Annotated in this window: 78 protein-coding genes and 1 rRNA gene; 44 read left to right on the forward strand and 35 right to left on the reverse strand. The window is 51.2% G+C overall.

Going from position 1 to position 83,912, the window contains the following annotated elements; genetic code table 11:
* Window positions 1-47: 47 nt before the first annotated feature.
* The gene (hpt, locus tag FQZ95_RS11600; RefSeq protein ID WP_000683336.1) at window positions 48-584 is read left to right on the forward strand and encodes a hypoxanthine phosphoribosyltransferase; all 537 of its coding nucleotides are present in this window, start codon (window positions 48-50) and stop codon (window positions 582-584) included.
* 40 nt (window positions 585-624) lie between these two features.
* On the opposite strand, the gene can is transcribed toward hpt, so the two are convergent.
* The gene (gene can / locus FQZ95_RS11605; RefSeq protein ID WP_000651599.1) at window positions 625-1,287 is read right to left on the reverse strand and encodes a carbonate dehydratase; all 663 of its coding nucleotides are present in this window, start codon (window positions 1,285-1,287) and stop codon (window positions 625-627) included.
* Between the two features lie 108 nt (window positions 1,288-1,395).
* Here can and FQZ95_RS11610 point away from each other — a divergent pair, with 108 nt between their 5' ends.
* The 4 genes from FQZ95_RS11610 to FQZ95_RS11625 all read left to right on the forward strand — a co-directional run bounded on the left by FQZ95_RS11610 (window position 1,396) and on the right by FQZ95_RS11625 (window position 4,927).
* Complete coding sequence (locus tag FQZ95_RS11610) at window positions 1,396-2,322, forward strand: ABC transporter ATP-binding protein (RefSeq protein ID WP_000150637.1); 927 nt, start codon at window positions 1,396-1,398, stop codon at window positions 2,320-2,322.
* Window positions 2,319-3,089 carry an ABC transporter permease gene (locus tag FQZ95_RS11615; RefSeq protein ID WP_000972203.1) on the forward strand — a complete coding sequence of 257 codons (771 nt, stop codon included), beginning with the start codon at window positions 2,319-2,321 and terminating at the stop codon, window positions 3,087-3,089. Before FQZ95_RS11610 ends, FQZ95_RS11615 begins: the two co-directional genes overlap by 4 nt.
* A 104-nt stretch (window positions 3,090-3,193) precedes the next feature.
* The gene (locus FQZ95_RS11620) at window positions 3,194-3,634 is read left to right on the forward strand and encodes a PTS sugar transporter subunit IIA (RefSeq protein WP_160530207.1); all 441 of its coding nucleotides are present in this window, start codon (window positions 3,194-3,196) and stop codon (window positions 3,632-3,634) included.
* A 63-nt stretch (window positions 3,635-3,697) separates the two neighbouring features.
* Window positions 3,698-4,927, forward strand: a complete 1,230-nt coding sequence (locus FQZ95_RS11625; RefSeq protein WP_032183224.1) for a polysaccharide deacetylase family protein — start codon at window positions 3,698-3,700, stop codon at window positions 4,925-4,927.
* A gap of 3 nt (window positions 4,928-4,930) precedes the next feature.
* Here FQZ95_RS11625 and panD read toward each other — a convergent pair whose 3' ends face one another.
* Window positions 4,931-5,311 carry an aspartate 1-decarboxylase gene (gene panD, locus FQZ95_RS11630; protein ID WP_000621515.1) on the reverse strand — a complete coding sequence of 127 codons (381 nt, stop codon included), beginning with the start codon at window positions 5,309-5,311 and terminating at the stop codon, window positions 4,931-4,933.
* A 273-nt stretch (window positions 5,312-5,584) separates the two neighbouring features.
* Here panD and FQZ95_RS11635 point away from each other — a divergent pair, with 273 nt between their 5' ends.
* On the forward strand, window positions 5,585-6,505 hold the full coding sequence (locus FQZ95_RS11635; RefSeq protein ID WP_105277294.1) for an Rpn family recombination-promoting nuclease/putative transposase: 921 nt from the start codon (window positions 5,585-5,587) through the stop codon (window positions 6,503-6,505).
* A 220-nt stretch (window positions 6,506-6,725) separates the two neighbouring features.
* On the opposite strand, the gene panC is transcribed toward FQZ95_RS11635, so the two are convergent.
* The 15 genes from panC to thpR all read right to left on the reverse strand — a co-directional run bounded on the left by panC (window position 6,726) and on the right by thpR (window position 20,814).
* Complete coding sequence (gene panC / locus FQZ95_RS11640; protein ID WP_000905376.1) at window positions 6,726-7,577, reverse strand: pantoate--beta-alanine ligase; 852 nt, start codon at window positions 7,575-7,577, stop codon at window positions 6,726-6,728.
* Between the two features lie 11 nt (window positions 7,578-7,588).
* On the reverse strand, window positions 7,589-8,383 hold the full coding sequence (gene panB, locus FQZ95_RS11645) for a 3-methyl-2-oxobutanoate hydroxymethyltransferase (protein ID WP_000805466.1): 795 nt from the start codon (window positions 8,381-8,383) through the stop codon (window positions 7,589-7,591).
* 111 nt (window positions 8,384-8,494) lie between these two features.
* Window positions 8,495-9,775, reverse strand: coding sequence for a fimbrial-like adhesin (locus FQZ95_RS11650; RefSeq protein ID WP_000956756.1), 1,281 nt, complete (start codon window positions 9,773-9,775; stop codon window positions 8,495-8,497).
* A 24-nt stretch (window positions 9,776-9,799) separates the two neighbouring features.
* Window positions 9,800-10,396 (reverse strand): fimbrial-like protein, encoded by a 597-nt coding sequence (locus FQZ95_RS11655; protein WP_160530208.1) that lies wholly within the window; start codon window positions 10,394-10,396, stop codon window positions 9,800-9,802.
* A 25-nt stretch (window positions 10,397-10,421) separates the two neighbouring features.
* Window positions 10,422-11,027 (reverse strand): fimbrial-like protein YadL, encoded by a 606-nt coding sequence (yadL, locus tag FQZ95_RS11660; RefSeq protein WP_160530209.1) that lies wholly within the window; start codon window positions 11,025-11,027, stop codon window positions 10,422-10,424.
* A 14-nt stretch (window positions 11,028-11,041) separates the two neighbouring features.
* Window positions 11,042-11,617, reverse strand: coding sequence for a fimbrial protein (locus tag FQZ95_RS11665; protein WP_115738814.1), 576 nt, complete (start codon window positions 11,615-11,617; stop codon window positions 11,042-11,044).
* A gap of 15 nt (window positions 11,618-11,632) precedes the next feature.
* A complete protein-coding gene (locus FQZ95_RS11670) occupies window positions 11,633-14,230 on the reverse strand; it encodes an outer membrane usher protein (RefSeq protein ID WP_160530210.1) in 2,598 nt (865 codons plus the stop codon).
* A 35-nt stretch (window positions 14,231-14,265) separates the two neighbouring features.
* Window positions 14,266-15,006 (reverse strand): fimbrial chaperone, encoded by a 741-nt coding sequence (locus FQZ95_RS11675; protein WP_000465913.1) that lies wholly within the window; start codon window positions 15,004-15,006, stop codon window positions 14,266-14,268.
* A 97-nt stretch (window positions 15,007-15,103) separates the two neighbouring features.
* Entirely contained in the window at window positions 15,104-15,688 is a 585-nt protein-coding gene (locus FQZ95_RS11680; RefSeq protein ID WP_000038430.1) for a fimbrial protein, read from the reverse strand.
* Between the two features lie 347 nt (window positions 15,689-16,035).
* On the reverse strand, window positions 16,036-16,515 hold the full coding sequence (gene folK, locus FQZ95_RS11685; RefSeq protein WP_000215119.1) for a 2-amino-4-hydroxy-6-hydroxymethyldihydropteridine diphosphokinase: 480 nt from the start codon (window positions 16,513-16,515) through the stop codon (window positions 16,036-16,038).
* The gene (pcnB, locus tag FQZ95_RS11690; RefSeq protein ID WP_203369798.1) at window positions 16,512-17,909 is read right to left on the reverse strand and encodes a polynucleotide adenylyltransferase PcnB; all 1,398 of its coding nucleotides are present in this window, start codon (window positions 17,907-17,909) and stop codon (window positions 16,512-16,514) included. Before pcnB ends, folK begins: the two co-directional genes overlap by 4 nt.
* A gap of 59 nt (window positions 17,910-17,968) precedes the next feature.
* Entirely contained in the window at window positions 17,969-18,865 is an 897-nt protein-coding gene (gene gluQRS, locus FQZ95_RS11695) for a tRNA glutamyl-Q(34) synthetase GluQRS (RefSeq protein ID WP_032183256.1), read from the reverse strand.
* Between the two features lie 66 nt (window positions 18,866-18,931).
* The gene (gene dksA, locus FQZ95_RS11700) at window positions 18,932-19,387 is read right to left on the reverse strand and encodes an RNA polymerase-binding protein DksA (RefSeq protein WP_001155227.1); all 456 of its coding nucleotides are present in this window, start codon (window positions 19,385-19,387) and stop codon (window positions 18,932-18,934) included.
* A gap of 177 nt (window positions 19,388-19,564) precedes the next feature.
* Window positions 19,565-20,269 carry a DNA/RNA nuclease SfsA gene (gene sfsA / locus FQZ95_RS11705; RefSeq protein WP_000396023.1) on the reverse strand — a complete coding sequence of 235 codons (705 nt, stop codon included), beginning with the start codon at window positions 20,267-20,269 and terminating at the stop codon, window positions 19,565-19,567.
* A 14-nt stretch (window positions 20,270-20,283) separates the two neighbouring features.
* The gene (gene thpR / locus FQZ95_RS11710) at window positions 20,284-20,814 is read right to left on the reverse strand and encodes an RNA 2',3'-cyclic phosphodiesterase (RefSeq protein WP_001294670.1); all 531 of its coding nucleotides are present in this window, start codon (window positions 20,812-20,814) and stop codon (window positions 20,284-20,286) included.
* A gap of 73 nt (window positions 20,815-20,887) precedes the next feature.
* Between thpR and hrpB the strand changes: the two genes are divergently transcribed.
* From hrpB to fhuB, 6 genes are all read left to right on the forward strand, one after another.
* Complete coding sequence (gene hrpB / locus FQZ95_RS11715; protein ID WP_160530211.1) at window positions 20,888-23,317, forward strand: ATP-dependent helicase HrpB; 2,430 nt, start codon at window positions 20,888-20,890, stop codon at window positions 23,315-23,317.
* A gap of 93 nt (window positions 23,318-23,410) precedes the next feature.
* A complete protein-coding gene (gene mrcB, locus FQZ95_RS11720; protein WP_000918155.1) occupies window positions 23,411-25,945 on the forward strand; it encodes a bifunctional glycosyl transferase/transpeptidase in 2,535 nt (844 codons plus the stop codon).
* A 219-nt stretch (window positions 25,946-26,164) separates the two neighbouring features.
* The gene (gene fhuA / locus FQZ95_RS11725) at window positions 26,165-28,408 is read left to right on the forward strand and encodes a ferrichrome porin FhuA (protein WP_105277301.1); all 2,244 of its coding nucleotides are present in this window, start codon (window positions 26,165-26,167) and stop codon (window positions 28,406-28,408) included.
* A gap of 50 nt (window positions 28,409-28,458) precedes the next feature.
* Complete coding sequence (fhuC, locus tag FQZ95_RS11730) at window positions 28,459-29,256, forward strand: Fe3+-hydroxamate ABC transporter ATP-binding protein FhuC (protein ID WP_001311398.1); 798 nt, start codon at window positions 28,459-28,461, stop codon at window positions 29,254-29,256.
* Window positions 29,256-30,146 (forward strand): Fe(3+)-hydroxamate ABC transporter substrate-binding protein FhuD, encoded by an 891-nt coding sequence (fhuD, locus tag FQZ95_RS11735; protein ID WP_105282172.1) that lies wholly within the window; start codon window positions 29,256-29,258, stop codon window positions 30,144-30,146. The genes fhuC and fhuD overlap by 1 nt, the downstream gene beginning before the upstream one ends.
* Window positions 30,143-32,125 (forward strand): Fe(3+)-hydroxamate ABC transporter permease FhuB, encoded by a 1,983-nt coding sequence (gene fhuB, locus FQZ95_RS11740; protein WP_160530212.1) that lies wholly within the window; start codon window positions 30,143-30,145, stop codon window positions 32,123-32,125. The genes fhuD and fhuB overlap by 4 nt, the downstream gene beginning before the upstream one ends.
* 157 nt (window positions 32,126-32,282) lie before the next feature.
* On the opposite strand, the gene hemL is transcribed toward fhuB, so the two are convergent.
* Window positions 32,283-33,563 carry a glutamate-1-semialdehyde 2,1-aminomutase gene (gene hemL, locus FQZ95_RS11745; RefSeq protein ID WP_000045287.1) on the reverse strand — a complete coding sequence of 427 codons (1,281 nt, stop codon included), beginning with the start codon at window positions 33,561-33,563 and terminating at the stop codon, window positions 32,283-32,285.
* A 165-nt stretch (window positions 33,564-33,728) separates the two neighbouring features.
* Between hemL and yadX the strand changes: the two genes are divergently transcribed.
* The 4 genes from yadX to erpA are packed head-to-tail and all read left to right on the forward strand — an operon-like array spanning window position 33,729 to window position 35,635.
* Window positions 33,729-33,776, forward strand: coding sequence for a protein YadX (gene yadX, locus FQZ95_RS26390; protein ID WP_211180485.1), 48 nt, complete (start codon window positions 33,729-33,731; stop codon window positions 33,774-33,776).
* Window positions 33,777-33,787: 11 nt separating this feature from the next.
* Window positions 33,788-35,209: a H(+)/Cl(-) exchange transporter ClcA gene (clcA, locus tag FQZ95_RS11750; protein ID WP_000845394.1), complete on the forward strand. Its 1,422-nt coding sequence runs from the start codon at window positions 33,788-33,790 to the stop codon at window positions 35,207-35,209.
* 23 nt (window positions 35,210-35,232) lie between these two features.
* Window positions 35,233-35,298 (forward strand): small protein YadW, encoded by a 66-nt coding sequence (gene yadW / locus FQZ95_RS11755; RefSeq protein WP_120795373.1) that lies wholly within the window; start codon window positions 35,233-35,235, stop codon window positions 35,296-35,298.
* Window positions 35,291-35,635 (forward strand): iron-sulfur cluster insertion protein ErpA, encoded by a 345-nt coding sequence (erpA, locus tag FQZ95_RS11760; RefSeq protein ID WP_001295564.1) that lies wholly within the window; start codon window positions 35,291-35,293, stop codon window positions 35,633-35,635. The genes yadW and erpA overlap by 8 nt, the downstream gene beginning before the upstream one ends.
* Window positions 35,636-35,681: 46 nt before the next feature.
* Here erpA and FQZ95_RS11765 read toward each other — a convergent pair whose 3' ends face one another.
* Genes FQZ95_RS11765 through mtnN form a run of 3 tightly spaced genes read right to left on the reverse strand, consistent with a single transcriptional unit; the run spans window position 35,682 to window position 37,834 of the window.
* Window positions 35,682-36,305, reverse strand: coding sequence for a TRIC cation channel family protein (locus FQZ95_RS11765; RefSeq protein ID WP_000964221.1), 624 nt, complete (start codon window positions 36,303-36,305; stop codon window positions 35,682-35,684).
* A 37-nt stretch (window positions 36,306-36,342) separates the two neighbouring features.
* Window positions 36,343-37,143 (reverse strand): vitamin B12 ABC transporter substrate-binding protein BtuF, encoded by an 801-nt coding sequence (btuF, locus tag FQZ95_RS11770; protein ID WP_160530213.1) that lies wholly within the window; start codon window positions 37,141-37,143, stop codon window positions 36,343-36,345.
* Window positions 37,136-37,834 (reverse strand): 5'-methylthioadenosine/S-adenosylhomocysteine nucleosidase, encoded by a 699-nt coding sequence (gene mtnN / locus FQZ95_RS11775; RefSeq protein WP_000689844.1) that lies wholly within the window; start codon window positions 37,832-37,834, stop codon window positions 37,136-37,138. Before mtnN ends, btuF begins: the two co-directional genes overlap by 8 nt.
* Window positions 37,835-37,917: 83 nt before the next feature.
* Here mtnN and dgt point away from each other — a divergent pair, with 83 nt between their 5' ends.
* From dgt to cdaR, 3 genes are all read left to right on the forward strand, one after another.
* Window positions 37,918-39,435 (forward strand): dGTPase, encoded by a 1,518-nt coding sequence (gene dgt / locus FQZ95_RS11780; RefSeq protein WP_160530214.1) that lies wholly within the window; start codon window positions 37,918-37,920, stop codon window positions 39,433-39,435.
* A 129-nt stretch (window positions 39,436-39,564) separates the two neighbouring features.
* Complete coding sequence (gene degP / locus FQZ95_RS11785) at window positions 39,565-40,989, forward strand: serine endoprotease DegP (protein ID WP_000753942.1); 1,425 nt, start codon at window positions 39,565-39,567, stop codon at window positions 40,987-40,989.
* A 154-nt stretch (window positions 40,990-41,143) separates the two neighbouring features.
* Complete coding sequence (gene cdaR, locus FQZ95_RS11790) at window positions 41,144-42,301, forward strand: DNA-binding transcriptional regulator CdaR (RefSeq protein ID WP_088541426.1); 1,158 nt, start codon at window positions 41,144-41,146, stop codon at window positions 42,299-42,301.
* A 53-nt stretch (window positions 42,302-42,354) separates the two neighbouring features.
* Here the strand turns inward: cdaR and FQZ95_RS11795 are convergent, their stop codons facing one another.
* From FQZ95_RS11795 to map, 5 genes are all read right to left on the reverse strand, one after another.
* On the reverse strand, window positions 42,355-42,741 hold the full coding sequence (locus FQZ95_RS11795) for a DUF3461 family protein (RefSeq protein WP_000272188.1): 387 nt from the start codon (window positions 42,739-42,741) through the stop codon (window positions 42,355-42,357).
* A 161-nt stretch (window positions 42,742-42,902) separates the two neighbouring features.
* Window positions 42,903-43,715, reverse strand: a complete 813-nt coding sequence (yaeI, locus tag FQZ95_RS11800) for a phosphodiesterase YaeI (protein ID WP_160530215.1) — start codon at window positions 43,713-43,715, stop codon at window positions 42,903-42,905.
* Window positions 43,716-43,768: 53 nt separating this feature from the next.
* Window positions 43,769-44,593, reverse strand: coding sequence for a 2,3,4,5-tetrahydropyridine-2,6-dicarboxylate N-succinyltransferase (dapD, locus tag FQZ95_RS11805; protein WP_001186656.1), 825 nt, complete (start codon window positions 44,591-44,593; stop codon window positions 43,769-43,771).
* A gap of 30 nt (window positions 44,594-44,623) precedes the next feature.
* Window positions 44,624-47,296: a bifunctional uridylyltransferase/uridylyl-removing protein GlnD gene (gene glnD / locus FQZ95_RS11810; RefSeq protein ID WP_160530216.1), complete on the reverse strand. Its 2,673-nt coding sequence runs from the start codon at window positions 47,294-47,296 to the stop codon at window positions 44,624-44,626.
* A gap of 61 nt (window positions 47,297-47,357) precedes the next feature.
* The gene (map, locus tag FQZ95_RS11815; protein ID WP_001018199.1) at window positions 47,358-48,152 is read right to left on the reverse strand and encodes a type I methionyl aminopeptidase; all 795 of its coding nucleotides are present in this window, start codon (window positions 48,150-48,152) and stop codon (window positions 47,358-47,360) included.
* A 367-nt stretch (window positions 48,153-48,519) separates the two neighbouring features.
* On the opposite strand from map, the gene rpsB reads away from it, so the two are divergent.
* The 20 genes from rpsB to tilS all read left to right on the forward strand — a co-directional run bounded on the left by rpsB (window position 48,520) and on the right by tilS (window position 72,275).
* Window positions 48,520-49,245, forward strand: coding sequence for a 30S ribosomal protein S2 (rpsB, locus tag FQZ95_RS11820; RefSeq protein WP_000246882.1), 726 nt, complete (start codon window positions 48,520-48,522; stop codon window positions 49,243-49,245).
* Between the two features lie 257 nt (window positions 49,246-49,502).
* Entirely contained in the window at window positions 49,503-50,354 is an 852-nt protein-coding gene (tsf, locus tag FQZ95_RS11825; RefSeq protein ID WP_000818114.1) for a translation elongation factor Ts, read from the forward strand.
* A gap of 146 nt (window positions 50,355-50,500) precedes the next feature.
* The gene (gene pyrH / locus FQZ95_RS11830; protein ID WP_000224573.1) at window positions 50,501-51,226 is read left to right on the forward strand and encodes a UMP kinase; all 726 of its coding nucleotides are present in this window, start codon (window positions 50,501-50,503) and stop codon (window positions 51,224-51,226) included.
* A gap of 291 nt (window positions 51,227-51,517) precedes the next feature.
* The gene (frr, locus tag FQZ95_RS11835; RefSeq protein WP_000622418.1) at window positions 51,518-52,075 is read left to right on the forward strand and encodes a ribosome recycling factor; all 558 of its coding nucleotides are present in this window, start codon (window positions 51,518-51,520) and stop codon (window positions 52,073-52,075) included.
* A 92-nt stretch (window positions 52,076-52,167) separates the two neighbouring features.
* Entirely contained in the window at window positions 52,168-53,364 is a 1,197-nt protein-coding gene (gene ispC, locus FQZ95_RS11840) for a 1-deoxy-D-xylulose-5-phosphate reductoisomerase (RefSeq protein WP_032183242.1), read from the forward strand.
* Window positions 53,365-53,552: 188 nt separating this feature from the next.
* A complete protein-coding gene (ispU, locus tag FQZ95_RS11845) occupies window positions 53,553-54,311 on the forward strand; it encodes a (2E,6E)-farnesyl-diphosphate-specific ditrans,polycis-undecaprenyl-diphosphate synthase (RefSeq protein WP_001517776.1) in 759 nt (252 codons plus the stop codon).
* Between the two features lie 12 nt (window positions 54,312-54,323).
* Window positions 54,324-55,181, forward strand: a complete 858-nt coding sequence (gene cdsA / locus FQZ95_RS11850) for a phosphatidate cytidylyltransferase (RefSeq protein WP_000922437.1) — start codon at window positions 54,324-54,326, stop codon at window positions 55,179-55,181.
* Window positions 55,182-55,192: 11 nt separating this feature from the next.
* Window positions 55,193-56,545 (forward strand): sigma E protease regulator RseP, encoded by a 1,353-nt coding sequence (gene rseP / locus FQZ95_RS11855; RefSeq protein ID WP_001295561.1) that lies wholly within the window; start codon window positions 55,193-55,195, stop codon window positions 56,543-56,545.
* Window positions 56,546-56,574: 29 nt separating this feature from the next.
* On the forward strand, window positions 56,575-59,007 hold the full coding sequence (gene bamA / locus FQZ95_RS11860; RefSeq protein WP_001240896.1) for an outer membrane protein assembly factor BamA: 2,433 nt from the start codon (window positions 56,575-56,577) through the stop codon (window positions 59,005-59,007).
* Window positions 59,008-59,128: 121 nt separating this feature from the next.
* Window positions 59,129-59,614 (forward strand): molecular chaperone Skp, encoded by a 486-nt coding sequence (gene skp, locus FQZ95_RS11865; protein WP_000758956.1) that lies wholly within the window; start codon window positions 59,129-59,131, stop codon window positions 59,612-59,614.
* Between the two features lie 3 nt (window positions 59,615-59,617).
* Window positions 59,618-60,643, forward strand: a complete 1,026-nt coding sequence (gene lpxD, locus FQZ95_RS11870) for a UDP-3-O-(3-hydroxymyristoyl)glucosamine N-acyltransferase (protein ID WP_001139282.1) — start codon at window positions 59,618-59,620, stop codon at window positions 60,641-60,643.
* Between the two features lie 104 nt (window positions 60,644-60,747).
* Window positions 60,748-61,203 (forward strand): 3-hydroxyacyl-ACP dehydratase FabZ, encoded by a 456-nt coding sequence (gene fabZ / locus FQZ95_RS11875; RefSeq protein ID WP_000210739.1) that lies wholly within the window; start codon window positions 60,748-60,750, stop codon window positions 61,201-61,203.
* Window positions 61,204-61,206: 3 nt separating this feature from the next.
* Entirely contained in the window at window positions 61,207-61,995 is a 789-nt protein-coding gene (gene lpxA, locus FQZ95_RS11880) for an acyl-ACP--UDP-N-acetylglucosamine O-acyltransferase (protein ID WP_000565958.1), read from the forward strand.
* Entirely contained in the window at window positions 61,995-63,143 is a 1,149-nt protein-coding gene (gene lpxB, locus FQZ95_RS11885; protein WP_032183243.1) for a lipid-A-disaccharide synthase, read from the forward strand. Before lpxA ends, lpxB begins: the two co-directional genes overlap by 1 nt.
* Window positions 63,140-63,736, forward strand: a complete 597-nt coding sequence (gene rnhB, locus FQZ95_RS11890) for a ribonuclease HII (protein WP_000569424.1) — start codon at window positions 63,140-63,142, stop codon at window positions 63,734-63,736. The genes lpxB and rnhB overlap by 4 nt, the downstream gene beginning before the upstream one ends.
* Window positions 63,737-63,772: 36 nt before the next feature.
* Window positions 63,773-67,255: a DNA polymerase III subunit alpha gene (gene dnaE, locus FQZ95_RS11895; protein WP_001294736.1), complete on the forward strand. Its 3,483-nt coding sequence runs from the start codon at window positions 63,773-63,775 to the stop codon at window positions 67,253-67,255.
* 12 nt (window positions 67,256-67,267) lie between these two features.
* The gene (accA, locus tag FQZ95_RS11900; protein ID WP_000055746.1) at window positions 67,268-68,227 is read left to right on the forward strand and encodes an acetyl-CoA carboxylase carboxyl transferase subunit alpha; all 960 of its coding nucleotides are present in this window, start codon (window positions 67,268-67,270) and stop codon (window positions 68,225-68,227) included.
* A 97-nt stretch (window positions 68,228-68,324) separates the two neighbouring features.
* The gene (gene ldcC, locus FQZ95_RS11905; RefSeq protein WP_105288059.1) at window positions 68,325-70,466 is read left to right on the forward strand and encodes a lysine decarboxylase LdcC; all 2,142 of its coding nucleotides are present in this window, start codon (window positions 68,325-68,327) and stop codon (window positions 70,464-70,466) included.
* A 56-nt stretch (window positions 70,467-70,522) separates the two neighbouring features.
* On the forward strand, window positions 70,523-70,912 hold the full coding sequence (locus FQZ95_RS11910) for a VOC family protein (protein WP_000901098.1): 390 nt from the start codon (window positions 70,523-70,525) through the stop codon (window positions 70,910-70,912).
* Between the two features lie 64 nt (window positions 70,913-70,976).
* Window positions 70,977-72,275 (forward strand): tRNA lysidine(34) synthetase TilS, encoded by a 1,299-nt coding sequence (gene tilS / locus FQZ95_RS11915; protein ID WP_105272016.1) that lies wholly within the window; start codon window positions 70,977-70,979, stop codon window positions 72,273-72,275.
* A gap of 48 nt (window positions 72,276-72,323) precedes the next feature.
* Here tilS and rof read toward each other — a convergent pair whose 3' ends face one another.
* Both rof and FQZ95_RS11925 read right to left on the reverse strand, forming a co-directional pair.
* Window positions 72,324-72,584 (reverse strand): Rho-binding antiterminator, encoded by a 261-nt coding sequence (gene rof, locus FQZ95_RS11920; protein WP_000062318.1) that lies wholly within the window; start codon window positions 72,582-72,584, stop codon window positions 72,324-72,326.
* Window positions 72,571-72,771 (reverse strand): YaeP family protein, encoded by a 201-nt coding sequence (locus tag FQZ95_RS11925; RefSeq protein WP_000417058.1) that lies wholly within the window; start codon window positions 72,769-72,771, stop codon window positions 72,571-72,573. The genes rof and FQZ95_RS11925 overlap by 14 nt, the downstream gene beginning before the upstream one ends.
* A 165-nt stretch (window positions 72,772-72,936) precedes the next feature.
* Here FQZ95_RS11925 and FQZ95_RS11930 point away from each other — a divergent pair, with 165 nt between their 5' ends.
* The 3 genes from FQZ95_RS11930 to nlpE are packed head-to-tail and all read left to right on the forward strand — an operon-like array spanning window position 72,937 to window position 74,625.
* The gene (locus FQZ95_RS11930; protein WP_001185281.1) at window positions 72,937-73,482 is read left to right on the forward strand and encodes a YaeQ family protein; all 546 of its coding nucleotides are present in this window, start codon (window positions 72,937-72,939) and stop codon (window positions 73,480-73,482) included.
* A complete protein-coding gene (arfB, locus tag FQZ95_RS11935; protein WP_105288058.1) occupies window positions 73,479-73,901 on the forward strand; it encodes an alternative ribosome rescue aminoacyl-tRNA hydrolase ArfB in 423 nt (140 codons plus the stop codon). The genes FQZ95_RS11930 and arfB overlap by 4 nt, the downstream gene beginning before the upstream one ends.
* Window positions 73,902-73,914: 13 nt before the next feature.
* The gene (nlpE, locus tag FQZ95_RS11940) at window positions 73,915-74,625 is read left to right on the forward strand and encodes an envelope stress response activation lipoprotein NlpE (protein WP_000239168.1); all 711 of its coding nucleotides are present in this window, start codon (window positions 73,915-73,917) and stop codon (window positions 74,623-74,625) included.
* 155 nt (window positions 74,626-74,780) lie between these two features.
* Here the strand turns inward: nlpE and FQZ95_RS11945 are convergent, their stop codons facing one another.
* The 7 genes from FQZ95_RS11945 to metN all read right to left on the reverse strand — a co-directional run bounded on the left by FQZ95_RS11945 (window position 74,781) and on the right by metN (window position 81,245).
* On the reverse strand, window positions 74,781-75,605 hold the full coding sequence (locus FQZ95_RS11945; RefSeq protein WP_032183250.1) for a YaeF family permuted papain-like enzyme: 825 nt from the start codon (window positions 75,603-75,605) through the stop codon (window positions 74,781-74,783).
* A 52-nt stretch (window positions 75,606-75,657) separates the two neighbouring features.
* On the reverse strand, window positions 75,658-77,376 hold the full coding sequence (gene proS, locus FQZ95_RS11950) for a proline--tRNA ligase (protein WP_001260696.1): 1,719 nt from the start codon (window positions 77,374-77,376) through the stop codon (window positions 75,658-75,660).
* A gap of 110 nt (window positions 77,377-77,486) precedes the next feature.
* Window positions 77,487-78,194 (reverse strand): tRNA (N6-threonylcarbamoyladenosine(37)-N6)-methyltransferase TrmO, encoded by a 708-nt coding sequence (gene tsaA / locus FQZ95_RS11955; RefSeq protein WP_024224770.1) that lies wholly within the window; start codon window positions 78,192-78,194, stop codon window positions 77,487-77,489.
* On the reverse strand, window positions 78,191-78,595 hold the full coding sequence (gene rcsF / locus FQZ95_RS11960; RefSeq protein ID WP_001202321.1) for an Rcs stress response system protein RcsF: 405 nt from the start codon (window positions 78,593-78,595) through the stop codon (window positions 78,191-78,193). Before rcsF ends, tsaA begins: the two co-directional genes overlap by 4 nt.
* A gap of 117 nt (window positions 78,596-78,712) precedes the next feature.
* On the reverse strand, window positions 78,713-79,528 hold the full coding sequence (gene metQ, locus FQZ95_RS11965) for a methionine ABC transporter substrate-binding lipoprotein MetQ (RefSeq protein WP_000874226.1): 816 nt from the start codon (window positions 79,526-79,528) through the stop codon (window positions 78,713-78,715).
* Window positions 79,529-79,567: 39 nt separating this feature from the next.
* Complete coding sequence (locus tag FQZ95_RS11970; RefSeq protein WP_001294600.1) at window positions 79,568-80,221, reverse strand: methionine ABC transporter permease MetI; 654 nt, start codon at window positions 80,219-80,221, stop codon at window positions 79,568-79,570.
* The gene (metN, locus tag FQZ95_RS11975) at window positions 80,214-81,245 is read right to left on the reverse strand and encodes a methionine ABC transporter ATP-binding protein MetN (RefSeq protein WP_000593994.1); all 1,032 of its coding nucleotides are present in this window, start codon (window positions 81,243-81,245) and stop codon (window positions 80,214-80,216) included. Before metN ends, FQZ95_RS11970 begins: the two co-directional genes overlap by 8 nt.
* 187 nt (window positions 81,246-81,432) lie before the next feature.
* On the opposite strand from metN, the gene gmhB reads away from it, so the two are divergent.
* Both gmhB and FQZ95_RS11985 read left to right on the forward strand, forming a co-directional pair.
* A complete protein-coding gene (gene gmhB / locus FQZ95_RS11980; RefSeq protein ID WP_001140174.1) occupies window positions 81,433-82,005 on the forward strand; it encodes a D-glycero-beta-D-manno-heptose 1,7-bisphosphate 7-phosphatase in 573 nt (190 codons plus the stop codon).
* 365 nt (window positions 82,006-82,370) lie between these two features.
* Window positions 82,371-83,912 (forward strand): 16S ribosomal RNA (locus FQZ95_RS11985).

Here is an 83,912-nt window from a genome sequence, read left to right on the forward strand (position 1 = left end):
ATCCACCCGTGCGAAGTGATTTGTTTTTAAATCATATGGTTAGAGATATGAAACATACTGTAGAAGTAATGATCCCCGAAGCGGAGATTAAAGCGCGTATCGCCGAACTGGGTCGTCAGATTACTGAGCGTTACAAAGACAGCGGCAGCGATATGGTGCTGGTAGGCCTGCTGCGTGGCTCATTTATGTTTATGGCGGACCTGTGCCGTGAAGTTCAGGTATCTCATGAAGTCGATTTTATGACCGCCTCCAGCTACGGTAGCGGCATGTCCACCACCCGCGATGTGAAAATCCTCAAAGATCTGGATGAAGATATCCGTGGCAAGGACGTGCTGATTGTTGAAGATATCATCGACTCGGGTAATACACTGTCGAAAGTGCGTGAAATCTTAAGCCTGCGCGAACCGAAGTCGCTGGCGATTTGTACGCTGCTGGATAAACCGTCCCGTCGTGAAGTGAATGTCCCGGTAGAATTTATCGGTTTCTCGATCCCGGATGAGTTTGTGGTGGGCTACGGCATTGATTACGCTCAGCGTTACCGCCATCTGCCGTACATCGGCAAAGTAGTGCTGCTGGACGAGTAAGTGCGGATGTGCCGGATGTGTTGCATCCGGCATGGTGTTTTTATTTGTGGTTGGCGTGTTTCAGCTTGAGATTGGAAATCCCGTGACGGTAACGTTGTTCAAGGGTTTCGCGGTTGGTGGCGGTAACATCCAGATCACGCAGCAAACCGTCGTGAATGCCGTAGGCCCAGCCGTGAATGGTAACTTTCTGCCCGCGTTTCCACGCTGATTGCATAATGGTGGAGTGGCCCAGGTTATACACCTGTTCCATGACGTTCAGTTCACACAAGGTATCCAGACGGCGCTCTTGCGGCATTTCGCCAAGCAATGAGCTATGTTTGAACCAGATATCGCGAATGTGCAGCAGCCAGTTGTTGATAAGCCCCAGTTCCGGGTTTTCAACTGCGGCCTGTACGCCGCCGCAACCGTAGTGGCCACAGATAATAATGTGTTCAACTTCGAGAACATCCACTGCATACTGAACCACGGAAAGGCAGTTCAGGTCGGTGTGAATGACCAGGTTAGCAACATTACGGTGAACAAAGAGTTCGCCCGGCTCAAGACCGGTTAAACGTTCTGCAGGAACGCGACTGTCGGAACATCCAATCCATAGAAAGCGCGGTTTTTGCGCTTGCGCCAGTTTCTCAAAAAACCCGGGATCCTCTTCCACCAGCATTTTTGACCATAGTGCATTGTTGCTGATGAGTGTATCTATGTCTTTCATGGAGGTTAACGACCTGTAACCAAATAATTACGTTTGGCTAATATAGGGCAACTCCGGGACGATTTAAACCACAGATAAAGTGTAAGAACGTAAGGTAAGTAAAAATTTATGACCATTGCACTGGAACTTCAACAGCTTAAAAAAACCTATCCAGGCGGCGTTCAGGCGCTTCGTGGAATCGATTTGCAGGTCGAAGCGGGTGATTTTTATGCGCTTCTCGGGCCGAACGGGGCCGGGAAATCAACCACTATCGGTATTATCAGCTCTCTGGTAAATAAAACCTCCGGGCGGGTCAGCGTATTTGGTTACGATCTCGAGAAAGATGTCGTGAACGCTAAACGTCAGTTGGGACTGGTGCCGCAGGAATTTAACTTCAACCCGTTTGAAACCGTGCAACAAATTGTGGTGAACCAGGCGGGGTACTACGGTGTAGAGCGAAAAGAAGCGTACATCCGCAGCGAAAAGTATCTTAAACAGCTCGATTTATGGGGAAAGCGTAACGAACGTGCGCGTATGTTATCGGGCGGGATGAAGCGCCGTTTAATGATTGCTCGTGCGTTAATGCATGAACCTAAACTGCTGATTCTTGACGAACCGACCGCAGGCGTGGATATCGAACTTCGCCGCTCAATGTGGGGATTTTTGAAGGATTTAAACGACAAAGGCACCACCATCATTCTTACCACGCACTACCTGGAAGAAGCAGAAATGCTGTGCCGCAATATCGGCATTATTCAACACGGTGAGCTGGTGGAAAATACCTCGATGAAGGCGCTGCTGGCGAAGCTGAAATCGGAAACTTTTATTCTCGATCTCGCGCCGAAAAGCCCATTACCGAAGCTCGATGGCTATCAGTATCGACTGGTCGATACCGCTACGCTGGAAGTTGAAGTGCTGCGTGAGCAGGGGATTAACAGCGTGTTCACGCAGTTAAGTGAGCAGGGGATTCAGGTATTAAGTATGCGTAACAAAGCTAACCGTCTGGAAGAGCTGTTTGTTTCACTGGTTAATGAAAAACAAGGAGATCGCGCATGATGCATCTTTACTGGGTGGCACTAAAAAGCATCTGGGCGAAAGAGATCCATCGCTTTATGCGTATCTGGGTGCAGACGCTGGTGCCACCGGTCATCACCATGACCCTTTATTTTATTATCTTCGGTAACCTGATTGGTTCGCGCATCGGCGATATGCATGGCTTCAGCTATATGCAGTTCATCGTGCCGGGGCTGATCATGATGTCGGTAATCACCAATGCCTACGCCAACGTCGCTTCATCATTTTTTGGTGCCAAGTTTCAGCGTAATATTGAAGAGCTGCTGGTTGCACCCGTACCGACTCACGTGATTATTGCCGGATATGTCGGCGGTGGCGTAGCACGCGGACTGTTTGTTGGTATTCTGGTGACGGCAATTTCACTGTTTTTTGTGCCGTTTCAGGTGCATTCGTGGGTATTTGTCGCTTTAACGCTGGTGCTCACGGCGGTGTTATTTTCCCTTGCTGGATTGCTGAACGGCGTGTTTGCCAAAACATTCGATGACATCAGCCTGGTGCCAACGTTTGTGTTAACGCCACTCACGTATTTGGGCGGGGTCTTTTACTCCCTGACTTTGCTGCCGCCGTTCTGGCAGGGACTGTCGCACCTGAACCCGATCGTTTATATGATCAGTGGTTTCCGCTACGGCTTCCTCGGAATCAATGATGTGCCGCTGGTCACTACCTTTGGCGTACTGGTGGTCTTTATTGTGGCGTTTTATTTGATTTGCTGGTCGCTGATCCAACGTGGGCGTGGTCTACGTAGCTAAGGCTATTTCCTCTCCTCTGGATTCGGGGGAGAGGAGTTTTGACGACTATCACCCTTTATCAACCATGGTCAGGGTAGACTGATTTTCGGCTAAGGAGGAAGGCGATGCTAGGTTGGGTTATTACCTGTCACGATGATCGGGCGCAAGAGATACTGGATACGCTGGAGAAAAAACACGGGGCGCTTCTTCAGTGCCGGGCCGTGAATTTCTGGCGCGGATTAAGTTCTAATATGCTCAGCCGTATGATGTGCGATGCTCTGCATGAAGCAGACTCTGGCGATGGGGTGATCTTTTTAACTGATATTGCCGGAGCGCCGCCTTACCGCGTGGCTTCGCTATTAAGCCACAAACACTCCCGCTGTGAAGTGATTTCTGGGGTAACATTACCGTTAGTTGAACAGATGCTGGCCTACCGTGAAACATTATCCAGCGCTGAGTTTCGCGAGCGAATTGTCGAACTGGGTGCGCCGGAGGTCAGTAGTCTTTGGCACCAACAACAAAAAAATCCGCCTTTCGTCCTCAAACATAATTTGTATGAGTATTAACCCGCGATCCTGATGACGCTTTTGCTACAATAAAAGCGTTGTTTCATCCCTGGTTATTTTTTCATGTATAAACAAGCTGTTATTCTCCTGCTGATGCTGTTTACCACAAGCGTCAGTGCCGCATTACCTGCCCGTTATATGCAAACCATCGAAAATGCTGCGGTCTGGGCGCAAATTGGCGACAAAATGGTGACTGTAGGGAATATTCGGGCCGGACAAATCATTGCCGTGGAGCCCACTGCCGCAAGTTATTACGCATTTAATTTTGGCTTTGGCAAAGGGTTTATCGATAAAGGTCATCTCGAGCCGGTTCAGGGGAGACAAAAAGTTGAAGACGGTTTGGGTGACCTCAACAAGCCGCTGAGTAATCAGAACTTAATAACCTGGAAAGATACGCCGGTTTATAACGCGCCGAGTGTGGGCAGTGCGCCATTGGGGGTACTGGCGGACAATTTGCGTTATCCGATTTTGCATAAACTGAAAGACAGGTTAAACCAAACCTGGTATCAGATCCGTATTGGCGATCGACTGGCCTTTATCAGCGCGCTGGATGCCCAACCCGACAATGGCCTGCCGGTGCTAACCTATCATCATATTCTGCGCGACGAAGAAAACACCCGTTTTCGCCATACTTCGACGACCACCTCGGTACGCGCCTTCAATAACCAGATGGCCTGGCTGCGCGACAGGGGATACGCGACACTGAGCATGACGCAGTTGGAAGGTTACGTGCAGAATAACATTAATCTCCCGGCACGTGCCGTGGTGATTACCTTTGATGATGGTCTCAAGTCGGTTAGCCGCTATGCGTATCCTGTGTTGAAACACTATGGTATGAAGGCGACGGCATTTATTGTTACCTCGCGCATCAAACGTCACCCGCAGAAATGGGATCCAAAATCGCTGCAATTTATGAGCATTTCTGAGCTTAACGAAATTCGTGATGTATTTGATTTCCAGTCACATACTCATTTTTTGCATCGGATAGATGGCTATCGCCGCCCCATATTACTGAGCCGTAGTGAGCACAATATTCTGTTTGATTTTGCGCGATCGCGTCGGGCGCTGGCGCAGTTTAATCCACATGTCTTGTATCTTTCTTATCCGTTTGGCGGTTTTAATGACAAAGCGGTGAAGGCGGCACGTGAAGCCGGATTTCATCTGGCAGTGACCACCATGAAAGGCAAAGTAAAACCGGGGGATAATCCGTTGTTACTAAAACGGCTTTATATCTTAAGAACGGATTCGCTGGAGACGATGTCGCGGCTGGTGAGTAACCAGCCGCAGGGGTGATTATCAGGCCACCTGAACTGGAATCGCTTTCGCGGTACGTTTCATTTCATTGTCGCCTTCAAAATAAGCAACGTTGGGTCGCCATGTACGGGCTTCTTCATCCGGCATAGTGACGAAGCTGGCGATGATGACAATATCGCCGACGCTGGCGCAGTGGGCCGCCGCACCGTTAACAGAAATAATTCTCGAACCGCGCTCTGCCGCGATGGCATAGGTGGAGAAACGCTTGCCGTTGGTGACATTCCAGATATCAATGGCTTCGTTTTCGAGAATACCGGCTGCGTCAAGAAAATCCTGGTCAATGGCGCAAGAACCTTCATAGTGCAGGTCCGCATGAGTCACTTTCACGCGGTGGAGTTTGCCCTGCAGCATCGTGCGAATCATAACTTCTACCTTTCTACCCTGTCGTTAACGAAGCAGGCGGTGCCTGCTTTGAGGAAATTCTCACGCAGTATTGCCCGATTTTTGTTTAGTGTCTACTCATCTGACGGCATTTGCATCAGCAGTTTGCGTACCGTGCCGAAGCGAGCCATGTAACACATGTAACCAATTGAAATTTCTCTGAACGCTGCTCGGTAAACACTAAAGAGGCGGCTGACGACGGCGCGCCTTGACTGGATACTGCCTTCACGCAAGACAACACGGAAGGCAGGGAAGATGGATGCACCGAGTACCACACCGCATGATGCGGTGTTTAAACAATTTTTAATGCACGCGGAAACGGCTCGCGACTTTCTGGATATCCATTTGCCAGCGGAGCTACGCGAACTGTGTGACCTCGACACGCTGCATCTTGAGTCGGGGAGTTTTATTGAAGAAAGCCTGAAAGGGCACAGCACTGACGTGCTCTATTCCGTGCAAATGCAGGGTAATACGGGCTATCTACATGTTGTGATTGAACACCAAAGCAAGCCGGACAAAAAAATGGCGTTTCGTATGATGCGTTATTCTATTGCCGCCATGCACCGGCATCTGGAGGCTGACCACGATAAGCTGCCGCTGGTGGTGCCGATTTTGTTTTATCAGGGCGAGGCCACGCCTTATCCACTCTCAATGTGCTGGTTTGATATGTTTTACTCGCCGGAGCTGGCGCGACGCGTCTATAACAGTCCTTTCCCGCTGGTGGATATCACTATCACACCGGATGACGAAATCATGCAACATCGGCGGATTGCGATTCTCGAACTGCTGCAAAAACATATTCGCCAGCGCGACTTAATGTTATTGCTGGAGCAACTGGTCACGCTGATTGACGAAGGGTACACTAGCGGAAGTCAGTTAGTTGCCATGCAAAACTATATGCTGCAACGCGGTCATACTGAACAAGCGGATTTGTTTTATGGTGTGGTGAGAGACAGGGAAACGGGAGGGGAGTCTATGATGACGTTGGCGCAGTGGTTTGAAGAGAAGGGAATTGAGAAGGGAATTGAGAAGGGGATTGAGAAGGGGATTCAGCTGGGAAGACAGGAGGAAAGGCAAGAATTCGCCCTGCGTCTTCTGAGTAAAGGAATGTCTCGGGAAGACGTTGCAGAGATGGCAAATTTACCTCTTGCTGAGCTTGATAAGCTGATTAACTAAATTGCCTGCGATATGAATAATCGCTTACAGACGTCATCGCCATGATGTGGGGCAAATTAATAATTGGCGCCATCAGCCGTAGCGCCAGTTATACTCGTCATACTTCAAGTTGCATGTGCTGCGTCTGCGTTCGCTCACCCCAGTCACTTACTTATGTAAGCTCCTGGGGATTCACTCGCTTGCCGCCTTCCTGCAACTTGAATTATTTAGAGTATAAGTATTACGCCAGTTCGACGATTTTGTTGTCGATCAGGCGAGCATCGCCAAGCCAGGCGGCTACCAGAATCACCGCTCGTTTGCTGTTTTCAGCGATTTCCAGCAAGGTGTCGGCATCGCGAATCTGAATATCATCGGAACGGAAACCTTTTTCATTCAGTTCTTGCCCGGCAATAGCAATAATTTCATCGAGATCCCGTTCGCCAGCCTGCAATTTGTCGGCAATTGAACTTAAGACCTTGTACAGACCCGGCGCAATTTTACGTTGTTCCGCCGTCAGATAGCCGTTACGGGAACTGAGCGCCAGACCGTCTTTCGCGCGCATAATCGGCACTCCGACAATCTCAATATCAAAGCCCATGTCGGCAACCATTTTGCGGATCAGCGCCAGTTGCTGAAAATCCTTTTCACCGAAGCAGGCGATGTCCGGCTGGACCAGGTTGAACAGTTTGCTGACGATGGTCGATACGCCGCGAAAATGTCCTGGACGGCTGGCACCTTCCAGCATGGTGGAAAGGCCTGGAACATCGACATAGGTGTGGGTTTCTGTACCGTTCGGATAGATCTCTTTTACCGAGGGAGCGAAAACCAGATCCACTTTACGTTTGTTTAGCTTCTCGCAGTCTTCCTGCAAGGTTCGTGGATAACGAGCCAGATCTTCCGGGCGGTCAAACTGCATCGGGTTAACGAAAATACTGACGACGACCACATCGGCGCGGGCTTTGGCTTCGTCGACCAGCTTCATATGACCATCGTGCAGGTTACCCATAGTAGGCACCAGCGCCACGCGTTTGCCTTCCATTCGCAGGCGGCGAATTTGCTGACGCAGCAACGGCAGGGTTTCGATAATTAACACAACGTGACTCCTCAATGGAAACTGTGTTCTTCGCCCGGATAAACACCGGACTCCACTTCAGCTATATACTGACGCACTGCTGCGCGGATGTCGCCCGTTTCGGCAAGGAAATTTTTTGCAAATTTAGGGATATGGCCGCCGGTAATACCGAACGCGTCGTGCATCACGAGGATTTGCCCGTCGGTGACGTTGCCCGCGCCAATACCGATTACCGGAATCGCCAGCGCTTCGGTAATGCGTTTCGCCAGTTCAACCGGCACGCATTCCAGCACCAGCAACTGTGCACCAGCGGCTTCTAAGGCTAACGCATCGCTGAGCAGTTGATCGCCCGCTTCATCGCCACGCCCTTGTACTTTGTAGCCGCCAAATATATTCACTGACTGTGGGGTTAAACCTAAATGACCACACACCGGAACTGCGCGTTCAGTCAGCATTCGTACCGTCTCAACCAACCATGCGCCGCCTTCAATTTTGACCATATTGGCTCCGGCACGCATTACTGTGGCGGCATTTTCAAAGGCCTGTTCCGGGGTGGAATACGCCATAAACGGCAGGTCGGCCAGTAGCAGGCAATTTGGTGCGCCACGACGTACGGCAGCAGTGTGGTAGGCGATATCTTGAACGGTTACCGGGAGTGTGGAGTCGTGCCCCTGAACAGTCATGCCCAGCGAATCGCCAACCAACATCACGTTAAGTCCTTCTTCGGCAAACAATTTAGCGAAGCTGTAGTCGTAAGCGGTTATTGTCGCGAAGCGTTTTTTGTCCTGTTTGCATTTCTGCAATGAAGCTATGGTGGTCGGTTTCATAACGTGTCCTGATAAATGATGTTGTGCTGTTTGCATTTTATCAGTCACATTGGTGGGGGCAATGGTTTCTCTGTTGTTGCACCGCCATTATCAGGCGGTGCAACGATGCTATCAGGGGTAGGTCACCTGAAAAGTACTGGTGGCTTTTAACTCACCTGACTCTATAGGAATATTTCCGTCTTGTTGTAAGGTCGCCTGGAAATGAAGAGGTTGTGAAGTACCGTTACCCTGATTTGGGTAAATCCCATCAGTGGTATCATTTTCCGTTTCGTAATCTTTATAAACAGATGTTGAAACATTGGGTTCCAGTATCATTTTTACACTTTTGTTGGTGGCTAACCCTTCAATTAATACACCAACTCCTTTTGCCGCATCATTACCTGTGAGCGTATTACCCAGAAGTTTCTTGTTTTCTGTGCCGATTTTTGTGGAGACGAGTTTTGTTTCAATATTACGAACACGGATGCAGTTTTGTAAGTTAATATCAAAAGGAACTGGGGTTGCCCCATTTTTTATTTGTTGGGAAGTATATTCACCCATTTTTACTGTTGAGCCACTGACAGCCGAACCACTCAAAACGGAGGTGAAGCATGTAGGTAATGTAATTGTGATATTAGTTAGATCAAAATCTATAAAAAGAAAATGACTATGTTCATTAATGCCAACGCCAGCGCCTTCAGCATGAAAAGCATAAAGATAGTCGCTAGTACGTAACAATTGAACCTTTTGGTTTTGTACAGGATCGAAAGAGGAGTCAGTATAAAATTCGACAGTGAGGCTCTGCATTACACCACCAATTGCCCAATACTTACTCGTTGAGTTTGCCTTGTTACATCCGTTTCTCTGAAGGTCCGGGTCAGCTACATAGAATGAAAAGTATTGCTTAGCAGCATCTCCAATATAAAGACCATTTGCGCTGATATTAGATTTTACCCAAGCTGACCACACGTTGAAAATTGATAATGTGTAATAGAGACCTGGAACAGATGTTTTAAATAATTTATGACCATTGTAAGTGAAACCAGAGTCAACCATTGCATTTGTAAGTGTCATCGGTCCACCACTGGCATTATTACTGGTGTTACAATAAATAACTCCATTTCCTACACCACCAAGTGCACTATCTAATTGTGCCCAGTATAGTTTTACTCCCGTTTGGTTAATGCCTGAACCTGTAGGTTTATAAAAAACTAAATTGTTTGCGATAGTGTTGTATCTGAAAGTTGCTTTTCCATTACCTGAGGGCCCAGCCAGACTAGTGGGCGATGGGGGGGGATTTCCTACAACAAAACCAGTGTTAGCCGCGAAAGAAATACTAGAAAGAGATAATAAGAGCAGAATGCAGCACTTTAAAAATGCTTGCGTTTTATATACGATTTTTAGCGTTAACATATTATTATCTTCTTATATTAGAGGTTACTCATAGTAGACGTCGACCAGTACAGTACTTTTGACTTGACCGGATGTAATGTTAAGTGCTGGGTTAACTTTTTGCATTCGGGTATAAAATTTCCAGGATGAGTTATTCATCTCTGATGACATCACCGGATAAATTGAACGAGAAATGCCAGCTGTATTCAGAACATTGAAGGTGTTTGCCGGGTCCTGGATAGAAAAGATAACGACGCCAACATTACTGGCCCCCGAGACGTTCTCATTATTAAATATTTGCCTGGAGCCTGTTGCCATTACACCGCTAAGAGGGCGGAATTCAATATGCAACTGATTGAGTACATCTCCTGTTCCCTGAAATGCACAGTCTGTCACCGTGATGGTAAATTCTTTTCCGCCAGGGTGATAGTCTTCAGCAGAGGTATTTCCAGCAAAATATCCCACACCGACGACGCCAAGATCGATATTACCTTGATTGCTAATTCCGCTTTTGCAGGTGCTATTTTTGACATTAGCCGTCATATCAATATCCATTCCCGCCATGACGGGGTGTATCATTGATAATATTAACGACAGAAATAAACCTGTTCTCTTCGTCATTTTACGTTGGGTGGGATGCATAGTAAGTACCTGATATGGCGACCAGTTAGTTGTAAGTCACGGTAAATGTTGCTGGTGCAGAAAATGTGCCAGCGGTAACGTCGCTGACAGTTTTATCTTTATCAACCACCAGACGGGCGCTCATCGGATAGTCCACTACGTTATTACCTGTGGCGGAGGCAATAATCACCTCTTTATTTGCCGGTGCTGCACAGCTAAATGGAGCCGCACTTCCCGTTGCAGGTACAGAGGTGTCCCAGACTTCTACCACAACGGCGCTTGCTTTGCCGGTACCTGTAGAACCATTTGCAAAACCTGCTCCGTCATTACTCGTCCCTTCGCAAGTTGCGCGTTTGGTCAGGTTTATCAGAGCCTTTTTCCCGGGAATACCCGCGCAGTTTTTAAACTGTAATTTGAAAGTCTTAATTTTTAATTTTTTATCGATTTCAGAAATATAAACATCGCCAAAATCCACCGCAGAAATTTGTTGATTGCTATCATTAACCAGTTGTGCATCGCAAGTCCCAGTCTCAACAGTGGTAACGACTGTCAGACCGATACTGTCGGTAGCCGCATAGGATGGCGCGACTAACTGGGATGCAGCAAGAATCATACTTACGGATAATCCATAACGTAATTTTTTATACATCATTATTGTCATCCTTGTTATTGATAGGTGAAATTAAAAGTTGCCTTAGCACGAAAATTACCTGGCATGCCTTGACCCGCACTTGTTTCACGCAATGCAACGGTCATTGAGAGACCGTCTGTATTGATTTCTGTCAAGCTCCAGCGAATTTTCTCTGCGCTGTTAGGGGTCAGAAATGTAGAATCATCAGTATTTATTTTTTTTATTCCCATACCAATATAGCTGGTTGTTGAGGATGTATCTGATGATAATGGCGCTATCAATTTTGGGGCGCTGCCAGACTTATTCCCTGACAGCGTTGTATCAATCCAGCTGATGCCACCGCTACAACCACTGGCGATCAGTTTAAAGTCTGCCTGGGCTTCGGCTGTTTTATTAACTATTTTATCCAACCCCATATTAGGTATACGTAGTGTGTAATTATCGTTACCATCATCTGTAACACTTGAGCCATTCAGTGCAGTGAGAGTAATATTACAGGTTGTCGCCTTCACCGTTGCGGTGAAATCAACATTAATATCTGTAGCAAATACTGAAGGTGAAAATAATATACCCATCAGTATTGTCAATTTATATGGTGTCATTTTTATCATGTGGAGCCCTTGTGGTTACTGAATCTGACAATTAATTCCATTGATGATAATCGTTTGTGCGATCTTTTCTGCTTCTGCGTTTTGTTGATAATGGGCCAGGCAATTTACGGGCTTACCTGCTTCGAGCCATTTAATCTGGATATTACCCTGTTGACGGATACCACGTACAAAAGCTTGCCCGCCCTGGCCGACATTTCCAATATTATTGCCTTGCTCATCATAAATATCCGCAGCAAATGGAATGTTACGACCGTCGCTACGTTTAATATTCATAATCGCTGATTGCCCCTGTACCGTTTCAAAACCAGCGAAGATGACAGAGCCCTGACGCGGTACGGCAACAGTACTGGTACTTTTCAATTCAACATCGTTCTCAAGATCGTTAATATCCAGAGCGATGCGGTTTTCATGATATGGCGACAGGGCGCTGGTTACGCCATAGCCCCAGCGATCTACAGTGCTATTACCGTAGTTGATACGGGCGCCTTTTGCTCCGGGGGCCTGAACCACTGCCAGAGTGTCGGAATCACTAAAGCTGTCGTTACTGAATGTGAGGCCTCCACTGTGTAGCACAAAACCCCCGTCGGTATTGAGCGAAAACTGACGGCTATTATCACTACTTGCGGAAACCGAACCGGCCAATGTTCCCCATGGGGATTCATAACTGGCATAACCCCCGATATAACTTAAATCATCGGTGGATTTATTCATCGTATAGCCAGTATTCACGCTGTAACTGATGCGATTGTTATCGTTGTAACCACTGCTACTGATATTTAGTTGATTATTACCTTTAAAATCGCTGTTTAGCTGAGTGTCAATATTCTGGAAACCTGAATCACGGTGTTCTGTCCCCAGGAGTTTTTCAATTGGAATGGTGAAACTGAGATAGATACTATCATCGGTTTCACCATCTTCATTCCAGGAACGCTGAGCACTAATGCTATAGCTGCCCCAGGAGGCACTATTGCTGTAGCCAATGGAATAATTGCTTTGATTTTGGCCGGAAGCCCAATAGTCGGACCAGCTTCCTGAAAGATAAAAGGAGCCGTAATCTTTTTTCTCAAATTTCAGCGGTTGGTTAATACTGACCGTAACCTGATTTTTCATGCGCGAGTAATTCCGCATGGATTGCGGTTCAAGCTCTTGCTCTGGATGCTTCACTTCATCAATGAGTGTTAAAGCGTCATTAAGACCAAGATAATTCTGCGTTGAATAGCGGTAGGCCGCGATATTTAGCGACGTACTGGTATCTTCGAACAATTTGTTCCACGATAAACGATAGCTCTGCCCTTGGTATGTTTTATCTTCAGGGATGCGGACATTGGAGTGAGTGACATCGAAAGAAAAAGCACCCAGGGACGTATTTAAACCAAGTCCCAATAATCCGGCAGTATAGTTATTATCGGTGAGCTGAATACCTGTATACGCGGTCAGATAGTTGTTTAGGCCATAGTAGTAGCTGGCCTGAAATAAATTAGGTTCATCCTGAATATCGTCCTTTAATACCTGACCACCACTAATATCCCAACGACCAACGCCAGGACGTAGCATTTGCACTACCGATGAAAACGGCTGAGAGAAAGTCCGCTTTGAGCCATCAGCTTCTTCAATCGTGACAATGAGGTCGCTGCCATAGCCTGATGGACTGAGATCATCAATAGTAAATGCGCCTGGTGGTACTGTTGTTTCATAGATCTTATAACCGCTCTGAGTGATAGTCACTTTTGCGTTAGTGTTGGCGACACCATGAATAACTGGAGCAAAACTGGCTAATGCAGGGGGAAGCATCCGACTGTCGCTGTATAAGCGAACGCCACGAATGCTGACGGAATCAAAAGTTTCCCCAGTGGTATAGGATTCACCAATAATTAATTGCGAACGTAGTGATGCAATATCGCGCTGCAGATACCGATTCTGAAAGTTGTAATCGCTACCAGAATCGTTCATCCAGTTGTAGTTACCTGAAGCGCGCATTCGCCATGCGCCTAAATTCACACCACCATTAAATGAGGCATAAAGGCTGTCATTTTTTCTGCCAGGGCTTTCACTGTGATAACCATTAACGTTATATGAAAGCATGGCAGCATTAATACCATTTTCCCATAATGACGGATCAACATAGTTTTGGTAATTTTTCATGACCCATGCCTGTGGGACATCAATATCCAGTCGTTGATCATTCACATCATAGCGCACAGATGATTGCGGGATAATTTCGGTTAGATTGAGGCAATCACCGAGCTCTTCATCTCGCTCGAGTAGTACCGCATTTTCACTATCAATATCTGGTTGGGTAATGTGAAACTGCAATATATTCTTTTGGGTGATACAAGCCTGGGCATTTTTCTTCCCGTCAATAACGACAAAAGGGATACTTTGGTTAATGACGGGTTGATCATTAACATAAACATTTACGTCGTAAATACCGGGTAGCGTAGGGTTACCTTCACTGTACCGACTAAGGTCGATATTTGAAGCATCACGCCCCATCAGGAAGGTATGGTCATATTCAACGTGTTCAGCACTTATGCTAAAGGAACTATAAAGCAGCGCACAAAGCGTAGCGATCTGCGTGAGGTTATGAGGATGAATTATTGTTATTTTTTGCACGTTTCGCTTCCTGCTGCGTAATATCCCTTGCCTGATTACAGAGTTGCATTGCCTTCTATGGCTCCGCCAAAATCATTAATGGCGTAGAAATGAACTTTTGCAGAGCTTGATTTGCCACTCATACCGTTCACTTTGATGACATCGTTACTGAATGGCGCAATCATTTTTACGTCGAGTGGATAGCGCTTGCTGCTGGTTTCTAAATCACCACTGCTAAATGAGACGTAATAAGGCGTAGGGTTTGTTACTTGCAAAGCTGTTTGGCCTCCCGCAGTTGCCCATGACCATTTAAGTGCTAACGGCGCGTCAGACGGATTGCCCTTTAACCCTTCAGGGCGATAAAACAATTTGATACGGGTACGAAATGCCAACTGCAGCAGGCTTTGATTTGTAGCTGTTGCGGCATCTGGTTTTGGAGGAACTTCCAGTACGTTAAACCAGAACACACTTTCTCTATCTTTTGGCAGGACGCTACTGGCGGTGTACATCAGTTTGATAGTTTGGCCGCGTTTTGCATCAATGCGTGATACGGGCGGAGTCGCAGTAAAGGGGACGGTAATACTGCCAGGCTCAGCATTGTCATCGCCGGTATCCAGCCAACTTTGAACAAGTAATGGGTTATTGCCTTTATTTTCCAGACGAACGCTGACACTTTTTTGGTCGCTTTTATAGATTACGCGTGTACCGGAAATTACGATATCTGCTATAGCTGATGAGCTAAAAGCTACACAGGTTGCGAAGCATAATGCTGCTGTATGTTTAGTGTTGAAAAACATAAACCATTCCTGGCAGAGTTAAAAAAAACAGGGAGTAGTATGAAATATCAATATTATTCCCTGTATGTATTCAATTCATGAATATGGATGGAAATGCTTACTGATAAGTAACGGTATATGCAGTGTTAGTTTTCACATAACCAGCAGTGCCTGGTTGGCTCGCATCTGCACGAACATAAGATGCTTTAAAGTCATAAGTTGCGGATTTAGAAGTTGCATCCAGTGCTTTGGAATAGATATCGCCAGGGTTGTTGATTTTAACCTGTTTGATAGCAGAACCTTCGATATTGTGCAGAGCAATATTAACACCGTCCGATGGCGTATTAATTGACATATCATTATTCAGCGTTCCTTTACTGTTACCAAAGAAGACTGAACCGAAAGTCATTTTTGCTGTGCTGCCTGGTGCCGGATTAGCTTTACTACAGTCAACAGTAATGCTGAATGGTTTAGCTTTAGCACCAACGGTAGTGTCCAGCACACCCTCAGAGATTTCTCCAACGGTTGCAGTTTGCAGCAGGATCAGGCCATCTTTGTTACCGCCGTCTACGCGGGTTTCACAGGTATTATCAACAACCAGACCACTGATATTTAACTGACCACCGTCCATATCAGCAGAAGCGGAACCTGCAACCATTGCCAGCATAAGACCAGAGAGCGCAAAACCTAATTTTTTAGACATAAAAATCCTTGAATCATATTCCATGAGTTTAGCTTTAATCAGACCTCCTCAAGCAGGAAGTCTCGATAAAGAAAAGGTGAATGGTTTGTTAATGATGGATGCTTGGATTTACCGAATGTAACATCTGTTCATCATTAGGGGGGATATTGTGCATATTTAAAATTAAATATCCACTTAATTCATTTTTAAGTAAAACTAAATATCTAATGTGATGATAATGGTGTATATGGGTGGGGCTGTTGAGTGGGGTGAATATTATATTATTACGGTTATAACTTAGAGGAGGGATTATTGTAATTGCGTGAAAGCTATTTTCGGAATTTATTTATATTTGCAAAACTATTGCCTTACCATTTATTTAATTCAGCGAACTTATTTATTCGTAATAAGTTGTCTAATCCTGTCCCATCAGGAAAGACCAGCTTCGGCGCGATTTCAAACAGCGGCCACAGCATAAAGCCGCGATTCTTCATATCGTAATGCGGGACGGTGAGTCGTTCGGTATTAATGGTTTCATTACCAAACAACATGATATCAAGATCGAGTGTGCGCGGTCCCCAGCGTTCAGCTTTGCGGACGCGACCTTGCTGCAACTCAATACGCTGTGTGTGGTTGAGGAGTTCTTCAGCTGTAAGAGAGGTTTCCAGCGCCACGGCTGCGTTTAAGTAATCGGGTTGATCTTGCGGCCCCAGCGGTGGGGTGCGGTAAAACGAAGAAACGGCAAGAATGCGGCTTTCAGGAATGTCATCTATTGCCTTCAGGGCAGCATTGACCTGCTCCAGCGGAGAGGCCAGATTGCTGCCGATGGCAATATACGCCACTGTCATGCGGTGCCCTCACGGCGCGGCGCACGTCTGCGCGGGCGACGAGTACGACGACGCGGTGACGGTTCTTCATCCAGTTCGTTAAGCATCCCTTTTTGGTCCGGCGGCGCGGAAACCTGGAACTCACCCCACCATTTCGCCAGACGTTGTAGCTCGGCGTTGCGTTCTACTTCAGCACGCAGTGCCAGCAGGTCATAAGCTGCGCGGAACTTCGGATGTTCGAGTAATTTCCATGCGCGTTTACCCTGACGGCGGGACATGCGCAACTGTAACTGCCAGATATCACGCGTTAAAGTGGTTAGCCGTTTCGGGATCGCCAGTGAACGGCAGGCTTCGTCTAACACATCGTTCATTGCCAGCGCGAAAGCGTCGTGATAAGTCAGGCCGCTCTCTTGCGCGATTTTCTGTGCTGTTTCCAGCAGGGGATACCAGAACATGGCGGCAAACAGGAACGCCGGGTTGACGCGCATATCGTTATGAATACGCGTGTCAGTATTCTTCAGCACCTGCTCAATGATCCGCTCCATTGGACTGTCACCATTTTCCGTAAAGTAGCGGGTAATGGTCGGGAACAGCGGCTGGAACAGATGGTATTCACACAACAGTTTATAGGTTTCGTAACCGTAGCCCGCTTGTAGCAGTTTAAGCGATTCTTCAAACAGGCGTGCAGGAGGAATATCGTTCAGCAGGGTAGCCAGGCGTGGGATCGGTTCTGCGGTTTCCGGGCTGATGCGCATGCCCAATTTGGCGGCAAAACGAACCGCGCGCAGCATACGTACCGGATCTTCACGGTAGCGCGTTTCCGGGTTACCAATCAGACGGATAACGCCGTCCTTCAGATCCTTCATGCCGCCAACGTAATCACGGACGGTAAAATCTGCCACGCTGTAATACAGACTATTAATAGTGAAATCGCGGCGCTGGGCGTCTTCTTCGATGGAACCGAAAATGTTGTCGCGCAGCAACATGCCGTTTTGCCCGCGTTGGGAGGTCGTACGGTCGCTGACGTTACCTTCGTGATGTCCCCGGAAGGTCGCAACTTCGATAATCTCCGGGCCAAACATCACATGAGCCAGACGGAAACGGCGACCCACCAGGCGGCAGTTACGGAACAGTTTGCGCACTTGCTCTGGCGTGGCGTTAGTAGTCACGTCAAAATCTTTCGGCTTTTTGCCAAGTAACAGGTCGCGCACGCCGCCGCCAACCAGCCAGGCTTCGTATCCCGCTTTATTGAGCCTGTACATTACCTTCAGGGCATTTTCACTGATATCTTTGCGGGAAATAGCATGCTGCTCACGCGGGATCACCGTCACCTGTGGACGGGCGACTGCCTGTTCAGCCTCGCTTTCCTCGCGGCTTAGCACCTTGCGGCAAAAATTAGCGACTCGGGTAAAAATAGTACACCTCGGTAGTGTCAAACATCATTCAGGACAAAAAAATAGCGGCTAATCATAGCTCAGCATGACGCATTTGAGAATGTTGAATTTACAATTGCCGACTCAGGAATGGTAGTCAGCGTCCAGTTTGTGACGGCTGACTGGAGAATTTGCTCAACGCTGAAATCCTGCCAGTGTGTTTCTGCCTGCTGGCCCAGAAATTGAAGTGCCGCGATTAACACCGGCCGAGGATCGCCTTTTGGCAACGCAGGCGCATGATTCTGCTTGGAAAGTTTAGCGCCTTGTGGATTAAGTGCCAGTGGCAAATGAATGTAATCTGGCACCTGCCAGCCAAAAAGCTGGTACAGCGAGATTTGGCGCACCGTGGGTTCGATCAAATCCGCGCCACGAACAATTTCTGTCACGCCCTGGAAGTGATCATCCACCACCACCGCCAGGTTATAGGCAAATAAACCATCACGACGATGAATAATAAAATCTTCCCGCGCCAGTTTTTGGTCGGCATGAATAATGCCGCGCAGCTGGTCAGTAAACTGGGTGACCGGATGCTGCTGGCGAATACGTACAGCAGCGTTTTCTGGCCCATGATGCAACTCCCGGCAATGACCGTCGTAAATACCGCCAATGCTTTGAATACGTGCGCGCGTGCAGGTGCAGTAATAACTTAACCCTTGCTCATGTAACCATGCGAGTGCTTCGCGATAGGCGTCGTGACGTTGCGATTGCCAGAGAACATCGCCGTCCCAGTGTAGACCGTAATGTTCCAGCTGGCGCAGGATGGTCTCTGCGGCACCGGGAACTTCACGAGGCGGATCGATATCTTCAATGCGAACAAGCCAGCGACCTTGCCGGGCGCGAGCCTGTAGAAAGCTTCCAAGCGCGGCAATCAGAGAGCCAAAATGAAGCTCGCCAGAAGGAGAGGGGGCGAAGCGACCAATATAGTGTGTGTCTGTCATCTCGTTGAACAAAAAATAAGGCGGGAGCATTTCCCGCCTGTGGTAAACGTGATGGAACGGCTGTAATTAGCCAGCCATCTGTTTTTCGCGAATTTCAGCCAGCGTTTTGCAGTCGATGCACAGATCGGCTGTCGGGCGCGCTTCCAGACGACGAATACCAATTTCAACGCCGCAAGATTCGCAGTAGCCGAAATCTTCGTCTTCCACTTTTTTCAGCGTTTTCTCGATCTTTTTGATCAGCTTACGCTCGCGATCGCGGTTACGCAGTTCGAGGCTGAACTCTTCTTCCTGGGCTGCACGGTCTACCGGATCCGGGAAGTTGGCTGCTTCATCCTGCATATGTGTAACGGTGCGATCGACTTCATCCCTGAGTTGATTACGCCATGCTTCCAGAATACGACGGAAGTGCGCCAGCTGGGCTTCGTTCATATACTCTTCGCCCGGCTTCTCCTGATATGGCTCCACCCCAGCGATGGCGAGAATACTCAGGGACGATGTTTTACGGTTTTGCCCTTCTTGCATGTTGCTTCTCCTTAACACGCACTATCGATCCCCATGTTCGGGGGAAAAATGAGGCCGCTATAAATAGCAGAAGCTTTTCCGGATAGCAATTATCTAAACGTAACACTTGACAACTGTGTGAGGAAAAGCGTATTTGCGCACGCGACCAGAATGTAAATTAACCAGTTACTTACTCTACTACAATGTAACCGGCAGTGATTTTTTAAGAGCCATGCCTTCAGCAGAAAGTTCTGCTTTGTAAGCCAGAATTTCTACCCCCCTCTGTTGAGCTTCTGACAATAGTTGCGCGTATTTTTCATCGATGTGGCGCGCGGGTGAAAACCGTGTAATGGCTGAATGCAGCACGGCGAAAAAGATAACCGCACGCTGGCCTTCAGCCGCTACGCTCATCAACTCCCGAAGGTGTTTCTGACCTCGTTCAGTGACCGCATCGGGAAAATATCCCTGTTCGTTCTCCGCTAACGTAACCGATTTCACTTCAATATAGCAGTCTGGACGCGAATCCGCCTGCAACATGAAGTCAATACGGCTGCGTTCGGCGCCGTATTTTACTTCGCTTTTCAGAGAGCTATATCCTGACAGTTCTGAAATGGATTCATTAAGGATAGCCTCTTTCGTCAACCTGTTAGCCCAAAGTGTATTGACGCAAATAAATGCGCCGCTTTGGCTTTGGGTTAACTCCCAGGTGTGTGGGTATTTCCGTTTGGTGTTGTCTGAAGTCGAATACCAGACGGTATCGCCAGGCGTTGCACATCCGGTCATCGCACCCGTATTCGGGCAGTGTAGCGTTAATTCGCAACCATCGGGTGTGATCACATCGGCTAAAAAGCGTTTGTAACGCTGAATTAGCGTCGCGCGCTGTAGAGGGGGAGAAAATTCCATTGCGACAATCCTTGTTATTGCGTTAGCGCCCAGCGTTTTAGCGGCGTGTAGCGTGTGCGCCCACGGGCAAACGAGGAGGCGTAAAGGGTGAACTCCGTCACCGTATACGACCAGTTAAAGCCTGGCGGCGGGATTGTCACCGCCTCGCTGGCGTCGCGCAATAAGGTAATATGTGGATGAAACGGACGATTGCTTTGAAAACAACCGCTGCGTGCAGCTTGTGAACGAAGCATATTCGCCAGCTGGATTAAGCCGCGTGGTGGCTGACGCATCCCTAACCACACCACACGCGAACGCAGCCACTGACCGGCGTCATCAAGCGTGAGTGTGAAACCGGGCTGACGAATCCGTCCGGCTAAAAGAGAAAGCGCCTTCTCTTTCTCTGCGCTCACTTCGCCTAAAAATGCCAGTGTCAGATGTAAATTATCGGCGGCGACCGGACGTCCCGCGTCTGGTGGGAACTGTGCGGCGCGCCAGTGGATAATCTGTTCGCGGATTTCTGCAGGTAAGTCGATAGCAAAGAACAGCCGTTGCGGTTCAGACATGTGAGGTACTCGGTTATGCATTACCGCGATGCTACAATGTGGCGCGAAGAATGTTAACCCTCTGGAGCGTTTTGTGTCGTCGTTGCCCGTTGCTGCCGTCTTACCTGAGTTACTTGCTGCCCTCGATGGTGCACCGCAGGTGTTATTAAGTGCGCCGACCGGGGCCGGGAAATCAACCTGGCTGCCGCTGCAACTGCTGGCGCATCCCGGCATTAACGGAAAAATTATCCTGCTGGAGCCGCGTCGTCTGGCGGCGCGTAACGTTGCGCAACGACTGGCGGAACTGCTTAACGAAAAAACAGGTGATACGGTAGGCTACCGGATGCGCGCGCAAAACTGTGTCGGGCCAAATACACGCCTGGAAGTAGTTACCGAAGGCGTGTTGACGCGCATGATCCAGCGTGACCCTGAACTGAGCGGCGTTGGATTGGTGATCCTCGATGAGTTTCATGAGCGCAGCTTGCAGGCGGATCTGGCGTTGGCGCTGTTACTCGATGTGCAACAGGGTCTGCGTGACGACCTTAAACAACTGATTATGTCGGCTACGCTGGACAATGACCGCTTGCAGCAGATGCTGCCAGAAGCGCCCGTCGTCATCTCAGAAGGGCGCTCGTTTCCGGTTGAACGCCGATATTTACCGCTGCCCGCTCATCAGCGTTTTGATGAAGCCGTGGCGGTTGCCACCGCCGAATTGCTGCATCAGGAAAGCGGCTCATTACTGTTATTTTTACCTGGTGTCGGAGAAATTCAGCGCGTTCAGGAACAACTGGCTTCGCGCATCGGTAGTGATGTGTTGCTCTGCCCGCTGTATGGCGCGTTGTCGCTGAACGATCAGCGAAAAGCGATCCTTCCGGCACCACAAGGGATGCGCAAAGTGGTGCTGGCGACCAATATTGCTGAAACCAGTTTAACCATCGAAGGTATTCGTCTGGTGGTGGATTGTGCTCAGGAACGAGTGGCGCGCTTTGATCCGCGTACGGGGCTAACGCGGCTGATTACCCAACGCATTAGCCAGGCATCAATGACGCAACGCGCCGGGCGTGCCGGACGTCTGGAGCCGGGGATCTGTTTACATTTAATCGCCAAAGAACAAGCAGAACGCGCCTCCGCGCAAAGTGAACCAGAAATATTACAAAGCGATCTCTCCGGTTTGCTGATGGAATTACTGCAATGGGGATGCAGCGATCCGGCGCAGATGAGCTGGCTGGATCAACCGCCAGCCGTGAATTTACAGGCCGCGAAACGCCTGTTGCGGATGCTGGGGGCGATGGACGGTGAACGGCTAAGCACGAAAGGGCAGAAAATGGCGACGCTGGGTAACGATCCGCGTTTAGCGGCAATGCTGGTGAGCGTAAAGAGCGACGACGAAGCTGCTACCGCTGCAAAAATTGCCGCTATTCTCGAAGAGCCACCACGGATGGGCAATATCGATCTGGGCGTGGCGTTTTCGCGCAATCAACCTGCCTGGCAGCAACGTAGCCAGCAACTGTTAAAGCGCTTAAACGTACGCGGCGGTGAGGCAGACAGTTCGCTTATCGCACCGTTACTTGCCGGAGCGTTTGCCGATCGCATCGCTCGCCGCCGTGGGCAAGATGGACGCTATCAACTGGCAAACGGCATGGGGGCGATGCTCGATGCCGACGATGCGCTAAGCCGCCACGAATGGCTGATCGCACCGTTATTATTGCAGGGCACCGCCTCGCCGGATGCGCGGATTTTACTGGCGCTACTGGTCGATATCGATGAATTAGTACAACGGTGTCCGCAGCTGGTGCAGCAATCGGACACCGTGGAGTGGGATGATGCGCAAGGTACGCTGAAAGCCTGGCGTCGGTTGCAAATTGGTCAACTGACGGTAAAAGTGCAGCCGCTGGCGAAGCCTTCAGAAGACGAGCTGCATCAGGCGATGCTTAACGGCATTCGTGAAAAAGGCTTAAGCGTGCTTTACTGGACGCCGGAAGCGGAACAGCTACGCTTGCGTTTGTTATGCGCCGCCAGGTGGTTGCCAGAATATGACTGGCCAGCGGTTGATGATGAAAGTTTGTTGGCGACGCTGGAAACGTGGCTCCTGCCGCATATGACAGGCGTACATTCGCTACGCGGCCTGAAATCACTCGATATTTATCAGGCGCTACGCGGATTACTTGATTGGGGGATGCAGCAACGTCTGGATAGTGAATTGCCTGCGCATTACACTGTGCCGACGGGAAGCCGGATCGCCATTCGTTACCATGAAGATAACCCGCCCGCGCTGGCGGTGAGAATGCAGGAGATGTTTGGCGAGGCCACCAATCCGACGATCGCCCAGGGGCGCGTGCCGCTGGTGCTGGAGTTGCTTTCTCCTGCCCAAAGGCCTCTGCAAATCACACGAGATTTGAGTGCCTTCTGGAAAGGAGCGTATCGCGAGGTGCAAAAAGAGATGAAAGGGCGTTATCCCAAACACGTCTGGCCGGATGATCCGGCAAATACCGCACCGACGCGACGGACGAAAAAGTATTCATGAAGACCAAAGTAAATTTGAGAGATATCTTCTTCTGTCTTGTTACAGAAGAACAGAAAATCGGGCTTTTGCGCCTGAATATTGCGGAGAAAAAGCATGGCCGGGAATGACCGCGAGCCAATTGGACGCAAAGGGAAACCGACGCGTCCGGTCAAACAAAAGGTAAGCCGTCGTCGTTACGAAGATGACGATGATTACGACGATTATGATGACTATGAGGATGAAGAACCGATGCCGCGCAAAGGTAAGGGCAAAGGCAAAGGGCGTAAGCCTCGTGGCAAACGCGGCTGGCTATGGCTGCTGCTAAAACTGGCTATCGTTTTTGCCGTGCTGATCGCCATTTACGGTGTTTATCTCGATCAAAAAATTCGCAGCCGTATTGATGGCAAGGTCTGGCAACTGCCTGCGGCTGTTTATGGCCGAATGGTCAACCTTGAGCCAGACATGACCATCAGCAAAAACGAGATGGTGAAGCTGCTGGAGGCGACCCAGTATCGTCAGGTGTCGAAAATGACGCGCCCTGGCGAATTTACCGTGCAGGCCAACAGCATTGAAATGATCCGCCGTCCGTTTGATTTCCCGGACAGTAAAGAAGGGCAGGTGCGTGCACGTCTGACCTTTGATGGCGATCATCTGGCGACCATCGTCAATATGGAGAACAACCGTCAGTTCGGTTTCTTCCGTCTTGATCCGCGCCTGATCACCATGATCTCTTCACCAAACGGTGAGCAGCGTCTGTTTGTGCCGCGCAGTGGTTTCCCGGATTTGCTGGTGGATACGTTGTTGGCGACTGAAGACCGTCATTTCTACGAGCATGATGGGATCAGTCTCTATTCCATTGGCCGTGCCGTGCTGGCGAACCTGACGGCAGGTCGTACGGTACAGGGGGCCAGTACGCTGACCCAGCAGTTGGTGAAGAACCTGTTCCTCTCCAGCGAGCGCTCTTACTGGCGTAAAGCGAACGAAGCCTACATGGCGCTGATCATGGATGCGCGTTACAGCAAAGACCGCATTCTTGAGCTGTATATGAACGAGGTGTATCTCGGTCAGAGCGGTGACAACGAAATCCGCGGTTTCCCGCTGGCGAGCCTGTACTACTTTGGTCGCCCGGTAGAAGAGCTGAGTCTCGACCAGCAGGCGCTGTTGGTTGGTATGGTGAAAGGGGCGTCGATCTATAACCCGTGGCGTAACCCGAAACTGGCGCTGGAGCGACGTAACCTGGTGCTGCGTCTGCTGCAACAGCAACAGATTATTGATCAAGAACTCTATGACATGTTAAGTGCACGTCCGCTGGGCGTTCAGCCGCGCGGTGGCGTAATCTCTCCACAGCCAGCCTTTATGCAACTGGTGCGTCAGGAGCTACAGGCGAAACTGGGCGATAAAGTGAAAGATCTCTCTGGCGTGAAGATCTTCACTACCTTTGACTCGGTGGCCCAGGACGCGGCAGAAAAAGCCGCCGTGGAGGGTATTCCGGCGCTGAAGAAACAGCGAAAGCTGAGCGATCTGGAAACGGCAATTGTGGTTGTCGACCGCTTTAGCGGTGAAGTTCGCGCGATGGTTGGTGGTTCTGAGCCGCAGTTTGCAGGTTACAACCGTGCTATGCAGGCGCGTCGTTCGATTGGTTCCCTTGCAAAACCAGCGACTTATCTGACGGCCTTAAGCCAGCCGAAAATCTATCGCCTGAACACGTGGATTGCCGATGCGCCAATCGCGCTGCGTCAGCCGAACGGTCAGGTCTGGTCACCGCAGAACGATGATCGTCGTTATAGCGAAAGTGGCAGAGTGATGCTGGTGGATGCGTTGACTCGTTCGATGAACGTGCCGACGGTAAATCTGGGGATGGCGCTGGGGCTGCCTGCGGTTACGGATACCTGGATTAAACTGGGCGTACCGAAAGATCAGCTGCATCCGGTTCCGGCAATGCTGCTGGGGGCGTTGAACTTAACGCCAATCGAAGTGGCGCAGGCGTTCCAGACCATCGCCAGCGGTGGTAACCGAGCACCGCTTTCTGCGCTGCGTTCGGTAATCGCGGAAGATGGCAAGGTACTGTATCAGAGCTTCCCGCAGGCGGAACGCGCTGTTCCGGCTCAGGCGGCGTATCTGACACTATGGACCATGCAGCAGGTGGTACAACGCGGTACGGGACGTCAGCTTGGGGCGAAATATCCAAATCTGCATCTGGCAGGGAAAACGGGTACTACCAACAACAACGTAGATACCTGGTTTGCGGGCATTGACGGCAGCACGGTGACCATCACCTGGGTAGGCCGTGATAACAACCAGCCGACCAAACTGTATGGAGCCAGCGGGGCAATGTCGATTTATCAGCGTTATCTGGCTAACCAGACGCCAACACCGCTGAATCTTGTTCCGCCAGAAGACATTGCAGATATGGGCGTGGACTATGACGGCAACTTTGTCTGCAGCGGGGGCATGCGTGTCTTACCGGTCTGGACCAGCGATCCGCAATCGCTGTGCCAGCAGAGTGAGATGCAGCAGCAACCGTCAGGCAATCCGTTTGATCAGTCTTCTCAGCCGCAGCAACAGCCGCAACAGCAACCTGCTCAGCAAGAGCAGAAAGACAGTGACGGCGTAGCAGGTTGGATCAAGGATATGTTTGGTAGTAATTAACGTCTAAGCGTGACATACCGGATGGCGAGTCGCCATCCGGTAAAATAACATCCTACCCAAAGTATTAACCCTTTCTTTTCATCTGATTGTTTATTAACCCCTCAGGAATGCTCAGATTGCGTACCGCTTGCGAACCCGCCAGCGTTTCGAATATTATCTCATCTTTATAATAATCATTCTCGTTTACGTTATCATTCACTTTACATCAGAGATATACCAATGGCGCGTTCCAAAACTGCTCAGCCAAAACACTCACTGCGTAAAATTGCAGTTGTAGTAGCCACAGCGGTTAGCGGCATGTCTGTTTACGCACAGGCAGCGGTTGAACCGAAAGAAGACACTATCACCGTTACCGCTGCACCAGCGCCGCAAGAAAGCGCATGGGGGCCAGCTGCAACTATTGCGGCGCGACAGTCCGCTACCGGCACCAAAACCGATACACCGATTCAAAAAGTGCCGCAGTCAATTTCTGTTGTCACTGCCGAAGAAATGGCGCTGCATCAGCCTAAGTCAGTAAAAGAAGCGCTTAGCTATACGCCGGGCGTTTCGGTCGGTACGCGTGGTGCATCAAACACTTATGATCATTTGATTATTCGTGGTTTTGCAGCAGAAGGCCAAAGCCAGAATAACTATCTGAATGGCCTGAAGTTGCAGGGCAACTTCTATAACGATGCGGTCATTGACCCGTATATGCTGGAACGCGCTGAAATTATGCGTGGCCCGGTTTCAGTGCTTTACGGTAAAAGCAGTCCTGGCGGCCTGTTGAATATGGTCAGCAAGCGTCCGACTACTGAACCGCTGAAAGAAATCCAATTTAAAGCGGGCACAGACAGCCTGTTCCAGACCGGTTTTGACTTTAGCGATGCGCTGGATGATGACGGCGTTTACTCTTATCGTCTGACCGGACTGGCGCGCTCTGCCAATGCCCAGCAGAAAGGGTCAGAAGAGCAGCGTTATGCCATTGCGCCAGCGTTTACCTGGCGTCCGGACGATAAAACCAATTTCACTTTCCTCTCTTACTTCCAGAATGAACCGGAAACCGGTTATTACGGCTGGCTGCCGAAAGAGGGGACCGTTGAGCCGCTGCCAAACGGTAAACGTCTGCCGACGGACTTTAACGAAGGAGCGAAGAACAACACCTATTCTCGTAATGAGAAGATGGTGGGTTATAGCTTCGACCACGAGTTTAATGACACCTTTACGGTGCGTCAGAACCTGCGCTTTGCTGAAAACAAAACTTCGCAAAACAGCGTTTATGGTTACGGCGTCTGCTCCGATCCGGCGAATGCTTACAGCAAACAGTGTGCCGCTTTAGCGCCAGCCGATAAAGGTCACTACCTGGCACGTAAATACGTCGTTGATGATGAGAAGCTGCAAAACTTCTCCGTTGATACCCAGTTGCAGAGCAAGTTTGCCACTGGCGATATCGACCACACTCTGCTGACCGGTGTCGACTTTATGCGTATGCGTAATGACATCAACGCCTGGTTTGGTTACGACGACTCCGTACCGCTGCTCGATCTGTACAATCCGGTGAATACCGATTTCGACTTCAATGCGAAAGATCCGGCAAACTCCGGTCCTTACCGCATTTTGAATAAGCAGAAACAAACGGGTGTTTATGTTCAGGATCAGGCGCAGTGGGATAAAGTGCTGGTCACCCTGGGCGGTCGTTATGACTGGGCGGATCAAGAGTCTCATAACCGCGTTGAAGGGACGACCGATAAACGTGATGACAAACAGTTTACCTGGCGTGGTGGTGTTAACTACCTGTTTGATAATGGTGTAACACCTTACTTCAGCTATAGCGAATCGTTTGAACCTTCTTCACAAGTTGGGAAGGATGGTAATATTTTTGCGCCGTCTAAAGGTAAGCAGTATGAGGTCGGCGTGAAATATGTACCGGAAGATCGCCCAATTGTGGTTACTGGTGCTGTGTATAATCTCACTAAAACCAACAACCTGATGGCGGACCCTGAGGGTTCCTTCTTCTCGGTTGAAGGTGGCGAGATCCGCGCTCGTGGCGTAGAAATCGAAGCGAAAGCGGCGCTGTCGGCGAGTGTTAACGTAGTAGGTTCTTATACTTACACCGATGCGGAATACACCACCGACACTACCTATAAAGGCAATACGCCTGCACAGGTGCCAAAACACATGGCTTCGCTGTGGGCTGACTATACCTTCTTTGACGGTCCGCTTTCTGGCCTGACGCTGGGCACCGGTGGTCGTTATACTGGCTCCAGCTATGGTGATCCGGCTAACTCCTTTAAAGTGGGAAGTTATACGGTCGTGGATGCGTTAGTGCGTTATGATCTGGCGCGGGTCGGCATGGCGGGCTCCAACGTGGCGCTGCATGTTAACAACCTGTTCGATCGTGAATACGTCGCCAGCTGCTTTAACACCTATGGCTGCTTCTGGGGCGCAGAACGTCAGGTCGTTGCAACCGCAACCTTCCGTTTCTAATTTCTCTTTTGGGGCACGGATTTCCGTGCCCGTTTCACAAGTTGGCTGTTATGCAGGAATACACGAATCATTCCGATACCACTTTTGCACTGCGTAATATCTCCTTTCGTGTGCCCGGGCGCACGCTTTTGCATCCGCTGTCGTTAACCTTTCCTGCCGGGAAAGTGACCGGTCTGATTGGTCACAACGGTTCTGGTAAATCCACTCTGCTCAAAATGCTTGGCCGTCACCAACCGCCGTCGGAAGGGGAGATTCTTCTTGATGCCCAGCCGCTGGAAAGCTGGAGCAGCAAAGCGTTTGCCCGCAAGGTGGCTTATTTGCCGCAGCAACTTCCCCCGGCTGAAGGGATGACGGTGCGTGAACTGGTGGCGATTGGTCGTTACCCGTGGCATGGCGCGCTGGGACGCTTTGGCGTGGCAGATCGCGAAAAGGTCGAAGAGGCTATCTCGCTGGTTGGCTTAAAACCGCTGGCGCATCGGCTGGTCGATAGCCTCTCTGGCGGCGAACGTCAACGGGCGTGGATCGCCATGCTGGTGGCGCAGGATAGCCGTTGTCTGTTGCTCGACGAACCGACCTCGGCGCTGGATATCGCCCACCAGGTTGATGTGCTGGCGCTGGTGCATCGTTTAAGTCAGGAGCGTGGCCTGACGGTCATTGCCGTGCTGCACGATATCAATATGGCTGCGCGTTACTGTGATTATCTGGTCGCCCTGCGCGGCGGTGAAATGATTGCTCAGGGAACGCCTGCGGAAATTATGCGCGGCGAAACCCTCGAAATGATTTATGGCATCCCGATGGGTATTTTGCCGCATCCGGCGGGTGCTGCACCTGTGAGTTTTGTTTATTGATGAGCGGCTTACCTCTTATTTCGCGCCGTCGACTGTTAACGGCGATGGCGCTTTCTCCGTTGTTATGGCAGATGAATACCGCCCGCGCGGCGGCTATTGATCCCAATCGTATTGTGGCGCTGGAGTGGTTGCCGGTGGAATTACTGCTGGCGCTCGGCATCGTACCTTACGGCGTGGCGGATACCATCAACTATCGCCTGTGGGTCAGCGAACCGCCATTACCTGAATCGGTGATTGACGTCGGTTTGCGGACAGAACCTAACCTTGAACTGCTGACCGAAATGAAGCCGTCGTTTATGGTCTGGTCGGCAGGGTATGGCCCTTCACCAGAAATGCTGGCACGCATTGCGCCTGGGCGCGGATTTAACTTCAGCGACGGCAAACAGCCGCTGGCGATGGCGCGTAAGTCACTGACGGAAATGGCAGATTTACTTAACCTGCAAAGCGCAGCGGAAACGCATTTAGCGCACTATGAAGACTTTATCCGCAGCATGAAACCCCGCTTTGTGAAGCGTGGTGCGCGCCCGTTATTGCTGACGACACTTATCGATCCGCGCCATATGCTGGTCTTCGGCCCGAACAGCCTGTTCCAGGAAATTCTCGATGAGTACGGCATCCCAAATGCCTGGCAAGGAGAAACCAACTTCTGGGGCAGTACTGCCGTCAGTATCGATCGTCTGGCAGCGTATAAGGACGTTGATGTGCTCTGTTTTGATCACGACAACAGCAGAGACATGGACGCACTAATGGCAACCCCGCTGTGGCAGGCCATGCCGTTTGTCCGTGCCGGACGCTTTCAGCGCGTCCCCGCAGTCTGGTTTTATGGTGCGACGCTCTCGGCAATGCATTTTGTGCGTATTCTGGATAATGCTATTGGAGGTAAAGCGTGAGTAAACGTATTGCGCTTTTCCCGGCGTTATTGCTGGCGCTGCTGGTGATTGTCGCAGCGATGCTCACCTGGATGAACTTCTCGCAGGCGCTGCCGCGTAGCCAGTGGGTGCAGGCCACCTGGTCGCCGGATATCGATGTCATCGAGCAGATGATTTTTCACTACAGCTTGCTGCCGCGTCTGGCGATTTCGCTGCTGGTGGGCGCGGGTCTGGGGCTGGTGGGCGTGCTATTTCAGCAAGTGCTGCGTAACCCGCTGGCGGAGCCGACGACGTTGGGCGTTGCTACAGGCGCGCAACTGGGGATTACCGTCACCACGCTCTGGGCGATCCCTGGTGCTATGGCGAGCCAGTTTGCTGCGCTGGCGGGGGCTTGCGTTGTTGGCTTAATTGTCTTTGGCGTCGCGTGGGGGAAACGGCTTTCGCCGGTAACACTGATCCTCGCGGGGCTGGTGGTGAGCCTTTATTGTGGGGCAATTAATCAGCTACTGGTTATCTTCCATCACGACCAGCTGCAAAGCATGTTCCTGTGGAGTACCGGAACGCTGACGCAAACCGACTGGGGCGGCGTTGAGCGTTTATGGCCACAGCTGCTGGGCGGCGTGATGCTGACGTTACTGCTACTTCGTCCATTAACCCTGATGGGGCTTGATGATGGCGTGGCGCGTAATCTCGGGCTGGCCTTATCGCTCGCGCGTCTGGCGGCGCTGTCGCTGGCGATAGTCATCAGTGCTCTGTTGGTGAACGCGGTGGGGATTATCGGCTTTATCGGGTTGTTCGCGCCACTGCTGGCAAAAATGCTGGGGGCGCGGCGTCTGCTGCCAAGACTGCTGCTGGCGTCACTGATTGGTGCGCTGATCCTCTGGCTTTCCGATCAAATCATCCTCTGGCTGACTCGCGTGTGGATGGAAGTTTCTACCGGTTCGGTGACGGCGTTGATAGGTGCGCCGCTGTTACTGTGGCTGCTGCCGCGTTTACGCAGCATCAGTGCGCCGGATATGAAGGCCAACGATCGTGTCGCGACTGAACGCCAACATGTGCTGGCGTTTGCCCTTGCTGGCGGTGTGCTGCTGATAATTGCTGTGGTGGTGGCGCTGTCGTTTGGTCGTGATGCGCACGGCTGGACGTGGGCGAGCGGGGCGCTGCTCGATGATTTAATGCCCTGGCGCTGGCCGCGAATTATGGCGGCACTGTTTGCGGGCATCATGCTGGCAGTGGCGGGCTGTATTATTCAGCGGCTGACCGGAAACCCGATGGCAAGCCCCGAAGTGCTGGGGATTAGTTCAGGCGCGGCGTTTGGTGTGGTGTTGATGCTGTTTCTGGTGCCGGGTAATGCCTTTGGCTGGCTGTTACCCGCGGGCAGTCTCGGCGCGGCGGTGACGCTGTTGATCATTATGATCGCTGCCGGGCGCGGTGGATTTTCCCCACACCGCATGTTACTGGCGGGGATGGCCTTAAGTACTGCGTTCACCATGCTTTTGATGATGTTGCAGGCAAGTGGTGACCCGCGAATGGCGCAAGTGCTGACCTGGATTTCCGGTTCGACCTACAACGCGACCGAGGCGCAGGTCTGGCGCACCGGAATTGTGATGGTGATTTTGCTGGCGATTACCCCGCTGTGCCGCCGCTGGCTGACCATTTTACCGCTGGGAGGTGATACCGCACGAGCCGTGGGAATGGCGCTGACGCCGGCGCGAATTGCGCTACTGCTGCTGGCGGCTTGCCTGACGGCGACCGCGACAATGACCATCGGGCCGTTGAGTTTTGTTGGCCTGATGGCACCGCATATCGCACGGATGATGGGCTTTCGACGGACGATGCCGCACATCGTGATTTCGGCGCTGGTAGGGGGATTGTTGCTGGTGTTCGCTGACTGGTGTGGGCGGATGGTGCTGTTTCCATTCCAGATCCCAGCGGGGCTGCTGTCGACCTTTATCGGCGCGCCGTATTTTATCTATTTGTTGAGAAAGCAGAGCCGTTAATTTTTCCATATAACGGCCCTTAACTCCTGGATGGATAAAGCTTTTACGCGGCAACGGATGCCCGATGCGACGCTGTGGCGTCTTATCGGGCCTACAAACGGTCCTGATCTGTAGGTCGGATAAGGCGTTTACGCCGCATCCGACAAACCATGCTGGATCACAACTTCGCAAACACCCGACGTGCAGCATCGATGGTGTTATTGATATCTTCCATGCTGTGCGCCACAGACATAAAGCCCGCTTCAAACGCTGACGGTGCCAGGTAAACACCTTCATCCAGCATCATATGGAAGAAACGCTTAAAGCGCTCGACGTCGCAGGCCATCACATCCTGATAGCACGTCACGGACTCGGCGTCGGTAAAGAAAATACCGAACATGCCGCCAACGTGGTTAACGACCAATGGAATTCCCGCTTCTTCTGCCGCTTCCAGCAGACCTTCTGCCAGACGTGTTGTCAGCTCATCCAGCGTCTCGTGAACGCCCGGCTGCGCGACTTCATTCAGACAGGCGAAACCGGCTGCCATCGCAATCGGGTTACCGGAAAGCGTACCCGCCTGATAGACCGGACCGGTTGGGGCCAGCGCATCCATCACATCACGACGACCCCCGAATGCGCCTACCGGCATTCCACCGCCGATGATTTTGCCCAGGCAGGTGAGGTCTGGCACCACGTCGTAATAATCCTGCGCGCCAGCCAGCGCCACGCGGAAACCGGTCATCACTTCATCGATGATCAGCAATGCGCCAAATTCGTCGCACAGTGCGCGCAGACCCGGTAGGAACTCTGGCAGCGGCGGAACACAGTTCATGTTGCCTGCTACTGGCTCGACAATAATACAGGCAATCTCTTGCGGGTATTGCTCAAACGCGGCGCGTACAGAGGCCAGATCGTTATAAGTACAGGTTAATGTATGTTTGGCGAAATCTGCCGGAACGCCCGGCGAGTTTGGCTGGCCTAAAGTGAGTGCGCCAGAACCGGCTTTTACCAGCAGACAGTCAGCGTGACCGTGGTAGCAACCTTCGAATTTAATGATTTTGTCGCGACCGGTAAAACCACGGGCCAGGCGGATGGCGCTCATCGTCGCTTCGGTGCCGGAGTTCACCATGCGCACCATATCCATCGTCGGCACCAGTTCGGTCACCAGTTGCGCCATTTTCACTTCCATTTCGGTCGGTGCGCCAAAGCTCAGACCACGTTCGGCGGCTTCAATCACGGCATTGCGGATCGCCGGATGGTTATGGCCCAGCACCATCGGCCCCCAGGAACCGACATAATCGATATAGGCTTTGCCATCAACATCGTACAGATAAGCGCCGTCCGCTTTTTCGATAAACAGTGGAGTGCCGCCCACGCCGGTAAAGGCGCGAACAGGGGAGTTCACACCGCCAGGGATCAGCTCGCGCGCTGCGCTGTATAGATTTTCAGACTTACTCATGGAGGGTTCCTGATTCGTAGAAAAAGTGAATGGCTGCTATTCTATTTTATTCATAACAAGTTAAATACTCGTCAAACGTCAGGTTGCTTCTGCTGGTGCAATCCTGATTTCGTAGAGTATAAAAGTTTTGTACATTTGAAACATTACGCTTTGCAAAGGATTTTCATGGAACGTGCGAGTAAAATGCCGTCATCTTATTTGTATGACCAATAAGTGATCATTGGATGAAAACTGATACTCCCTCTTTAGAAACACCACAGGCTGCGCGCCTGCGACGCAGACAACTGATTCGCCAACTTCTTGAGCGCGATAAAACCCCGTTAGCTATTTTGTTTATGGCTGCCGTCGTCGGCACGCTTGTCGGGCTGGCAGCGGTTGCTTTTGACAAAGGCGTCGCCTGGTTACAGAACCAACGCATGGGGGCGCTGGTCCATACGGCCGATAATTATCCGCTACTGTTAACCGTCGCTTTTCTCTGTTCGGCAGTGCTGGCGATGTTCGGCTACTTTTTGGTGCGCAAATACGCGCCGGAAGCCGGTGGCTCGGGGATCCCGGAAATTGAAGGGGCGTTGGAAGATCAACGTCCCGTTCGCTGGTGGCGTGTATTGCCGGTGAAATTCTTTGGCGGGCTTGGGACACTCGGCGGCGGCATGGTGTTGGGGCGTGAAGGGCCAACCGTGCAGATCGGCGGTAATATCGGTCGGATGGTGCTTGATATATTCCGCCTGAAAGGTGATGAAGCGCGCCATACGCTGCTGGCAACCGGTGCTGCTGCGGGGCTGGCGGCGGCCTTTAATGCGCCGCTGGCGGGTATATTGTTTATTATCGAAGAGATGCGTCCGCAGTTTCGCTATACGTTAATTTCGATTAAAGCGGTATTTATTGGTGTCATTATGTCGACCATTATGTACCGGATTTTTAATCATGAAGTTGCGTTGATTGACGTCGGTAAACTTTCTGACGCGCCGCTTAATACACTGTGGCTTTATCTGATCCTCGGTATTATTTTTGGCATTTTCGGCCCTATTTTTAATAAATGGGTGCTGGGGATGCAGGATTTGCTGCACCGTGTGCACGGCGGCAATATTACCAAATGGGTACTGATGGGCGGTGCGATTGGCGGTCTGTGTGGATTGCTGGGGTTTGTGGCACCAGCAACTTCGGGCGGCGGCTTTAACCTGATTCCTATCGCTACCGCAGGGAATTTCAGCATGGGAATGCTGGTGTTTATCTTCGTCGCGCGGGTCATTACCACCTTACTCTGTTTCTCTTCCGGCGCGCCGGGCGGTATTTTTGCCCCTATGCTGGCGCTGGGTACTGTGCTGGGAACCGCTTTCGGAATGGTTGCCGTTGAGCTGTTTCCGCAATATCACCTTGAGGCGGGGACGTTTGCTATTGCCGGAATGGGGGCGTTACTGGCGGCATCTATTCGCGCGCCGTTAACGGGGATCATTCTGGTTCTGGAGATGACCGATAACTATCAGCTCATTTTGCCAATGATTATTACCGGTCTTGGCGCAACACTATTAGCACAATTTACCGGCGGGAAACCGCTATACTCGGCGATTCTTGCACGCACGCTGGCGAAACAGGAAGCTGAGCAACTGGCGCGAAGCAAGGCCGCATCAGCCAGCGAGAATACTTGAACGAAATACCAGGGTATTAGATAATGGCGATTATTATTGGGTTAGAATTTGCCCAATTGCCGATGTCGTTTGGAGCAAAATATGAGTGATGACGTAGCACTGCCGCTGGAGTTTACCGACGCAGCAGCCAACAAAGTTAAAAGCCTGATCGCTGACGAAGATAACCCGAATCTGAAATTACGCGTGTATATCACCGGTGGCGGTTGCAGCGGCTTCCAGTATGGTTTCACCTTTGATGATCAGGTGAACGAAGGCGATATGACCATCGAAAAACAGGGCGTTGGCCTGGTGGTTGACCCGATGAGCCTGCAATATCTGGTCGGCGGTTCCGTTGACTATACCGAAGGTCTGGAAGGTTCTCGTTTCATCGTGACCAACCCGAACGCGAAAAGCACCTGCGGTTGCGGTTCTTCCTTCAGCATCTAATCTGTTGTTCATGTGCCGGATAAACTATCCGGCACATCTTCACTCTTCAACGCCCATTCTCATCCAGCGCAAACGTCGGTAGCTTAAGATGCCAACGAATAGCCGCCAGCCGAATCAATAGCGTCACGACCATGCCCATCATACTGGCTGTTTCCAGTGGTACGGAAAATGTGTAATAAGCCGTAGCGTGGACAATACCGCCAATAATACAGGCAGTTGCGTAGATTTCTGTACGTAAAATCATGGGGATTTCGCGGGCCAGTACATCACGAATGATCCCGCCGCCAACGCCAGTAATGACGCCCATACAAACCGCGATTAACGGACCGGCTTCCGCATTAAAGGCTTTATTCACGCCAATGCCGACAAACACCGCCAGACCAACGGCGTCCAGCACCGGCAACATCCATTTTGGTAAGCGTCTTGGCTGGCGCACCAGCACGATGGTCAGCATGCTGGTTACCATTGCAACGACCAGATCGGTGGGATCTTTCACCCAAAATACCGGGCCGTGATCCAGCGCCATGTCGCGAATTGTTCCGCCGCCTACTGCGGTAACCACGCCCAGTACCAGAACACCAAAAGGGTCCATACGCAATTTTCCGGCTAACAAAACGCCGGAGATGGCAAATACCGCTGTGCCGACTATATCCAGCCAATAGACGAGCATTGTTCAATCCCCACTGAGCACCTGAAAAGGTCAGGCGCTAATCTACCTGTGAAAGCGCATTACAGAGCTGTTGTGCAGCGAGGATAATACGTGGGCTTGCACGTTCAAACCAGTCACTCGTGAGAGGAATAACGGGAATTTTGAGTTGTTCACCCCAGTATTGTTTGATTTTAGGAATTTGGTCCGGTCCGCCGGTAATGACAATCGCCTGTGGCGCGCGTGCTAACACCTGTTCGCGGCTAACTTGCGGCCAGGGAACCCGGCTGTCTTTAAAGATGTTTTCTCCGCCACAAACTTCGAGTACCTGGTTTTGAATCGACTCTTTTCCACTGGTAAATGGCGGATTAATGCCGAATTGCAGAAAAACACGTTTTTTAGGTTTATCAGCATATTGCGCTTTCAATTGTGCGTACTGGTCCAGCAGGGATTGCGCGGCTTGTACAGCCTTGTCCGGTTGTGGGCTCCAGGGGGCCAGTTGACGTAACGCATTGGCAATTTGTTCAATGCTTGTCGCATCGACCCACATCACTTTTATTCCCAGCGAAGCTAACTGGTCAACCTGCCGCTCGGCATTACCTCCACGCCAGGCAATCACCAGATCGGGTTTAAGGGCCACAATGCGTTCGAGATTCATCCCCTGCCAGGTTGAAACCTGCTCAATCTTTTGCGCTTGTGGAGGATAGTCGGAATAGCTGCTGACCCCAACCGGCGTGATCCCGGCGGCAAAAGCGAGTTCAGTGTTGGCGGGAGAAAGCGTGATGACGCGCGGCGCGGCGTTGAGCCACAGCGGCGCGAGAAAAGACAGGGCGACCAGCGCCCTGAACAGTGACTTAGCCATGTGCCAGTTTCTGCACCAGTGACTCAACCATCAGGCTGGACTGTTTAGCGGCAACAGCCAGGAACTCATCGAAGCTAAGATGAGACTGTTGATCGGCCACGTCGGAGATGGCGCGTACGACAACAAACGGGACGTTGAAATTGTGGCAGACATGGGCGATTGCCGTCGCTTCCATCTCTACAGCAATGGCCTGTGGGAAGTTGTGGCGGATTTTCGCCAGACCAACAGAACCGTTGATGAAAGCGTCGCCGCTAACAATCAGGCCACGTACAGCGTTAAGATTCAGTTCGGCAATGCAGGCCTCAGCGGCAGCGATCAGTTTATCGTCAGCTTTGAAGCCAGCCGGGCAGCCAGGTAACTGACCGTATTCGTAACCAAATGCCGTGACATCCGCGTCGTGATAACGTGCTTCGTCCGAGACAACGATATCGCCCACTTTCAGCGTTGGTGCCAGGCCACCGGCAGAACCGGTGTTAATAATCACATCTGGCTTGCAGTGTTCCAACAGCAGAGTGGCACCCAGCGCCGCAGCGACTTTACCGATGCCCGATTTCAGAAGCGCAACCTCGGTTCCATTCAGTTGGCCGGTATAGATTTCGCAACCGCCCAGACTGATAGTTTGACGGTTTTCGATTTTGTCACGCAGCAGCGTAACTTCTTCTTCCATTGCACCAATGATGCCGATTTTCATAGATTTACTCGCGATAAGCCCGATTTGAAGGCATAGTTTACCATGCGCTTACGGGGAAGCGTATTTCTCACGCGGGAGAGGACATGGCACAGATTGATTTCCGAAAAAAAATAAACTGGCATCGTCGTTACCGTTCACCACAGGGCGTTAAAACCGAACATGAGATCCTGCGGATCTTCGAGAGCGATCGCGGGCGTATCATCAACTCTCCGGCAATTCGTCGTCTGCAACAAAAGACCCAGGTTTTTCCACTGGAGCGCAATGCCGCCGTGCGCACGCGTCTTACCCACTCGATGGAAGTCCAGCAGGTGGGGCGCTACATCGCCAAAGAAATTTTAAGCCGTCTGAAAGAGCTTAAATTGCTGGAAGCATACGGCCTGGATGAACTGACCGGCCCTTTTGAAAGCATTGTTGAGATGTCATGCCTGATGCACGATATCGGCAATCCGCCGTTTGGTCATTTTGGCGAAGCGGCGATAAATGACTGGTTTCGCCAGCGTTTGCACCCGAAAGATGCCGAAAGCCAGCCTCTGACTGACGATCGCTGCAGCGTGGCAGCACTACGTTTACGGGACGGGGAAGAACCGCTTAACGAGCTGCGGCGCAAAATACGTCAGGACTTATGTCATTTTGAGGGTAATGCACAAGGCATTCGTCTGGTGCATACATTGATGCGGATGAATCTCACCTGGGCACAGGTTGGCGGTATTTTAAAATATACTCGTCCGGCGTGGTGGCGTGGTGAAACGCCTGAGACACATCACTATTTAATGAAAAAGCCGGGTTATTATCTTTCTGAAGAAGCCTATATTGCCCGGTTGCGTAAAGAACTTAATTTGGCGCTTTACAGTCGTTTTCCATTAACGTGGATTATGGAAGCTGCCGACGACATCTCCTATTGTGTGGCAGATCTTGAAGATGCGGTAGAGAAAAGAATATTCAGCGTTGAGCAGCTTTATCATCATTTGCACGAAGCGTGGGGCCAGCATGAGAAAGGTTCGCTCTTTTCGCTGGTGGTTGAAAATGCCTGGGAAAAATCACGCTCAAATAGTTTAAGCCGCAGTACGGAAGATCAGTTTTTTATGTATTTACGGGTAAACACCCTAAATAAACTGGTACCCTACGCGGCACAACGATTTATTGATAATCTGCCTGCGATTTTCGCCGGAACGTTTAATCATGCATTATTGGAAGATGCCAGCGAATGCAGCGATCTTCTAAAGCTATATAAAAATGTCGCTGTAAAACATGTGTTTAGCCATCCAGATGTCGAGCAGCTTGAATTGCAGGGCTATCGGGTCATTAGCGGATTATTAGAGATTTATCGCCCTTTATTAAGCCTGTCGTTATCAGACTTTACTGAACTGGTAGAAAAAGAACGGGTGAAACGTTTCCCTATTGAATCGCGCTTATTCCACAAACTCTCGACGCGCCATCGGCTGGCCTATGTCGAGGCTGTCAGTAAATTACCGTCAGATTCTCCTGAGTTTCCGCTATGGGAATATTATTACCGTTGCCGCCTGCTGCAGGATTATATCAGCGGTATGACCGACCTCTATGCCTGGGATGAATACCGACGTCTGATGGCCGTAGAACAATAACCAGGCTTTTGTAAAGACGAACAATAAATTTTTACCTTTTGCAGAAACTTTAGTTCGGAACTTCGCGCTATAAAACGAATCTGAAGAACACAGCAATTTTGCGTTATCTGTTAATCGAGACTGAAATACATGAAAAAAACCACATTAGCACTGAGTGCACTGGCTCTGAGTTTAGGTTTGGCGTTATCTCCGCTCTCTGCAACGGCGGCTGAGACTTCTTCAGCAACGACAGCCCAGCAGATGCCAAGCCTTGCACCGATGCTCGAAAAGGTGATGCCTTCAGTGGTCAGCATTAACGTAGAAGGTAGCACAACCGTTAATACGCCGCGTATGCCGCGTAATTTCCAGCAGTTCTTCGGTGATGATTCTCCGTTCTGCCAGGAAGGTTCTCCGTTCCAGAGCTCTCCGTTCTGCCAGGGGGGCCAGGGCGGTAATGGCGGCGGCCAGCAACAGAAATTCATGGCGCTGGGTTCCGGCGTCATCATTGATGCCGATAAAGGCTATGTCGTCACCAACAACCACGTTGTTGATAACGCGACGGTGATTAAAGTCCAGCTGAGCGATGGTCGTAAGTTCGACGCGAAGATGGTTGGCAAAGATCCGCGCTCTGATATCGCGCTGATCCAGATCCAGAACCCGAAAAATCTGACCGCAATTAAGATGGCGGATTCTGATGCACTGCGCGTGGGTGATTACACCGTAGCAATTGGTAACCCGTTTGGTCTGGGTGAGACGGTAACTTCCGGGATTGTCTCTGCGCTGGGGCGTAGCGGTCTGAATGCCGAAAACTATGAAAACTTCATCCAGACCGATGCTGCGATCAACCGTGGTAACTCCGGTGGTGCGCTGGTTAACCTGAACGGCGAACTGATCGGTATCAACACCGCGATCCTCGCACCGGACGGCGGCAACATCGGTATCGGTTTTGCTATCCCGAGTAACATGGTGAAAAACCTGACCTCGCAGATGGTGGAATACGGCCAGGTGAAACGCGGTGAGCTGGGTATTATGGGGACTGAGCTGAACTCCGATCTGGCGAAAGCGATGAAAGTTGACGCCCAGCGCGGTGCTTTCGTAAGCCAGGTTCTGCCGAATTCTTCCGCCGCGAAAGCGGGCATTAAAGCGGGTGATGTGATCACCTCACTGAACGGTAAGCCAATCAGCAGCTTTGCCGCACTGCGTGCTCAGGTGGGCACTATGCCGGTAGGCAGCAAACTGACCCTGGGCTTACTGCGCGACGGGAAGCAGGTTAACGTGAACCTGGAACTGCAGCAGAGCAGCCAGAATCAGGTTGATTCCAGCACCATCTTCAACGGCATTGAAGGCGCTGAGATGAGCAACAAAGGCAAAGATCAGGGCGTGGTGGTGAACAACGTGAAAACGGGCACTCCAGCTGCGCAGATCGGCCTGAAGAAAGGTGATGTGATTATTGGTGCGAACCAGCAGGCAGTGAAAAACATCGCTGAACTGCGTAAAGTTCTCGACAGCAAACCGTCTGTGCTGGCACTGAACATTCAGCGCGGCGACAGCACCATCTACTTGTTAATGCAGTAATCTCCCTCAACCCCTTCCTGAAAACGGGAAGGGGTTCTCCTTACAATCTGTGAACTTCACCACAACTCCATACATCTTCCTCATCCTTTGGGCATTTGCACAATGCCGTACGTTACGTACTTCCTTATGCTAAGCCGTGCATAACGGAGGACTTATGGCTGGCTGGCATCTTGATACCAAAATGGCGCAGGATATCGTGGCGCGCACCATGCGCATCATTGATACCAATATTAACGTAATGGATGCCCGCGGGCGTATTATCGGCAGCGGCGATCGTGAGCGTATTGGTGAATTGCACGAAGGTGCATTGCTGGTACTTTCACAGGGACGAGTCGTCGATATCGATGACGCGGTGGCACGTCATCTGCACGGTGTGCGGCAGGGGATTAATCTACCGTTACGGCTGGAAGGTGAAATTGTCGGCGTAATTGGCCTGACAGGTGAACCAGAGAATCTGCGTAAATATGGCGAACTGGTCTGCATGACGGCTGAAATGATGCTGGAACAGTCGCGGTTGATGCACCTGTTGGCGCAGGATAGCCGTTTGCGGGAAGAACTGGTGATGAACCTCCTTCAGGCCGAGGAGAATACTCCCGCACTTACTGATTGGGCGCAACGGCTGGGGGTCGATCTCAATCAACCGCGAGTGGTGGCTATTGTTGAGGTCGATAGCGGTCAACTTGGCGTGGATAGCGCAATGGCGGAGTTACAGCAACTGCAAAACGCGCTGACTACACCCGAGCGTAATAATCTGGTGGCGATTGTTTCACTGACCGAAATGGTGGTGTTGAAACCGGCGTTGAATTCGTTTGGGCGCTGGGATGCAGAAGATCATCGTAAGCGAGTTGAACAACTGATTGCCCGCATGAAAGAGTATGGTCAGCTACGTTTTCGCGTTTCGCTGGGTAACTATTTTACCGGACCAGGCAGTATTGCCCGCTCTTATCGTACGGCGAAAACGACGATGGTGGTGGGTAAACAGCGGATGCCCGAAAGTCGCTGCTATTTTTATCAGGATTTGATGTTGCCTGTGTTGCTCGACAGTTTGCGTGGCGATTGGCAGGCCAACGAACTGGCGCGACCGCTGGCGCGGCTGAAAGCGATGGACAATAACGGCTTGCTGCGGCGAACGCTGGCGGCGTGGTTTCGCCACAATGTGCAACCGCTGGCAACGTCAAAGGCGTTGTTTATTCATCGTAATACTCTTGAGTATCGGCTTAATCGTATATCGGAACTGACCGGGCTTGATTTGGGCAATTTTGATGACAGGTTGCTGCTGTATGTGGCGTTACAACTGGATGAAGAGCGGTAGGTCGATTACAAAATTACAGCCGGGTGAGACTTTACCCGGCCCACAGAATGACATTATTTACGCGTCAGTTTTTCCAGATCGGCTTCAATCTCGCTGATCTTATTGGTTACTACTGACTCCAGGTGACGTAAGTCGTCGAGGATCTTACGCTTAAGATCAACTTCGCTGCGGTCACGCTGGCAGATTTGATCTAGCTCATCAATGATATACCGTAGATTCGGGCTGATTTCCTGGACTTCTTTATAACCCTGACCCACACCATCAGCGACGACCGTTTTACGCTGACGCGGATATTTAAACTTCACGCTCTTGGCGAAAAACTCGCCTTTGTCTTTCTGGAAATAGATTTTCAGAATATCGTTGTTGGCTTCCTGCCGGAGGCTGTAACGATCAATTTCTTCAGGATTGGTAATACCCAGACTTTTCAGATTGTCGTACATAGCGTTACCTCAAAATGAGTCAGTAAATTGTGCTTATTTTAGCATTTGGCCTGGCCCGCCCGGCTCGACTGTGATCGCAGAAAGCCTTTTTCTTCCAGACTTCTATCATGGCGTAAAAATCAAAAAATTACCTGCTTTATTCTGGCGATAAAATTCACGTTCTACACCAGTTCCAGCATCGTTACTTCCGGGCGGCTGTTCAGACGCAAACCATATAAACTGCCCACGCCGCGGGTTGTGTAGATGTGTCGTTCGCCAAAGGCATTTAATCCGGCGACGTAACGTTTATCTTCGACAGGGGCAAAAGGTTCACCAACCAACGGTACGCGCAGTTGCCCGCCGTGAGTATGGCCGCACAGCATCAGATCCCAGGGATCATCACGCATGACTTCTTTGCTGTCAGGATTATGCGCCAGCACCAGTCTTGGCAGATTGGCTTCGCTGGCGGGAGGCGGTTTGCATTGTCCGGCCCATAAGTCACCGGTGCCTACCAGTTCGAATTGCCTGTTCGGCGTGGCGATCACCGTAGCCTGGTTAAACAACACCGTGATGCCCACTGATTTCAACGTCTCGCCAATTAAGTGATTTTTTTCTGTACCAACAGGGCGATCGTGGTTGCCGAAGCAGGCAAACGTCGGCGCACATTCGGCAAGGGGGGAGAGTACGTCACTAAACGCCGAAAAATTCAGCGGCATATCAAATAATACGTAATCGCCGCCCAGTAATATCAAATCGGGCTTTTGTTCTATGCCAAGAGCAATCGCGTCAGAAATCAGGCTTAAAGGAACAAAACGAGAGTAATGGAGATCGGCCAGAAAAAGAATTTTGAATGGTGCTGCGTTGTCTTTAAAAAAGGCGAGGCTGTGACGGATTAATTCAAACCAGCCTGGCTCCCAGTAATGCATATAACCGAAACCTGAGCCCGTGGCTATCGTCGCGGCAGTAGCCTGCAAAAATCGGCGGCGTGAAATCATCGCTCATCCCTGCAAAAAAATCGGGCAGCGTCGTGCTGCCCGTGTACATACTTTTAGTCGATGGTACGCAGCAGTTCGTTAATACCAACTTTGCCGCGAGTTTTCGCGTCAACTTTCTTAACGATAACCGCACAGTAGAGGCTGTATTTGCCATCTTTCGACGGCAGATTACCTGACACAACCACAGACCCCGCCGGAACGCGACCGTAGTGGATTTCGCCGGTTTCACGGTCGTAAATACGGGTGCTCTGACCAATGTATACGCCCATAGAGATGACGGAACCTTCTTCGACAATCACCCCTTCAACCACTTCAGAGCGTGCGCCGATGAAGCAGTTATCTTCAATAATGGTCGGGTTAGCCTGCAGCGGCTCCAGCACGCCGCCGATACCCACGCCACCGGAAAGGTGGACGTTTTTACCAATCTGCGCACAGGAACCGACGGTCGCCCAGGTATCAACCATGGTGCCTTCATCAACATATGCGCCGATGTTGACGTAAGACGGCATCAGCACGGTGTTACGGGCAATGAACGCGCCCTGACGCACTGCCGCTGGTGGCACGACGCGGAAGCCTTCTTTCTGGAAACGTGCTTCATCGTAGTTAGCGAATTTCATCGGCACTTTGTCGAAGTAGCGGCTTTCTGCCCCTTCGATCACCTGATTATCATTAATACGGAAAGAGAGCAGCACCGCTTTTTTCAACCACTGATGCGTCACCCACTGACCGTCAATTTTTTCCGCTACACGCAGTGCGCCGGAATCCAGCAGGGCGATCACCTGATTTACCGCTTCGCGGGTAACGGTGTCTGCATTGGCTGGGGTGATCTCGGCACGGCGTTCAAAAGCGGTTTCAATAATGTTCTGTAACTGCTGCATTGTTAAACTCTTTTCATATCAGTAAACACATCACCCTTTATCGTTTGGATTGAGGGCCTCTGTCAACCGCTGATGCACTTCCTGCTGCAACTCGTTATTAAGCGCACGCCGGTCAGCGGTGGCAATTATGAATAAATCTTCTACTCGCTCGCCAATGGTTGTAATTCGGGCACCATGAAGCGAAATTCCCAGATCGGCAAAAATTTTCCCGACTCTTGCCAGCAGTCCAGGTTGGTCGAGGGCGATCAGTTCGAGGAACGATTTGCGGTCGGTATGGGTCGGCAAAAACGTCACTTCGGTTTCAACAGTAAAATGGCGCAATTTGGCAGGCTGGCGACGCGGCTGCGGTGGCTGCCAGCTACTTTGTGTCAGTACTTGCTCCAGACCAAACCGAATAACCTCATGACGATCGGCGGACAGCGGGCTGCCATCGGGTTCCAGCACTATAAAGGTATCCATTGCCATACCGTCGCGAGTGGTGAAAATTTGTGCGTCGTGAACGCTTAAATTGCGGCGGTCTAACTCGGCACACACGGCGGCAAACAGATATGGGCGGTCCGGGCTCCAGATAAAAATCTCCGTGCCACCACGCGTAGCCTGCGGGCTAAGCAATACCAGCGGTTTGCTTAAATCATGCTGTAATAAATGGCGCGCATGCCAGGCCAGTTGATTTGGGCTATGGCGGACAAAATAGTTAGCGCGACAGCGTGACCAGATATGGTGCAGTGCCTCTTCGTCAATATTGTCCATACGCAGTAGCGCCAGCGCCTGTAGCTGGTGATGGCGAACGCGTTCGCGCATATCCGGCGTGTTTTGCATTCCGCGCCGTAGCTGCTTTTCGGTGGCAAAGTAGAGCTCACGCAACAGACTTTGCTTCCAGCTGTTCCACAGTGTTTCGTTGGTGGCGCAAATGTCTGCCACTGTCAGGCATACCAGATAACGCAGACGATTTTCTGTTTGCACTTCTTCGGCAAACTGCTTGATGACTTCCGGATCCTGAATATCGCGGCGCTGAGCTGTCACCGACATCAGCAAGTGCTGGCGAACCAGCCAGGCGACCAGCTGTGTTTCGCGTGAGTTCAGCCCGTGGAGTTCGGCAAAATGCACTACATCCTGAGCACCGAGAATGGAGTGGTCGCCGCCGCGTCCTTTGGCGATATCGTGAAACAGCGCGGCGATGAAAATCAGCTCAGTTGACGGCAGGCGCGGCCAGACGTCCACACACAACGGATGGCGCTGTCGTGTTTCTTCACTGGCAAAACTCTCCAGTTTCAACATCACGCGGATAGTATGTTCATCCACCGTATAGGCGTGGAACAGGTCAAACTGCATCTGCCCGACGATATGCGACCATTGCGGCATATACGCGCCGAGCACGCTATGGCGATGCATTGGCAATAGTCCGCGTCGCACCGCTCCGGGGTGGCGTAGAATGCTCAAAAACAGTTTTCGCGCTTCCGGAATATTACACAGAGGTTGTTGCAGGTGGCGACGGGCGTGGCGCAACTGGCGCAGCGTGGTGGAGTAAATGCCGGTGATCGCACTGTTGCGCACCATGGTGTAGAACATACGCAAGATGGCTTCCGGCTGGCGCATAAACAGTGTTTCATCGCGCAGGTCGATTAGCGTACCGCGTAGCTGAAACTCATCGTCGATTGGACGTGGTTTTTCGTCGGCGGGCAGGGCGAGGATGGCTTCATCGAACAGTTGCAGCAGCATCTGGTTGAGTTCGCTGACGCGGCGTGTAACGCGGAAGTAATCCTTCATCATCTGCTCGACGGGTTCGTTACCTTCGCCACTGTAATTCAGACGCTGGGCGACGCTAAGTTGGCGATCAAACAGCAGGCGATTATCGTAACGGCTGACGACCAGATGCAGGGCAAAGCGAATACGCCACAATATATGCAGACATTCGTTTAATTCCGCCCGTTCCGCTGAGGTTAAGAAGCCAAATCCAACCATCTCATCCAGCGATGTTGCGCCAAAATGACGGCGGGCAACCCATTGCAGAGTGTGGATATCGCGCAAGCCGCCGGGGCTACTTTTGATGTCTGGTTCAAGGTTGTAGCTGGTGCCGTGGTAACGCTGATGGCGCTGGTTCTGTTCTTCAACTTTCGCCGCGTAGAACTTGTCGGAAGGCCAGAATCCTTCGCTAAAAATATGTTTTTGCAGTTCGAGGAACAGCGCAACATCGCCAATTAATAAGCGGGATTCGATTAAATTGGTGGCGACGGTTAAATCCGATAACCCTTCCAGCATGCACTCTTCAAGCGTGCGCACGCTATGACCCACTTCCAGCTTTACATCCCAGAGCAGCGTTAACAGCTCGCCCACTTTTTGCGCCTGATCGTCCGGGAGCTTTTTACGGCTTAAAATCAGTAAATCGATGTCAGAAAGTGGATGCAGCTCGCCACGACCGTAGCCACCGACGGCGACCAATGCCAGGTCGGCAATCTGGCTGAATCCCGCTTCAATCCATAACCGTTGCAGGAGCTGGTCGATAAACTCGGTACGCGCCTCAATCAACTGTTCTGCAGAGATCCCATTGTCAAAGGCATCACCCAGCCAACGCTGGAAAGTATCAATATGGGCTTTTATCCCACAAACGGTTAATTCATCACGGGGCCAGGCGCATGGATTTTGCGGTTGACCAGGCAGGGTGGGGAGAGCGGTGTTTGCGTACTGTTCTGGAAGGGTATTCATTGTGCGCCACCCATAAGATTAAATTATCGCATTAAAAAAGCCGGCATTCGCCGGCTTCATCTTATTCGTCGTGCGAGATTATCGCCGGGATGGTGTCATCCTTGCGTAACGTCAGAATTTCGCAGCCGTTATCAGTCACCACAATAGTATGCTCATATTGTGCAGACAAGCTGCGATCTTTGGTTTTTACCGTCCAGCCATCTTTCATGGTGCGGATCTCTTTTTTGCCCGCGTTGACCATTGGCTCGATGGTGAAGGTCATCCCCGGTTTCAGCACGACGTTGGTTTCACGGGAGTCATAGTGCAGCACCTGCGGTTCTTCGTGGAAGCCGCGACCAATACCGTGTCCGCAATATTCACGAACGACGGAGAAGCCTTCTGCTTCGACAAATTTCTGAATCGCCGCACCGATTTCGCGCAGATTAATGCCCGGTTTTACCATGCGCAGCGCCAGGTAAAGGCTCTCTTGCGTTACGCGGCACAGACGTTCGCCCATGATGGTTGGCTTACCGACGATAAACATTTTTGAGGTATCGCCGTGGAAACCATCTTTGATTACAGTGACGTCGATGTTAACGATATCGCCATCTTTCAGCAGCTTGGCGTCGTCCGGGATACCGTGGCATACCACTTCATTAATAGAGATACACACGGATTTCGGATAGCCGTGATAGCCGAGGCAGGCAGAAACCGCGTGTTGTTCATTAACAATGTAATCATTACAGATGCGATCCAGCTCGCCGGTGCTGACGCCCGGTTTAACATACGGTTCGATCATTTCCAGCACTTCGGCAGCCAGTCGGCCAGCGACGCGCATTTTTTCGATATCTTCTGGGGTCTTGATTGAGATAGCCATTAATTCTGTCCATCAGCGTCGGTGATACCGACAATATATATGTAAGTGTCGTCAATGGTATCACACCCGGGCAAATTGAGAATCATTCTGAATTTCGCCAAACGTGCCACTGAACGTTTTCTATAATAGAAAATTCATCGTCTGATGCTGTACACAGCGCCAACAATTATTGGTGTCCACGACGTATTTGTGGTATAAAGCGCGCCGGACTTCCGATCCATTTCGTATACACAGACTGGACGGAAGCGACAATCTCACTTTGTGTAACAACACACACGTATCGGCACATATTCCGGGGTGCCCTTTAGGGTCGGTAATATGGGATACGTGGAGGCATAACCCCAACTTTTATATAGAGGTTTTAATCATGGCAACTGTTTCCATGCGCGACATGCTCAAGGCTGGTGTTCACTTCGGTCACCAGACCCGTTACTGGAACCCGAAAATGAAGCCGTTCATCTTCGGTGCGCGTAACAAAGTTCACATCATCAACCTTGAGAAAACTGTACCGATGTTCAACGAAGCTCTGGCTGAACTGAACAAGATTGCTTCTCGCAAAGGTAAAATCCTTTTCGTTGGTACTAAACGCGCTGCAAGCGAAGCGGTGAAAGACGCTGCTCTGAGCTGCGACCAGTTCTTCGTGAACCATCGCTGGCTGGGCGGTATGCTGACTAACTGGAAAACCGTTCGTCAGTCCATCAAACGTCTGAAAGACCTGGAAACTCAGTCTCAGGACGGTACTTTCGACAAGCTGACCAAGAAAGAAGCGCTGATGCGCACTCGTGAGCTGGAGAAACTGGAAAACAGCCTGGGCGGTATCAAAGACATGGGCGGTCTGCCGGACGCTCTGTTTGTAATCGATGCTGACCACGAACACATTGCTATCAAAGAAGCAAACAACCTGGGTATTCCGGTATTTGCTATCGTTGATACCAACTCTGATCCGGACGGTGTTGACTTCGTTATCCCGGGTAACGACGACGCAATCCGTGCTGTGACCCTGTACCTGGGCGCTGTTGCTGCAACCGTACGTGAAGGCCGTTCTCAGGATCTGGCTTCCCAGGCGGAAGAAAGCTTCGTAGAAGCTGAGTAATAAGGCTTGATAACTCCCCCAAAATAGTTCGAGTTGCAGAAAGGCGGCAAGCTCGAGAATTCCCGGGAGCTTACATCAGTAAGTGACCGGGATGAGCGAGCGAAGACAACGCATCTGCGGCGCGAAATATGAAGGGGGAGAGCCCTTATAGACCAGGTAGTACACGTTTGGTTAGGGGGCCTGCATATGGCCCCCTTTTTCACTTTTATATCTGTGCGGTTTAATGCCGGGCAGATCACATCTCCGAGGATTTTAGAATGGCTGAAATTACCGCATCCCTGGTAAAAGAGCTGCGTGAGCGTACTGGCGCAGGCATGATGGATTGCAAAAAAGCACTGACTGAAGCTAACGGCGACATCGAGCTGGCAATCGAAAACATGCGTAAGTCCGGTGCTATTAAAGCAGCGAAAAAAGCAGGCAACGTTGCTGCTGACGGCGTGATCAAAACCAAAATCGACGGCAACTACGGCATCATTCTGGAAGTTAACTGCCAGACTGACTTCGTTGCAAAAGACGCTGGTTTCCAGGCGTTCGCAGACAAAGTTCTGGACGCAGCTGTTGCTGGCAAAATCACTGACGTTGAAGTTCTGAAAGCACAGTTCGAAGAAGAACGTGTTGCGCTGGTAGCGAAAATCGGTGAAAACATCAACATTCGCCGCGTTGCTGCGCTGGAAGGCGACGTTCTGGGTTCTTATCAGCACGGTGCGCGTATCGGCGTTCTGGTTGCTGCTAAAGGCGCTGACGAAGAGCTGGTTAAACACATCGCTATGCACGTTGCTGCAAGCAAACCAGAATTCATCAAACCGGAAGACGTTTCCGCTGAAGTGGTAGAGAAAGAATACCAGGTTCAGCTGGATATCGCGATGCAGTCTGGTAAGCCGAAAGAAATCGCAGAGAAAATGGTTGAAGGCCGCATGAAGAAATTCACCGGCGAAGTTTCTCTGACCGGTCAGCCGTTCGTTATGGAACCAAGCAAAACTGTTGGTCAGCTGCTGAAAGAGCATAACGCTGAAGTGACTGGCTTCATCCGCTTCGAAGTAGGTGAAGGCATCGAGAAAGTTGAGACTGACTTTGCAGCAGAAGTTGCTGCGATGTCCAAGCAGTCTTAATTATTGAAAAGGAGCCGCCTGAGGGCGGCTTCTTTTTGCGCCCATCTTGTAAATTCAGCTAACCCTTATGGGGCTGCGCTGAAAAGCGACGTACAATGTCGCCGGTATTAATTCATTTCAATCGTTGACAGTCTCAGGAAAGAAACATGGCTACCAATGCAAAACCCGTCTATAAACGCATTCTGCTTAAGTTGAGTGGCGAAGCTCTGCAGGGCACGGAAGGCTTCGGTATTGATGCAAGCATACTGGATCGCATGGCTCAGGAAATCAAAGAACTGGTTGAACTGGGTATTCAGGTTGGTGTGGTGATTGGTGGGGGTAACCTGTTCCGTGGCGCTGGTCTGGCGAAAGCGGGTATGAACCGCGTTGTGGGCGACCACATGGGGATGCTGGCGACCGTAATGAACGGCCTGGCAATGCGTGATGCACTGCACCGCGCCTATGTGAACGCTCGTCTGATGTCCGCTATTCCATTGAATGGCGTGTGCGACAGCTACAGCTGGGCAGAAGCTATCAGCCTGTTGCGCAACAACCGTGTGGTGATCCTCTCCGCCGGTACAGGTAACCCGTTCTTTACCACCGACTCTGCAGCTTGCCTGCGTGGTATCGAAATTGAAGCTGATGTGGTGCTGAAAGCAACCAAAGTTGACGGCGTGTTTACCGCTGATCCGGCGAAAGATCCAACCGCAACCATGTACGAGCAACTGACTTACAGCGAAGTGCTGGAAAAAGAGCTGAAAGTCATGGACCTGGCGGCCTTCACGCTGGCTCGTGACCATAAATTACCGATTCGTGTTTTCAACATGAACAAACCGGGTGCGCTGCGCCGTGTGGTAATGGGTGAAAAAGAAGGGACTTTAATCACGGAATAATTCCCGTGATGGATAAATAAGGGTAAGATTCCGCGTAAGTATCGCGGGGGCGTAAGTCTGGTTATAAGGCGTTATTGTTGCAGGCAGTTTGGTCACGGCCAGCGCGCAGCAACCGGAGCGTACACAAGTACGTGAGGATGGCGAGCACTGCCCCGGGCCAAAATGGCAAATAAAATAGCCTAATAATCCAGACGATTACCCGTAATATGTTTAATCAGGGCTATACTTAGCACACTTCCACTGTGTGTGACTGTCTGGTCTGACTGAGACAAGTTTTCAAGGATTCGTAACGTGATTAGCGATATCAGAAAAGATGCTGAAGTACGCATGGATAAATGCGTAGAAGCGTTCAAAACCCAAATCAGCAAAATACGCACGGGTCGTGCTTCTCCCAGCCTGCTGGATGGCATTGTCGTGGAATATTACGGCACGCCGACGCCACTGCGTCAGCTGGCAAGCGTAACGGTAGAAGATTCCCGTACTCTGAAAATCAACGTGTTTGATCGTTCAATGTCTCCGGCCGTTGAAAAAGCGATTATGGCGTCCGATCTTGGCCTGAACCCGAACTCTGCGGGTAGCGACATCCGTGTTCCGCTGCCGCCGCTGACGGAAGAACGTCGTAAAGATCTGACCAAAATCGTTCGTGGTGAAGCAGAACAAGCGCGTGTTGCAGTACGTAACGTGCGTCGTGACGCGAACGACAAAGTGAAAGCACTGTTGAAAGATAAAGAGATCAGCGAAGACGACGATCGCCGTTCTCAGGACGATGTACAGAAACTGACTGATGCTGCAATCAAGAAAATTGAAGCGGCGCTGGCAGACAAAGAAGCAGAACTGATGCAGTTCTGATTTCTTGAACGACAAAAAACGCCGCTCAGTAGATCCTTGCGGATCGGCTGGCGGCGTTTTGCTTTTTATTCTGTCTCAACTCTGGATGTTTCATGAAGCAACTCACCATTCTGGGCTCGACCGGCTCGATTGGTTGCAGCACGCTGGACGTGGTGCGCCATAATCCCGAACACTTCCGCGTAGTTGCGCTGGTGGCAGGCAAAAATGTCACTCGCATGGTAGAGCAGTGCCTGGAATTCTCTCCCCGCTATGCCGTAATGGACGATGAAGCGAGTGCGAAACTTCTTAAAACGATGCTACAGCAACAGGGTAGCCGCACCGAAGTCTTAAGTGGGCAACAAGCCGCTTGCGATATGGCAGCGCTTGAGGATGTTGATCAGGTGATGGCAGCCATTGTTGGCGCAGCTGGCCTGTTACCTACGCTTGCTGCGATCCGCGCGGGTAAAACCATTTTGCTGGCCAATAAAGAATCACTGGTCACTTGCGGACGTCTGTTTATGGACGCCGTAAAGCAGAGCAAAGCGCAATTGTTACCAGTCGATAGCGAACATAACGCCATTTTTCAGAGTTTACCGCAACCTATCCAGCATAATCTGGGATACGCTGACCTTGAGCAAAATGGCGTGGTGTCCATTTTGCTTACCGGGTCTGGTGGCCCTTTCCGTGAGACGCCATTGCGCGATTTGGCAACAATGACGCCGGATCAAGCCTGCCGTCATCCGAACTGGTCGATGGGGCGTAAAATTTCTGTCGATTCGGCTACCATGATGAACAAAGGTCTGGAATACATTGAAGCGCGTTGGTTGTTTAACGCCAGTGCCAGCCAGATGGAAGTGCTGATTCATCCGCAGTCAGTGATTCACTCAATGGTGCGTTATCAGGACGGCAGTGTTCTGGCGCAGTTGGGTGAACCGGATATGCGTACGCCAATTGCCCACACCATGGCCTGGCCGAATCGCGTGAACTCTGGTGTGAAGCCGCTCGATTTTTGCAAACTCAGTGCGTTGACATTTGCCGCACCGGATTATGATCGCTATCCATGCCTTAAACTGGCAATGGACGCGTTCGAACAAGGCCAGGCTGCGACGACTGCATTGAATGCCGCAAACGAAATCACCGTTGCAGCCTTTCTTGCGCAACAAATCCGCTTTACGGATATCGCCGCGTTGAATTTATCCGTACTGGAAAAAATGGATATGCGCGAACCACAATGCGTGGACGATGTGTTATCTGTTGATACGAACGCGCGTGAAGTCGCCAGAAAAGAGGTGACGCGTCTCGCAAGCTGAGGATAATCCGGCTACAGAGAGTCGTGCTATTTGTTAGCGTAGGGCTTCAGTGATATAGTCTGCGCCATCTGACCATAAGTAGTTGGCTTTATAAGGTCAGGTATGCCGTGGTTTTACACGGCTTTTTTTTGTATAGGCTTCAGTATTCCTGAGTACCGTAAACCCTGTCAGGGAATAAGAAACGCGTGATGTTGTCTGCTACTCAACCACTTAGCGAAAAATTGCCAGTACATGGCTGTCGTCATGTTGCGATCATTATGGACGGCAATGGTCGCTGGGCAAAAAAGCAAGGGAAGATTCGTGCCTTTGGGCATAAAGCCGGGGCAAAATCCGTCCGCCGGGCTGTCTCTTTTGCGGCCAACAACGGTATTGAGGCGTTAACGCTGTATGCCTTTAGTAGTGAAAACTGGAACCGACCAGCGCAGGAAGTCAGTGCGTTAATGGAACTGTTTGTGTGGGCGCTTGATAGCGAAGTAAAGAGTCTGCACCGACATAACGTGCGTCTGCGTATTATTGGCGATACCAGTCGCTTTAACTCGCGTTTGCAAGAACGTATTCGTAAATCGGAAGCGCTAACAGCCGGAAATACCGGTCTAACGCTGAATATTGCGGCGAACTACGGTGGACGTTGGGATATAGTCCAGGGAGTCAGGCAACTGGCTGAAAAGGTGCAGCAAGGAAACCTGCAACCAGATCAGATAGATGAAGAGATGCTAAACCAGCATGTCTGTATGCATGAACTGGCCCCTGTAGATTTAGTAATTAGGACTGGGGGGGAGCATCGCATTAGTAACTTTTTGCTTTGGCAAATTGCCTATGCCGAACTTTACTTTACAGATGTTCTCTGGCCCGATTTCGATGAACAAGACTTTGAAGGGGCGTTAAATGCCTTTGCTAATCGAGAGCGTCGTTTCGGCGGCACCGAGCCCGGTGATGAAACAGCCTGATGGGGGTCGCTTTTGCTGAAGTATCGCCTGATATCTGCTTTTGTGTTAATACCCGTCGTCATCGCGGCGTTGTTTCTGTTGCCGCCGGTGGGGTTCGCCATTGTAACGCTGGTGGTCTGCATGCTGGCAGCGTGGGAATGGGGACAGCTTAGCGGTTTTACCACTCGCTCGCAGCGAGTATGGTTGGCGGTGTTATGTGGGTTATTGTTGGCGCTGATGCTTTTTCTGTTGCCGGAATATCACCGAAATATTCATCAACCGCTGGTTGAAATCTCACTTTGGGCTTCGCTGGGTTGGTGGATTGTCGCGCTATTGCTGGTGCTGTTTTACCCAGGTTCCGCAGCAATCTGGCGTAACTCTAAAACATTGCGCATTATTTTTGGCGTGCTAACCATTGTTCCCTTCTTCTGGGGCATGCTGGCGTTACGGGCCTGGCACTACGACGAGAATCATTACAGTGGCGCAATATGGCTGCTCTATGTCATGATCCTGGTATGGGGCGCTGACTCTGGCGCATATATGTTTGGCAAATTGTTTGGTAAACATAAGCTGGCACCGAAGGTTTCTCCGGGTAAAACCTGGCAAGGCTTTATCGGTGGACTCGCAACTGCAGCGGTAATCTCATGGGGTTATGGCATGTGGGCGAATCTCGACGTCGCTCCCGTCACCTTACTCATTTGCTCTATTGTCGCAGCGTTAGCCTCAGTGCTCGGCGATCTGACCGAGAGTATGTTTAAGCGTGAAGCAGGAATTAAGGACAGCGGTCATTTAATTCCAGGACACGGTGGTATTTTAGATCGTATTGATAGTCTGACGGCTGCGGTACCGGTCTTTGCTTGCTTGTTGTTACTGGTATTCAGGACGCTTTAACGGAAGGTAATATGCTGAGTTTTCTCTGGGATTTGGCTTCGTTCATCGTTGCACTGGGTGTACTTATCACCGTGCATGAATTTGGTCATTTCTGGGTTGCCCGGCGTTGTGGTGTTCGCGTTGAGCGTTTCTCAATAGGTTTTGGCAAGGCGCTCTGGCGCCGAACTGATAAGCTAGGCACCGAATATGTCATCGCCCTGATCCCGTTGGGCGGTTATGTCAAAATGCTGGATGAGCGCGCAGAACCGGTTGTTCCGGAACTCCGCCACCATGCCTTCAATAATAAATCTGTCGGCCAACGTGCGGCGATTATTGCCGCAGGTCCGGTTGCAAACTTCATTTTTGCTATCTTTGCCTACTGGCTGGTTTTTATTATTGGTGTACCTGGCGTACGTCCGGTGGTTGGCGAAATAGCAGCCAATTCGATAGCTGCGGAAGCACAAATTGCACCAGGTACGGAACTAAAAGCCGTAGATGGTATCGAAACGCCTGATTGGGATGCCGTGCGTTTGCAGTTGGTCGATAAAATTGGCGATGAAAGCACCACCATTACGGTGGCGCCATTTGGCAGCGACCAACGACGGGATGTAAAGCTCGATTTACGTCATTGGGCGTTTGAGCCTGATAAAGAAGATCCGGTATCTTCGCTGGGGATTCGTCCTCGTGGCCCGCAAATTGAACCTGTACTGGAAAATGTGCAGCCAAACTCGGCCGCAAGCAAGGCAGGTTTGCAAGCAGGCGACAGGATCGTTAAAGTCGATGGTCAGCCCTTAACGCAGTGGGTGACCTTTGTGATGCTTGTCCGGGATAACCCGGGTAAATCCTTAGCGTTAGAAATCGAAAGACAGGGGAGTCCCTTGTCTTTGACATTAATCCCGGAGAGTAAACCGGGTAATGGTAAGGCGATTGGTTTTGTCGGTATTGAGCCGAAAGTCATTCCTTTGCCAGATGAGTATAAAGTTGTACGCCAGTATGGGCCGTTCAACGCCATCGTCGAAGCCACGGACAAAACGTGGCAGCTGATGAAGCTGACGGTCAGTATGCTGGGAAAATTGATCACCGGTGATGTGAAACTGAACAACCTCAGTGGGCCGATCTCTATCGCCAAGGGGGCTGGGATGACAGCGGAACTCGGGGTTGTTTATTACCTGCCGTTTCTTGCGCTTATTAGCGTGAACTTAGGGATAATTAACCTGTTTCCGTTGCCCGTACTTGACGGGGGGCATCTGCTGTTCCTTGCGATCGAAAAGATCAAGGGCGGACCGGTATCCGAGCGGGTTCAAGACTTTTGTTATCGCATTGGCTCGATTCTGCTGGTGCTGTTAATGGGGCTTGCACTTTTCAATGATTTCTCTCGGTTATGAGAGTTAGTTAGGAAGAACGCATAATAACGATGGCGATGAAAAAGTTGCTCATAGCGTCGCTGCTGTTTAGCAGCGCCACCGTATACGGTGCTGAAGGGTTCGTAGTGAAAGATATTCATTTCGAAGGCCTTCAGCGTGTCGCCGTTGGTGCGGCCCTCCTCAGTATGCCGGTGCGCACAGGCGACACGGTTAATGATGAAGATATCAGTAATACCATTCGCGCTCTGTTTGCTACCGGCAACTTTGAGGATGTTCGCGTCCTTCGTGATGGTGATACCCTTCTGGTTCAGGTAAAAGAACGTCCGACCATTGCCAGCATTACTTTCTCCGGTAACAAATCGGTGAAAGATGACATGCTGAAGCAAAACCTCGAGGCTTCTGGCGTGCGTGTGGGCGAATCCCTCGATCGCACCACCATTGCCGATATCGAGAAAGGTCTGGAAGACTTCTACTACAGCGTCGGTAAATATAGCGCCAGCGTTAAAGCTGTCGTGACCCCGCTGCCGCGCAACCGTGTTGACCTCAAACTGGTGTTCCAGGAAGGTGTATCAGCTGAAATCCAGCAAATTAACATTGTTGGTAACCATGCTTTCACCACCGACGAACTGATCTCTCATTTCCAACTGCGTGACGAAGTGCCGTGGTGGAACGTGGTAGGCGATCGTAAATACCAGAAACAGAAACTGGCAGGCGACCTTGAAACCCTGCGCAGCTACTATCTGGATCGCGGTTATGCTCGTTTCAACATTGACTCTACCCAGGTCAGTCTGACGCCAGATAAAAAAGGTATTTACGTCACGGTGAACATCACCGAAGGCGATCAATACAAGCTTTCTGGCGTTGAAGTGAGCGGTAACCTTGCCGGGCACTCCGCTGAAATTGAGCAGTTGACTAAGATCGAGCCGGGTGAGCTGTATAACGGCACCAAAGTGACCAAAATGGAAGATGACATTAAAAAGCTTCTCGGTCGCTACGGTTATGCCTATCCGCGCGTACAGTCGATGCCTGAAATTAACGATGCTGACAAAACCGTTAAATTACGCGTGAACGTTGATGCGGGTAACCGTTTCTACGTGCGTAAGATCCGTTTTGAAGGTAACGATACCTCGAAAGATGCCGTCCTGCGTCGCGAAATGCGTCAGATGGAAGGTGCATGGCTGGGGAGCGATCTGGTCGATCAGGGTAAGGAGCGTCTGAATCGTCTGGGCTTCTTTGAAACTGTCGATACCGATACCCAACGTGTTCCGGGTAGCCCGGACCAGGTTGATGTAGTCTACAAGGTGAAAGAACGTAACACCGGTAGCTTCAACTTCGGGATTGGTTACGGTACTGAAAGTGGCGTGAGCTTCCAGGCTGGTGTGCAACAGGATAACTGGTTAGGTACGGGTTATGCTGTTGGTATCAACGGGACCAAAAACGATTACCAGACCTATGCTGAACTGTCGGTAACCAACCCGTACTTCACCGTAGATGGCGTAAGCCTCGGTGGTCGTCTCTTCTATAATGACTTCCAGGCAGATGACGCCGACCTGTCCGACTATACCAACAAGAGTTATGGTACAGACGTGACGTTGGGCTTCCCGATCAACGAATATAACTCGCTGCGTGCAGGTCTGGGTTATGTACATAACTCCCTGTCCAACATGCAGCCTCAGGTTGCGATGTGGCGTTATCTGTACTCTATGGGTGAACATCCGAGTACCTCTGATCAGGATAACAGCTTCAAAACGGACGACTTCACGTTCAACTATGGTTGGACCTATAACAAGCTTGATCGTGGTTACTTCCCGACAGATGGTTCACGTGTCAACCTGACCGGTAAAGTGACCATTCCGGGATCGGATAACGAATACTACAAAGTGACGTTAGACACGGCGACTTATGTGCCGATCGATGACGATCACAAATGGGTTGTTCTGGGTCGTACCCGCTGGGGTTATGGTGATGGTTTAGGCGGCAAAGAGATGCCGTTCTACGAGAACTTCTATGCCGGTGGTTCCAGCACCGTGCGTGGCTTCCAGTCCAATACCATTGGTCCGAAAGCAGTTTACTTCCCGCATCAGGCCAGTAATTATGATCCGGACTATGATTACGAATGTGCGACTCAGGACGGCGCGAAAGACCTGTGTAAATCGGATGATGCTGTAGGCGGTAACGCTATGGCGGTTGCCAGCCTCGAGTTCATCACCCCGACGCCGTTCATTAGCGACAAGTATGCTAACTCGGTTCGTACTTCCTTCTTCTGGGATATGGGTACCGTTTGGGATACAAACTGGGATTCCAGCCAATATTCTGGATATCCGGACTATAGTGATCCAAGCAATATCCGTATGTCTGCGGGTATCGCATTACAATGGATGTCCCCATTGGGGCCGTTGGTGTTCTCCTACGCCCAGCCGTTCAAAAAGTACGATGGAGACAAGGCAGAACAGTTCCAGTTTAACATCGGTAAAACCTGGTAAGTGTTCTCCACAAAGGAATGTAGTGGTAGTGTAGCGATGACTTTAGGCGATCAATATAAGATCGCCGGGCCACGCAAAGAACTGCACCCTCCGGTGCAAATGGGATGGTAAGGAGTTTATTGTGAAAAAGTGGTTATTAGCTGCAGGTCTCGGTTTAGCACTGGCAACTTCTGCTCAGGCGGCTGACAAAATTGCAATCGTCAATATGGGCAGCCTGTTCCAGCAGGTAGCGCAGAAAACCGGTGTTTCTAACACGCTGGAAAATGAGTTCAAAGGCCGTGCCAGCGAACTGCAGCGTATGGAAACCGATCTGCAGGCTAAAATGAAAAAGCTGCAGTCCATGAAAGCGGGCAGCGATCGTACCAAACTGGAAAAAGACGTGATGGCTCAGCGCCAGACTTTTGCTCAGAAAGCGCAGGCTTTTGAGCAGGATCGCGCTCGTCGTTCCAACGAAGAACGCGGCAAACTGGTTACTCGTATCCAGACTGCTGTGAAATCCGTTGCCAACAGCCAGGATATCGATCTGGTTGTTGATGCAAACGCCGTTGCTTACAACAGCAGCGATGTAAAAGACATCACTGCTGACGTACTGAAACAGGTTAAATAAGTAATGCCTTCAATTCGACTGGCTGATTTAGCGCAGCAGTTGGATGCAGAACTACACGGTGATGGCGATATCGTCATCACCGGCGTTGCGTCCATGCAATCTGCACAAACAGGTCACATCACGTTCATGGTTAACCCAAAATACCGTGAGCATTTAGGCTTGTGCCAGGCGTCCGCGGTTGTCATGACCCAGGACGATCTTCCTTTCGCGAAAAGTGCCGCGCTGGTAGTGAAGAACCCCTACCTGACTTACGCGCGCATGGCGCAAATTTTAGATACCACGCCGCAGCCCGCGCAGAACATTGCACCCAGTGCGGTGATCGACGCGACGGCGAAGCTGGGTAACAACGTATCGATTGGCGCTAACGCGGTGATTGAGTCCGGCGTTGAACTGGGCGATAACGTGATTATCGGTGCCGGTTGCTTCGTAGGTAAAAACAGCAAAATAGGTGCAGGTTCGCGTCTCTGGGCGAACGTAACCATTTACCATGAGATCCAGATCGGTCAGAATTGCCTGATCCAGTCCGGAACAGTGGTAGGCGCAGACGGCTTTGGTTATGCCAACGATCGGGGTAACTGGGTGAAGATCCCGCAGATTGGTCGCGTAATTATTGGCGATCGCGTGGAGATCGGCGCATGTACTACCATCGATCGCGGCGCGCTGGATGACACTGTTATTGGCAATGGTGTGATCATTGATAACCAGTGCCAGATTGCACATAACGTCGTGATTGGCGACAATACGGCGGTTGCCGGTGGCGTCATTATGGCGGGAAGCCTGAAAATTGGTCGTTACTGCATGATCGGCGGAGCCAGCGTAATCAACGGGCATATGGAAATATGCGACAAAGTGACGGTTACGGGCATGGGTATGGTGATGCGTCCCATCACTGAACCAGGCGTCTATTCCTCAGGCATTCCGCTGCAACCCAACAAAGTCTGGCGCAAAACCGCTGCACTGGTGATGAACATTGATGACATGAGCAAGCGTTTGAAATCGCTTGAGCGCAAGGTTAATCAACAAGACTAACGTTCCATCTTTTGTTCGCCAAACTTTACGGCCTGTCTCATTCTTACGATTGCGGCAGGCCGTGTTATTATTGTCGTTTCTTATATTTTGACAGGAAGAGTATCTTGACTACTAACACTCATACTCTGCAGATTGAAGAGATTTTAGAACTTCTGCCGCACCGTTTCCCGTTCTTACTGGTGGATCGCGTGCTGGATTTTGAAGAAGGTCGTTTTCTGCGCGCAGTAAAAAATGTCTCTGTCAATGAGCCATTCTTCCAGGGCCATTTTCCTGGAAAACCGATTTTCCCGGGTGTGCTTATTCTGGAAGCAATGGCACAGGCAACAGGTATTCTGGCGTTTAAGAGCGTAGGAAAACTGGAACCGGGCGAGCTGTACTACTTCGCCGGTATTGACGAAGCGCGCTTCAAGCGCCCGGTCGTGCCAGGCGATCAAATGATCATGGAAGTCACTTTCGAAAAAACGCGCCGCGGCCTGACCCGTTTTAAAGGGGTTGCTCTGGTCGACGGTAAAGTAGTTTGCGAAGCAACGATGATGTGTGCTCGTAGCCGGGAGGCCTGATACGTGATTGATAAATCCGCCTTTGTGCATCCAACCGCCATTGTGGAAGAGGGCGCATCGATTGCCGCCAATGCTCACATTGGTCCTTTTTGTATCGTTGGACCCCATGTCGAAATTGGTGAGGGTACCGTACTGAAATCTCACGTTGTCGTGAATGGTCATACTAAAATTGGCCGCGACAATGAGATTTATCAGTTCGCCTCCATCGGCGAAGTCAACCAGGATCTTAAATATGCTGGCGAACCGACCCGTGTGGAAATCGGCGATCGTAACCGCATTCGCGAAAGCGTCACCATTCATCGTGGCACAGTCCAGGGCGGTGGATTGACGAAGGTGGGCAGCGACAACTTACTGATGATCAACGCGCACATTGCGCACGATTGTACGGTAGGTAACCGCTGCATCCTCGCCAACAACGCAACGCTGGCGGGTCATGTATCGGTAGACGACTTCGCGATCATCGGCGGCATGACCGCAGTCCATCAGTTCTGCATCATTGGTGCGCACGTGATGGTTGGCGGCTGTTCCGGTGTGGCGCAGGACGTCCCTCCTTATGTCATTGCGCAGGGTAACCACGCAACGCCGTTCGGTGTCAACATCGAAGGGCTGAAGCGCCGCGGATTCAGCCGTGAGGCGATTACCGCTATCCGCAATGCGTATAAGCTGATTTATCGCAGCGGTAAAACGCTCGATGAAGTGAAACCGGAAATTGCCGAACTGGCGGAAACATATCCGGAAGTAAAAGCCTTTACCGATTTCTTTGCACGCTCAACGCGCGGTCTGATTCGTTAATGACTGAACAGCGTCCATTAACGATTGCCCTGGTCGCCGGAGAAACCTCCGGCGATATCCTGGGGGCCGGTTTAATCCGTGCTCTGAAAGAACGTGTGCCCAACGCTCGCTTTGTTGGCGTTGCCGGGCCACGAATGCAGGCCGAAGGCTGCGAAGCCTGGTACGAAATGGAAGAGTTGGCGGTGATGGGCATTGTTGAAGTGCTCGGTCGTCTGCGTCGCTTACTGCATATTCGTGCCGATCTGACAAAGCGTTTTGGCGAACTGAAGCCAGATGTTTTTGTCGGCATTGATGCACCTGACTTCAATATTACCCTCGAAGGTAATCTTAAAAAGCAGGGTATCAAAACCATTCATTACGTCAGTCCGTCCGTCTGGGCGTGGCGACAGAAACGCGTTTTCAAAATAGGCAGAGCCACCGATCTGGTGCTCGCATTTCTGCCTTTCGAAAAAGCGTTTTATGACAAATACAACGTGCCGTGCCGTTTTATCGGTCACACCATGGCTGATGCCATGCCGTTAGATCCAGATAAAAACGCCGCGCGTGATGTGCTGGGGATCCCTCACGATGCTCACTGTCTTGCGTTGCTGCCGGGAAGCCGTGGTGCGGAAGTGGAGATGCTGAGTGCCGATTTCCTGAAAACGGCCCAGCTTTTGCGTCAGACATATCCCGATCTCGAGATCGTGGTGCCGCTGGTGAATGCCAAACGCCGCGAGCAGTTTGAGCGTATCAAAGCTGAAGTCGCACCGGACCTTGCTGTTCATCTGCTGGATGGAATGGGCCGTGAGGCGATGGTCGCCAGTGATGCGGCGCTACTGGCGTCGGGTACGGCAGCCCTGGAGTGCATGCTGGCGAAATGCCCGATGGTGGTGGGATATCGCATGAAGCCTTTTACCTTCTGGCTGGCGAAGAGGCTGGTGAAAACCGAGTATGTCTCGCTACCAAATTTGCTGGCGGGCAGAGAGTTAGTCAAAGAGTTATTGCAGGAAGAGTGTGAGCCGCAAAAACTGGCTGCGGCGCTGTTACCGCTGTTGGCGAATGGGAAAACCAGTCACGCGATGCACGATACCTTCCGTGAACTGCATCAGCAGATCCGCTGCAATGCCGATGAGCAGGCGGCACAAGCCGTTCTGGAGTTAGCACAATGATCGAATTTGTTTATCCGCACACGCAGCTGGTTGCGGGTGTGGATGAAGTCGGACGCGGGCCGTTGGTTGGCGCGGTGGTTACCGCTGCTGTAATCCTTGACCCGGCGCGCCCGATTGCCGGGCTGAATGATTCCAAAAAGCTGAGCGAAAAACGCCGTCTGGCGCTCTGTGAAGAGATCAAAGAGAAAGCGTTAAGCTGGAGTCTGGGCCGCGCGGAACCCCACGAAATCGACGAACTGAACATTCTTCATGCGACCATGCTGGCGATGCAGCGCGCCGTCGCGGGGCTGCATATTGCGCCAGAATATGTGTTGATTGATGGTAACCGCTGCCCAAAATTACCGATGCCTTCGATGGCAGTGGTGAAAGGCGATAGCCGCGTACCGGAAATCAGTGCTGCGTCTATCCTGGCGAAAGTGACGCGCGACGCTGAAATGGCGGCGCTGGATATTGTTTTCCCGCAATATGGTTTTGCCCAGCACAAAGGGTATCCAACCGCTTTTCATCTGGAAAAACTGGCTGAATATGGCGCGACTGAACATCATCGTCGCAGCTTTGGGCCTGTCAAACGCGCACTGGGACTTGCGTCCTGATTCTTGTGTCGAGATTAAGTAAACCGGAATCTGAAGATGTCTGAACCACGTTTCGTACACCTGCGGGTGCACAGCGACTACTCGATGATCGATGGCCTGGCCAAAACCGCGCCGCTGGTAAAAAAGGCGGCGGCGTTGGGTATGCCAGCACTGGCGATCACCGATTTCACCAACCTTTGCGGTCTGGTGAAGTTCTACGGAGCGGGACATGGCGCAGGGATTAAGCCCATCGTCGGGGCAGATTTTAATGTCCAGTGCGACCTGCTGGGTGATGAGTTAACCCACCTGACGGTGCTGGCGGCGAACAATATCGGCTATCAGAATCTGACGTTGCTGATCTCAAAAGCGTATCAGCGCGGGTACGGTGCCGCCGGGCCGATCATCGATCGCGACTGGCTTATCGAATTAAACGAAGGGCTGATCCTCCTTTCCGGCGGGCGCATGGGCGACGTCGGGCGCAGTCTTTTGCGTGGTAACAGCGCGCTGGTAGATGAGTGCGTTGCGTTTTATGAAGAGCACTTCCCGGATCGCTATTTTCTCGAGCTGATCCGAACCGGCAGGCCGGACGAAGAAAGTTATCTGCACGCGGCAGTGGAACTGGCGGAAGCGCGCGGTTTGCCCGTCGTGGCGACCAATGACGTGCGCTTTATCGACAGCAGTGACTTTGACGCGCACGAAATCCGCGTCGCGATCCATGACGGCTTTACTCTCGACGATCCCAAACGCCCGCGTAATTATTCGCCGCAGCAATATATGCGCAGCGAAGAGGAGATGTGCGAGCTGTTTGCCGACATCCCCGAAGCCCTTGCCAACACTGTTGAGATCGCCAAACGCTGTAACGTGACAGTGCGTCTCGGTGAATACTTCCTGCCGCAGTTCCCGACCGGGGACATGAGCACCGAAGATTATCTGGTCAAGCGTGCAAAAGAAGGCCTGGAAGAGCGTCTGGCGTTTTTATTCCCTGACGAGGAAGAACGTCTTAAGCGTCGCCCGGAGTATGACGAGCGTCTGGATACTGAACTTCAGGTTATCAACCAGATGGGTTTCCCGGGTTACTTCCTCATCGTTATGGAATTTATCCAGTGGTCGAAGGATAACGGCGTACCGGTAGGGCCTGGCCGTGGTTCTGGTGCAGGGTCACTGGTGGCTTACGCGTTAAAAATCACCGACCTCGATCCGTTGGAATTTGACCTGCTGTTCGAACGTTTCCTTAACCCGGAACGTGTCTCCATGCCTGACTTCGACGTTGACTTCTGTATGGAAAAACGCGACCAGGTTATCGAACACGTGGCAGATATGTACGGCCGTGATGCGGTATCGCAGATCATCACCTTCGGTACAATGGCGGCAAAAGCGGTGATCCGCGACGTAGGCCGCGTGCTGGGGCATCCGTACGGCTTTGTCGATCGTATCTCGAAACTGATCCCGCCCGATCCGGGGATGACGCTGGCGAAAGCGTTTGAAGCCGAGCCGCAACTGCCGGAAATCTACGAAGCGGACGAAGAAGTTAAGGCGCTGATCGACATGGCGCGCAAACTGGAAGGGGTCACCCGTAACGCTGGTAAGCACGCCGGTGGGGTGGTTATCGCGCCGACCAAAATTACCGATTTTGCGCCGCTTTATTGCGATGAAGAGGGCAAACATCCGGTTACCCAGTTTGATAAAAGCGACGTTGAATACGCCGGGCTGGTGAAGTTCGACTTCCTTGGTTTGCGTACGCTCACCATCATCAACTGGGCGCTGGAGATGATCAACAAGCGGCGGGCGAAGAATGGCGAGCCGCCGCTGGATATCGCCGCGATCCCGCTGGATGACAAGAAAAGTTTCGACATGCTGCAACGCTCGGAAACCACGGCGGTATTCCAGCTTGAATCGCGCGGCATGAAGGACCTGATCAAACGTCTGCAACCTGACTGCTTCGAAGATATGATCGCACTGGTGGCACTGTTCCGCCCCGGCCCGTTGCAATCAGGGATGGTGGATAACTTTATCGACCGTAAACATGGTCGCGAAGAGATCTCCTATCCGGATGTGCAGTGGCAGCATGAAAGCCTGAAACCGGTACTGGAGCCAACCTACGGCATCATCCTGTATCAGGAACAGGTCATGCAGATTGCCCAGGTGCTTTCTGGTTATACCCTCGGTGGCGCGGATATGCTGCGTCGTGCGATGGGTAAGAAGAAGCCGGAAGAGATGGCCAAGCAGCGTTCTGTATTTGCTGAAGGCGCAGAAAAGAACGGGATCAACGCCGAACTGGCGATGAAAATCTTCGACCTGGTGGAGAAATTCGCTGGTTACGGATTTAACAAATCGCACTCTGCGGCCTATGCTTTGGTTTCATATCAAACGTTATGGCTGAAAGCGCACTATCCAGCGGAGTTTATGGCGGCAGTAATGACCGCCGATATGGACAACACCGAGAAGGTGGTAGGCCTGGTGGATGAGTGCTGGCGGATGGGGCTGAAAATCCTACCACCAGATATAAACTCCGGTCTTTACCATTTCCACGTCAACGACGACGGCGAAATCGTGTATGGTATTGGCGCGATCAAAGGGGTAGGTGAAGGTCCGATTGAGGCGATCATTGAAGCCCGTAATAAAGGCGGCTATTTCCGTGAATTGTTTGATCTCTGCGCCCGTACAGACACCAAAAAGTTAAACCGGCGAGTGCTGGAAAAACTGATCATGTCCGGGGCGTTTGACCGTCTTGGGCCACACCGCGCGGCGCTGATGAACTCGCTGGGCGATGCGTTAAAGGCGGCTGATCAACACGCGAAAGCAGAAGCCATCGGTCAGGCCGATATGTTCGGCGTGCTGGCAGAAGAGCCGGAACAAATTGAACAATCCTACGCCAGTTGCCAACCGTGGCCGGAGCAGGTGGTGTTAGATGGGGAACGTGAAACGTTAGGTCTGTACCTGACGGGACACCCTATCAACCAGTATTTAAAAGAGATTGAGCGTTATGTCGGAGGCGTAAGGCTGAAAGACATGCACCCGACAGAACGTGGTAAAGTCACCACGGCTGCGGGGCTCGTTGTTGCTGCGCGGGTTATGGTCACCAAGCGCGGCAATCGTATCGGTATCTGCACGCTGGATGACCGTTCCGGGCGGCTGGAAGTGATGTTGTTTACTGACGCCCTGGATAAATACCAGCAATTGCTGGAAAAAGACCGCATACTTATCGTCAGCGGACAGGTCAGCTTTGATGACTTCAGCGGTGGGCTTAAAATGACCGCTCGCGAAGTGATGGATATTGACGAAGCCCGGGAAAAATATGCTCGCGGGCTTGCTATCTCGCTGACGGACAGGCAAATTGATGACCAGCTTTTAAACCGACTCCGTCAGTCTCTGGAACCCCACCGCTCTGGGACAATTCCAGTACATCTCTACTATCAGAGGGCGGATGCACGCGCGCGGTTGCGTTTTGGCGCGACGTGGCGTGTCTCTCCGAGCGATCGTTTATTAAACGATCTCCGTGGCCTCATTGGTTCGGAGCAGGTGGAACTGGAGTTTGACTAATACAGGAATACTATGAGTCTGAATTTCCTTGATTTTGAACAGCCGATTGCAGAGCTGGAAGCGAAAATCGATTCTCTGACTGCGGTTAGCCGCCAGGATGAGAAACTGGATATTAATATCGATGAAGAAGTGCATCGTCTGCGTGAAAAAAGCGTAGAACTGACGCGTAAAATCTTCGCCGATCTCGGTGCATGGCAGATTGCGCAACTGGCACGCCATCCACAGCGTCCTTATACCCTGGATTACGTTCGCCTGGCCTTTGATGAATTTGACGAACTGGCTGGCGACCGCGCGTATGCAGACGATAAAGCTATCGTCGGTGGTATCGCCCGTCTCGATGGTCGTCCGGTGATGATCATTGGTCATCAAAAAGGTCGTGAAACCAAAGAAAAAATTCGCCGTAACTTTGGTATGCCAGCGCCAGAAGGTTACCGCAAAGCACTGCGTCTGATGCAAATGGCTGAACGCTTTAAGATGCCAATCATCACCTTTATCGACACCCCGGGGGCTTATCCGGGCGTGGGCGCAGAAGAACGCGGTCAGTCTGAAGCCATTGCACGCAACCTGCGTGAAATGTCTCGCCTTAGCGTACCGACTATCTGCACCGTTATCGGTGAAGGTGGTTCTGGCGGCGCGCTGGCGATTGGCGTGGGCGATAAAGTGAATATGCTGCAATACAGCACCTATTCTGTTATCTCGCCGGAAGGTTGTGCGTCCATTCTGTGGAAGAGCGCCGACAAAGCGCCGCTGGCGGCTGAAGCGATGGGGATCATCGCTCCGCGTTTGAAAGAACTGAAACTGATCGACTCCATCATCCCGGAACCGCTGGGTGGTGCTCACCGTAACCCGGAAGCGATGGCGGCGTCTCTGAAAGCGCAGCTGCTGGCGGATCTGGCCGATCTCGACGTGTTAAGCACTGAAGATTTAAAAAATCGTCGTTATCAGCGCCTGATGAGCTACGGCTACGCGTAATCAGCAAATGTTCTGAAAAGGGTCACTTCGGTGGCCCTTTTTTATCGCCATGGTTTGAGCGGGCTATGATTAAGGAAGGATTTTCCAGGAGGAACACATGAATATCATTGCCATTATGGGACCGCATGGCGTCTTTTATAAAGATGAGCCCATCAAAGAACTGGAGTCGGCGCTGGTGGCGCAAGGTTTTCAGATTATCTGGCCACAAAACAGCGTTGATTTGCTGAAATTTATCGAACACAACTCACGAATATGCGGCGTGATTTTTGACTGGGATGAATACAGTCTCGATTTATGTAGCGATATCAATCAACTTAATGAATATCTCCCGCTTTATGCCTTCATCAATACTCACTCGACGATGGATGTCAGCGTGCAGGATATGCGGATGGCGCTCTGGTTCTTTGAATATGCGTTGGGGCAGGCAGAAGATATCGCCATTCGTATTCGTCAGTACACCAACGAATATCTCGATAACATTACCCCGCCGTTCACGAAAGCCTTGTTTACCTATGTTAAAGAGCGGAAGTACACCTTTTGTACGCCGGGGCATATGGGTGGCACCGCGTATCAGAAAAGCCCGGTAGGCTGTCTGTTTTATGATTTTTTCGGCGGGAATACCCTCAAGGCGGACGTCTCTATTTCGGTAACCGAGCTAGGTTCGTTGCTCGACCACACCGGGCCACATCTGGAAGCGGAAGAGTACATCGCACGGACTTTCGGCGCGGAACAGAGTTATATCGTCACCAACGGAACATCGACGTCGAACAAAATTGTGGGTATGTACGCCGCGCCATCCGGCAGTACGCTGTTAATTGACCGCAATTGTCATAAATCGCTGGCGCATCTGTTGATGATGAACGATGTAGTGCCGGTCTGGCTAAAACCAACACGTAATGCGTTGGGGATTCTGGGCGGGATCCCGCGACGAGAATTTACCCGCGACAGTATCGAAGAGAAAGTCGCTGCTACCACGCAGGCACAATGGCCGGTTCATGCGGTGATCACCAACTCAACCTATGATGGCTTGCTCTACAACACCGACTGGATCAAACAGACGCTGGATGTCCCCTCGATCCACTTCGATTCCGCCTGGGTCCCGTATACTCATTTTCATCCGATCTATCAGGGCAAAAGTGGTATGAGTGGCGATCGGATGGCAGGAAAAGTTTTCTTCGAAACGCAATCAACCCACAAAATGCTGGCGGCGTTGTCGCAGGCATCACTGATCCACATTAAAGGTGAGTACGACGAAGAGGCGTTTAATGAAGCCTTTATGATGCATACCACCACCTCGCCCAGTTATCCCATTGTTGCTTCGGTTGAGACAGCGGCGGCGATGCTGCGTGGTAATCCGGGCAAACGGCTGATTAACCGTTCAGTAGAACGAGCGCTGCATTTTCGCAAAGAGGTCCAGCGGCTGCGGGAAGAGTCTGACGGCTGGTTTTTCGATATCTGGCAACCGCCGCAGGTGGATGAAGCCGAATGCTGGCCCGTTGCGCCTGGCGAACAGTGGCACGGCTTTAACGATGCGGATGCCGATCATATGTTTCTCGATCCGGTTAAAGTCACTATTTTGACACCGGGGATGGACGAGCAGGGCAATATGAGCGATGAGGGGATCCCGGCGGCGCTGGTGGCAAAATTCCTCGACGAACGTGGGATCGTAGTAGAGAAAACCGGCCCTTATAACCTGCTGTTTCTCTTTAGTATTGGCATCGATAAAACCAAAGCAATGGGATTATTGCGTGGGTTGACGGAATTTAAGCGCTCTTACGATCTCAACCTGCGGATCAAAAATATGCTGCCCGATCTCTATGCAGAAGATCCCGATTTTTATCGCAATATGCGTATTCAGGATCTCGCGCAAGGGATCCATGAGCTGATTCGTAAACACGATCTTCCCGGTTTGATGTTGCGGGCATTTGATACTTTGCCGGAGATGATCATGACGCCACATCAGGCCTGGCAACGACAGATTAAAGGTGAAGTAGAAACCATTGCGCTGGAACAACTGGTCGGTAGAGTATCGGCAAATATGATCCTGCCTTATCCGCCTGGCGTACCGCTACTGATGCCAGGAGAAATGCTGACCGAGGAGAGCCGCACGGTACTCGATTTTCTGCTGATGCTCTGTTCGGTGGGTCAGCGCTACCCCGGCTTTGAAACGGATATTCACGGCGCGAAACAGGACGAAGATGGCGTTTACCGCGTACGAGTCCTAAAAATGGCGGGATAACTTGCCAGAGCGGCTTCCGGGCGAGTAACGTGCTGTTAACAAATAAAGGAGACGTTATGCTGGGTTTAAAACAAGTTCATCATATTGCGATTATTGCGACGGATTATGCGGTGAGCAAAGCTTTCTACTGCGATATTCTCGGTTTCACGCTGCAAAGCGAAGTCTATCGCGAAGCGCGCGATTCGTGGAAAGGGGATTTGGCGCTTAATGGGCAATATGTGATTGAGCTTTTCTCATTTCCGTTCCCGCCGGAGCGCCCCAGCCGACCGGAAGCTTGCGGCCTGCGTCATCTGGCTTTTAGCGTTGATGATATCGATGCGGCAGTGGCGCATCTTGAAAGCCATAACGTGAAATGTGAAGCCATACGTGTCGACCCGTATACGCAAAAACGCTTCACGTTCTTTAACGATCCTGACGGGCTGCCGCTGGAACTGTATGAGCAGTAAGGCTTGTCATCGCCACATTTGCCCGGTAACGTGCCGGGCATTGCTACTGTAAAATCGCACCATCATGACACTCACGCTCAATAGACAACTTCTCATCTCACGCCAGATTCTGGTGGCCTTTAGCGGCGGGCTTGACTCCACCGTTCTGCTGCATCAGTTGGTGCAGTGGCGGACGGAAAATCCGGGCGTCACCCTGCGCGCTATTCATGTGCATCACGGTTTAAGTGCCAACGCTGATGCTTGGGTGAAACATTGTGAAAATATCTGCCAGCAGTGGCAGGTGCCGCTGGTGGTTGAGCGTGTGCAACTTGCGCAAGAGGGGCTAGGTATTGAGGCTCAGGCGCGGCAGGCACGTTATCAGGCATTTGCTCGTACCCTGTTACCTGGTGAAGTGCTGGTTACAGCGCAACATCTCGACGATCAATGTGAAACGTTTCTGCTGGCGTTAAAACGTGGTAGCGGCCCTGCAGGGCTTTCGGCTATGGCGGAAGTCTCGGAGTTTGCCGGAACGCGGCTGATCCGCCCGTTGCTCGCCCGCACACGGGGAGAACTGGAGCAGTGGGCGTTGGCGCATGGTTTACGTTGGATTGAAGACGAAAGTAATCAGGACGACTCATACGATCGTAACTTCCTGCGCCTGCGCGTAGTGCCGTTATTGCAGCAGCGTTGGCCGCATTTTGCCGAAGCAACGGCCCGCAGCGCTGCACTTTGTGCTGAGCAAGAGAGCCTGCTGGATGAACTGCTGGCAGATGATTTAGCACACTGTCAAACGCCGCAGGGGACGCTGCAGATTGCGCCAATGCTGGCGATGAGTGATGCCCGTCGCGCGGCGATTATCCGCCGCTGGCTGGCAGGGCAGAATGCACCGATGCCTTCCCGCGACGCGTTGGTGAGGATCTGGCAGGAAGTGGCGCTGGCGCGAGAAGATGCTTCCCCCTGTTTACGTTTGGGTGCGTTTGAAATCCGCCGCTATCAGTCGCAACTGTGGTGGATTAAATCCGTCACTGGGCAAAGCGAAACCATTGTGCCGTGGCAGACGTGGCTACAACCGCTGGAATTACCGGCGGCGCTGGGAAGTGTACAACTTACTGCGGGAGGCGATATTCGCCCTCCGCGTGCAGACGAAGCGGTCAGCGTGCGTTTCAAAGCGCCAGGATTGCTGCATATTGTCGGCCGCAACGGCGGACGTAAGCTAAAGAAAATCTGGCAGGAACTGGGCGTACCGCCGTGGCTGCGTGACACCACGCCACTGCTGTTTTATGGCGAAACGCTGATTGCAGCGGCAGAGGTATTTGTGACGCAAGAAGGTGTGGCCGAAGGTGAGAATGGCGTAAGTTTTGTCTGGAAGAAAACGCTTAGTTAAGTGAAAGCCGGATAAGACGCTTCAAACGTCGCATCCGGCGAAAGTCAATCAGGACTCGCTCACCACCACCGTACCAATTTCCGGGTGGCTAAAGCTGGTAATTTTATCCAGGCGTAGCTCGCGGGTTTCGCCAGCAGCTTCAACGACCAGATATTCCACATTTTTGCGGGAGACTAAATCGCTGGCCTTCCCCTGCAGTTTTTCGCCATCTTTCAGCTCAAGTGTCAGCATTAAATGATGCTGGCAGGCGAGCTCAAGATTATCGTAATCATCACAATTGATTGGTTGATACGTATCATTCATTGACATAATCGCTCACCAGTAAGTTTGCCGCAGCGTATGCTGCTTTTTCCCTGACAGCCTCAGAAAGGGCATCGTCGGCAGCCATTTCATTCAGCACTTTCAAAACGCAGCCCAGCGCGTCCGGAACGTATCCTAAGTCTCCGCTGGCGATTTCCGCGTACCGCTTGCGTATTAACTCACAATATTTTTCCACATGCCCTCCTGTCAGCACTCTGACTTAACCGTGGATGCAAGTCTAAGCCTACGAAGATAAACTCTGTTTCGCAAGGTGACTATACCACACTCATTTCTGCAATATCAGCGCCGCAACTGCATGTATTCCGTTACAATGGCCTCCTGATTCGAAAGGAGTTTTCTTATGGCGCTTAAAGCGACAATTTATAAAGCGACGGTTAATGTGGCCGATCTCGACCGCAACCAGTTTCTCGATGCCTCTCTGACGCTGGCGCGCCATCCTTCAGAAACCCAGGAGCGCATGATGCTGCGCCTGCTGGCGTGGCTGAAATATGCTGATGAACGTCTGCAATTTACCCGAGGTTTGTGTGCCGATGATGAGCCGGAAGCGTGGCTGCGTAATGATCATCTGGGCATTGATTTGTGGATTGAACTGGGGCTGCCGGATGAGCGGCGGATTAAGAAAGCCTGCACCCAGGCCGCAGAAGTGGCGCTGTTTGCCTATAATAGTCGGGCGGCGCAAATCTGGTGGCAGCAAAATCAGAGCAAATGTGCGCAGTTTGCCAATCTTTCTGTCTGGTATCTGGACGACGAGCAACTGGCAAAAGTGAGCGCCTTTGCCGATCGTACCATGACGCTGCAGGCAACGATTCAGGATGGGGTGATTTGGTTATCGGATGATAAGAATAATCTGGAAGTAAATTTAATCGCCTGGCAACAACCTTCATGATTATGATTTCCCGACATGTTGCTATCCCCGATGGCGAGTTTGAGATCACTGCTATTCGTGCACAGGGCGCGGGCGGACAGCATGTTAATAAGACCTCAACGGCTATTCATCTGCGTTTTGACATTCGAGCGTCCAGCCTGCCAGAGTATTACAAAGAGCGCCTGCTCGCTGCCAGCCATCATCTGATTAGCAGCGATGGAGTGATAGTCATCAAGGCACAGGAATACCGCAGCCAGGAACTGAACCGCGAAGCGGCGCTGGCTCGGCTGGTGGCAGTGATTAAAGAATTAACAACAGAACAAAAAAACCGGCGACCGACACGACCTACCCGCGCATCAAAAGAGCGCAGGCTGGTATCGAAAGCACAAAAATCAAGCGTGAAGGCGTTGCGCGGCAAAGTGCGCGGCGGTCGGGAATAAAAAGAAGGAATGGATGGTGAAAAAAGCGATAGTGACAGCGATGGCTGTAATCAGCCTCTTTACTCTGATGGGATGTAATAATCGAGCCGAAGTCGATACGCTTTCTCCGGCGCAGGCCGCTGAACTGAAGCCGATGCCGCAAAGCTGGCGCGGCGTGCTGCCGTGTGCTGATTGCGAAGGTATCGAAACCTCTCTGTTCCTCGAAAAAGATGGAACCTGGGTGATGAATGAGCGTTATCTGGGCGCGCGTGAAGAGCCTTCCTCTTTCGCCTCCTACGGTACATGGGCGCGAACCGCTGACAAACTGGTATTAACCGACAGTAAAGGTGAAAAGTCATATTATCGGGCGAAAGGAGATGCGTTGGAGATGCTCGATCGTGAAGGCAATCCGATCGAATCGCAGTTCAACTATACACTGGAACCGGCAAAATCCAGCCTGCCAGTGACGCCGATGACTCTACGCGGCATGTATTTTTATATGGCTGATGCGGCAACCTTTACTGATTGTGCGACCGGAAAACGTTTCATGGTAGCGAATAACGCTGAGCTGGAACGGGGCTATTTGGCTGCCCGCGGCAACAGCGAGAAACCAGTGTTACTGTCAGTAGAAGGTCACTTTACGCTTGAGGCTAATCCGGATACTGGTGCGCCGACCAAAGTATTTGCGCCCGATACGGCAGGTAAATTTTACCCGCACCAGGATTGCAGTAGTTTGGGGCAGTAAGCCATCGTGAGACAGAAACAAACGAAAAATTGCCTGATGCGCAGCGCTTATCAGGCCTACAGCCAATAATGCAACATTTTGTATTAGCACGATTTTGTAGGCCGGGTAAGGCGCTCACGCCTCATCCGGTATTTTGTGGACGAGGCTGGCTTTTATCACTGAGTCAACCCAACGAAGCGACCCGCTTTGATATAAATCCCTGGCTTCAAGTGCCCAATATACTCTAATTGCGTTTCTGGCTTAAACGCAGAGACATCGCCAGTACGCATATGCATCAGATCGGCAGGGCTAATCCAGCCAGACTGTGCCAGCGTAAGCGGATGTCCGGCTTTGGCAAATGCATCAGTGACAAATTCCGAACAAAACCACGACTTTTTGTCTCCTTCGCTCACACTGCTTAACTGCGCTTTCGCCAGGCCGCTGACGCACTGTTGGCGAAAATCCTCGGAGAACGGATTCAGTGAGCACATCTGGCGAGTCACCATAAATGGAATAAATTCGACAATGCCGCGATAGTTATAACCGCTATCTTTGATTTTATTGGCAAACGCGGTAATTTCTGTGGCTTGTTGCGGGGTAAGATCCGGGACTCGTAAGACGAAAAGCTTATCACTATGCTTCATCGCTTTTTTAAGGGAAACAATCTGGACGCCATCTCCTGTCGCTTCTGCAACGTTATTATCTCCCAAAAAGATTGCAACGTGGCTCACTGAGGAAGTGCTGAAGACGCGGATACCAAATGAGGTTACCCCGAGGCTTGAGGAGAACAGTAAATCGCCGGGTTTGAGATCAGGTTCTGTTATTTCTTTTATTGATTGTTCGGTGAAAGAGCTTTGATGCTGGAATTTGACTGCCCATGTTTTTGCCTCGGTATCTACCGCTGTGGCTGATGAGTCTGGCTGGCTGATATCAACGGTACAGGCCGAAAGTGAAAGAAAGCAGGGGAGAAGCAGGCGGCAATGCGCCTTTGGTTTATCCATTTTATACAATCCATGTAAAAAAGGGTCCTGAAATTCAGGACCCTTTCTGGCATCAGCCTTTAATCTGTTTCACCAGATAATCGACGATGTCACCGGTCTTAATTAACTGTTTCTCACCGTTACGACGGTATTTGTATTCGATATCGTCGTTGTCGAGGTTACGGTCACCCAACACGATAGTGTGCGGAATACCGATCAGTTCCATATCAGCAAACATCACGCCCGGACGTTCTTTGCGATCATCCAGCAGCACTTCGATACCCTGTGCGCGCAGTTCGCTATACAGTTTCTCAGCCAGCTCCTGTACGCGGAAGGATTTGTGCATATTCATCGGCAGAATCGCCACCTGGAAAGGTGCGATAGCGTCAGGCCATACGATGCCGCGTTCGTCGTAGTTCTGTTCAATTGCCGCCGCTACTACGCGCGTTACGCCAATACCGTAGCAACCCATAGTCAGGATCTGATTACGGCCATCTTCACCCTGAACGGAGGCTTTAAGTGCTTCGGAGTACTTAGTACCCAGCTGGAAGATGTGACCGACTTCGATACCACGTTTGATCAGCAGCGTACCCTGGCCATCCGGGCTTGGATCGCCAGCCACTACGTTACGGATATCCGCAACTTCCGGGGTTGCGACATCGCGATCCCAGTTGATACCGAAGTAGTGTTTGCCATCGATGTTAGCACCAGCAGCAAAATCACTCATCGCCGCAACAGTACGGTCAATTACTACCGGAATCGGCATGTTTACCGGACCCAGTGAACCCGGACCGGCTTTAACCACCGCACGAATTTCTTCTTCAGTCGCGAAAGTCAGCGGGCTTGCAACCTGCGGCAGTTTTTCTGCTTTAACTTCGTTCAGCTCGTGGTCACCACGCACCAGCAGCGCAACCAGCGGGAAGCTACTGCCTTCAACCGCTTTAACCAGCAGAGTCTTCACCGTTTTCTCAATCGGCAGATTGAACTGTTCAACCAGTTCCGCGATGGTTTTCGCGTTCGGCGTATCAACCAGCGTCATTTCCTGGGTAGCAGCAGCGCGCGGTTCTTTCGGCGCGATAGCTTCTGCCAGCTCAATGTTCGCTGCATAGTCAGAGGTGTCGGAGAAGACCACATCGTCTTCACCGCTCTGCGCCAGCACCTGGAATTCGTGAGAGGCGCTACCGCCGATAGAACCGGTGTCGGCCTGTACGGCGCGGAAATCCAGCCCCATGCGGCTGAAGATTTTGCTGTAGGCCGCATACATTGCATCGTAGGTTTCCTGCAGGGATTCCTGAGAGGTATGGAAAGAGTAAGCATCTTTCATCAGGAATTCGCGGGAACGCATGACGCCGAAACGCGGGCGCACTTCATCACGGAACTTGGTCTGGATCTGATAGAAGTTCAGCGGCAGCTGTTTGTAAGAGCTCAGCTCGTTACGAATCAGGTCGGTAATCACTTCTTCATGAGTTGGGCCAAGTACGAACGGACGGTCACCACGGTCAGCAATACGCAGCAATTCCGGGCCATACTGTTCCCAACGACCACTCTCTTGCCACAGTTCAGATGGCTGAACCACCGGCATTAACACCTCGATCGCACCGGCGTTGTTCATCTCTTCACGCACGATGTTTTCGACTTTTTTCAGAACGCGCACGCCGGTCGGCAGCCAGGTGTATAACCCGGAGGCCAGCTTGCGGATCATCCCGGCGCGCAACATCAGCTGATGGCTGATCACCTCGGCGTCGGCAGGTGTCTCCTTAAGAGTGGAGAGCAGGTATTGGCTAGTACGCATGTTGTTACGGTTCCAGTTGGAAGGTAGAGCAGGCTCAAGGCGAGCCTGGGACAAAAAAAGTGATTTAGTTTACCAGTGCAAAAGAAATGTCAAAAGAGAAGGGCGCGAATTTAACGCGGTTCCAGCGCAAAGACTTCAAAACCAGCGTCGGTGACGCGCCAGCGAACGTTAAAATTATGCAGCCAGACGGCATAGGTTTTGCCCGTTTCCTCACCTTTACGATAGGCTGGACGCGGGTCCTGCGCCAGTACTTCGCGGATAAACAGCGTTAACTGCGGATAGCGCTTCTCCAATGTCAAAAGCTGCTTTTCGACCTCTAAGGTAAAACTCACCGCCATCTCTGCCGCTGGTGCACTTTGCGCATAGCTGGCACTGGCATCAGGAAGCGATTCGGCAAAGGGAAGATACGGTTTGATATCTACCACCGGCGTACCATCGACCAGATCCAGACTGCCGAGCTTCAGAATCACGCTATCTTTATGACAAATAACTTCCTTCAGCTCTACCAGCGACATACCAATCGGGTTAGGGCGGAAAGTAGAGCGTGTGGCGAAAACGCCCATTCTGGCGTTACCGCCGAGGCGCGGTGGACGCACAGTCGGACGCCAGCCGCCTTCCATTGTTTGATGAAAGACAAAAAGGATCCATAAATGGCTAAACGCTTCCAGGCCGCGAACGGCGTCGGCCTGGTTGTAGGGAGCAATGAGATGCAGTTCACCGTTGGCGCTTTTTACCAGACCTGGCTGGCGCGGAACGGCGAATTTTTCTTTATAGGGCGAGCGAATAACGCCTATTTGCTCGAACTGGAAACTGCTCATTTCGCCGTAATGTTAAGCGCAGAACCGATACATACAGCCTGACGATAGCAGCCTGGCGTACCGCTGGTAACTTCGCAGCTATGCAGTAATACCGCATTGGCTTTCATTTTAGAGGCATTGATTTGCATCCGCTTACGCGCGGTTGGAATGCTCGGCGGAGAGTCCTGATTAGAGGCCTGGCAAGAATCGCCACTGACTTCACCGAGATCGCGGAATGGTTTGCCGACTAATTCTTCTGCATTGGTATAAATTCGGACCGGCGCGGCGCGCGGTGCTTTCGGTTTTGCAGGCTCCGCTTTCGGCTGGGGTGCAGTGCTTTGAACGGGTTCGACAGGGGATCTGCTTAACATGGAACAGCCGCTTAGCATGAGTGCTACTAAACAGATCGGTAAAGCACGCATAGTATTTCCTCAATGTATGATCAAAACGTCAATATTGAATCAGGAGCTTGTAAAAATGACAAGACGGGCAAGCGCCCGTCCTGAATGATATTACAAATTGTGGAAACAGCCTAAAAATTACCAGCCTTTAACAGCGCCACCGTTAAACACTTTGTTCGCTGCTTCGTAAACTTCGTCAGACTGATAAGCCTGGACGAATTTCTTCACATTCTCTGCGTCTTTGTTATCTTCACGCGTCACGATCAGGTTTACGTACGGAGACTCTTTATCTTCGACAAAGATACCGTCTTTCGCCGGAGTCAGGCCAATCTGGCTGGCATAGGTGGTGTTGATAACCGCCAGAGCGATTTGCGCATCGTCCAGAGAGCGCGGCAGCTGCGGTGCTTCCAGCTCAACAATTTTCAGGTTTTTTGGGTTCTCAACAACATCAAGAACTGTTGGCAACAGGCCAACGCCATCTTTCAGTTTGATCAAGCCCACTTTTTGCAGCAGCAGCAGTGAACGACCAAGGTTAGTCGGGTCGTTTGGCACGGCAACCTGCGAACCATCCTGCAGTTCATCCAGCGATTTGATTTTCTTGGAGTAACCGGCAATCGGATACACAAACGTGTTGCCTACTGCGACCAGTTTGTAGCCACGATCTTTCAGTTGCTGATCAAGGTACGGTTTATGCTGGAAGGCGTTGGCGTCGATATCGCCTTTGCTCAATGCTTCGTTTGGCAGAACATAGTCGTTGAAGGTGACCAGCTCAACGTCCAGGCCATATTTGTCTTTCGCGACTTTCTGCGCGACTTCTGCAACCTGCTGTTCGGCACCAACAATCACGCCGACTTTAATGTGGTTTGGATCTTTTTCATCCTGACCGCAGCCTACCAGTGCCAGTGATCCAATCAGGGCTCCCACTGCCGCAAAGGTTTTGAATTTGAACGCCATACCTTATTCCTTCTTCAATTATTTATGTTGTGTTGAACGTTATTTGCGAGTGACAGCCCGGACGATGCGGTCGCCTGCGAACTGAATTAAATAAACCAGAATGACCAGCAATACCAGTACCGTATTCATCACCGTCGCGTTGTAACCGATGTAGCCATACTGATAGCCAATCTGACCCAAACCACCGGCACCGACTGCGCCACCCATTGCGGAATAACCGACCAGAGTAATCAGGGTGATAGTTGCTGCATTCACCAGACCTGGCAACGCCTCCGGTAACAGCACTTTGCGCACGATCTGCATCGGCGTAGCACCCATTGCGCGGGAAGCTTCAATTAACCCGGTTGGGATCTCCAGCAGAGCGTTCTCGACCATACGGGCAATAAACGGTGCTGCACCAACGGTTAACGGAACAATCGCTGCCTGCAAACCAATCGATGTACCGACAATAACGCGAGTAAACGGAATCATCCATACCAGCAAGATAATGAACGGGATGGATCGGAAAATGTTCACAATCGCAGAAACGGTACGATACAGCTTCGCGTTAGCAATAATTTGCCCCGGACGCGTGACATAAAGCAGAACGCCAACCGGCAGACCAATCACAAAGCCAAAAAAACCGGATACGAAGGTCATTGCCAGCGTTTCCCATACGCCACGAACCAGCAGCCACATCATCGGCTCAGACATAACCCAGTACCTCTACTTTTACATGGTGTTCCTGCAGCCAGGCAATGGCGGCTTGCGTATCTTGTTGTGTGCCGTGCATTTCAGTCAGCATGATGCCGAACTTAACGCCACCGGCGTAATCCATCTGCGCGCTAATAATGTTGTTATTGACGTTGAAACGACGCGCGGTTTCAGAAAGCAGCGGGGCATCGACCGATTGACCGGTAAACTCCAGACGCAGCATCGGCACGCAGTCAGTGAATGGCTCCGCTTGCAGACGTTCCTGGTAATCTTCCGGGATATCCAGATGCAGGGTCGACTGAATAAACTTCTGCGCTAGCGGCGTTTTCGGATGCGAGAACACTTCACTTACCGTGTCCTGCTCGATCAACTCGCCATTACTGATCACCGCCACGCAATCACAAATGCGCTTCACAACGTCCATTTCGTGGGTGATCAACAGAATCGTCAAACCCAGACGACGATTGATGTCTTTCAGCAGTTCGAGAATAGAACGTGTTGTTGCCGGGTCCAGCGCGCTGGTGGCCTCATCACACAGCAATACTTTGGGATTGCTGGCTAACGCACGGGCAATCGCCACACGTTGTTTCTGCCCACCGGAAAGGTTAGACGGGTAACTATCATGCTTATCGCCAAGACCAACCAATGACAGTAATTCTGTCACGCGACGTTTAATCTCGTCTTTCGGCGTGTTGTCCAGCTCCAGCGGCAGTGCCACGTTGCCAAAAACAGTGCGCGAAGAGAGCAGGTTAAAATGCTGGAAAATCATACCAATCTGGCGGCGAGCTTTGGTCAACTCGGATTCTGACAGCGTGGTCAGTTCCTGACCATCGACCAGCACACTACCCTCGGTTGGGCGCTCCAGCAGGTTTACACAACGGATAAGCGTACTTTTACCCGCGCCTGAGGCACCGATAACGCCATAAATTTGTCCAGCTGGCACATGCAGGCTGACGTTGTTCAACGCCTGGATGGTGCGGGTGCCCTGGTGGAACACTTTGGTGATATTCGAAAGTTTTATCATTGATTATTTATTATCGTCATTAAGTTAGTCGTGGCATTTCGAATGCCTGAAACGGTCAAAGCCGTCAATGAAATGGATGTTAAGGCATCCAGACGTCTAAATCAATCAGGTTTATGCGAAGAGCACTTTCTTGCAGGTCGAAACATGCGATACTAGCGTCACATGCCTTATTAAGGAGCTATAAAAGGTGGCGAAGAGCGTACCCGCAATTTTTCTTGACCGTGATGGCACCATTAATGTCGATCACGGCTATGTCCATGAGATCGACAACTTTGAATTTATCGACGGTGTTATTGACGCCATGCGCGAGCTAAAAAAAATGGGCTTTGCGCTGGTGGTAGTAACCAACCAGTCTGGCATTGCTCGCGGTAAATTTACTGAAGCACAGTTTGAAACGCTGACCGAGTGGATGGACTGGTCGCTGGCGGACCGCGATGTCGATCTGGATGGTATCTATTATTGCCCGCATCATCCGCAGGGTAGTGTTGAAGAGTTTCGCCAGGTCTGCGACTGCCGCAAACCACATCCGGGGATGCTTTTGTCAGCACGCGATTATTTGCATATTGATATGGCCGCTTCTTATATGGTGGGCGATAAATTAGAAGATATGCAGGCAGCGGCTGCGGCGAACGTGGGAACAAAAGTGCTGGTGCGTACGGGAAAACCTATTACGCCTGAAGCAGAAAACGCGGCGGATTGGGTGTTAAATAGCCTGGCAGACCTGCCGCAAGCGATAAAAAAGCAGCAAAAACCGGCGTAATGATTAAAAGATGAGCGGTTGAAATAAAAATGCATTTTTCCGCTTGTCTTCCTGAAACGACTCCCTATAATGCGCCTCCATCGACACGGCGGATGTGAATCACTTCACACAAACAGCCGGTTCGGTTGAAGAGAAAAATCCTGAAATTCAGGGTTGACTCTGAAAGAGGAAAGCGTAATATACGCCACCTCGCGACAGTGAGCTGAAAGCCGCGTCGCAACTGCTCTTTAACAATTTATCAGACAATCTGTGTGGGCACTCGAAGATACGGATTCTTAACGTCGCAAGACGAAAAATGAATACCAAGTCTCAAGAGTGAACACGTAATTCATTACGAAGTTTAATTCTTTGAGCATCAAACTTTTAAATTGAAGAGTTTGATCATGGCTCAGATTGAACGCTGGCGGCAGGCCTAACACATGCAAGTCGAACGGTAACAGGAAGCAGCTTGCTGTTTCGCTGACGAGTGGCGGACGGGTGAGTAATGTCTGGGAAACTGCCTGATGGAGGGGGATAACTACTGGAAACGGTAGCTAATACCGCATAACGTCGCAAGACCAAAGAGGGGGACCTTCGGGCCTCTTGCCATCGGATGTGCCCAGATGGGATTAGCTAGTAGGTGGGGTAACGGCTCACCTAGGCGACGATCCCTAGCTGGTCTGAGAGGATGACCAGCCACACTGGAACTGAGACACGGTCCAGACTCCTACGGGAGGCAGCAGTGGGGAATATTGCACAATGGGCGCAAGCCTGATGCAGCCATGCCGCGTGTATGAAGAAGGCCTTCGGGTTGTAAAGTACTTTCAGCGGGGAGGAAGGGAGTAAAGTTAATACCTTTGCTCATTGACGTTACCCGCAGAAGAAGCACCGGCTAACTCCGTGCCAGCAGCCGCGGTAATACGGAGGGTGCAAGCGTTAATCGGAATTACTGGGCGTAAAGCGCACGCAGGCGGTTTGTTAAGTCAGATGTGAAATCCCCGGGCTCAACCTGGGAACTGCATCTGATACTGGCAAGCTTGAGTCTCGTAGAGGGGGGTAGAATTCCAGGTGTAGCGGTGAAATGCGTAGAGATCTGGAGGAATACCGGTGGCGAAGGCGGCCCCCTGGACGAAGACTGACGCTCAGGTGCGAAAGCGTGGGGAGCAAACAGGATTAGATACCCTGGTAGTCCACGCCGTAAACGATGTCGACTTGGAGGTTGTGCCCTTGAGGCGTGGCTTCCGGAGCTAACGCGTTAAGTCGACCGCCTGGGGAGTACGGCCGCAAGGTTAAAACTCAAATGAATTGACGGGGGCCCGCACAAGCGGTGGAGCATGTGGTTTAATTCGATGCAACGCGAAGAACCTTACCTGGTCTTGACATCCACGGAAGTTTTCAGAGATGAGAATGTGCCTTCGGGAACCGTGAGACAGGTGCTGCATGGCTGTCGTCAGCTCGTGTTGTGAAATGTTGGGTTAAGTCCCGCAACGAGCGCAACCCTTATCCTTTGTTGCCAGCGGTCCGGCCGGGAACTCAAAGGAGACTGCCAGTGATAAACTGGAGGAAGGTGGGGATGACGTCAAGTCATCATGGCCCTTACGACCAGGGCTACACACGTGCTACAATGGCGCATACAAAGAGAAGCGACCTCGCGAGAGCAAGCGGACCTCATAAAGTGCGTCGTAGTCCGGATTGGAGTCTGCAACTCGACTCCATGAAGTCGGAATCGCTAGTAATCGTGGATCAGAATGCCACGGTGAATACGTTCCCGGGCCTTGTACACACCGCCCGTCACACCATGGGAGTGGGTTGCAAAAGAAGTAGGTAGCTTAACCTTCGGGAGGGCGCTTACCACTTTGTGATTCATGACTGGGGTGAAGTCGTAACAAGGTAACCGTAGGGGAACCTGCGGTTGGATCACCTCCTTA

It is taken from the genome of Escherichia sp. HH41S, assembly GCF_009820115.1.
Taxonomy (GTDB): Bacteria; Pseudomonadota; Gammaproteobacteria; order Enterobacterales; family Enterobacteriaceae; genus Escherichia; species Escherichia coli_F.

Excerpts from the sequence above, each read along its gene's own strand:
- thpR (WP_001294670.1), bottom strand. The coding sequence starts at position 20,814 with ATGTCTGAACCGCAACGGCTGTTCTTTGCTATCGACTTACCTGCAGAA.
- FQZ95_RS11970 (WP_001294600.1), bottom strand. The coding sequence starts at position 80,221 with ATGTCTGAGCCGATGATGTGGCTGCTGGTTCGTGGCGTATGGGAAACG.
- dgt (WP_160530214.1), top strand. The coding sequence starts at position 37,918 with ATGGCACAGATTGATTTCCGAAAAAAAATAAACTGGCATCGTCGTTAC.
- yaeI (WP_160530215.1), bottom strand. The coding sequence starts at position 43,715 with ATGATTTCACGCCGCCGATTTTTGCAGGCTACTGCCGCGACGATAGCC.
- mtnN (WP_000689844.1), bottom strand. The coding sequence starts at position 37,834 with ATGAAAATCGGCATCATTGGTGCAATGGAAGAAGAAGTTACGCTGCTG.
- yadL (WP_160530209.1), bottom strand. The coding sequence starts at position 11,027 with ATGATGTATAAAAAATTACGTTATGGATTATCCGTAAGTATGATTCTT.
- hemL (WP_000045287.1), bottom strand. The coding sequence starts at position 33,563 with ATGAGTAAGTCTGAAAATCTATACAGCGCAGCGCGCGAGCTGATCCCT.
- sfsA (WP_000396023.1), bottom strand. The coding sequence starts at position 20,269 with ATGGAATTTTCTCCCCCTCTACAGCGCGCGACGCTAATTCAGCGTTAC.
- metQ (WP_000874226.1), bottom strand. The coding sequence starts at position 79,528 with ATGGCGTTCAAATTCAAAACCTTTGCGGCAGTGGGAGCCCTGATTGGA.
- FQZ95_RS11675 (WP_000465913.1), bottom strand. The coding sequence starts at position 15,006 with ATGTTTTTCAACACTAAACATACAGCAGCATTATGCTTCGCAACCTGT.
- pyrH (WP_000224573.1), top strand. The coding sequence starts at position 50,501 with ATGGCTACCAATGCAAAACCCGTCTATAAACGCATTCTGCTTAAGTTG.
- tsf (WP_000818114.1), top strand. The coding sequence starts at position 49,503 with ATGGCTGAAATTACCGCATCCCTGGTAAAAGAGCTGCGTGAGCGTACT.
- lpxB (WP_032183243.1), top strand. The coding sequence starts at position 61,995 with ATGACTGAACAGCGTCCATTAACGATTGCCCTGGTCGCCGGAGAAACC.
- rpsB (WP_000246882.1), top strand. The coding sequence starts at position 48,520 with ATGGCAACTGTTTCCATGCGCGACATGCTCAAGGCTGGTGTTCACTTC.
- FQZ95_RS11945 (WP_032183250.1), bottom strand. The coding sequence starts at position 75,605 with ATGGATAAACCAAAGGCGCATTGCCGCCTGCTTCTCCCCTGCTTTCTT.
- fhuD (WP_105282172.1), top strand. The coding sequence starts at position 29,256 with ATGAGCGGCTTACCTCTTATTTCGCGCCGTCGACTGTTAACGGCGATG.
- tilS (WP_105272016.1), top strand. The coding sequence starts at position 70,977 with ATGACACTCACGCTCAATAGACAACTTCTCATCTCACGCCAGATTCTG.
- panB (WP_000805466.1), bottom strand. The coding sequence starts at position 8,383 with ATGAAACCGACCACCATAGCTTCATTGCAGAAATGCAAACAGGACAAA.
- accA (WP_000055746.1), top strand. The coding sequence starts at position 67,268 with ATGAGTCTGAATTTCCTTGATTTTGAACAGCCGATTGCAGAGCTGGAA.
- dnaE (WP_001294736.1), top strand. The coding sequence starts at position 63,773 with ATGTCTGAACCACGTTTCGTACACCTGCGGGTGCACAGCGACTACTCG.
- hpt (WP_000683336.1), top strand. The coding sequence starts at position 48 with ATGAAACATACTGTAGAAGTAATGATCCCCGAAGCGGAGATTAAAGCG.
- ispC (WP_032183242.1), top strand. The coding sequence starts at position 52,168 with ATGAAGCAACTCACCATTCTGGGCTCGACCGGCTCGATTGGTTGCAGC.
- FQZ95_RS11910 (WP_000901098.1), top strand. The coding sequence starts at position 70,523 with ATGCTGGGTTTAAAACAAGTTCATCATATTGCGATTATTGCGACGGAT.
- rseP (WP_001295561.1), top strand. The coding sequence starts at position 55,193 with ATGCTGAGTTTTCTCTGGGATTTGGCTTCGTTCATCGTTGCACTGGGT.
- dksA (WP_001155227.1), bottom strand. The coding sequence starts at position 19,387 with ATGCAAGAAGGGCAAAACCGTAAAACATCGTCCCTGAGTATTCTCGCC.
- metN (WP_000593994.1), bottom strand. The coding sequence starts at position 81,245 with ATGATAAAACTTTCGAATATCACCAAAGTGTTCCACCAGGGCACCCGC.
- erpA (WP_001295564.1), top strand. The coding sequence starts at position 35,291 with ATGAGTGATGACGTAGCACTGCCGCTGGAGTTTACCGACGCAGCAGCC.
- dapD (WP_001186656.1), bottom strand. The coding sequence starts at position 44,593 with ATGCAGCAGTTACAGAACATTATTGAAACCGCTTTTGAACGCCGTGCC.
- gluQRS (WP_032183256.1), bottom strand. The coding sequence starts at position 18,865 with ATGACAGACACACACTATATTGGTCGCTTCGCCCCCTCTCCTTCTGGC.
- rof (WP_000062318.1), bottom strand. The coding sequence starts at position 72,584 with ATGTCAATGAATGATACGTATCAACCAATCAATTGTGATGATTACGAT.
- FQZ95_RS11680 (WP_000038430.1), bottom strand. The coding sequence starts at position 15,688 with ATGTCTAAAAAATTAGGTTTTGCGCTCTCTGGTCTTATGCTGGCAATG.
- cdaR (WP_088541426.1), top strand. The coding sequence starts at position 41,144 with ATGGCTGGCTGGCATCTTGATACCAAAATGGCGCAGGATATCGTGGCG.
- tsaA (WP_024224770.1), bottom strand. The coding sequence starts at position 78,194 with ATGAGCAGTTTCCAGTTCGAGCAAATAGGCGTTATTCGCTCGCCCTAT.
- fhuC (WP_001311398.1), top strand. The coding sequence starts at position 28,459 with ATGCAGGAATACACGAATCATTCCGATACCACTTTTGCACTGCGTAAT.
- FQZ95_RS11615 (WP_000972203.1), top strand. The coding sequence starts at position 2,319 with ATGATGCATCTTTACTGGGTGGCACTAAAAAGCATCTGGGCGAAAGAG.
- panD (WP_000621515.1), bottom strand. The coding sequence starts at position 5,311 with ATGATTCGCACGATGCTGCAGGGCAAACTCCACCGCGTGAAAGTGACT.
- nlpE (WP_000239168.1), top strand. The coding sequence starts at position 73,915 with ATGGTGAAAAAAGCGATAGTGACAGCGATGGCTGTAATCAGCCTCTTT.
- btuF (WP_160530213.1), bottom strand. The coding sequence starts at position 37,143 with ATGGCTAAGTCACTGTTCAGGGCGCTGGTCGCCCTGTCTTTTCTCGCG.
- FQZ95_RS11665 (WP_115738814.1), bottom strand. The coding sequence starts at position 11,617 with ATGATAAAAATGACACCATATAAATTGACAATACTGATGGGTATATTA.
- FQZ95_RS11795 (WP_000272188.1), bottom strand. The coding sequence starts at position 42,741 with ATGTACGACAATCTGAAAAGTCTGGGTATTACCAATCCTGAAGAAATT.
- folK (WP_000215119.1), bottom strand. The coding sequence starts at position 16,515 with ATGACAGTGGCGTATATTGCCATCGGCAGCAATCTGGCCTCTCCGCTG.
- can (WP_000651599.1), bottom strand. The coding sequence starts at position 1,287 with ATGAAAGACATAGATACACTCATCAGCAACAATGCACTATGGTCAAAA.
- rcsF (WP_001202321.1), bottom strand. The coding sequence starts at position 78,595 with ATGCGTGCTTTACCGATCTGTTTAGTAGCACTCATGCTAAGCGGCTGT.
- FQZ95_RS11625 (WP_032183224.1), top strand. The coding sequence starts at position 3,698 with ATGTATAAACAAGCTGTTATTCTCCTGCTGATGCTGTTTACCACAAGC.
- glnD (WP_160530216.1), bottom strand. The coding sequence starts at position 47,296 with ATGAATACCCTTCCAGAACAGTACGCAAACACCGCTCTCCCCACCCTG.
- FQZ95_RS11655 (WP_160530208.1), bottom strand. The coding sequence starts at position 10,396 with ATGCATCCCACCCAACGTAAAATGACGAAGAGAACAGGTTTATTTCTG.
- ldcC (WP_105288059.1), top strand. The coding sequence starts at position 68,325 with ATGAATATCATTGCCATTATGGGACCGCATGGCGTCTTTTATAAAGAT.
- FQZ95_RS11650 (WP_000956756.1), bottom strand. The coding sequence starts at position 9,775 with ATGTTAACGCTAAAAATCGTATATAAAACGCAAGCATTTTTAAAGTGC.
- clcA (WP_000845394.1), top strand. The coding sequence starts at position 33,788 with ATGAAAACTGATACTCCCTCTTTAGAAACACCACAGGCTGCGCGCCTG.
- FQZ95_RS11610 (WP_000150637.1), top strand. The coding sequence starts at position 1,396 with ATGACCATTGCACTGGAACTTCAACAGCTTAAAAAAACCTATCCAGGC.
- FQZ95_RS11765 (WP_000964221.1), bottom strand. The coding sequence starts at position 36,305 with ATGCTCGTCTATTGGCTGGATATAGTCGGCACAGCGGTATTTGCCATC.
- arfB (WP_105288058.1), top strand. The coding sequence starts at position 73,479 with ATGATTATGATTTCCCGACATGTTGCTATCCCCGATGGCGAGTTTGAG.
- proS (WP_001260696.1), bottom strand. The coding sequence starts at position 77,376 with ATGCGTACTAGCCAATACCTGCTCTCCACTCTTAAGGAGACACCTGCC.
- ispU (WP_001517776.1), top strand. The coding sequence starts at position 53,553 with ATGTTGTCTGCTACTCAACCACTTAGCGAAAAATTGCCAGTACATGGC.
- FQZ95_RS11635 (WP_105277294.1), top strand. The coding sequence starts at position 5,585 with ATGGATGCACCGAGTACCACACCGCATGATGCGGTGTTTAAACAATTT.
- degP (WP_000753942.1), top strand. The coding sequence starts at position 39,565 with ATGAAAAAAACCACATTAGCACTGAGTGCACTGGCTCTGAGTTTAGGT.
- rnhB (WP_000569424.1), top strand. The coding sequence starts at position 63,140 with ATGATCGAATTTGTTTATCCGCACACGCAGCTGGTTGCGGGTGTGGAT.
- lpxD (WP_001139282.1), top strand. The coding sequence starts at position 59,618 with ATGCCTTCAATTCGACTGGCTGATTTAGCGCAGCAGTTGGATGCAGAA.
- fhuA (WP_105277301.1), top strand. The coding sequence starts at position 26,165 with ATGGCGCGTTCCAAAACTGCTCAGCCAAAACACTCACTGCGTAAAATT.
- mrcB (WP_000918155.1), top strand. The coding sequence starts at position 23,411 with ATGGCCGGGAATGACCGCGAGCCAATTGGACGCAAAGGGAAACCGACG.
- bamA (WP_001240896.1), top strand. The coding sequence starts at position 56,575 with ATGGCGATGAAAAAGTTGCTCATAGCGTCGCTGCTGTTTAGCAGCGCC.
- map (WP_001018199.1), bottom strand. The coding sequence starts at position 48,152 with ATGGCTATCTCAATCAAGACCCCAGAAGATATCGAAAAAATGCGCGTC.
- FQZ95_RS11930 (WP_001185281.1), top strand. The coding sequence starts at position 72,937 with ATGGCGCTTAAAGCGACAATTTATAAAGCGACGGTTAATGTGGCCGAT.
- FQZ95_RS11620 (WP_160530207.1), top strand. The coding sequence starts at position 3,194 with ATGCTAGGTTGGGTTATTACCTGTCACGATGATCGGGCGCAAGAGATA.